Source organism: Corynebacterium sp. HMSC066C02, from assembly GCF_001814945.1.
GTDB lineage: Bacteria > Actinomycetota > Actinomycetes > Mycobacteriales > Mycobacteriaceae > Corynebacterium > Corynebacterium aurimucosum.
Window position 1 is genome coordinate 193,254 of the sequence record NZ_KV818463.1, and the last position, 81,243, is coordinate 274,496.

77 protein-coding genes, 1 tRNA gene and 1 pseudogene (1 of these 79 cut by a window edge) are annotated in these 81,243 nt (G+C 60.3%); 41 read left to right on the forward strand and 38 right to left on the reverse strand.

The genetic code is table 11. The features are described 5' to 3' along the window. Positions 1 to 38 carry the end of a large conductance mechanosensitive channel protein MscL gene (mscL, locus tag HMPREF2996_RS08990; RefSeq protein ID WP_070447230.1) on the forward strand. Its footprint begins 391 nt before the window's first position, so 38 of the gene's 429 nt are visible here — the last part of the coding sequence; the start codon falls outside the window, past its left edge; it ends in the stop codon at positions 36 to 38. Between the two features lie 91 nt (positions 39 to 129). On the opposite strand, the gene HMPREF2996_RS08995 is transcribed toward mscL, so the two are convergent. From HMPREF2996_RS08995 to HMPREF2996_RS09025, 7 genes are all read right to left on the reverse strand, one after another. Beyond that, positions 130 to 396, reverse strand: a complete 267-nt coding sequence (locus HMPREF2996_RS08995; RefSeq protein ID WP_070447232.1) for a hypothetical protein — start codon at positions 394 to 396, stop codon at positions 130 to 132. Further along, on the reverse strand, positions 396 to 989 hold the full coding sequence (locus HMPREF2996_RS09000; RefSeq protein ID WP_010187605.1) for a MogA/MoaB family molybdenum cofactor biosynthesis protein: 594 nt from the start codon (positions 987 to 989) through the stop codon (positions 396 to 398). The genes HMPREF2996_RS08995 and HMPREF2996_RS09000 overlap by 1 nt, the downstream gene beginning before the upstream one ends. A 109-nt stretch (positions 990 to 1,098) precedes the next feature. Continuing rightward, complete coding sequence (locus tag HMPREF2996_RS09005; protein ID WP_070731063.1) at positions 1,099 to 2,544, reverse strand: S1C family serine protease; 1,446 nt, start codon at positions 2,542 to 2,544, stop codon at positions 1,099 to 1,101. 132 nt (positions 2,545 to 2,676) lie between these two features. Then, positions 2,677 to 4,125, reverse strand: a complete 1,449-nt coding sequence (locus HMPREF2996_RS09010; RefSeq protein WP_246815767.1) for a sensor histidine kinase — start codon at positions 4,123 to 4,125, stop codon at positions 2,677 to 2,679. A 158-nt stretch (positions 4,126 to 4,283) separates the two neighbouring features. Then, entirely contained in the window at positions 4,284 to 4,982 is a 699-nt protein-coding gene (locus HMPREF2996_RS09015) for a response regulator transcription factor (protein ID WP_070718320.1), read from the reverse strand. A 257-nt stretch (positions 4,983 to 5,239) separates the two neighbouring features. Further along, a complete protein-coding gene (gene rpmF, locus HMPREF2996_RS09020; RefSeq protein WP_010187615.1) occupies positions 5,240 to 5,413 on the reverse strand; it encodes a 50S ribosomal protein L32 in 174 nt (57 codons plus the stop codon). Between the two features lie 15 nt (positions 5,414 to 5,428). Then, positions 5,429 to 5,698: a type B 50S ribosomal protein L31 gene (locus HMPREF2996_RS09025; RefSeq protein ID WP_070520710.1), complete on the reverse strand. Its 270-nt coding sequence runs from the start codon at positions 5,696 to 5,698 to the stop codon at positions 5,429 to 5,431. Between the two features lie 538 nt (positions 5,699 to 6,236). Between HMPREF2996_RS09025 and rpmB the strand changes: the two genes are divergently transcribed. From rpmB to HMPREF2996_RS09055, 6 genes are all read left to right on the forward strand, one after another. Beyond that, on the forward strand, positions 6,237 to 6,473 hold the full coding sequence (rpmB, locus tag HMPREF2996_RS09030) for a 50S ribosomal protein L28 (protein WP_010187623.1): 237 nt from the start codon (positions 6,237 to 6,239) through the stop codon (positions 6,471 to 6,473). A gap of 2 nt (positions 6,474 to 6,475) precedes the next feature. After that, positions 6,476 to 6,640, forward strand: a complete 165-nt coding sequence (gene rpmG, locus HMPREF2996_RS09035) for a 50S ribosomal protein L33 (RefSeq protein ID WP_010187624.1) — start codon at positions 6,476 to 6,478, stop codon at positions 6,638 to 6,640. Between the two features lie 3 nt (positions 6,641 to 6,643). Next, positions 6,644 to 6,949 (forward strand): 30S ribosomal protein S14, encoded by a 306-nt coding sequence (gene rpsN / locus HMPREF2996_RS09040; RefSeq protein ID WP_010187625.1) that lies wholly within the window; start codon positions 6,644 to 6,646, stop codon positions 6,947 to 6,949. Between the two features lie 15 nt (positions 6,950 to 6,964). Continuing rightward, complete coding sequence (gene rpsR, locus HMPREF2996_RS09045; protein ID WP_010187626.1) at positions 6,965 to 7,219, forward strand: 30S ribosomal protein S18; 255 nt, start codon at positions 6,965 to 6,967, stop codon at positions 7,217 to 7,219. A gap of 240 nt (positions 7,220 to 7,459) precedes the next feature. Then, entirely contained in the window at positions 7,460 to 8,254 is a 795-nt protein-coding gene (locus HMPREF2996_RS09050) for a hypothetical protein (RefSeq protein ID WP_070447238.1), read from the forward strand. 88 nt (positions 8,255 to 8,342) lie between these two features. Continuing rightward, positions 8,343 to 9,059 (forward strand): TetR/AcrR family transcriptional regulator, encoded by a 717-nt coding sequence (locus HMPREF2996_RS09055; RefSeq protein WP_070447240.1) that lies wholly within the window; start codon positions 8,343 to 8,345, stop codon positions 9,057 to 9,059. A 17-nt stretch (positions 9,060 to 9,076) separates the two neighbouring features. Here the strand turns inward: HMPREF2996_RS09055 and HMPREF2996_RS09060 are convergent, their stop codons facing one another. Further along, positions 9,077 to 9,757 carry a DNA-binding response regulator gene (locus HMPREF2996_RS09060; RefSeq protein WP_246823023.1) on the reverse strand — a complete coding sequence of 227 codons (681 nt, stop codon included), beginning with the start codon at positions 9,755 to 9,757 and terminating at the stop codon, positions 9,077 to 9,079. Positions 9,758 to 9,891: 134 nt separating this feature from the next. Then, a complete protein-coding gene (locus tag HMPREF2996_RS09065; RefSeq protein WP_070731071.1) occupies positions 9,892 to 11,214 on the reverse strand; it encodes a serine/threonine protein kinase in 1,323 nt (440 codons plus the stop codon). Positions 11,215 to 11,358: 144 nt separating this feature from the next. On the opposite strand from HMPREF2996_RS09065, the gene HMPREF2996_RS09070 reads away from it, so the two are divergent. Next, complete coding sequence (locus tag HMPREF2996_RS09070) at positions 11,359 to 12,027, forward strand: hypothetical protein (protein ID WP_070731073.1); 669 nt, start codon at positions 11,359 to 11,361, stop codon at positions 12,025 to 12,027. Between the two features lie 23 nt (positions 12,028 to 12,050). On the opposite strand, the gene HMPREF2996_RS09075 is transcribed toward HMPREF2996_RS09070, so the two are convergent. Both HMPREF2996_RS09075 and HMPREF2996_RS09080 read right to left on the reverse strand, forming a co-directional pair. Continuing rightward, positions 12,051 to 12,941: a serine hydrolase gene (locus tag HMPREF2996_RS09075; RefSeq protein WP_070447248.1), complete on the reverse strand. Its 891-nt coding sequence runs from the start codon at positions 12,939 to 12,941 to the stop codon at positions 12,051 to 12,053. Between the two features lie 68 nt (positions 12,942 to 13,009). After that, positions 13,010 to 13,933, reverse strand: coding sequence for a hypothetical protein (locus HMPREF2996_RS09080; RefSeq protein WP_070447250.1), 924 nt, complete (start codon positions 13,931 to 13,933; stop codon positions 13,010 to 13,012). Positions 13,934 to 14,204: 271 nt separating this feature from the next. On the opposite strand from HMPREF2996_RS09080, the gene HMPREF2996_RS09085 reads away from it, so the two are divergent. Continuing rightward, the gene (locus HMPREF2996_RS09085; protein ID WP_070731076.1) at positions 14,205 to 15,038 is read left to right on the forward strand and encodes a flagellar basal body-associated FliL family protein; all 834 of its coding nucleotides are present in this window, start codon (positions 14,205 to 14,207) and stop codon (positions 15,036 to 15,038) included. Between the two features lie 223 nt (positions 15,039 to 15,261). Here HMPREF2996_RS09085 and purH read toward each other — a convergent pair whose 3' ends face one another. From purH to HMPREF2996_RS09100, 3 genes are read right to left on the reverse strand one after another with little or no spacing between them, the layout of a single operon-like run. Next, positions 15,262 to 16,794: a bifunctional phosphoribosylaminoimidazolecarboxamide formyltransferase/IMP cyclohydrolase gene (gene purH / locus HMPREF2996_RS09090; protein ID WP_070731079.1), complete on the reverse strand. Its 1,533-nt coding sequence runs from the start codon at positions 16,792 to 16,794 to the stop codon at positions 15,262 to 15,264. Between the two features lie 39 nt (positions 16,795 to 16,833). Then, the gene (gene purN / locus HMPREF2996_RS09095) at positions 16,834 to 17,439 is read right to left on the reverse strand and encodes a phosphoribosylglycinamide formyltransferase (RefSeq protein WP_070731081.1); all 606 of its coding nucleotides are present in this window, start codon (positions 17,437 to 17,439) and stop codon (positions 16,834 to 16,836) included. Between the two features lie 41 nt (positions 17,440 to 17,480). After that, the gene (locus tag HMPREF2996_RS09100; RefSeq protein WP_070731084.1) at positions 17,481 to 19,223 is read right to left on the reverse strand and encodes a cell division protein PerM; all 1,743 of its coding nucleotides are present in this window, start codon (positions 19,221 to 19,223) and stop codon (positions 17,481 to 17,483) included. Between the two features lie 376 nt (positions 19,224 to 19,599). Between HMPREF2996_RS09100 and HMPREF2996_RS09105 the strand changes: the two genes are divergently transcribed. The 5 genes from HMPREF2996_RS09105 (at position 19,600) to HMPREF2996_RS09125 (ending at position 25,701) form a co-directional block, all read left to right on the forward strand. Next, on the forward strand, positions 19,600 to 20,352 hold the full coding sequence (locus HMPREF2996_RS09105) for a M23 family metallopeptidase (protein WP_070646100.1): 753 nt from the start codon (positions 19,600 to 19,602) through the stop codon (positions 20,350 to 20,352). Positions 20,353 to 20,605: 253 nt separating this feature from the next. Continuing rightward, a complete protein-coding gene (locus HMPREF2996_RS09110) occupies positions 20,606 to 21,148 on the forward strand; it encodes a PadR family transcriptional regulator (RefSeq protein ID WP_070731087.1) in 543 nt (180 codons plus the stop codon). Next, a complete protein-coding gene (locus HMPREF2996_RS09115; protein WP_070447267.1) occupies positions 21,145 to 21,861 on the forward strand; it encodes an ABC transporter ATP-binding protein in 717 nt (238 codons plus the stop codon). The genes HMPREF2996_RS09110 and HMPREF2996_RS09115 overlap by 4 nt, the downstream gene beginning before the upstream one ends. A gap of 1 nt (position 21,862) precedes the next feature. Next, positions 21,863 to 24,559, forward strand: a complete 2,697-nt coding sequence (locus HMPREF2996_RS09120; protein ID WP_070731089.1) for an FtsX-like permease family protein — start codon at positions 21,863 to 21,865, stop codon at positions 24,557 to 24,559. Between the two features lie 386 nt (positions 24,560 to 24,945). Further along, positions 24,946 to 25,701 carry a M23 family metallopeptidase gene (locus HMPREF2996_RS09125; RefSeq protein WP_010187653.1) on the forward strand — a complete coding sequence of 252 codons (756 nt, stop codon included), beginning with the start codon at positions 24,946 to 24,948 and terminating at the stop codon, positions 25,699 to 25,701. 4 nt (positions 25,702 to 25,705) lie between these two features. Here HMPREF2996_RS09125 and pcrA read toward each other — a convergent pair whose 3' ends face one another. Beyond that, positions 25,706 to 28,231 (reverse strand): DNA helicase PcrA, encoded by a 2,526-nt coding sequence (gene pcrA, locus HMPREF2996_RS09130; RefSeq protein WP_070731093.1) that lies wholly within the window; start codon positions 28,229 to 28,231, stop codon positions 25,706 to 25,708. Positions 28,232 to 28,353: 122 nt separating this feature from the next. On the opposite strand from pcrA, the gene HMPREF2996_RS09135 reads away from it, so the two are divergent. The 3 genes from HMPREF2996_RS09135 to pgi all read left to right on the forward strand — a co-directional run bounded on the left by HMPREF2996_RS09135 (position 28,354) and on the right by pgi (position 31,413). Further along, positions 28,354 to 28,716 (forward strand): chorismate mutase, encoded by a 363-nt coding sequence (locus HMPREF2996_RS09135; RefSeq protein ID WP_070731097.1) that lies wholly within the window; start codon positions 28,354 to 28,356, stop codon positions 28,714 to 28,716. 67 nt (positions 28,717 to 28,783) lie between these two features. Continuing rightward, positions 28,784 to 29,677, forward strand: a complete 894-nt coding sequence (locus HMPREF2996_RS09140; protein ID WP_070731160.1) for a trypsin-like serine protease — start codon at positions 28,784 to 28,786, stop codon at positions 29,675 to 29,677. 101 nt (positions 29,678 to 29,778) lie between these two features. Beyond that, positions 29,779 to 31,413: a glucose-6-phosphate isomerase gene (gene pgi, locus HMPREF2996_RS09145; protein ID WP_070731100.1), complete on the forward strand. Its 1,635-nt coding sequence runs from the start codon at positions 29,779 to 29,781 to the stop codon at positions 31,411 to 31,413. A 163-nt stretch (positions 31,414 to 31,576) separates the two neighbouring features. On the opposite strand, the gene HMPREF2996_RS09150 is transcribed toward pgi, so the two are convergent. From HMPREF2996_RS09150 to HMPREF2996_RS09170, 5 genes are all read right to left on the reverse strand, one after another. Next, on the reverse strand, positions 31,577 to 32,644 hold the full coding sequence (locus HMPREF2996_RS09150; RefSeq protein ID WP_246823024.1) for an HNH endonuclease signature motif containing protein: 1,068 nt from the start codon (positions 32,642 to 32,644) through the stop codon (positions 31,577 to 31,579). Between the two features lie 52 nt (positions 32,645 to 32,696). Further along, entirely contained in the window at positions 32,697 to 33,110 is a 414-nt protein-coding gene (locus HMPREF2996_RS09155) for a YccF domain-containing protein (protein ID WP_070646073.1), read from the reverse strand. Positions 33,111 to 33,120: 10 nt separating this feature from the next. Further along, a complete protein-coding gene (locus tag HMPREF2996_RS09160) occupies positions 33,121 to 33,942 on the reverse strand; it encodes a DNA-formamidopyrimidine glycosylase family protein (RefSeq protein ID WP_070731105.1) in 822 nt (273 codons plus the stop codon). Positions 33,943 to 33,969: 27 nt separating this feature from the next. After that, a complete protein-coding gene (locus HMPREF2996_RS09165; protein ID WP_070731108.1) occupies positions 33,970 to 35,238 on the reverse strand; it encodes an alpha-hydroxy acid oxidase in 1,269 nt (422 codons plus the stop codon). 86 nt (positions 35,239 to 35,324) lie between these two features. Next, positions 35,325 to 40,274 carry an Lhr family ATP-dependent helicase gene (locus HMPREF2996_RS09170; protein ID WP_070731110.1) on the reverse strand — a complete coding sequence of 1,650 codons (4,950 nt, stop codon included), beginning with the start codon at positions 40,272 to 40,274 and terminating at the stop codon, positions 35,325 to 35,327. 34 nt (positions 40,275 to 40,308) lie between these two features. Here HMPREF2996_RS09170 and HMPREF2996_RS09175 point away from each other — a divergent pair, with 34 nt between their 5' ends. After that, positions 40,309 to 41,067, forward strand: coding sequence for a 3'(2'),5'-bisphosphate nucleotidase CysQ (locus HMPREF2996_RS09175; protein ID WP_210384594.1), 759 nt, complete (start codon positions 40,309 to 40,311; stop codon positions 41,065 to 41,067). 42 nt (positions 41,068 to 41,109) lie between these two features. Here the strand turns inward: HMPREF2996_RS09175 and HMPREF2996_RS09180 are convergent, their stop codons facing one another. Continuing rightward, on the reverse strand, positions 41,110 to 41,778 hold the full coding sequence (locus HMPREF2996_RS09180) for a TetR/AcrR family transcriptional regulator (RefSeq protein WP_070731112.1): 669 nt from the start codon (positions 41,776 to 41,778) through the stop codon (positions 41,110 to 41,112). A 104-nt stretch (positions 41,779 to 41,882) separates the two neighbouring features. Between HMPREF2996_RS09180 and HMPREF2996_RS09185 the strand changes: the two genes are divergently transcribed. The 5 genes from HMPREF2996_RS09185 (at position 41,883) to HMPREF2996_RS09205 (ending at position 44,633) form a co-directional block, all read left to right on the forward strand. Next, positions 41,883 to 42,758 (forward strand): NAD-dependent epimerase/dehydratase family protein, encoded by an 876-nt coding sequence (locus tag HMPREF2996_RS09185; RefSeq protein ID WP_070731115.1) that lies wholly within the window; start codon positions 41,883 to 41,885, stop codon positions 42,756 to 42,758. 67 nt (positions 42,759 to 42,825) lie between these two features. Then, on the forward strand, positions 42,826 to 43,650 hold the full coding sequence (locus HMPREF2996_RS09190; RefSeq protein ID WP_070731118.1) for a thymidylate synthase: 825 nt from the start codon (positions 42,826 to 42,828) through the stop codon (positions 43,648 to 43,650). Next, the gene (locus tag HMPREF2996_RS09195; protein WP_070731121.1) at positions 43,650 to 44,195 is read left to right on the forward strand and encodes a dihydrofolate reductase; all 546 of its coding nucleotides are present in this window, start codon (positions 43,650 to 43,652) and stop codon (positions 44,193 to 44,195) included. The genes HMPREF2996_RS09190 and HMPREF2996_RS09195 overlap by 1 nt, the downstream gene beginning before the upstream one ends. Continuing rightward, complete coding sequence (locus HMPREF2996_RS09200; protein WP_070731123.1) at positions 44,195 to 44,488, forward strand: mycoredoxin; 294 nt, start codon at positions 44,195 to 44,197, stop codon at positions 44,486 to 44,488. Before HMPREF2996_RS09195 ends, HMPREF2996_RS09200 begins: the two co-directional genes overlap by 1 nt. A gap of 72 nt (positions 44,489 to 44,560) precedes the next feature. Next, positions 44,561 to 44,633: transfer RNA gene (locus HMPREF2996_RS09205), tRNA-Arg, on the forward strand. 43 nt (positions 44,634 to 44,676) lie between these two features. Here HMPREF2996_RS09205 and HMPREF2996_RS12495 read toward each other — a convergent pair. After that, positions 44,677 to 44,937, reverse strand: a pseudogene (locus HMPREF2996_RS12495) (IS481 family transposase); the annotation flags it as partial. Between the two features lie 140 nt (positions 44,938 to 45,077). Here HMPREF2996_RS12495 and HMPREF2996_RS09215 point away from each other — a divergent pair. Genes HMPREF2996_RS09215 through HMPREF2996_RS09235 form a run of 5 tightly spaced genes read left to right on the forward strand, consistent with a single transcriptional unit; the run spans position 45,078 to position 51,422 of the window. Beyond that, entirely contained in the window at positions 45,078 to 45,713 is a 636-nt protein-coding gene (locus tag HMPREF2996_RS09215) for an MptD family putative ECF transporter S component (protein WP_070447309.1), read from the forward strand. 50 nt (positions 45,714 to 45,763) lie between these two features. Beyond that, positions 45,764 to 46,435 (forward strand): energy-coupling factor transporter transmembrane component T family protein, encoded by a 672-nt coding sequence (locus tag HMPREF2996_RS09220; protein WP_246815775.1) that lies wholly within the window; start codon positions 45,764 to 45,766, stop codon positions 46,433 to 46,435. Beyond that, positions 46,432 to 47,901, forward strand: coding sequence for an ABC transporter ATP-binding protein (locus HMPREF2996_RS09225; protein WP_070731126.1), 1,470 nt, complete (start codon positions 46,432 to 46,434; stop codon positions 47,899 to 47,901). The genes HMPREF2996_RS09220 and HMPREF2996_RS09225 overlap by 4 nt, the downstream gene beginning before the upstream one ends. Before the next feature lie 7 nt (positions 47,902 to 47,908). Then, positions 47,909 to 49,657, forward strand: a complete 1,749-nt coding sequence (locus HMPREF2996_RS09230) for an ABC transporter ATP-binding protein (protein WP_070510464.1) — start codon at positions 47,909 to 47,911, stop codon at positions 49,655 to 49,657. Next, positions 49,650 to 51,422, forward strand: a complete 1,773-nt coding sequence (locus HMPREF2996_RS09235) for an ABC transporter ATP-binding protein (protein ID WP_070731129.1) — start codon at positions 49,650 to 49,652, stop codon at positions 51,420 to 51,422. The genes HMPREF2996_RS09230 and HMPREF2996_RS09235 overlap by 8 nt, the downstream gene beginning before the upstream one ends. Here the strand turns inward: HMPREF2996_RS09235 and HMPREF2996_RS09240 are convergent. Together HMPREF2996_RS09240 and HMPREF2996_RS09245 are read right to left on the reverse strand one after the other, a co-directional pair. Continuing rightward, positions 51,403 to 51,615 carry a hypothetical protein gene (locus HMPREF2996_RS09240; protein ID WP_070701537.1) on the reverse strand — a complete coding sequence of 71 codons (213 nt, stop codon included), beginning with the start codon at positions 51,613 to 51,615 and terminating at the stop codon, positions 51,403 to 51,405. The two genes, HMPREF2996_RS09235 and HMPREF2996_RS09240, sit on opposite strands and share 20 nt — an antisense overlap. 165 nt (positions 51,616 to 51,780) lie before the next feature. Further along, the gene (locus HMPREF2996_RS09245; RefSeq protein WP_070731131.1) at positions 51,781 to 53,991 is read right to left on the reverse strand and encodes a LamG-like jellyroll fold domain-containing protein; all 2,211 of its coding nucleotides are present in this window, start codon (positions 53,989 to 53,991) and stop codon (positions 51,781 to 51,783) included. Positions 53,992 to 54,117: 126 nt separating this feature from the next. Between HMPREF2996_RS09245 and HMPREF2996_RS09250 the strand changes: the two genes are divergently transcribed. After that, on the forward strand, positions 54,118 to 54,546 hold the full coding sequence (locus HMPREF2996_RS09250; RefSeq protein WP_070710651.1) for an OsmC family protein: 429 nt from the start codon (positions 54,118 to 54,120) through the stop codon (positions 54,544 to 54,546). A 31-nt stretch (positions 54,547 to 54,577) separates the two neighbouring features. Here the strand turns inward: HMPREF2996_RS09250 and HMPREF2996_RS09255 are convergent, their stop codons facing one another. Beyond that, on the reverse strand, positions 54,578 to 55,579 hold the full coding sequence (locus tag HMPREF2996_RS09255) for a hypothetical protein (protein ID WP_070710650.1): 1,002 nt from the start codon (positions 55,577 to 55,579) through the stop codon (positions 54,578 to 54,580). 124 nt (positions 55,580 to 55,703) lie between these two features. Here HMPREF2996_RS09255 and HMPREF2996_RS09260 point away from each other — a divergent pair, with 124 nt between their 5' ends. Then, complete coding sequence (locus HMPREF2996_RS09260) at positions 55,704 to 56,630, forward strand: DUF1906 domain-containing protein (protein ID WP_070710649.1); 927 nt, start codon at positions 55,704 to 55,706, stop codon at positions 56,628 to 56,630. A 23-nt stretch (positions 56,631 to 56,653) separates the two neighbouring features. Here HMPREF2996_RS09260 and HMPREF2996_RS09265 read toward each other — a convergent pair whose 3' ends face one another. The 6 genes from HMPREF2996_RS09265 to HMPREF2996_RS09290 all read right to left on the reverse strand — a co-directional run bounded on the left by HMPREF2996_RS09265 (position 56,654) and on the right by HMPREF2996_RS09290 (position 63,004). After that, positions 56,654 to 57,646, reverse strand: coding sequence for a hypothetical protein (locus tag HMPREF2996_RS09265; RefSeq protein WP_371441128.1), 993 nt, complete (start codon positions 57,644 to 57,646; stop codon positions 56,654 to 56,656). A gap of 85 nt (positions 57,647 to 57,731) precedes the next feature. Beyond that, entirely contained in the window at positions 57,732 to 59,378 is a 1,647-nt protein-coding gene (locus HMPREF2996_RS09270) for a solute symporter family protein (RefSeq protein WP_070645863.1), read from the reverse strand. 3 nt (positions 59,379 to 59,381) lie between these two features. Further along, complete coding sequence (locus tag HMPREF2996_RS09275) at positions 59,382 to 59,726, reverse strand: DUF485 domain-containing protein (RefSeq protein ID WP_049154159.1); 345 nt, start codon at positions 59,724 to 59,726, stop codon at positions 59,382 to 59,384. Between the two features lie 434 nt (positions 59,727 to 60,160). Further along, positions 60,161 to 61,018, reverse strand: a complete 858-nt coding sequence (locus HMPREF2996_RS09280) for an aldo/keto reductase (RefSeq protein ID WP_070645861.1) — start codon at positions 61,016 to 61,018, stop codon at positions 60,161 to 60,163. A 164-nt stretch (positions 61,019 to 61,182) separates the two neighbouring features. Next, positions 61,183 to 61,539 carry an FKBP-type peptidyl-prolyl cis-trans isomerase gene (locus HMPREF2996_RS09285; RefSeq protein WP_010187736.1) on the reverse strand — a complete coding sequence of 119 codons (357 nt, stop codon included), beginning with the start codon at positions 61,537 to 61,539 and terminating at the stop codon, positions 61,183 to 61,185. A 172-nt stretch (positions 61,540 to 61,711) separates the two neighbouring features. Further along, on the reverse strand, positions 61,712 to 63,004 hold the full coding sequence (locus tag HMPREF2996_RS09290; protein WP_080975042.1) for a citrate synthase: 1,293 nt from the start codon (positions 63,002 to 63,004) through the stop codon (positions 61,712 to 61,714). Positions 63,005 to 63,155: 151 nt separating this feature from the next. Here HMPREF2996_RS09290 and serC point away from each other — a divergent pair, with 151 nt between their 5' ends. The 3 genes from serC to HMPREF2996_RS09305 all read left to right on the forward strand — a co-directional run bounded on the left by serC (position 63,156) and on the right by HMPREF2996_RS09305 (position 66,433). Beyond that, entirely contained in the window at positions 63,156 to 64,286 is a 1,131-nt protein-coding gene (gene serC, locus HMPREF2996_RS09295; RefSeq protein WP_070645859.1) for a phosphoserine transaminase, read from the forward strand. 118 nt (positions 64,287 to 64,404) lie between these two features. Then, entirely contained in the window at positions 64,405 to 65,589 is a 1,185-nt protein-coding gene (gene sepH / locus HMPREF2996_RS09300; protein ID WP_070447326.1) for a septation protein SepH, read from the forward strand. Positions 65,590 to 65,602: 13 nt separating this feature from the next. Next, entirely contained in the window at positions 65,603 to 66,433 is an 831-nt protein-coding gene (locus tag HMPREF2996_RS09305; protein ID WP_070447329.1) for a DUF6928 family protein, read from the forward strand. Here HMPREF2996_RS09305 and HMPREF2996_RS09310 read toward each other — a convergent pair. The 3 genes from HMPREF2996_RS09310 to HMPREF2996_RS09320 form a co-directional block, all read right to left on the reverse strand. After that, a complete protein-coding gene (locus tag HMPREF2996_RS09310; protein ID WP_049154150.1) occupies positions 66,385 to 67,206 on the reverse strand; it encodes a TrmH family RNA methyltransferase in 822 nt (273 codons plus the stop codon). The genes HMPREF2996_RS09305 and HMPREF2996_RS09310 overlap by 49 nt on opposite strands. A 43-nt stretch (positions 67,207 to 67,249) precedes the next feature. Continuing rightward, positions 67,250 to 68,653: an NCS2 family permease gene (locus HMPREF2996_RS09315; RefSeq protein ID WP_070645855.1), complete on the reverse strand. Its 1,404-nt coding sequence runs from the start codon at positions 68,651 to 68,653 to the stop codon at positions 67,250 to 67,252. 126 nt (positions 68,654 to 68,779) lie between these two features. Then, a complete protein-coding gene (locus HMPREF2996_RS09320) occupies positions 68,780 to 69,409 on the reverse strand; it encodes a DUF3027 domain-containing protein (RefSeq protein ID WP_010187764.1) in 630 nt (209 codons plus the stop codon). Positions 69,410 to 69,474: 65 nt separating this feature from the next. Here HMPREF2996_RS09320 and HMPREF2996_RS09325 point away from each other — a divergent pair, with 65 nt between their 5' ends. Together HMPREF2996_RS09325 and HMPREF2996_RS09330 are read left to right on the forward strand one after the other, a co-directional pair. Continuing rightward, positions 69,475 to 70,323 carry a glutaminyl-peptide cyclotransferase gene (locus tag HMPREF2996_RS09325; protein ID WP_010187765.1) on the forward strand — a complete coding sequence of 283 codons (849 nt, stop codon included), beginning with the start codon at positions 69,475 to 69,477 and terminating at the stop codon, positions 70,321 to 70,323. Between the two features lie 11 nt (positions 70,324 to 70,334). After that, positions 70,335 to 70,922 (forward strand): DUF2771 domain-containing protein, encoded by a 588-nt coding sequence (locus HMPREF2996_RS09330; RefSeq protein ID WP_010187766.1) that lies wholly within the window; start codon positions 70,335 to 70,337, stop codon positions 70,920 to 70,922. Positions 70,923 to 71,070: 148 nt separating this feature from the next. Here HMPREF2996_RS09330 and HMPREF2996_RS09335 read toward each other — a convergent pair whose 3' ends face one another. Next, positions 71,071 to 71,451, reverse strand: a complete 381-nt coding sequence (locus HMPREF2996_RS09335) for a cold-shock protein (protein ID WP_010187767.1) — start codon at positions 71,449 to 71,451, stop codon at positions 71,071 to 71,073. Positions 71,452 to 71,979: 528 nt separating this feature from the next. Between HMPREF2996_RS09335 and HMPREF2996_RS09340 the strand changes: the two genes are divergently transcribed. Continuing rightward, on the forward strand, positions 71,980 to 72,642 hold the full coding sequence (locus tag HMPREF2996_RS09340; RefSeq protein ID WP_010187768.1) for a resuscitation-promoting factor Rpf1 domain-containing protein: 663 nt from the start codon (positions 71,980 to 71,982) through the stop codon (positions 72,640 to 72,642). Between the two features lie 100 nt (positions 72,643 to 72,742). On the opposite strand, the gene HMPREF2996_RS09345 is transcribed toward HMPREF2996_RS09340, so the two are convergent. Further along, the gene (locus HMPREF2996_RS09345; protein WP_239663567.1) at positions 72,743 to 73,699 is read right to left on the reverse strand and encodes an ABC transporter permease; all 957 of its coding nucleotides are present in this window, start codon (positions 73,697 to 73,699) and stop codon (positions 72,743 to 72,745) included. A gap of 111 nt (positions 73,700 to 73,810) precedes the next feature. Here HMPREF2996_RS09345 and HMPREF2996_RS09350 point away from each other — a divergent pair, with 111 nt between their 5' ends. Continuing rightward, on the forward strand, positions 73,811 to 74,413 hold the full coding sequence (locus tag HMPREF2996_RS09350; protein WP_246820332.1) for a TetR/AcrR family transcriptional regulator: 603 nt from the start codon (positions 73,811 to 73,813) through the stop codon (positions 74,411 to 74,413). Positions 74,414 to 74,537: 124 nt separating this feature from the next. Here the strand turns inward: HMPREF2996_RS09350 and HMPREF2996_RS09355 are convergent, their stop codons facing one another. Further along, positions 74,538 to 74,723 carry a hypothetical protein gene (locus tag HMPREF2996_RS09355; protein WP_010187772.1) on the reverse strand — a complete coding sequence of 62 codons (186 nt, stop codon included), beginning with the start codon at positions 74,721 to 74,723 and terminating at the stop codon, positions 74,538 to 74,540. A gap of 93 nt (positions 74,724 to 74,816) precedes the next feature. On the opposite strand from HMPREF2996_RS09355, the gene HMPREF2996_RS09360 reads away from it, so the two are divergent. The 4 genes from HMPREF2996_RS09360 to HMPREF2996_RS09375 are packed head-to-tail and all read left to right on the forward strand — an operon-like array spanning position 74,817 to position 80,365. Beyond that, positions 74,817 to 76,919 carry a helicase-associated domain-containing protein gene (locus HMPREF2996_RS09360; protein WP_070529461.1) on the forward strand — a complete coding sequence of 701 codons (2,103 nt, stop codon included), beginning with the start codon at positions 74,817 to 74,819 and terminating at the stop codon, positions 76,917 to 76,919. 37 nt (positions 76,920 to 76,956) lie between these two features. Then, positions 76,957 to 78,594 (forward strand): DNA repair helicase XPB, encoded by a 1,638-nt coding sequence (locus tag HMPREF2996_RS09365; RefSeq protein WP_070731136.1) that lies wholly within the window; start codon positions 76,957 to 76,959, stop codon positions 78,592 to 78,594. A 4-nt stretch (positions 78,595 to 78,598) separates the two neighbouring features. Then, positions 78,599 to 79,237: a DUF3239 domain-containing protein gene (locus HMPREF2996_RS09370; protein WP_070731140.1), complete on the forward strand. Its 639-nt coding sequence runs from the start codon at positions 78,599 to 78,601 to the stop codon at positions 79,235 to 79,237. Beyond that, positions 79,238 to 80,365: an aminotransferase class I/II-fold pyridoxal phosphate-dependent enzyme gene (locus HMPREF2996_RS09375; RefSeq protein WP_070731143.1), complete on the forward strand. Its 1,128-nt coding sequence runs from the start codon at positions 79,238 to 79,240 to the stop codon at positions 80,363 to 80,365. Positions 80,366 to 80,436: 71 nt separating this feature from the next. Here the strand turns inward: HMPREF2996_RS09375 and HMPREF2996_RS13115 are convergent, their stop codons facing one another. Continuing rightward, complete coding sequence (locus HMPREF2996_RS13115) at positions 80,437 to 80,895, reverse strand: CPBP family intramembrane glutamic endopeptidase (protein ID WP_371441129.1); 459 nt, start codon at positions 80,893 to 80,895, stop codon at positions 80,437 to 80,439. Positions 80,896 to 81,243 lie beyond the last annotated feature (348 nt).

Below are 81,243 nucleotides of genomic sequence, written 5' to 3' on the forward strand. Positions count from 1 at the left end.
GTGGCACGACCACCAACAAGCCTGGCTCCAACATCTAAGCCAGAAGCCCCAAGCCTAAAAATCCCGCAGAACCGGCATTTCGCCGGAGTTCTGCGGGATTTTCTTTTGCCTTCACACGCTGCTCACGCACTACTGTGTGGTGCCAAAATGCGGCGGCATGTTCTCGCGGTAGAAGGCCTCCCCCGTGACCTCGTCCTCGTTGTCACCACCGGGGCCGCCTGCGTCCATATCAAAGCTCACGGTGCGCAGCTCATCGGCCCCTGCGGCGGAAGAAGAGCCAGCGGCCCCAGACATTGGCCCGTGAGGGACATCGAAGCTGCGGTCGTAATTCTTGGCGGTCGACGGACGTTTCACGCGACGGCGCGCCCGCGGGGTACGCGGTGTGGGCTCGGCCATTAGACGCTGGATTTCTGCAGCTGATCAACGAGGTGATGCACCAACGGCGTCAAAGTGGCCATGCCATCGCGCACCGCCGCGCGGGAAGAAGCGACGTTGACGATGACCGTTGACCCAGACACGCCCGAAATGCCGCGGGAGGTGCACGCATCCACCGCGCCACAAGCCTGGCCGGAAGAGCGCAACGCTTGCGCCACGCCCGGAACCATTTGGTCCAACACCGCGCGGGTTGCCTCCGGGGTCTTATCACGCGGGCCGACTCCCGTGCCGCCAATCGTGAGCACCAGGTCTACTCCCCCGACCACGCCGGTTTCGATAGCCTGCCGGATCTTGGACTTCTTCGAGCGGACGATCACTGCACCGTCAACGGTGAACTCGGCTTCAGCCAGCAATTCACCGGCCAAGCGCGATGTGTCCTGGGCCGCTTCATCCGGGTGATCGGTGACGATCACAACGAGCGCGCGGCGCGGCGCTTGAACGCTTTGCTCTTGTTCGCTGGCAATGAGGAAGGCGTCATCGGGTTCGGTAACATCATCGAGTTCGCGTGAGGCATCGCGCCCCAACAGCTCGGTTGCGTCGGTGTTGTCTGCCACGGAGGTTCTCCTTAAAGGTGGGACGGAATCTTCCGGAAGTAGTTTCTTGAAAAGGTGTCAGGGTGCGAGGTTCACGCGGTGCTGGCGCACCGCCCAAGTATTTGTAAACTTACTCGCTTGCCAGCGTTACCTCTACCTTTCTCGCATCTTCGCTGTCGCGACTCTTCACCTCGAGAGTGACGGTTGCACCAAACTCTTGGGAACGGGTTGCCGCGATCAGGGCATCAGAGCTTTCAATGAGGCGCTCATTAACGCGGGTGACCACGTCACCGGACTTCAGCCCTGCCTTATCAGCCGGGCTATCAGGTTCCACGTCGACGATTTCTGCGCCTTGGGTCTCGCTCTGCGCGCGAACCTTAACGCCCAAGGTGGGGTGCTTGACCCTGCCGTTATTGATGAGCTCATCGGCCATGCGCTTGGCAAAGTTCGAAGGAATTGCAAATCCCAAACCAATGGAACCGCCTTCGGAACTCGAGCCCCTCGACAGCGAGGCAATCATCGAGTTCATGCCAATGATGTTGCCCTCCATGTCCACCAAGGGGCCACCGGAGTTACCGGGGTTTACGGCTGCGTCGGTCTGAATAGCGTCGATCAGCGAGGACTCCCCGCCTTCCTGCGAGGCACGAACAGGGCGGTTCTTGGCTGACACAATTCCCGACGTTACCGTTGCGTTGAGCCCCAGCGGGGAACCAACTGCGACTACTTCTTGCCCCACTGCAGCAGCGTCCGAATCCCCAAACTGAAGGTAGGGCAGGTCATTGGCATCATCAATCTTGATGACGCCAACATCCGTCGTCGCATCCGACGCAACAAATGTAGCGCTATGACGCGAGCCGTCATTCATTGTCACCTCTAGGCGCCCTCCTTGGTCTGCACCGGCAACCACGTGATGGTTGGTCAGCACATAGCCATCCGGGGAAATGATGGATCCGGAGCCCTCAGCACCACCCGAGCGGGTTATGGAGTAAATGGAGACCACTGCCGGGAGAACCTTCGACGCTACTTCTTCCACAGAGCCATCAGCCGGCTCTTGGCCGGTGCTATTTGCCACTGGCTGACGTTCCAATACTTCGTTGACGGTCGAAGTGGAAGACTTGTCCTTGCCCGCCGCGCCGACCACCGCACCGGTGACACCGCCAGCAGCGACGGCTGCGACGAGCATCATTGCCAGCGCAGTGCCCAGACCTACTTTGCGCTTATTCTTCTGATCGCGGCCCGGCTGCACGCCGTGCACGCCCGCACCTTGTTGTCCTGCATAAGGCTGCGTCGGATTCTGCAACTGCTGGCTGCTCTGATTGGGTTGGCCGAAGCCGTAGCCCGCTCCGCCATAAGGCGCTTGCGCGCCGTAGGGAACCTGGGAGGGCTGAGCACCAAACAAAGGTCGGTTCCCCTGCCCCTGCTGGCCCCCATAAGGGGCCTGCCCGCCAGACTCCCACGAGTTGGTGCGCGGTTGATTCCAACCATTCGATTCGCTTCCCGCCGAAGATGCCTCGCCGCGCTGTTGCGCCTGCCCCCGTCCATCAGAGTTCAGCGGGTTATCCATGGGACTATCCATGTTCGAATTCCTCATATTCATATCAGGTAGTGTGCTCTTTCAAGCTGGTGCGCATCTGTCTCTGCTCTGCCAGTGTGCTAGGAAAGCCTGGACGTTTCCTGTGTGCTCTGAACTGGGGCGATCCACGGCACGTCAACCTTGATTGAACCACCGCTCGGCAAAGATTCGGCCGCGGTCATTGTGGTTCTCCGAGTATTCTCCGGAAGTCTCCTGCGCCTGTCCCGTCGCTTGTTGTGCAGCGGTCGAATCTAACTGAAACTCGTTCGGCTGCTCTTCCAGGCCGTCCACCATGGCATCGCCCTCGGTAGGATGTCCTGGCAGGATGACTTCCATGCGCGTTCCTCCATCTGCAGATTCCTTGATGGTGATGGCTCCGTTGTGCCGCTCAATCACGGATTTCACGATGGCCAACCCCAACCCAGATCCCGGCATCGCTCGGGCTTCCGCGGAACGGTAGAAACGCTCAAAGACCTTGTCGCGTTCCTCTGGGGCAATACCGGGGCCCGAGTCATCCACGCGCAGGCGCACCTTATCCTGGGCTACTTGCTGCATCGATACGCGGACGGTGCCCGTAGCCGGAGACCACTTCGCGGCATTGTCCATGAGATTGAGCGTGGCTCGGCCCAAAGCAAAGGGATCCCCGTCTAGGACCCAGGGGATAAACCGCACACGGAAGTCGACGTCTGGGCGGCGGCGCTTAGCTCGGTTGAGGGAATGCTCCAAAACTTCATGCAGCTCCACCGGCTCGGGTTCCTTTTCGGTGGCATCCTCACGCGCCAAATCCACGAGGTCACCAATCAAAGTCGACAGCTCGGACATCTGCGCCATCACGTCCTCTTCCAAATCGCGCCGGTCTTCCTCACTGATACCGAAACCGCCACCGGATTTATTCAGCATCATGAGGAGCTCAATGTTGGTCCGCATGGACGTCAGCGGCGTTTTGAGCTCATGGCCGGCATCGGCCACGAATTGCGATTGTTGCACGCGCGCGTGTTGGAGTGCGGACAGCATTCGGTTGAAGGACACCGTCAGCTGCGACATCTCATCGTTGCTCTCGACCGCAATCGGGCGCAGATCATTGGTTTGCGTCACATAATCGACTGCACGTTTCAGCCGAGCAATGGGCTCCATGCCTGTCTTGGACACCACCATGCCCGCAAAGACGGACAGCAAAACGCCAAAGGCCACGATGATAAGCAAAGCCGAGCCTACTGCGGAGACGAGGTCTTCGGTAGACCCCAAGTCCTTAGCTAGGACTACCGTCGCACCGCCTTCTTGGTACTTGGCCAGTACCCGCTCACCGCCCAAGGTACGGATGGAGCTTTCCACACTGTCCCCATCCGACTTAAAATCACCACCCACGGGCAATGCATCACCGTAGGAAAACGCAACCGCAGGCGGAGAGATAGAGACCCGAGTCGAGGGGTTATAGAGCTTAAATGTCGCGATTTCTTGATCGATATTCTCTACAAAGGCTGGGTCCTGAGCTTGCCGCATCAGCACATCCGCTTGTTGCATGATCTGCTTATCGACGCTCGCCGTCATCGACGCTGCAACCAACCAGTAGGTTAAAAAAGTCATTACGGCTACCGCAACGGCGACAACGACACCGGTAACAAGAGAAAGGCGCCACCGAAGCGGCGCCCGCGAAGCCCAGCCACGACGGCCTGAGAGACCCAACCACGCAGTGGTATCTAGGGCTTCAGAAGGCACCGCGTCGGGCGCGGGCCTCCGCAGAATCACGCGATAGCCTCCCTCATGACGTAGCCAACGCCACGCACGGTGTGAATAAGACGCGGCTCGCCACTTTCTTCAGTCTTCTTTCGGAGGTAACCGATGTAGACCTCAAGAGCGTTTCCGGAGGTCGGGAAATCATAGCCCCATACCTCTTCCAAGATGGTATTGCGGCAGAGTACCTTGCGGGGGTTCTCCATGAGCAGGCGCAGCAGGGCAAACTCAGTGCGGGTCAAAGAAATCTGACGCTCGCCCCGAGTCACCTCACGCGTATCGGCATCGAGCTTGAGGTCCTCAAAGCTCAACTGAGTTTCAACTGGCTGCTTCTTAGCAATCGACTCCGCAGCGGCACGGCGGACCAAGGAACGCACGCGAGCTAGCAACTCCTCCAGCGCGAAGGGCTTGGGAAGATAGTCATCAGCGCCCGCGTCAAGACCCGCAACGCGGTCCGACACTCCGTCGCGAGCCGTCAATACCAGAATGGGGCGGTCCCAACCTTCGCTGCGCAGGGTGCGGCAGACCTCCAGACCATCCATGTTCGGCATCATCACATCGAGGATGAGAAGCTCTGGGTGCTCACTGTGCACCATCTCGACAGCCTGTACGCCATCAGCGGCCAATATGACCTCGTAGCCATTAAACTTCAGAGAGCGGCGGAGCGATTCGCGTACAGCCTGCTCGTCATCGACGACAAGAATTTTCATAATCTCAATTATGTCCTATCGGGGCCCTATTCACGAAGTAGAACCCAGCCTGTCGCCCCCTAAAAGCCACCCCTTAAGCACCGCAATAGTTTATACGTGTGCTAAACAATTGTTCCAAGCTACATAAACAGTGGACACGACAACAAAAACAAAAATTTTCAGGCATAACAAAAATCCCCGCAAATCCACTTTTCTTTGTGGATTCGCGGGGTAACAGTCATGGCCCTAAGACCTCAACGCTGAAAGCGCTTCAGACCTTAGAACTGCTCGACGTCTACCAGGCCGAGCTTGGCAGCCTTAACCAGGCGGCGCGGAATGCGCACGGTCTGGCCGTCGATGGTGACTTCCTGGAGGGCGACATTGTCAGCCTTCCACTGGGAACGGCGAGAGTGAGTGTTCGCGCGGGACTTCTTAAACTTAGGAGTTGCCATCTTCTTCTATCCTCCTTACGCGTTCTTCTTCTTGCGGCGAGCCATTGCACCGAAGCGCTGGTTGAACTTCTCAACACGGCCAGCGGTATCCATAACGCGCTGCGCACCAGTCCAGAACGGGTGGGACTCAGCGGTCACGTCAACGACGATGAGCGGGTACTCGTTGCCGTCTTCCCACTCAACGGTGCGCTCGGAGGTAGCGGTGGACTTGGTCAGGAAGGAGTGGCCGGTACCGGCGTCCTTAAAGACCACCGGGTGGTAATCCGGGTGGATATCTTTCTTCATATGTCGATTCCCTCAGGGTTGAACTACGGGTCGGTTCCTTCCGCGACGCTTCCCTTTTCATACCACCGAGCATCGCCGCGATGACGGCGCTCGATGGCTTTTGGGAGCGTGAAAGGATCGTGCCCGAGTTGGGTCTCTATACTTACAAAATTGTGCGGCTCGTGCCGACAACTCGAAATATCCTACAGGCCAGCGGCATTAAAATCGAAATCGCCGCAGGACGCAGCCCACAGAGTTAGGCGCGGAAACCCGCCTCCAACGCCCCCGCCTGCAGCTTCACCACGGGAGAGCCGTGGGCGAGACACAAATAATAAGCGCCAAAGCCCGACGATAATTCAACGGTGATTAGGTTCTGCAGTCCGTGGCATGTAAGATTTCCCCTTGCTGTTGTCAAAGTAATCGTTTTACGCCCTCATCAACTGGTGTTCAACGGATATATGCCTCCTGCTCAACCTCACTTTTCGAGCGCCGCGCCTCACCGCGGAATAGGCACTCCGTTAGTCGCTTTCGATGTGGGCGGCTAGGAGAAAGAAGACCCATGTCGGCTATTTGCCAGGTAACGGGCCGCAAGCCGGAATTCGGCAAGCAGGTCTCGCACTCGCACCGCCGCACCTCGCGCCGTTGGAACCCCAACGTGCAGCGTCGTCGGTACTACCTGCCCTCTGAGGGCCGTACCATCACCCTGACCGTTTCCACCAAGGGCATGAAGATCATCGACCGCGATGGCATCGAGTCCGTCGTGGCTAAGATTCGCGCACGTGGGGAGAAGATCTAAAGATGGCACGTAATGACATCCGTCCAATCATCAAACTGAAGTCCACTGCGGGCACCGGTTACACCTACGTGACCCGTAAGAACAAGCGCAACAACCCGGATCGCATCACCTTGAAGAAGTTCGATCCGATCGTCCGCAAGCACGTCGAATTCCGCGAGGAGCGATAATTTATGGCTAAGAAGTCAAAGATCGCCAAGAACGAGCAGCGCAAGGAAATCGTCGCCCGCTACGCGGAGCGTCGCGCTGAGCTCAAGGCAATCATCAAGAACCCGAACACCCCGGACGAAGAGCGCCTCGAGGCGCAGTTCGAGCTGAACCGTCAGCCGCGCGACGCCGCCCGCGTCCGCGTCCGTAACCGCGACTCCGCTGATGGACGTCCGCGCGGTTACCTCCGCAAGTTCGGTCTGTCCCGTGTCCGTATGCGCGGCATGGCTCACCGTGGTGAGCTGCCGGGCGTTCGCAAGTCCAGCTGGTAAAGGGGTACCCATACAATGGCTGTCAAGCGTAATAATCACAAGAAGTTCCGTATGGAGCAGACCCGCCGCCCGAAGAAGAACCCGCTCAAGGCCGAAGGCATTGAGAAGGTTGACTACAAGGAGATCAAGACCCTGCGTCTGTTCATCTCCGACCGCGGCAAGATCCGCTCCCGTCGCGTCACCGGTCTGACCCCGCAGCAGCAGCGTCAGGTTGCTACTGCCGTCAAGAACGCACGCGAAATGGCTCTCCTGCCGTTCACGTCCCGCTAAACACTAGCTGGTTTCAACAGCGCACTTTTGCCGCTGTACTCGTGACACACTAGGACAGGACAAAAGAGCTTTTAGCCGCCGCCTACCTCCCCTACTGAAAGGGGAAAGTAGGCGGCGGCTTTTATTTTCCAACCAGCAACCTTGTGCGCCCGTATCCACCCTGTCATGTTCAACGCGCGCGTGCAGAGTGATAGATTGAAGGGCTAGAACGCCCCTGATGGAAAGGGAAACAAGGACCTTATGCCACTGCACGAATCCCTCACCGATCTCAGTGAACTCGCCACCCATTGCCACTCCCCTGCCCATGCCCGTGGCCTGCTAGAGGAGGCACAGGACCTGCTGCGCAACGCCACAGCCCACCGCGGAGATGGAGTTGAGCTCGCTGCCTGGTTTTCTCGCGTGGTGACCGATATTGTCCGCTCTCCCGGTCTGGCGAGCCCTGTGCGGCTCACCGGCGCCGCTGCCCGCGGCGACCTTCTCCCCTCGCTCCCCATCACGTGGCTGGGCACCGACGAACAGCTGGAGCAGATTATCACTGAAGCCGGTCTATCCTGTGGTGCGGTGCAAGACCTAGCATCGACGCGTGCGGACGCCGGCCTTCCCCTAGGCGCGGGCGGCGAGGAGGAACTCTACGCCGAGGCAGTGTCTCAGCGACCGGCACCACTGAAGCTCGTCGACGGTCTCCCCGACCGCTCTGCCGACGTGTCCATTCGTCTCTCCTTGCTCGCACCGGTGTCTGCCATCGCCCGTTGGGCAGCTCCCGCGCCCCGCCCCACCCCAGACCGCCTCGCCATTGGCGTCGAGCGTGAGCTTCTTACCTCCGCCGAAGCGGAGGGGCTGAGCCTAGCTTGGGGCACGGGCATCGCCCTCGAGTTGGGCCGGTGGTACGAGGGCGTCGATCAGCACAGCGTTATGCTGGCAGATTTGCCGCCTTTGGACCGCACCGCCTACGGTTCGGCGTGCCGCACTGTCTCTGCTGCTATCGAATCCATCGTGGCTAGGCACGGTAGTGTGGTTAGCTGTAGTGAAAGCTAAGCGTTAACGATCGCCGTTCACCGCGGGGTGTAGGATTACTGACTTGCCGTCAGTTATTACATGAATTTTATCGAAGGGAGTCCGCCTCATGGCAGGGAGCGTTGGCAGGCCACGGAAGAACAGTCCGCGCCGCCGGGGAAACACCGCGCGCGAGGAGATCCTGGATGCTTCATCCGAGCTCTTCACCACCCAGGGCTTTGCGACTACCTCCACGCACCAGATTGCCGATGCCGTCGGTATCCGTCAGGCCTCGCTGTACTACCATTTTCCTTCGAAGACGGATATCTTCCTCACTCTGCTCAATTCCACCATTGAGCCTTCGCTGGAACTCGCGGATGAGCTCGCAGCCTCAGACGCTGCACCGGCACAGCGCTTGTGGTCCCTTGTGGCCGCAGAGTCGCGCCTGCTATTGACCTCAGCGTGGAATGTAGGCCGTCTGTATCAACTGCCGGTGGCCAACTCCCCCGAATTCGGCGAGTATCACGAACAGCGTGACCGCTTGAAAGAGCACTTCCGCACTGCCGCAGCGGGGATTGTGGGCGAGGATGATCCGCGCCTCGAGCTGCCCTTCCACATCGCGCTCTCCGTCATCGAGATGCGCCCCAACGATGGCAACGCGCCATTTGATGCTTCGCAGCGCGTACCGGAGCAGTCTGCCATGCTTGCCGACGCCGCCCTCGCAGTCCTCGGCGCCACCCCGCCTAAGGACGCCGAAGCGACCACCTTAGATCTGCTCAAGAACCGCAACGACTCTATTTCCTCCGCTGCCGCTGCCGCGGCCGACCGGAAGAAGTCGACTCGCTAGCGGCCGTAGCGGATGCCCTAGCGGCCGTGCCGGATGGCATAGTGCGCTAGGAAGGTCTTATAAGGCTTATACGCCTTTTCACCGTCTGCTCGGAGGCTGTCCACAAGGCGGTCCATCTTGTGATTCGTCTTCTTTTCCGTCCACTCCAGCTCCTCGGCGATCTCGCGGACCGAAGGGATATCAGCATCGGTGGAGCCCGGCTTTTTGAGGTAGCTGGCTAGCAGGCGCAGCAACTCTTCTTGTTCGTCATTGGGAACGTGGCGGGTGCGCGTGCGCTCCTCATCGACATCCTGCTCGCGTTTTGTGCGACGCGAGTAGTTGCTGTTTTCCACGTCTATATACAGCTCATAGGGGCATTCGGGAGTCTCAAAGGTAATCCGCGATGGCCCCGGGGGTACAGCCGCTACTGAACGCGGGCCCAAATCGATGCGGGAAAACCCCGTGACACCGCGCAGCTCGATGCGCAGTGGGATATGGCTGCCCACGTTGCAAATCATCCATCCCTGTCCGCCGTACCACAGCTGAAACAGCTGGCGGTGCAGGCTGAGGTCCTCCTCGCCTACCCGGAAGTCACCGGCGCGGCCGACAATGACTTCTTGGCCCGGGGACATGACCATCACGCCACCGATCAAATCATCAATGCGCAGCCGCGGCCCCTGAGGAGCGTTCTGCGGTGGGAGTGGCTGCTGCGAGCTCATAGACACCTCCGTAGGGCTGGGAAACGTGCGCACATCGCCATCCATCCCGGCGAGGCGCCTTCAAACAGTGTCTTTCAGTGTAGCGGCTCTCACTTTAGTTCCGCTCGCTAAGTTACTGCCCCACCCCGCTAGCGCTAGGCCACGATAGCCCACGTCACCACAAAGATGAGGATGATGACAACGACGGTCACCGTGATAATGAGAGCGTTTGAATTATCCCTCGCAGGCGGCTTGTTGTTTGCTTGCTGCGGCGTGGAACGGCGTTGGACGGTAGACCCTGGCATCGCCGGCGTAACCGGTGTGGAAGGTGACACAGTCCCCGGGGACGCGATCGGGTTCGAAGGGGCAACGAAGCCAGTAGGCCTTGCCCGTTCCACGGATCCGAAGGAAGCGGCAGGTTCCGGCCAGCGTTGGGAGGGTTGAGGATGCCGACCAAACTGGCTCGGCTGCCCAGCTCTTCCGGCATTTCGCGGTTGCTCCGGCTGTGCCGAAGGCTGCGGCGTGGGCGCTATACGCGGAGCATCGGCGGCCGGTGCCGCCACACGCTGGGCGGGGCGGGACTGGGAGACGTCGCCAAGCGCGGCAATGAAGTCCTGGGCCCGCGCATAGCGCTGCATGGGCACGCTGTTGAGTGCCTTATTCAGTACGGTCTGTACTTCCGACACAACTCGGCTTGTGTCCCCTGCCAGGAATTCGGCGAAGGCATCACTGGACAGATCCGGGATGCGCCGCTGCCCTTCCCACTCGCTGCGCGGCATCGTGTCCTTAAGATGATGCAGCGTAAGCATCTCGAAGGCGATAAGGGCCAAGGAATAGTCGTCCGCGCGCGCCGACATATCATCATCGCCATAAGCATTACCGTTATTTTCCGGGGCCAAGTATTTCTCAGTTCCCACAATGTGGCCGATTTTGGTCAGCCGAGACTGGCCCTCCTCAATGCTGATTCCGAAATCACTCAGCACAGCCGGTGGCAAGCTGCCGGGGTTCTTACGCAATAGAATATTGGCGGGCTTGATGTCCCGATGCACCCACCCAGGGTGCAGCTCATGGTGCATATAATCCAACGCCGAGGCAATTGGTTTGAGGTAATACACAACCTCCGCCACGCTAAATCCCCGGCCCTGGTGAGCCCGCTCACGGATAGCATGCCCCAAGGTTTTGCCGTCGATGAAGGCCATGACCATAACGTCATCGCCGCGCGGGGTGGACTCCTTGGAATAAAACTGGACTACCCCTGGGTGGCTACCGATCTTCGTGAGCGCCTTCATTTCATTGTGGAAACGGGCGCGGGAGGCTTCATCACGGACGTCATCCAACAGCACCTTGACGGCGAGCTCACGGGAAAGGTCCGGATCCGTGGCATGAAAGACCTGCCCCATGCCGCCTTCACCCAACAGGTACACGTTGGTGTAGCGCTTCTGCTGGGTCAGCCATTGCACGAAGTAGGAATTAGTCACTGCCCCATTGGACCATATGCACTGGGCAGCATGATGTTGCCATGTCCCATCGCCCCCAAATGGAGGGTACTTAAGCGCGGTTCCGTCCGGTGTTGCCAAGCCGGTTATGCTACGTGTTGTTCTCTACCGTTTTCCAAGGACCCTATGACGACCCCAGGATTTGGCACTAACCATCACGAGCATAAGCCCCCTACACCGGTGTCGGGCCAGTCTCGGCAGCCTCAATCGGAGCAGCGCAACCTCGTTCCGATCATCTGCGCGATCGCAATTCTCATTGCGCTGGTGATTGCAGGCCTCGTTATCTGGTACGACGCCCGCTCCACCAGCCAACAAACGTCCAGCACCAGCGAAAACTCGGAGCAGACAGCCCCTCAGGAGGAGGCTGCCTCCCCGGAGGAGACTGCTGCGCAGAAAGATGAAGAAACGGACGAGGCAGAAGCACCGAGCGAGCAGGCTCCGGGAACTTCAGTGAGCGCCGGGGCTGCCGACGTCCCCGAGGGACTCACTGCCGCCGGTTGGTCCGATTATCCTGAGGCACGCTGCCAACAGGGGGAGGATATGATCTTCGCTGCCCATGGCACCGATCCCGATTCCCACATTGTGGTCTGTGAGAAACAGGACTCCCTCTTTTACCGCGGTGTTTGGTCCAGCGGCGCTGCCTTTGGCCCGGCGCGTGGTGAAGGGGATTCCTTCAGCGCCACGATTCTTGATCCAGCCAGCGGGAAAGACACCGGCTCCGTGCTGAACATTCGCGGCACGGACTATGACATCGACGGCGAGGCCGGCGAATTCGAGGACTATTGGCCGCGCTAGCGCCTTTACATCGCTCGTGCTTCTTAAACAGCGCCCTGCTGGCATCGCGCATCGGGCCACTCGACCTCTGCCGTGGCCAGCTGTTTGACCACGCGGCTCAGCATCTGCTGTGCTTCGCCATAATCGCCGGAAGGCGCTGCGGCATAGATCGCCACTGCCACCGTGTGCCCGCCTAGCGTGATTAATCCCATCTGGCGGGCTTCATAAGAGCCGTCCTCGGCCGGCCCCCAGCCGCCTTTCATCACCGCGCCTTCTAAAGCCCGAAGACCATAGTTCTGCGCGGGATCCGGCTGTCCCATGGCTGCAAGGATCGGATCCGTGCCTTCGTGGCACCCCAGCGCGGCGATGAATTCTGCTTGCTCAGACACCGACCACTGTGTTTGGCCGAAGGCGCTAAAACCGGGGCGCGGTGGCGTAGCGGGGACCTCAGTTGTGCCAATGATGGCCTGGGTGGCTTGTGCGGCTTGTTCTCCCCCGCCGAGGGCCTCCCAGAGAGAATCGGCCGCGGCGTTATCGGAATAGGTGATCGCCCGGGATACGGTATCGGGATCCGCCACCCCGGCGCGTTCGGCGGCGATGGCCAACGGGACTTTCACGGTGGACCACGCAGGCAGCGGGCCGGTGTTGCCAGCCGCTGCGACGGTTCCTGAGCCGGCCACCGCGATCCCGGTACCGGGGTTGTCTGCAGCGATGGCGTCGACAGCTTCCTGAAGGTCGGTAGCATTAATCATGGTTGGTTCCTTGTCGAGGGCTGAATCAGCGGCGGGTCCATCAGATACCTCTGCCCCGGAATCAGGCAGCGTGGGCTGTGGGCTGCTCGCCGGAGTGCTGGACTCAGGTGTGGAGACATCACCAATGGTGCAGGCGCTTAGCGACGCCCCCGCAATCCCCACCAGCGCTGCTAGTACTGCCATCCTACGCCGCGGCTGTACAGGGCTGCGACGTCGCATTGCTACCTGTTTCATTGTTGACCGCCTGAGCATTAGAGGATGAGCACAACCGCGTTGTTTCCACCGGTACAGGTGACAAATTCACCGTTGTCGGAACAATCCATGGTGTAGGTGATCTCGGTGACTGGGCTGTAGGCCTTAATGGTGGCATCAAACTCGTGGGTTTCCACGTAGTGCTTGACGTACTCATCGCGCACAACGTTGGCGAAGGATTCCGTCGTTACCACTGTTCCACGGTAGACACTGTTGAAGTTGCCACCCGGTTCGTTGTTGCGCGCGGCGTCGTTCGCCGGAATCGCCCCCTCCGGCAAGTCCGGGTACTCGGGGCGCTTGTGAGACTGCGAGGTCGTCGTGGTCTGTTCTGTCGTTTCTTCAGAGTTCTCCTCGCTCCCCGCGCTCTCTGCGTCTTCCTGTGCACTCTCATTCTGCTCGGTGAGTTGCGCGGTGGTCAGGGGCGAGCCGGCTTGAGAATGTGAGTCGGCATGTTTGAAGAAAAAAATGTAGGCCAGCGCGGCCATAACGAGGACGACCGCCAGGATCAGCACGGCGATAAGCACAAACTTGCCGGAGTTGGAGGAGCTGCCACGTCCGCTGCTCTCCTGAGAATAGCCAGCGGGGTACCCTGCTGGCTGCTGGTCATACTGTCCGCTACCGTCCTGCGGCACCTGCTGGGACGCGAAGTGCTGCGTCTGGAACTGCTGTTGCTGGCCGTACTGGCCTGATGCACCGGAGGCGGCAAAAGGGTTCGAGTAATTGCGCTCGCCGGAGTGCGCATAACTCTGATTGTTTCCCGTGTTCTGCGGGTAGCTCCGGGGCGGCAGGGGACGCTGTTGCGTTGGCGGCGCTTCAAAATCCGCGGTTTCCGGGTGGGTATCTTTACGGGAAGGCTGCGGCTGGCCGCTATTTCCCTGCGGGTACTGTGCGCCGAATCCATGGTTGCGATCTGAGTCAGTCACCGAAGCCTCCGTAGATCTAGACGTTCTGGTTATGCCCGATAGGCGTTTTCTATCTTTCTTATCTTTGCACAGCTACCACGATTGCGGTGAGGTTCGTGCATCGTGCTTCATTCACGACGCCGTGTTTCCACGACTTTTCTGATTCTGATGGGGAGTATTCCCACGAGTTTGCATCTCTGTCCGCGCGGACAGCGGTGGAGGGTTTAGATTATTAGAGGTATCTCAATGCTCTATCTCCCCTGTGCACGGAAAGGTTGTTATTCTCCCAGCCATGACGTTTCCTACCGGCCCTTCGGGCACTCCGCCACGCAATTCCGGTTCCTCCGGCTTCGGTTCACCCGCTCCGGGGTTTGGCCGCCCCGGCGCCCCCGGCGGTGCTAACGGCCCACATCAGTCCGGCTCGGGCGGTTCTCCGGGCGGGTTCGGCAACACTCCGCCGTTTGGTGGGCAATCTGCTAGCCCCAGCTCACAGCCTTTCGGCGGGAGTGCTCCAACTCCGCCGAGTCCACCTCAACCCACCGCGTACACCGCTCCACAACCGCCGAAGGGCACAGGTCGTTTCAGTGGTGCCATCGCCGCGCTGATTGCTCTGCTCGTCATCCTCGCGGTCATTCTCGGCGTCGGTGCATGGTTTATCTGGGGACGCGAGTCGTCCGGCTCAGGCCACACCGCTGCATCCTCCGAACCGACCTCAACAGCTACGCTTCCGGGAACTCCTCTTGCCACCAGCGGCCGTATCGATACTGACCTGGAGGCTGACGGCGTGGTCATTGCCCACACCTTCTTCCCGGACTCTTATGTCTCGCGCTCCGGTAGCACCAACATCGCGGACGTACAGCTGACCGAAGGCCATAACCAACTCAACGCGATCTTTGGTTTCAGCGATGACCGGGAGAATACTGATGTTGCCAGCGCCACCGTTACCGTCAACGGAGCTGACGGTGCTGAGCTGGCTTCCTTCGAGGTCCCGGCAGAGGAGGCTCTCGAGATGCCCATCAACATCGCAGACCACCAAGCCCTGCGCTTTACTTTTACGTATAAGGACGCCAACGGCAATCCTGCGGACAACACTGGCTTCGCGGTGGCTTCCCTCCACGCGCAGTAACGCATGCCGTCGGGCCCTCGCGCAGTAGCGCCGAAGCTGCCCTAGTTGCCAAAGTTATAGCCTCTGACTGCAGTGGCGGCGCATAACTTCGTCGTTTAGGGCAGTTGCTGCCCTCTAGGGAAAGCTGCCATATATACGAAGCCGCCTCCTTCCCCGTGCGGCGAAACAGCAACGGCGAAGAGAGACGGCTGCGCGCTGCCTACGGCAGCGGGCTATCCAGGATTTAGTGGAAGAAGTGGCGGGTTCCCGTGAAGTACATGGTCACCCCGGCCTTCTTGGCGGCCTCGATGACTTCCTCATCGCGGATGGAACCACCTGGCTGCACCACGGCCTTCACGCCGGCTTCAAGGAGAACCTCCAGGCCATCGGCAAACGGGAAGAAAGCATCGGAAGCAGCGAAGGAACCTTCGGCGCGGTTGGCGCCGTCGGCCAGCGTGTTAGCACGCTCCACCGCGAGCTTGGCGGAATCGACGCGGTTGACCTGGCCCATACCGACACCCACGGTGGCGTTGTCCTTGGCCAGCAGGATGGCGTTGGACTTCACCGCGCGCACGGAACGCCAAGCGAATTCGAGCTGCGCCAAGTCGGATTCATTCAACGCCTCACCCGCAGCCAGCGTCCAATTGGCCGGGTTATCGCCCTCTGCCTGGTAGGTATCCGGCTCTTGGGTGAGCATGCCACCGGAGATGTACTTAACTTCCTCCTTGGGCGCTTCATGCTCTGCCTGCAGCACGCGCAGGTTCTTCTTGGCTTTGAGAACCTCGATGGCGCCCCCCTCGTAGGACGGAGCCACGATGACCTCGGTGAAGATCTCCTTGACCTGTTCGGCCATCTCGACGGTGACCTCGCGGTTCACCGCGATAACTCCGCCGAAGGCAGACATTGGGTCGCAGGCGTGTGCTGCGCGGTGAGCAGCCGCGATGGACTCCTCAGACACCGCGATGCCGCACGGGTTGGCGTGCTTGATGATGGCCACGCACGGGCGCTCATGATCCCAGGCAGCGCGCCAGGCGGCGTCAGCATCCTGGTAGTTGTTGTAGCTCATCTCCTTGCCGTTGAACTGCTTCGCATTGGCCAAACCAGTGGTACCGATGCGGGTCACGGTCGCGGATTGGTGGGAGTTCTCGCCGTAGCGCAGCGGAGTGGTCACGTCACCGTCGCTGAGCTGATCGACGAACCATGCGGACACCGCGGCGTCGTAATCAGCGGTGTGCAGGAAGGCATCGCGGGCGAGGCCACGACGCTCTTCCAAGGTGAAGCCGCCGTTGGCCACAGCGTCAGCCACATCACCGTAGCGGGCTGGATCCACGACGACTGCGACGGACGGGTGATTCTTCGCGGCAGCGCGCACCATGGATGGACCACCGATATCGATCTGCTCCACGCAGCCATCAAAGTCCGCGCCGGAAGCCACAGTCTCGCGGAAGGGGTACAGGTTGACTACGACGAGCTGGAAGGGCTCTACCTCCAGCTCCTCCAATTGCTTCAGGTGGTCCTCCTTGCGGGTATCCGCGAGGATTCCTGCATGCACGCGCGGGTGCAGGGTCTTTACGCGGCCTTCGAGGCACTCCGGGAAGCCGGTGAGCTTCTCGACGGGCGTGACATCAATGCCCAAGTCCGCGATCTTCTTCGCGGTGGAACCGGTGGAAACGATCTCCACGCCAGCGTTATCAAGTGCCCGGGCAAGGTCTTCCAGACCGGTCTTGTCATAAACGCTAATTAGCGCGCGCTTGATGTTCTTAGGATCTTCGCTCATGGTACGGGGACTTAAGCCTTCCTTGCGGTAATGAGATAGTTAGAGCTGAATGCTGAGCGTCTCGCCCTCCACGCGCATCGCGCGGAGAACATCGACGATAAGTTCTCTTTCGACCACTTTGATGCGCTCGTGCAAACTGGCTTCATCATCCTCTGGCAGGACCCGGACGGGTTCCTGGGCAATGATGGAGCCGGTATCGACACCAGCATCAACGAAATGGACAGTCGAGCCTGTGACTTTGGCGCCATAAGCCAGCGCATCGCGCACGCCATGCGCGCCTTTGAAGGCAGGCAAGAGCGCAGGGTGAGTATTGATGGTGCGACCTTCGAAGCGATCCAGAAAATCCTTACCCAGGATCTTCATAAAACCTGCGGAAACAACAACGTCTGGTTGCGCAGTATCCACTGCGGCAACCAGACGCTTATTCCATTCGGTGCGGTCAGCACCCATCTCTACGACCTCGGTGGCGATTCCCGCCGCCTGCGCGCGCTCAATGCCTTGGCAAGGCACGTCCGCGATGACTTTCACGACGCTGTAGTGCTCATCCTGGCCATCCAAGATGGCCTGCAATAAAGAGCCGGTTCCAGAAACCAGAACCACGACGTTGAGGCGGGCAGTAGCAGCGGGCTGATGCGGTGTTGTCACGCGCTACAGCCTAGCCGCTACCGCTGCGAACCGGGGAATTTTCACTCTTTAACGGAACCTTCGGGCTCTTCGCTCTCCTCTGTTTCTGGAGCGCGCTCCGCATCGCCGTCTTCATCCGCTACTGCTTCGTCCTCGACTTCAGCTTGGGTGTCGACGTCAACATCGCCCGTTTCCACGATTTCTGCATCACTCACATCAGCCTCAGGCACAGCCTCCGTCTCAGCGTCAGCCTCTACTTCGGGATCGGCTTCCTCCGTGTCAGTCTTCGCCTCGACATCAGCCTCGTCCTCGGTGTCGGCGTCTATGTCGGTGTCTATGTCGGTATCGGTGTCGGTATCGACACCGATGTCGTCGTCAAGCGCTGCCTGTTCCTGCTCGTGCTCTTCCTGAGCGGCGCTGGTGGAGTCCTCAGTGACCTCCTCAACGTCCTCAGCTGCAGCCGAAGCTTCCGGCTCAGTAACCGGGGCGGTGGCGCGGCGCGCACGCCACGCCGTCACTGCCTGTGCGGCGGCAAAAGCACTTCCCACGACGAGGCACCACAGGGAGCTCAAGCCCACTGCGGTCCAGACCTCAGGGCCTGTGTATCCATACACTCCCAACGTTCCGGAAACACCGTAGATTGCCACGAGGGCGGTCACTGCCACCGTGATGGTTGCAACGAGCACGACCTGGAAAGACACCAGGGCGCGGCGACGAGCAAATGCCGCCACGGCTGCGATTGCTGGGACCACCAACAACACCGCGAACCAAGGGCTAATGGAAGGCGGAACCGCGGCGGCCAAAGGTAGCGGAGGAAGCGGAACTACATGGCCGCTAAAGAGGCTCACACTGGTTCCCTCACCAATGTGCATCTCCGAGCCGCTCAGCACTGCGCCGGCTGCCACCGCGGCGTTGGGCAGGTACACAATGCTTACTAGAAACAGGCCGATTGTTCCCAGCGCATTGAGCACCGGATAGCTGGCAAGCATCTCGGCCTGGCGCGACCAACCGAATCCCCACAGAACCACCACGAGGACGAGCCCAGCCGCAACCAGGTATCCGAGGTAGCTCAGGCCGATGCGGGCGGCGTCGACGAACACGCGCGGAATGCCGCTGCGCTTGGCCAAGGCCTTCCACAAGCGAGGCCCCATGCCACCAATTAGGGAAACCGCATGAAGCAGAAGCATGCGGGGAAGAACGCGATAGAGCTCCGGAGGAGAAACATCATAGACTTTCCCGGCATCCCACAACATCAACCACGCAATGAAAGTCAGGACGAGTGGCACCACCAGCACGCAGGCGCTCAAGACAAGCAGGTCGTTGATGCTCACCCTATCCTTCACCGCCGCGCGCACACGGCGACCCACCAACCAGGCCAAGAGCAGTGCAGGTAGGGCTGGAACGAAGCCCACATCAATTCCACCAGCGCGGATAGGCGCAAGGTTGAACACCATCCAAGCCTCCCCGACGATGGTGTTCAGCCACGCCGACGGGGAGCTGGTGAGAAGAAGTGCTGCGATGGCGACCACCAGGATGCCGAGGACAACAACGAGGTGCGGAACACCGACGACGATGAGCATGCGACGGATGCGCCCGCGCAGTGTTGTTGGGGCCTGTGCGCGGCGGGCACGTGCCTTGTCTGACTCGATTCCTTTAATACGCTGCGCAGGATCCCGGCGATCCCGCCGGTGCCCGCGCTCAGAGTGCTCAGCACCATCACCGCGTCCACGCACGTGCGCGCGTGGACGGGCAGACGACCTAGACTGGGGACTCGTGTTCTTATTCATCGGCGTCCACTTTGCCACGGGCACCTCCCCCACCGGGGGTGGCGCGACGAGGTCTGATTTAAAAGGTCGCGCACACCCCCGAACGGATACTCTTTATCAGCTATATCCTTAGCTGCATCCGCCCATGAGAACTACCCACGCGCACATCGCTACCGGAGATCGAAAGCACCGCCAGAGAATCACTTCATTCACGGGAATCAGCTACCGCATCAAAACAAGCAAATCTTTCGACGTATCAAGAAGAAAAACCGCAATCCGGGTTGCTCCGCTCTCGCCGAGACGCTACTGTTACATCTCGTTGGTAACAGGAAGGTCACAATCGGATAACCAACCAGGTTTAGATGTAACGATTGTTCTGGCTGGACGATAGTGAATTAGGACGGAAGTAGAGTTCATGCGAAGCAAGACTCAGCGAAGCGCAGGTCGCCACCGCAAGATCACCACCTCGCAGACCGCGAAGGGGCGCTTGGCGGTAATGACCGTCGCCGCAGGCGCCGTATCCACCGCAGGTGTTGGCGGCGCCGCAGCCGGCACCATTCAATCCGCTGGCACTGGTGAGACCAAGGCACAGTCCATCGACTACACCTTGCAGGCAGATACCGATCCCCTCAAGGGCGCACAGGCCGCCGTTGAGGATGCCGCACCACAGATCCTCTCCATCGCTGAGACCAAGCCGGTCGCTGACCTGGCTACCCAGCTCGACAAGGCCATTCAGGCCGCCGATGCGCGCGCAGCTGCTGACGAAGCCAACCGTGCACCGTCCGTTGCCCGCCCGGCAGAAGGTACTTTCACCTCTGGCTTCGGCCCCCGCTGGGGCTCCTTCCACTCCGGCATTGACATTGCCAATGCCGTAGGCACCCCAATCCTCTCCGTTATGGACGGCACCGTCATCGATTCCGGCCCGGCTTCCGGCTACGGCCAGTGGATCCGCATCAAGCACGATGACGGCTCCATGAGCGTCTACGGACACATGCAGACCCTCGACGTCGCTGTGGGCGAGCGCGTCCACGCCGGCCAGAAGATCGCCGGCATGGGCTCTTTGGGCTTCTCCACCGGCTCCCACCTGCACTTTGAAATTCACCCCACCGGTGAGGGCGCTGTAGACCCGATTCCGTGGCTTGCAGAGCGCGGCGTCAACATTTCTTAAGCCCTACCCAACCTAACCTTCCAACAACTTTTAGGCGGCATAGAGCACTTTTGCTCTGTGCCGCTTTTTGCATCTCAACCACCCCGCCCTTGCCTTCGAGCACGCTCCACCACCTACTCCACACCGGACAAGCGGACGGGGGTATTGAAAGATTCCTTTCCCGAAAACTCTTGACCGCCCCAAAGGTTACCCGGTAACTTACCGGGTATGCACCGATCGTATTCTCCCTCTTTCCTCCGCGCAGGAGGTGACCATGTCCGTCAAACACTCCGTGCTTGCTCTGCTGAGTGAAGAACCCGCCACAGCTAGCCACATAAAAACGCGCTTTGCCGAGACCTTCGACAACCTCTGGCCGCTCAACATGGGTCAAGTTGCCCAGACCTTAAGCCGCTTGGAACGCGATGGCCTTATCGCCACCGACGGTGAGCTCACCGGCCCCACCGGGCGCCGCGCCACCAGCTATGCCATAACCCCAACTGGCCACGAAGAGCTCTCACAGTGGTGGATGTCCACCCTGCACAACGACGCCATCGAGCGCGATGAACTCGTGCTCAAAGTGTCGCTTGCAGCGCGACGCTCCGACGTCGACGTCATTGCCGTGCTCGACGCCCAGCGCTTTGCCACCGTCCGCCAGCTGCGTGAGCTCAACCGCCAAGCCTCGGAACTGCCCGCAGAGCGCAGCGCCCAGCGCTTGGCTGTTGAGCGCCAAATCTTCGACCTGGAATCTCTCTCACGCTGGCTCGACCGCGTGGAATCCCTAGCCAACCCAACCGCCACCGAGGAGGCCCCGCGATGACCCCCGACTCTATCCCCACGTCCCAGCACATGCCTTTCCCGCTCGAACTCGAGAACATCACCTGCGTCTTCGGTAGCGGCGCCCGCCAGGTCACCGCCCTGGATTCCGTCAACCTGCAGCTGAAACCGGGTGAACTCGTCGCGGTCATGGGCCCTTCTGGTTCCGGCAAGTCCACGCTGCTCAACGTCGCGGGGCTGTTACAGCCACCGACGTCGGGACGCGTGCTTCTCGACGGTGCCGATGCATCCCAGCTCTCCAAAGCCAAGGCCGCCATCGCCCGCCGCCGCCACTTGGGGCTCGTGTTTCAGCACTTCAACCTGGTGTCTTCCCTCACCGTGGGCGAGAACGTGTCCCTCCCTCTTGAGCTGGACGGGCTCTCGCCTGCGCAATGCCGAGAAGCTGCAGAGGAAGCACTCAGTGAGGTCGGTCTCGACGGCACCATCGACCGCTTCCCGGAAGAAATCTCCGGTGGCCAAGCCCAGCGCGTGGCGATTGCCCGCGCGCTCATTGGACCGCGCAAGGTGCTTTTGGCGGATGAGCCTACCGGTGCCTTGGATACCTCAACGGGTGAGGAGATCATGAAGGTTTTGCGCGCACGTATCGACGCCGGCGCCTCAGGCATACTGGTCACTCACGAGCCGCGTTTCGCCGGCTGGGCTGACCGTGTTGTCATGGTTCGCGACGGGCGCCTCACCGGCGAGGAGGTGCGTTAGTATGTCCGGCATTAATGCCGCCACCCGCCCGACGAGGCGCGATCTCAAGCTTCATCCATGGCGCACTTTGGCTGCCGTGATGCTCATTGCGCTACCGGTGGCCCTTGTCATCGGAATGGCACTCTTTGATAATTCCTCTGGTCGGCTCTCCGCGGCCTTGAGCTCACCCGAGCGAACCCTGCAGATCAGCGCCGAACACCCGGAGATTAGTTATGAAGACGTGCCAGGTCTGGCTGCCGACGTGCTTCCTGGAGGCCTCAGCGTCAGCCCGGTCACCGCTTTTTCTAGCACGTCACTAATCCATAATGGGAAGTCAGCCAGCTCCTGGGTAGATCAATTCGACGCAGAGAATCCGCCGGAGCCCGCACAGGAGGCCGTCGACAAGTTCAATCTTGGCCCCAACCAGGCAGTTCTATCGCGCTCTACCGCACACAAGCTCGACGCCTCCGTTGGAGACGTCATCACCGTGCGCACCAACGCCCTGAGCAGTGACCACCAAGCCACAGTCGCGGCTATTGCTCCCGAAAACTATGACTTTGTCACCTCCCCCACCCTCAATGACGCTCTCAGCGACCCGTCCTTTCAGATAAACACCTCCTGGGTCATCGTGGGTGATACAACGCTGACCAAAGAGGATGCCGACCGCGCCCGTGAAGCTGGGCTGGAAATCTGGGCACCGGAGCTGCGAGATACAGACCGACCCGATTCTGAGTCGGATTCCTTTGGTGGAATCCTGAGCAGCATTCTTTTCGTGCTCTTCTTCTTCGGCCTCTACGCCATCGCCGGATTGCTCATCCTTTTCCTTCTCGCGCCCGTCTTCACGCTGGCTACCGGACGCAATACGCGCCTGTACGCGCTCATCTCGAGCCAGGGTGCATTACCACGCCACATCATGTTCGCAGTGATGGCCTATGGCCTGCTGATGGGACTAATCGGCGCCACCATCGGTGCAATCGTTGGCCTAACGGTCTCGTGGGTGTGGTGGACAGCCCGCTATCCGGACTTTGCTGCACGCCCGACCTTCCTAGCTATTGGCCTCGCATGGCTCGTGGCGGTGGCAGGCTGTGTCATTGTCTCCATCGTTCCCGCGTGGTTGGCGCAACGTGGCGCCCTGTCCACAGCAATTCAAGGCGCCGCCCCCGACCGCCTCTTGCGCTTCCGTCGGTGGATGGCCATCGGCCCGGCATTCTTGCTTCTGCTCGTGCTCTTCAGCTTCAGCCCATGGGGCGGGTATATCCCCACGGTGCTGGCTCTCTTCGGAGTCATCGCGGTTGCCGCGTCTGCCCCCGCTTTGGTCTTCCTATGCTCCTTGCTATCTCGTCGCGGCCCCCTCGCGTTGCGTCTGGCTGGACGCGGCCTGACCCGGCGCAGCATGCACGCCTTGCCGACGTCCATCGCTCTCGTCTCAGTTGCCTTCGTCGCCTCCCTGTTTGGCGTGGGCATCATGACGGATAGCGCAAAGTCCACTGCCGAAGAAAAACTCGTCATGCCACCTACTTCTGCGCTGATTGAGGAGACGACCTTTGACCAACCAGCGCAGGTTTCTACGCCAGAAGAACGCGCGGCGATAGAGGCAATCCAGCAGACCACCACCGCCCGCTCCTATCCCTTCTATGCTTTCCCCTCGTGGACGACGTCTTTCAGCCTTCCGGAGGATGACACTTTTTACGAGCTCACCACCGAATTTGATTACCAGTGCGAGCAGGTCGATTTCAGCAAGCCGGTTGAGAGGGCTGTGTTCGTGGATAATCAGGGGCGGCGCACCGATGATTCCGAAGAGGCTCGCCAGGAGTGTGCGCACGAGTTGATGACGTCATTTCCTTATAACCCGTTGATCTATCAAAGCAGGATGGTTCAAACCGATTCTTCCCAGCTTGAGCTCTGGCAATTCGACTCGGAGGAAGATCGCCGCGCGGCGGCACAGACGTTGGATGCCGGCGGCATCGTGCTCCCCCACAGCAGCCACGTCGGCAATAACACGCGCGGCACGGTGACCGTAAAAACCTACAACCGCATTGACAGCCCAGAACCGAGCGGAACGCAGGAGGCTGATCTGCCGATTGTGGAGGCACTGCCTACCGCGGCCCGCGATGTGGTCTTGATTAGCCAGCAGGCAGCAGAGAAGCTGAACATGGAGCCCTTCTACGTGGGCCAAGCCCTCGCGTTCGACGAACCACCGAGCGAGTCAGAGCGCGAAGAGCTGCGAGACCTGACAGCGAGCGCTTCGCAGTCGCAATACTCGCTAAGCTTCGCAGTCTCTACTCCCGAAAGTTTCCGCTACTACCTAGGCCTCGGAATGGGGATCGTCTGCCTCATCGTGCTGACGCTCATCATTGCCAACGCAGCGAGCAGCATGCGCCAGGAAAGCACCGTGCTGCAATCCATCGGCGCCCACCCTTCACTGATGGCCAAGGTAGCGGCGTGGCAGACCTGGATGCTGGCCACCGTAAGCATGTTTTTCGGCGTGATTGCCGGTCATCTCGGCACGTACTTCTTTGCCGATAGTTCTGGATTCGTTTTCTCGACGCCACCTTATGGTCTGCGCCCGCAGGACTACTTCACCCCGGATTGGTGGCAATTCCTCGCCGTGCTTATCGTGCCGCTTCTGGCCGCCGCACTGGCGGCTGCGGTCAATCGCAGCGACAAGACGGGACCGCTGACCGCACGGGATCGCAGCGAATCACGTTCGCTGACATAGCCCTCGTGGCCCACCGTTCCCCGACCGAGCCTTCGGCCGGGGAACAACTCTTTTCACACCCCCCAACCCCTACCCCCATTCTTTAAACCTCTACTTTACCCCTGTAACAATTTTCACTTCTTTCACACATGTAACACGCTGGGCTGTTCGATAGTTTTTCGAACAATCCCTGTATTTACCTGCATTTTTAGACGTTGCGCAGGGTGATAGCTCGGGATAGTTTGTATCTCGTTGCCACAGAGCCTCAGCACGCGGCCGCACCCGCGCCGGCGTGTCGCAGGCTTCAAGGCGCATAACGGCTGTATGGCCGTGCCCTATCGCTCACAAGCTTCCTGCCGCTGACGCCGGCGGAAGCGAGCCACAGCAGGACTTAAGGACGTGAAGTTATGAAGCGCACGCTCAGCGCACTCGCCGCCGTGGCGGTCACCACCGCTACCGTGACGGCCCCAGCGTTCGCCGCCGAACCGGCAGCAAGCGTGGATGTCTCCGACGGGTCCTCCCAGGGCCCAACCGCCGGCGACATCGAAGTCAAGGAAGACTCCAAGGCCGACCTCTTCAAAGCATTCTCCGGGCTAATCGTTTCCACGGCCGGAGCCCTCAACGGGGCCTCCACCCCGGAAATCAACTCCACGCAGGACGGCTTCGATATCGTCCTCGATCCCTCCAGCATTCCTGGTCTCGCCGAGGCCTTCGCCCCACAGGGCGATCACTCCGGTCTCACCCCTATGCGCGGCCAGGATGCCAACGGTAATACCGTGGTCTTTCCGACCTCCGGTACTTTCACCTCTGGCTTTGGCCCACGGTGGGGTTCCTTCCACAACGGCATCGATGTAGCGAACCCAGTCGGCACGCCCATCTACGCAGTCATGGACGGAGAGGTCATCTCCTCCGGCGCAGCCCAGGGCTTCGGCAACTGGATCCGCATCCAGCACGACGACGGCACCATCACCGTCTACGGCCACATGCCCGGCGATCAGCTCTTGGTCAACGTCGGTGACCGAGTCACGGCCGGCGACCAGATCTCCGTCATCGGCAACGAGGGCCACTCCACCGGCCCACACCTGCACTTCGAAGTGCACCCGGGCGGCGGCGCGGCCGTTGATCCGGTGGATTGGTTCAGCGAGCGCGGCATCCTCATCTAAAGCTTTAAAGCTTTTCCATCGGCACACCGCCGATGAGCATGAGGCGGACCTTGCCCGCTGAACCGAAGTCCACGGTGACCGTCGCCCGCGCGCCGGTACCGGAGGCTTCGATGACCGTGCCCAGCCCGTACTTCGCGTGGTTGACACGGTCCCCCACAACTAAATTGAGATGGTTATTCTTCGGCATCGATGTTGCCGGAGCTGGCTTGCGCGAGCGCTGCGAAGGGGAAGACGCAGCGCCCCGCGAGCCATAGCCGCCCCCACGGGAACCAAAGAACCCGCTATCTGAGCCGAAGGTTCGCCCGTATTGATAGGAATCATCTCCACCCCACGCGCTGGACAGCGAGCTGTCTGGTTCTTCACGGCGCCAGTCGATGAGGTCCTCTGGGACCTCGGCGAGGAAGCGGCTGGCCGGGTTCGTCACCGGGTTACCCCAGGACGAGCGGAGAATAGCGCGCGTGAGGTAGAGCTGTTCCCTAGCGCGTGTAATACCTACGTAAGCAAGGCGGCGCTCCTCACTGAGCTCCTTCGGGTCCCCCAGGGAGCGCATGTGCGGGAATTGGCCATCCTCCCAGCCGGTGAGGAAGACAACGGGGAACTCTAGGCCCTTCGCGGTGTGCAGGGTCATCAACGTGACTACCCCAGACTCATGATCCGGAATCTGGTCAGCATCCGCCACCAGCGAAACCTTTTCAAGGAAGGCTTGAAGCGAGCCCGGCGCGGCTTCACCTTCCGAGAGCTCCGGGGCTTCCTCTGCATCTGCACCCAAGAAAGCCATCTCATTGGCCGCCTCAGAGCTGAACTCGCGCGCCACCGACACCAACTCGTTGAGGTTGTCGAGGCGTGCCCCGTCTTGCGGGTCATTAGAGTTTTCAAGCTCCGCGCGGTAGCCGGTGGCGTCAAGAAGCGCGTTGAGCAACTCCCCCAAATCCGGTTGACCCGTCACTTCGTTGACCATGCCCGGAATCTGCGCGCGCACGCCCTCCATCATCTCGTTGAATTTGCTTACGGCATTCACTGCCCGTGTGCCAAGCCCGGCAACCTTGCCCGCTGCCGCATCGCGGAGAGCAGCCCCAAAGCTAACACCAAGGTTCTCCGCGTGCAGAGCAATCTGTGCCTGTGCCTTGTCACCAATAGCGCGCTTCGGCACGTTGATAATGCGGCGCAAGCTCACCGTGTCATCCGGATTATCCATGATGCGCAGGTAGGCCACCAGGTCCCGGATCTCGCGGCGTTCGTAGAAACGCGTGCCACCGACCACCTTGTACGGGATGCCCGAGCGCACGAAAATATCCTCCAACGCGCGGGAGGCATTGTTGGTGCGGTACATCACCGCAATATCCGAATAGGCCGTGCCTTTATCCGCCAAGGAATCAATTTCCGAGGCGATATACCGCGCCTCGTCGTGCTCATTATCCGCCACGTAGCCGACAATTTGCTCACCCTGACCGTGGGCGGTCCACAGGTTCTTCTCGCGGCGACCCTCATTCTTCGCAATGACCGCATTCGCCGCGTTCAGGATGGTCTGCGTCGAACGGTAGTTTTGCTCAAGCAGAATCGTGTGCGCCTGCGGGTAGTCCCGCTCGAACTCCTGAATATTCCTGATGGTGGCTCCACGGAAGGCATAAATTGACTGATCAGAATCACCCACCACGCATAGTTCCGGGGCATCCGGCGGCAGCTCGCCCCGGCCCACCAAGGCCGAGACAAGCGCGTACTGCGCGTGGTTGGTGTCCTGGTATTCGTCGATAAGCACATGCTTAAAGCGGCGGCGATAAAACTCCACTACCTGCGGGAGCTGGTTAAAGATGCGCACCACTTCCCCGATGAGGTCATCGAAGTCCACCGCGTTCGCGGCACGCAGGCGGCGCTGATATTCCTCGTACACGCTCGCCACAGTGAGCTCGAAAGGATTCTTCGTCCTCTCTGCCTCTGCGCGCGCCTGCTCCGGAGAGATGAGCTCATTCTTGCGGTTGGAAATCTGATTCGCCAGAACACGTGCCGAGTATTTCTTGAGATCCAGCTGCATGTCCTTGGCGATCATGGTGAGCAGCCGACGCGCATCATCGCCGTCATAGATGGTGAAATTGGTATTCAACCCCGGCACCAGTTGGGCGTTATTGCGCAAGATGCGCACGCAAATGGAGTGAAAGGTAGACACCCACATTCGTTCTGCCACAGGCCCGACAAGCTGGCCCACGCGCTCCTTCATCTCCGCGGCTGCCTTATTAGTAAAGGTAATGGCGAGGATCTGCCACGGAGCCACCCCGCGCTCGCGCATGAGATATGCAATGCGGCGGGTCAACACGGCGGTCTTGCCCGAACCCGCGCCGGCCACGATGAGCAACGGTGAGCCCGAATGCGTCACGGCCTCTTCTTGTTGGGGGTTTAATCCCTCCAGCAACGGATCAGAAGCCTGACCGGAAGGGGTATCCGCGTTGGGTCCGGGCACGGGGGAAAAACCACCGGCGGAGGCGTCGGTGGAAGGAGCGGAAGAAGAACGGGGCCTAAACGGAGAATTGTTATTCATAATGCTCTCCAACCTACTAGCACCACCGGACATTGCCTTCCCACACCACTTCCTACCGGCGAAGACCAACGTCACGACTCATAATTCCCCTTTGCTCGAACGTGGTGGCACAATCTGAAGACATGAGCGCTTCACAATCTGGCACCCCTGACTCGGGCTTGAGCCCCGAACACCACGACCCCAACGTCGTGGACAACGGCCTCGATATTCGTATGCCCTCGGGCACCGATGATCCACTGAGCGATGCCGAGATTCAGCGCTACCGCGAAGAAATCAACCGCCTCGACCGCGTTATTCTCGACGCCATCAAGCGCCGCACCGATATTTCCCGCACCATTGGTAAGACGCGCATGAGCTCAGGTGGTACCCGTTTGGTGCATACCCGCGAAATCGCTATCCTCAACGAATTCCGCAGCGAGTTGGGCGAGGAAGGCCCCGCCATTGCCTCTGCCCTGCTGCGATTGGGACGCGGCAAGCTTGGCTAGCTGAGCGGCCCGCGGAATAATCCCCAACGCACGCGCCTCACGCTAGGCCGTGAGCTACTCTCTCCTCATGCGCTTTTTCTCTCGTCTCGCTGCAACTCTCGCCGCAGCTACTTCCGCCTTCGTGCTGACCGCCTGCAGCGGTTCTTCCTCCCACGTCGCTACCATCACCACCACAACCCTGAACCTTCCTGCCATCGGTGATTCCGGCCGCGCACAGAACTCCGGAACAAATAGGGGTTCGGAAGAAGTCCTCGACAGCGATTCTCTCTGGGATAACACCACTGAAATCCCCCAGGCGGAACGCCCCGATCCCCGCGTGGATCTGGCCCAACCGGAGGCAGCTGAGTACTTCATGACGGCTGGTGTTCTCTCTCCGGGGGTCGCAATTTACAACGCAGACAGCAGCGGACGATGCTCCGCTGGCCATTTCGTTGGCGACGGCGAGCGCCTCTTTATCCTCACCGCCGGCCACTGCGGGGATCAAGGCGACACCTTTTTCTACAAGGATCGCGCTGGAGACAACGTGAAGATCGGCGAGATGGTGTTAGAGGCCCGCAATACCAATACGGACAGGATTAACTCAGCCGACATCGCGCTCATCGAGGTCTCCAACCCAGCCGCCCAAGTCTCGACGTCACCTGCTCTGAACGCGCCTTTGGCGGGATGGATGCCCCTTGAGGAAGTTGCTTTGACGAAGCCCACAATTTGCCGCGCCGGCTCCACGCGAGGAGTCTCCTGTGGCAACTTCATCGACCGCCACGAGGATCAAGGGCTGTTTACTTTCGGCAATGACAGCGCCCCGGGAGATAGTGGCGGACCAGTCTATGCTTCCATCGACGGCAAGCTCTGGGCCGTTGGTGTGCTGTCCTTCGGCAACGACCAGGATCCCTCTGACGTCGAAGTGGGCGCCATGGAGATCGGAAACACGATGAAGCAATTCGATTTAAAGCTCTACGCCTAGTTCATCGCAGTGCAGCCTTCTGCTTCGGCAGCGAAGGGATTTCTGGACTACGGTGGACACAGTAAGTTTCATGTCTGCTACCTGCCAGAAAGGCTTTTGCAATGGACATCACCGCTCAGCCGCAGTGGGCCGCGCTCACCTCGCTTTTTGAGAGCAAAAAGGACCTCAACCTGCGTGAGCTTTTTGCCAACTCCACTTCCCGCGCCGCAGATTTTTCTTTCGATGCTGCGGGCCTGCACGTGGATCTGTCAAAGAATCTCATCGATGAGGAAGTCCTCAACGCACTGGTGGACCTCGCCCGCGCCGCCGACGTCGAGGGACGCCGCGATGCCATGTTCGCCGGCGAGCATCTCAACAACACTGAGGACCGCGCCGTGCTGCACACCGCGCTGCGCCTGCCTGTTGAAAAAGATTTGAGCGTGGACGGCCAGGACGTCGCTGCCGACGTCCACGAAACTTTAGGCCGCATGCGCGACTTCGCCACCGCGCTGCGCTCCGGCACGTGGCTGGGACATACGGGCCACACCATCAAGAAGGTGGTCAACATCGGCATCGGCGGCTCCGACTTGGGCCCGGCCATGGCCGCGAAGGCCCTGCGCTCCTACGAGGTAGCGGGCATTAGCGCGGAGTTCGTCTCCAACGTCGACCCGGCAGATCTCGCCGCAACTCTCGACGGGCTCGACGCAGGCTCCACCCTCTTCATCGTCGCGTCCAAGACCTTCACCACCCAGGAAACCCTAGCCAACGCTCACGCCGCGCGCCGCTGGCTCATTGAGCAGTTTGATGGTGACGAGTCGGCCGTCGCCAAGCACTTCGTTGCAGTCTCCACCAACGCGGAGAAGGTCGCGGAGTTCGGCATCGACACCCAGAACATGTTCGGGTTCTGGAACTGGGTGGGCGGACGCTACTCCGTCGATTCCGCCATCGGCCTGTCCCTGATGTGCACCATCGGCCCCCTGGACTTCATGCGTTTCCTCGAAGGCTTCCACGCCATGGATAAGCACTTCCGCACCGCTCCTCTGGAGCAGAACGTGCCGGCTCTGATGGGCCTGCTCGGCGTGTGGTACTCCAACTTCTTCGGTGCGCAGACCCACGCGGTGCTGCCTTACTCCGAGGACCTCGGCCGCTTCCCTGCCTACCTGCAGCAGCTCACCATGGAATCCAACGGCAAGTCCGTGCGCCGTGATGGCACCGCAGTCAGCGCCGGGACCGGTGAAATCTACTGGGGTGAGCCGGGCACCAACGGCCAGCACGCTTTCTTCCAGCTCATGCACCAGGGCACCAAGCTCATCCCGGCGGACTTCATCGGCTTTGCCCGCCCGAAGGAGGACTTCCCCACTGCAGATGGCACCGGCTCGATGCATGACCTGCTCATGGGTAACTTCTTCGCGCAGACCAAGGTTCTGGCCTTTGGCAAGACCGCTGAGGAAATCGCTGCTGAGGGCGTGGACGAAGCCCTCGTTCCGCACAAGGTGATGCCGGGCAACCGTCCCACCACCACGATTCTGGCGGAGGAGCTCACCCCGCAGACCCTTGGCGCGCTCATCGCGCTCTACGAGCACATCGTGTTCACCCAGGGCATCATCTGGGACATCAACTCCTTCGACCAGTGGGGCGTGGAGCTGGGCAAGCAGCAGGCCAATGACCTAGCACCAGCAGTCTCCGGCAAGGAGGAAGCCGCATCCGGCGACGTTTCCACCGATGCTCTCATCAGCTGGTACCGCAACCACCGTTAAGCACTGCTTGGCGACGTCCCCCGGCCGAACAGTCGGGGGTTCACGCGTTTTTAACGCGCAATCGACATGCGGGATCGCCAACGCCGCGGAGGCCCTTGTGGGCGTCCGCGTGGTGTTTTACCTTCCTGCGGGCATCCGCGTGTCTTTTGTGTTGCGTGGCGGTTTAGCTGTCGGGCGGTCCAAGTCCGTGCTGCGCGGCTTGATAGGCAACCTGGGCGGTGATTGGTTCTCCCCAGGGTGGGATGTAGTCCACATCACCGCGCAGTCGGAAGACATAGCCGGCCCCGGTGGGTTTCTCTGGGTCATCATCGTTAATGCCGTTGTGATAAGCACACAGCATCGTCAGATTCGGCGGGTCGGTGGTACCTCCTGCTTTCCACGGAATGAGGTGGTGCACCTGGGCATAATCAGCAGGCTTATTACATCCTTTCCTGGCACAGGTGGGATGCTCAGCACTAGCCATCATGCGCTGCTCAAAACCGGCTAAGCGTTTCATGCGGTGCAGCCACACCGGCCCGATGGTGGGGTGGATGAGGGTGACGTAGCCGATCTCGGCGAACTTGTAATTCAGAAACTCCGTGCCGGTCATGCGACCGCCATTGGTTAGCTCGAGCACGATATCATCGCCGTCGCTGCTAACAATCTTGTCGAGCTTGTCCAAGGTCACCACCACGCTGGTGAATACGGCTGGTTTGGTTCCGCCGTGGGACTTGGTGAAGAAGACGTGTTTGGCTGCCTTCAACAGATTGTCCTGGTTGAGAGATTCTAGAACGCCGCGCATCTCGGTGACGGTCATGGGGTCATCGGTAATGGTTAGCGAGTGCGGACCATCAGCACGGTAGGTCATGCGCACCCCAGGTTTCGGCACGCGTTTAGGCTTGAGCTCTTTTAAGCGCTTGACTGCCACGGCTGGGATGTTGTGCGCTGGTGTGCCGGCAAGCTTGACCCGTAGGTTCCAGGCATGCAGCTGATTTTTCAGCTTGGCGGTGTAGGACTCAATCAGGCTGAGCGTGGCCAGATCGTGGCGTTGTTCGGCAGCTCGGGCGCGAGCTTGTCGTTGCTTACCCGTGAATTTCGTGGCGCCGAAGTAAATGTGGTTCAGGCGTGCCAGTTCGGCGGCGTCAGCAGCCGAAGCGCCGAGCGCGCGCAAACGTTTCTCCCCTCCTACCGCCTGCTCCACTAAAGAAATCCCCGAGTTGCGGTAGGAGAAATAGGTCTCTAAATCCCCCATGACCCAGAACACTAAAGCACCCTGACCACCCCCGCAACCGGAGAGAGAATCGTTAAAGCTTGATCATCGACTCCCAGCCGAAGGGGATCTCATCTGAGTCGACAATCTTGCGGCCGAACGGGAAGCATGTCACCGGGATCATCTTTAGGTTGGCCCAGGCAACCGGAAGACCCACGATGGTCACGGCCTGGGCCGCTGCGGTGGTGACGTGGCCGATGGCTAGCCACAGGCCAGCGACCAGGAACCAGACAACGTTGGAGAACCGCGACATGCCACCAGTCCCCTTGATCGGCTGAATGACGGAGCGTCCGAAAGGCCACAGCGCGAAGTTGGCCATGCGCATCGAGGCCACGCCTGCGGGGATGGTCACGATGGGGATGCACGCCAGGATTCCAAGAAGGAAGTAGCCTAGGGCGAGGACAAGGCCACCAGTTGCCAACCAGATGATGTTAAAAATGATCTTCATACATCCCAGCCTAGCGGCGCGGCTGGCAGTGTGGGCACCACCAGATCACACGCTCCAACTCGCCTTCGTCGCCGCCGGCGTCCACGCCACCCAGCGTGGATTTCTCAATCAGCGTGCCGCAGCGCCGACAGCGCCGGCGGTTGCGGCCAAAGACATACGTGGTCTCCCCCGCCCGCTTCACACCGGTGGTGACACGCACCGGCGAGTCCCGGTTAGCCCAGATGAGGCGGCGGGAGAGGGTGAGGATCTGGGGGACGTCGACAAGCGCTACCGGCGTCGCTGGATGAACGCCGGCCAAGAAACAGATTTCGGCGCGGTACTCGTTGCCCAAGCCCGCCACGTTGCGCTGGTCCAAGAGGGCCGCACCGATGCTGCGCTCCGGGCGGGTCTCGATGCGGCGCACGGCCTCCTCGAAGCCTCCTTCTTCCCATTCTGGCGCGAGGATGTCGGGGCCAAGGTGCGCCATGCGCTGCTCAAATTCGCGCGTGGGAAACACTCCCACGTGCCCCAACCAGTGCCCTACCAGCTCGATATCGCGCGGGGTGTTCTCCATCTGTAGCACTACGCGCGCGCTGTGGCCGGGCTTGCGCCAGCGGTCACCGGCGTAGTGGATGGCCCACGTGCCCTCCATCTTGAGGTGCGTATGCAGGATCAGCTCGCCGTCGAAGTCCATGAAGAGGTGCTTGCCATAGGGCCAGACTTCCTCGCACACCAGCCCGTCGAAACGCACGGTGGCATAGCGCGGCACGCGCAGGGAGGAGGAGGTCACGCGCCGGCCCTCCATGAACTGGAGCCGGTTCGACAGCTGCAGTACAGAATCGCCCTCTGGCACAGTAGAACCTCCTCACCGAACGGGTGCCTACTCTACCGGCGCATCCTTTCCCGCACCGAATGCCAGCGCGCCCGGCTCCCACGGGGTAACCACGTGCTGCCGGCCTAGGTCTTCGATCCTCTTCACACCGAGCAGCTGCAGGGTGTTCTTAAACTCCTCCGCCAGCAGCTCAATGACGCGGTCGACGCCTTCCTTGCCGCCGGCCATCAGCCCGTAGAGGTAGGCGCGGCCGATGAGGACGAAGTCCGCCCCCAGCGCCAGCGCAATGGCGATATCGACGCCGGACATGACGCCGGAGTCGTAGATAATCTCCACGTCCGGGCCCACTTCTGCGCGCACAGCCTCAAGGGCCTGAAGGGTGTTGACCACGCGGTCGAGCTGGCGCCCGCCGTGGGAGGACACCACGATGCCGTCGGCGCCGAGGTTGATGACCTTGCGGGCGTCCTCGGGGTTGACGATTCCCTTGACAAAGAGCTTGCCCTGCCAGGACTCGCGGATCCACGCCAGGTCTTCGAAGTTAAGGCCCGGGTCGAACATGGTGTTGACCAGCTCGCCCAGGGTGCCGGTGGTCGAGGTCAGGGAGGCAAAAGTAACCGGGTCCGTGGTGAGGAAGTTGAACCACCACTCCGGGCGCCACGCGGCGTCGAAGACGGTTCCGGCGGTCAGGCGCGGCGGGATGCGCATGCCGTTGCGGGTATCGCGCAGACGCTGGCCGGCCACGGGCGTGTCCACGGTGACCACCAGGGTGTCATAGCCGTTGGCCGCCGCGCGTTCGATGAGCTCCTGGCAGGCGGAGTGGTCCTTCCACAGGTAGAGCTGGAACCAGCGGCGCCCGCTAGTGCCTTGCGAGGCCGCGACCTCCTCCACCGAGCGCGTGCCCATCGTGGAGAGCGTAAACGGGATGCCTGCGTCGCGGGCGGCTTGGGAACCGGCGTCCTCACCTTCGGCGTGCATGAAGCGGGTAAAGCCGGTCGGCGCGATGCCGAAGGGCAGGGCCGCGGGCTCGCCAGCGATCTCGGTGTTTAAGGAAATGTCGTGTGCGCCGTTGAGAACGTTAGGGAGCAAGCGCACGTCGCGGAAGAAATCGCGGGATTCTTGGTAGCTGACCTCGTCGCGGGCTGCGCCGTCAACGTAGTCGAAGGCGGCCTTGGGTGTGCGGCGCTTGGCTATCTTGCGCAGATCCCACACATCAGCGGCCTCCGCCAAGCGGGCAGCCCGGCGGTCGAGGTTGGGTGCTTCAAACCTCATGAGGTTCTTCAGCTCGGACACGTTAGGCAGTTGGCGCTTTAGCCGCATGGCAACAAGACTCCTTTTCTATAGGTCTATCAACATCTGAGGGTAGACCTAGGAAAAGCCCATGCCCAAACGCTGCTAAATAAAATTCAGTGCCGCCGCCGGCGGGGGCGAAAACCTCCTGGGCTCCCCGGTGTATCGGGCGCACCGGGGTCCCCCAAGGCCTCAGAAGCTTCGCTGTCCAGATCATCGAAGGAGAGCTCCTCCATCGCCTCGACGGCGCGACGCCCACCGCGACGTGCGGGACGGTAAGGTTCGGCGGAGCGCGCGGCTTCTCCAGAGTGGCCGTGCTGTCCTGCACGGCCGGAAGAGGCGGTGTGGGCAGATCCGGTAATCCGCACGCCCTTCGGGGTCAGTGCCGCCCCCAGTGCGCGCAGCTCACCGCCAAGCTTTGATTCGAAGATGGGCCGCCCGTTCGCCTTCTCAATGACCAGCTTGCTCAAGCGCCCGGCGGCCACCAGCTCGTTGAGGCCTGCAAGCACTGCGGCTAGTACCTCGGTGCGCTCGATGCCCTCGGGAAGAGCGTTAAAGAACGTCGTCAGCGTCTTCCCGCCGCGGGTTAAGTGCGCCACCGGCAGGCCATCCATGAGCACCACCAAGGCACCCGCGGCGCGGGTGGGGCGGGCACCAGAGTCACCAGCATCAGTCGGCGGCCAAGACAGCGCTGCGCCATAAGGGTTGGCCGGGTCCGTCGCGGCAAGAACATACGTCTGCGGCTCGCGGGTGCCGGAGGGCCAGCCTGTAACGTCCGGGGAATCATCCACACCGCGCAGGCGGTCGATGACCGCGGGCGTGGAGAACTGCGCGGCGCCCAAGCCCTCAATAACGTAGCCGCGCATGGCCTTGCCGGATTCCTCAAAACCGGAGAGCACCTTATAAGCCAAGGCGAAACCACCCAGGACGTCCTCGGCCACCACTGACCCGCGGGTAAGCACGCCATAGCGGTCCAGCCAGGCCTCGCCGTGGGCAATGGAGCGCGACGTGGCATCCGTGGCCGCGGGAACGGACAGCGACCAGCGCCCCACCACGTCTGGTGCGGTCGGCGTACTGGAGGCATTGTGCGCTTGTGCAAAGGACGTGCGCCCCATGCGCAGGCGCGAGCGCGTTGGCCGACGCCGCGCGCGATGCGCCGCACGCCCGGCAGGCCCACCTGCTGCCAGGTGGGCCCGGATAGGAGCGAAGGAATCGGGGCTGACCAGACCTGCTTCCACCAAGCCCCAGAGCGCCTCCCGGACCTCCTCGGGTGTGCCGCTGAGCTGCGGTTGAATATCGGAGATGAGGTAGCTGCCGCCGCCCTGCAGGGCCTCGAGCAGCTGGGTCTGCAGCAGGGACACGCCCGCCTCCTCCGCAGAGACCTGCGGGGCGAGCTGCGCGGCATAATCCACCGGCAGCAGCATGACCCACGGGTCGTTGGTGCCGGCCTTGCCGGCACCAAGGATGAGGACCTCGCCGCTGGCGGTGAGCTCATCGAGCATGGTCGGCGAATAATCCCCTACACGCGCAGGCAAGATGAGGCTCTCCCAGGCCGAGGCCGGCAGGCGCACGCCGGCCAGCTGCTCGATGACGGCGAAGACGCCGTCCACCCCGCGCAGCACTGGGCGCCGGCCCACCGCCGCCACCTGTTGCCAATCCGGCAGGAAGCGCCCGAAGGCCGCGGGAGAAACAGGCTGCGTGGCAGCTCGGGCAGCCGCCAGCGAGCGCGAGCGGATGACCTTGAGCACCTCCGCCGCGCAATACTCCTGCTCCTCCACGCCTTGCCGGTAATGCCCGGCCAGGATGGAGTCCAGCCCGTTGAGCGTCGAGTGCGCCACCGCGGCTGACAGGCCAAAGGCCTCCTGCACCTCGCGCGCCACAAATGGCCCGCGCGTGCGCGCCCAGCGGCTGACCAGCTGATCGACGGCATCGGTAATCGTGGCCTGCTGTGCAGGAATACCGGGCGGGACGGGGATGCCCAGGCCGTCGCGAAGCAACGGCGCATCGAGCGCTTGCGCCACGTGCTCGCGGCCGTTGATGCGCACCCGCATGATCCGCGCGCCGAGCGCATCGAGTGCGCTGGGTGGCACCGTGGCGTGCGCGCCGAATTCCTCGATCGGGATGGGGCCGAGCACGCGCAGCAGGTCCGCGACCTCCTCAGTGGTGCGCGCCTGGCGTTCCGGAGTGGTGCGCTGCAGCTGGGCGTGGACTTCGGCGATGATGGAGCCGTCGAGAAGCTCGCGCAGCTCCACCGTGCCCAACAGCTTCGCCAACAGCGCCGAGTCCAATGCCAAGGCCGCTGCGCGCTTTTCCGCTAGGGGCGAGTCCCCCTCGTACATGAACGCGCCGGTGTAGTTGAACAGCAGCGAGGACGCGAAAGGCGAAGGCTGCTCCGTGGTGACCTCCGCGATGCGCACGCGGCGGTGCGCCAGCTCCCGCATGACCTCCGTGAGTGCTGGCAGGTCATAGACATCCTGCACGCATTCGCGCACGGTCTCCAGGATGATGGGGAAAGAGGGGTAGTTGCGGGCGACGTCGAGAAGCTGCTCCGCGCGCTGGCGCTGCTGCCACAAGGGCGCGCGCTTGCCCGGGTTGCGCCGAGGCAGAAGCAGCGCTCGCGCCGCGCACTCCCTAAACCTAGAGGCGAAGAGCGCGGAGTTTCCCACCTGTTCGGTGACGATGTCCGCTATCTCATCGGCGTCGAAAAGAAACAGCGAAGCATCCGGGGCCGCCTCGCCCTGCGGCAGGCGCAGCACAATGCCATCATCGCCCGCCACTGCCTGCGCATCCATCCCGGTGCGCTCCGCCACGCGCTGCCCCACCGCCAGCGCCCACGCCGCATTCACCGGCCGGCCAAACGGGGTGTGCAACAGCACGCGCCAATCCCCCAGCTCGTCCGTGAAGCGCTCCAGCAGAAGTGTCTTCTCATCCGGGATGAGCCCGGTGGCCTCGTTCTGTTCCTGCAGGTAGGCGGCGATATTGCGCCGCGCGTTCTCATCCGCATACCGCACCACCGACGGGTCCGCGTGTGCCTCCCGCCGAAATGCGCCCAGCGCCTTGCCCAGCTCATAGGGCCGCCCAGCTTGGTCACCGTTCCAGAAAGGCAAACGCCCGGTGTGCCCCGGCGCAGGGCTAACGAGCACTTGGTCGCGCGTGATCTCCTCCACGCGCCAGCTCGTCGCGCCGAGGGTGAAGATATCTCCCACCCGGGTTTCATAGACCATTTCCTCATCGAGCTCACCCACGCGGCGCGGCGATTTCTCCTCACCGCCCACGAGGAAGACGCCGAACATGCCGCGGTCCGGGATGGTGCCGCCGTTGGTCACCGCCACACGCTGCGCGCCGGGGCGCGGGGTAAGCACGCCGCTCACGCGGTCATAGACCACCCGGGGTTTGAGCTCCGCAAAATCCGTCGAGGGATACACCCCACTGACCAGATCCAGTACGGAGTCGAAGACCTCGCGCGCCAGGTCCTTATAAGGCCAGGCGCGGCGCACGGTGTCATACCATTCGTCGGCTTCGAGTCCCTCGCTCGTGCCCGCGCTTGCCGACGCCACCACCGCCGCCACCGTCTGCTGTGCCAGGACATCCAACGGATTGCGCGGGGTGTGCATCTCCTCGATAAGGCCCTCCTCCATGCGGGCGACGGTGAGTGCTGATTGCACGAGGTCCGCGCGGTGTTTGGGATAGAAGGAACCATGGGAGACCGCGCCCACCGAGTGCCCGGCGCGGCCCACGCGCTGCAGGCCGGAGGCCACCGAGGGTGGGGATTCCACCTGCACCACCAGCTCCACTGCGCCCATGTCGATGCCCAGCTCCAGGGAGCTCGTAGCCACCACGGCCTTGAGCGTGCCTTCCTTGAGCATCGTCTCCGTCAGCGCGCGCTCGTCCTTGGACACCGAACCGTGGTGCGCCCGGGCGATAACGGCAGGTGCCTTCCCGGCGACGTCGACCTGTTTCATCAGCTGGGCCGGGTCGCGCCGGGTGGCTGGGCTCAAGGAATCTGGATCGTGTTCCTGGGCATAGAGCTCGTTGAGCCGGCTGGTAAGCCGCTCGGCGGTGCGGCGCGAGTTGACGAAGACAAGGGTGGAGCGCTGCTCCATGATTTCGGCGTAGAGTTCTTCTTCGATGAAGGGCCAGATGGACTTCGCTGTGGGCAGTGCAGAGTCTCCTACCCCGCCCTCTTCCTTGCGTTGCGCGTTTACGCGCAACGCGTCTTGGGGGCCTTGGGTGATGCCAAGGGGGTCGTCGACAGTCGCCTCCCCGATGGGCGAGCCTTGCTCCGGGGTGGGCAGGTCCGACATGTCCTCGACCGGCACGTGGACGTCGAGCTGCCAGCGCTTCTTGGCGGGCGGTGCGATGATGTCGACGGGACGGTCGCCGCCCAAGAAGTTGGCGACAGCACTCAGCGGCCGCACCGTAGCCGACAATCCAATGCGTTGAAACTCCCCGGCGATGAATCCGAGGCGCTCCAAAGTCAACGCCAGGTGCACGCCGCGCTTGGTGCCGGCCAGGGCATGAATCTCATCGATAATGACGGTATCAACCGTCTTCAAAATCCCCGCAGCCTTCGAGGTGAGCATCAAGTAGGCCGATTCCGGCGTGGTGATGAGGATGTCTGGTGGCTTGCGCACCTGGCGGGCACGCTCTGCCTGCGGGGTATCCCCCGAGCGCACGCCAACGGTAATATCCGGCACCTCCAGCCCCAGCCGCTCGGCGGTGCGGGCGATGCCGTTGAGAGGGGCGCGCAGATTATTCTCCACGTCCACGCCCAAGGCCTTCAGCGGTGAGATATACAGCACTCTCACGCCATCATGAGCGCCCTCGCGGGAGGGTTCATTACTCAGTGGCAGCGCGGTCTGACCCTCGCGCTCCACCAAAGAATTCAGCGCCCACAGAAATGCCGCGAGCGTCTTACCAGAGCCGGTTGGCGCTACAACCAGCGCATTCGCACCACCAGAAATCGCCTCCCATGCCTGCTCTTGGACGGGGGTGGGGGCGGCGAAAACGTCCTGGAACCACCCGGCCACCTGTGGGCGGAACTTCGCCAGAACGTTTTTAGACATGCCCTACTGTATCGCGCGCGCTAATCTGGTCACTATGACCGTTGAGATTTCTGATTCCCGTCTAACCAACTCCCTCGCCGATGGCTGCGGCGAAATCCTCAAAGGCGTGCGCAACGGTGGCCTGCTGCGCGGCTTGGCGCTGGGTGATGCCGGCGATGAGGCCGCTCAGGAGTGGATCTCCCGCGTCCTTGAGCAGCACCGTCCCAAGGACGGCGTCCTGTCGGAAGAGGCTGCCGATGACTTGAGCCGTTTGAAGAAGGACCGCGTGTGGATCATTGACCCGCTCGACGGCACGAAGGAGTTCGCTACCGGCCGCCAGGACTGGGCCGTCCACATCGCGCTGGTAGAAAACGGCACCCCCATCCACGCGGCCGTCGGCATGCCGGACATGGGCGTGACTTTTAAGTCCTCCGATGTGCGCGCGGTAACGGGCCCGCTGTCAAAGAAGTTCGTGGTCTCCCGCAACCGTCCGCCGAAGGTGGCGGATTACATCGCGGAGAAGATGAGCTTTGAGACCGTCGGCGTGGGCTCCGCGGGTGCGAAGGCCATCCACGTGCTCTTGGGTGACTATGACGGCTACATCCATGCCGGCGGCCAGTACGAGTGGGACCAGGCCGCCCCGGTGGGCGTGGCTTTGGCCGCGGGCCTGCACTGCTCGCGCCTGGATGGCTCCCCCATCAAGTTCAATAACGAGGACACCTTCATCCCGGATCTTTTGATCTGCCGCCCGGAGCTGGCAGAGGAGATTCTGGAACACGCCGCCGCCTACGCGGAGGCCAACGGCGGGTACTAGGTTTCTTGTGCGGCGTTCCCCCTCCTACGCAGCGCCGCTAAGTCAAAGTCCCAACTCGTCTGCAAGACGAGCAACCATTCGAGCATGAAACTCGTGGTAGTCATTTAGTGTGTCTTTGCCGAGGTAACCGAAAACCTCGGCATTAATCACACCAATTATCTGTATCCACGCCTCAAGCGCCTTTTCCATGACGCCAGCGGGAAGTTCCACATCAAGCTCATCAGATGCCGCCGCAAGGTCTTGCGAGAGCTGAGAGGAACGCGGTTCTAACTCTTTAACCGTGGTCTCAGTTAACAAAACGGCTAGTCGCCGACTAACTTTTGTACCCGCACCCGTTGTTTCTGAGGCGGGCGCTTCGTATCCAATGATGGGCGTGCCGTAAATAAGCGCCCACCTTTGAGGAAATTTCAAAGCCCACATCCTCATAGCGGCAACAAGGCTCACGAATTTAGCTCGCGTCCCGGTGGCCGCACCCACTCCTTGGGCAACGGCGCCATCGAGCGCTTCAAACGCATCGATAATCAGCATCGTTAATAGGTGGGCCCTGTCAGGCACATAGCGGTAGATACCCGAAGAAACTATCCCCAAATCACGAGCAATTGCACGCAGATTCAAGGCTTCTGGGCCACCTCCATCAAGCTGCTTTCGTCCGAGCTCAACAATGCGCGACATCGTCTCTTCGCGAGCACGCGCTCTTGGTGTCATCGACATATGAAAACTATATCAACACAAAAGAGAGCACTGCTCTTGACGGTAGCCGAGTGCGCCTATAACCTTAGAGAGCACCAGTCACTAATAAGAGTGGAGGACACTCAATGCACTTTCTCATCACCGGTGCGGGCCCCGTTGGCCGTGCACTATCACGTGAACTCGCAAAAAGAGGGCACACATGCACAATCATGACGCGGCGACAGCCCCAATTCGCCACCAGTGAAAACGTTGATTTCAAGAAGGGCGACGCAACACACAGTGACGCCTACCCAGACCAGATCGACGGCATTGCCCACTGCATCCATGCCCCATATGACGCACAAAAGTGGCGCGACCTACTTATTCCAGCTGAAGAAACCGTGCTGAAGGTAGCCACCCAACGGGGCATCCCCGTCGTCTTTCCCGAATCGATGTATGGGTTCGACCAGACTTACGAGGTGATTTCGCCTGATACTCCCCTCACCCGATCTGGCAATGGCAAACCCGGTGTTCGAGCGACCCTAATCGAGAACCGCTTGGCCTCCCCCTCGCGCACTACCTCGGTAATCGCGGCCGATCTGTACGGACCAGATGCCGGCCCCGGATGCGTTTACCATCAGCTCATCATTGGGAAGAAGCGTCCCCTTGCTCTTTTTAACGCACACGCTAAACACTCGGTCACGTATCTTCCAGACTTTGCACGAGCGTTGGCAGACGCACTTTTAGATGATTCGACACCCCCAATAATTTCCACACCTTGCGCTCCCGCTCTGACTCAAGCTGAGTTTGCTCGACGTGCCGGATGCCAACACTCCCCCATCACTATTCACCCATGGATGCTGAAAGTAGCTGGCGTTGCCAGCACGGACCTCCGAGGACTGAAAGAAATGAGATACCTGTGGGACCGTCCCTCAATTCTTACCGGTGCCACGTCCTCATGGCAGGCGACCCGAACCAACGAGGCTCTAGAGGCTATTTATCAAGCCCAGCTGTCGAAATAACAAATCTCATCACCAGTACCCCTACCGCTCTACCTAAGATTTCTCCAACGTTCTACACTTGGACATCATGAGTGACACTCCCACCGCTTCTTCAGCCCTCACAACACCATATGAGGACCTCCTGCGCCGCGTCCTCGAAGAAGGCGCACCCAAGGGCGACCGCACTGGCACCGGCACCCTCTCCCTGTTCGGTGCCCAACTTCGCTATAACCTGGCGGAGTCTTTTCCCCTGCTGACCACCAAGAAGGTCTACTTCCACGGCGTGATTGGTGAGCTGCTGTGGTTCCTGCGCGGCGACTCCAACGTAAAGTGGCTGCAGGAGAACAAGGTCCGCATCTGGAACGAGTGGGCCGATGAGGACGGTGAGCTGGGCCCTGTCTACGGCGTGCAGTGGCGCTCCTGGCCCACTCCGGATGGCCGGCACATCGACCAGATCCAGGTCGCCCTGGACACGCTCAAGAACAACCCGGACTCGCGCCGCAACCTGGTCTCCGCGTGGAACGTCTCTGAGCTGGACAAGATGGCGCTCATGCCCTGCCACCTGCTGTTCCAGCTTTACGTCGCCGACGGCAAGCTGTCCATGCAGGTCTACCAGCGCTCGGCGGACATGTTCCTCGGCGTTCCCTTCAACTTGGCTTCCTACGCGGCGCTAACTCACATGTTTGCCCAGCAAGCAGGCCTTGAGGTGGGCGAGCTCATCTGGACCGGCGGGGATTGCCACATCTACAACGACCACATCGAGCAAGTTAAGGAGCAGCTCTCCCGTGAGCCTCGCGAGTACCCACAGCTCAAGCTCCACAAGGCGCAGGACATGTTCTCCTATGACTTCGAGGATTTTGAGGTCATCGGCTACGACCCCCACCCCACCATCAAGGCGCAGGTGTCCGTTTAATGCTGGGCGCAATCTGGGCTCAGTCCCTCGACGGGGTCATTGGTGACGGCGTGGTCATGCCCTGGCACGTGCCGGAGGACCTCAAGCACTTCAAAGAGGTCACCATGGGCGCGCCTGTCATCATGGGCCGCAAGACGTGGGAGTCCCTCAACCCCAAGTTCCGCCCGCTGCCGGGCCGGGAGAACATTGTGCTGTCCAGCCGTCAGCCGGGCGAATGGTCCGCGGGTGCCACCGTGGTGGACAACCTCGACGCCGCACTTGACGCCACGCTTGACGACGCCTGGATCATCGGCGGCGGCCAGCTCTACAGCTCCGCCCTCGACCGCGTGGATACAATCGAGCTCACCCTCATGGGTGTGCAGGTGGGCGATGCCTACGGAGCAGATGCCGTACTGGCCCCGAAAGTGCCGGAGGAATTCAGCCTATCTGCCGATAGCGACTGGCTGACCTCAGCCTCGGGCCACCTCACCATCCCCGGGCAGCCGCCGAGCGAGCTGCCCATGAAATATCGATTCCTCACCTATGACAGAAAGGCTGCCGCATAATGAGCACCAACGTTGCCACTCCCGAAACCACTGAGCACGTCACCATCTTCTTCGCTGACTGGTGCCCGTTCTGTGCAAAGCTGATCAAAAATCTGGATCGCACCGAAACCCCATACGAGCTCGTCGACGTCGAAGCGGATTCCCCCGACACCGCCGACATCAACGCATGGATTGAATCCGTCAACGACGGCAATCGCATCGTGCCCACCGTCCTCTACTCCGACGGCACCCACGCCACCAACCCTTCCGCCAGCGAGGTCCGCGCCAAGTACGCGGAGCTGGCCGGCGAATAAACGAAAGGCGACGCATTTAACGCCGCCCTAAGCAGGGCTGCTAGTCTTACCTAGGTGCGCAACGCACCCCCTGCCCCAGTAGCTCAGGGGATAGAGCACGGCTCTCCTAAAGCCGGTGTCGGAGGTTCGAATCCTCTCTGGGGCACGCTGTGAAGTCTCGAGACATCGTTCCGGTCGGTGTCTCGAAATTTTTTGTTTTTAGTTGCCCCGTTGGGGTTGAGTTCGTTGTCTTTCTTGTTGTAATAGATCTTTTCCTCGGTGCGTGTGTAGGCGGCGATTTGTGCCCCGGTGGCGGTTATTTTGATGTCGACGTGGTTGTCGACGCAGACCATGGTGATGGGTTCTCCGCCCCATCGGCGTCCGATGTAGAGGCGGCGTAGTTTGTCGCCCCATCGCAGTGCTGTCTTGCCGTTCGTGCCTACTTTGTCGGTGCGTAGTCGGTAGTCGTGCTCTGGTTTGATGTCCGCTTATCTGCATTCGCCCCCATTAAGGGTGAACCTTCAGATCAATACTAGAAATAGTTTATAAACAGTATTATATGTATTAGGCAAGCCTTACCTTGCCTGATTTTCATGAATCGAGGTTTACTATGACCAAACAGTCCTCTACGCCCGCACGGAGTACAAGCTCATCCAGTGGGTCGACGGCACGTTTAAACACCAGAGATCTCATCAACGCTGGCATCTTTGCTGCACTTTACTTTGTAATCACCTTTATAAGCGGAATGATTGGATTCGCAGGACCACAATTCATGTTTATTGGATGGTTTATCGCGGCAATCGCAAACGGAATCGTGCTAGCGCTTTATGCCGTCCGCACGTCCAAAATGGGTGCTTTCACCCTCGTCGGTGGTATTAACGGATTAGCATTCATGCTCACCGGACACTACTTCTGGACCTTGCTGGGAAGCATAATTCTTGGGTTTATCGCAGATTTGATTATTACAAAAAGCCACCTCAGTATTGCCAAGTCCTTCCCTATTGCCTACGGCATCTTCTGTGTCTGGATTTCTTTGCCTTTTATCCCGCTAATTCTGGATACGGACTCATACTACGTCGATATCGCAGACCAAATGGGTCAAGAATACGCCGATGCTATGTCGGATATCTTCCAGCCATGGACCATTGGAGTACTGGCCATTTGTGCGCTCATCGTCGGCTTTATCGGAGGAAAGGTCGGAGTTCGCGTCAGCCGCAAACACTTTGAAAGCGCTGGTCTCCTGTGAGCCTGCAAAAACAGGGCGTGCTTCGTCGATCTTCGATCGATCCACGGACCGTGCTGCTTTCTGTTCTAGTAATCAATGCGGTAGCTCTCAGCCACGGCCACCTACCGACACTGCTGATTTCTATCGCCTTCAGCTCCATCGCACTAGCTACAGTAAAGCCACACTATGGTCTTATTTGCCTGTTCGCTTTTGCATTATCCTATCTAGGGTATTGGGGCCTATTACAGCTTCCTGGCTCCACATTTTTCGCTTTTTCAGCGGCAATTTTTTCGTGGCTAAGCCGTTTTGTCATCAGCATGTCCATCGGCGCATTCGGCTTGCTCACTCTCACACCATCCACGTTGACCTCAGCACTGCGGGACCTGCGTTTACCAGGCTGGGCCACCATTCCACCGGCGGTTTTCCTGCGCGTTTTGCCGATAATCGTGGCAGAAGCCAAAGCGATCCGCGATGCCATGGTCCTTCGGGGTCTCCAGCCTGGAGTAAAAAGCTGGATCACACAGCCCACACAATCGTCCGCGATGCTGATCATCCCCCTATTAGGCGCCGTCGTCCGCGCTGGTGATGAGCTCGCTGCCTCTGCTCTTGTCCGCGGATTGGGAGGCCCCACACGCCCAACCACCACCGCCGATCTTTCCTTCAAGCTTGTCGATGCAACTGCACTAGCTGGGTTGGGCCTCATTGTTGCCTCTGTCTGGCTCCCCACGGAGGTCCACTTATGAACGAACGCAGTATCGCAACCAGTGTAAACGCCCACAACGCTTCTTTTACATATCCATTGGGCGCTCGGCCAGGCATTCAAGGTGTATCTGATGTGTCTTTTTCTGTCTCTCCAGGACAGTGTCTACTGATTACCGGTGATTCCGGATCGGGAAAGTCCACGGTACTCAAGTTGATCAACGGACTCATCCCCCATTTCAATCCAGGAGAGCTACTAGGCGCCATCACTATTATAAAGGATGACCAGGCTTTTAACCCTGCGGAAGAACCGCTGTCCCGAGCCATCGAGTTCAGCGCCTCAGTATTCCAGAATCCAAGGACACAATTTTTCACTGAAAGCGTCAATGCAGAATTGGCCTTCGGGCTAGAAAACCTTGGTGTGGATCCCACAGAAATTGAGTCGAGGATTCAATCAGCGGTCGAGCTACTAGGCATTAACGATCTTCGGGGCCGGCGATTCAAAGAATTATCCGGTGGACAGTTACAAAACGTGGCATGCGCATGCGCGCTTGTGTCCCCGGGCAGTCTCGTGCTTCTCGATGAACCCACGTCCAATCTCTCCATGGAAAGCATCGATATTCTTGCACGCGCGCTACACCGCTTGAAGGAATTAGGCACAACGATCATTATCGCTGATCACCGCCTCTTTTTCTTAAAAGATATCGCTGACCAAGTTATTTACTTGACTCAGGGAAAAATAACGCGGAGTTTCCACGCTCAGGAGTTTTATGCCTTAGACGAACCCGAACGCAAACAATTGGGGCTACGCAGCTTACAGCACGTTCCCCTGCCCGCGAGCGTGCCGGTACCACCCACGCTCGAAAACGCCGATCCCCAGCGGAGCGGACTCGAGTTAAGCAACATCTGTTTTTCTTATGGCACGCATGAGGTGCTAAACATTGACCACGTATTTTTCCCCAGCGGCGAAGTCACCGCCTTAATCGGGCCCAACGGCGCTGGAAAAACCACCCTCGCCAGGATCATTTGTGGTCTTGCTTCTCCCAAACGCGGCGGTAGTCTTCGTTTGAACAGCAAACGAGTAGGAGCGGCTGCCCGCAGACGTACCGCGTACATGGTGATGCAAGATGTTGGCCGCCAGTTATTCGCAGCCACCACCGAAGAAGAAGTAACGCTCGGACTGGCAAAGAAGAAGCGGGACCATATCGATGTCAATGAGATTCTCCATCGCCTCGATCTGGCAGGAATGGCCCAACGGCATCCGCAGTCTCTGTCCGGTGGGCAACGGCAACGCTTAGCCATAGCTTCAGCCCAAGCCAAGCAAGCAGAGGTCTACATCTTCGATGAACCTACCTCTGGCGTGGGCTGGCGCCAACTGCAATCCATCTCTGCGCTCCTTCGATCTCTTGCAGCAAGCGGAGCAGTGGTCATCGTCATCACCCATGACCACGAATTCATCCAAGAATCAGTCACCAGAATCATCGATATGACTGACATCAACAAGAATTGAGAAAGTAATGTCTGAAGTAAAACAAAGTTCCACAGAATCAAGCGGAACCCACGCACCAGAATCACACGGTGCGTCACCGGAAGAAGAGGCTCGCGCAAAACTAAAAGCCGGGCAGGTCGCTCTAAAAAAGCTACTGGCCCCAGTGCAAACAACCATCTACTTCGCACAGTTTCTCTCGCTTATATCCTCGGTACTGGCCGTAGCACCCTACGTCGCGTTGGTGGCACTGGGAAATGCTCTAATCGACGGCAATACTGATGACGTCGCGTCCATTGTGAAATGGCTACTTGCTGCATTTTTGGGACAGCTATTCTTCTATTTCCTTGCCCTTGCGATCACCCACTTCGCTGATGCAAAGCTGGTGGGGATTAACCGGCGCCGAATTATTACCGCTATTGCGAAAGCACCACTCTCGTGGTTTAGCCAGACTAATTCCGGCAAAGTCCGCAAAGCCGTCGAGGACGATACGTTAACTCTGCACACCCTGACAGCCCATGCTCCTGTAGAGAAGGTCGCCGCGATCTTTACGCCCCTCGCGCTTCTGGTTTATGCCTTTATCTTGGATTGGCGCCTTGGTCTACTTTCTATTGCCACTGTGCCCATTTTCCTAGCAATCCAAGCGTATTCAATGAAAGATATGGGCACAAAAACTGCGGAAATGGATAATTATCTGGGTGAGGTCTCTGCGACTGCGGTGGAGTTCTCCGAAGGTATTTCCGTCGTCAAGGCTTTCGGCACCGTTGGCAAAGCCCACGCTCGATATCGCGAAGCTGCCCAAAAATTCGCGGAATTCTATTACGAGTGGGTACGTCCGCTTCTGCGTGTTTCCGCAATCTCAGAGTCTGTGGTGGCGGTTCCTGTCCTCATCCTTATCAATGTAGGAGCCGGTTCCCTGCTGATAGCTGGTGGCTATGTCACGGTCGCTGAAGTCATCGCAACAACGTTAATTGCGCTGGTGATACCGGGCACGATTCAAACCGTCGGCCAAATGATGTGGTCTTACCAGCTCGCTGGCAATGCGGCGTTGCGCCTTGATGAAGTCATGACAATTTCCCATGTGAAAGAAGGCCAAAAGAGCCTCGATGCCAGTAGTCAAGACATGGAGGTGGAGTTCCATAAGGTCAGCTTTAGCTACGCCCCAGACAAACCAGTCCTCCAAGACTTTTCTGCGCAACTAAATGCAGGCACTGTCACGGCATTGATTGGCCCCTCCGGGTCTGGCAAATCCACAGCAGCAACGATGCTGGCGCGTTTCCAGGATCCAGATTCGGGCACAATCACTATCAACAACGTGGATATCCGTGATCTCACTTTCGACAGTTTGTACCGCATTGTGGCTTTCGTCTTACAAGATCCTCACTTACTGCGTATGAGTATTCGGGAAAACATTCGCCTTGCACGCCCAGAAGCCCGCGATGAAGAGATCTGGCAAGCCGCAGAGGCTGCGCACATAGCTGCTGATATTCGCGCTTTACCGGCTGGGCTCGACACCGTTGTTGGTGAAGACACCTCTTTATCCGGTGGACAACAGCAACGCATTTCTATTGCCCGGGCAATCATTACCAATGCCCCAATCTTGATCCTGGATGAAGCTACTGCGGCAACTGATCCTGACTGCGAAGCAGAAATTCAAGCAGCTCTAGCCACACTCGTCAGAGGCAAGACCGTCTTAGTCATCGCCCACAAGCCGGAGTCCATCCAAGGAGCAGACCAAATAATCTGCCTCAAGCCTATGAAGGATAATTCTCATGTCTAATGCCACTACGCCTGTTAGTTCGCGTCTTCGTGATCCGCTACTCACTCGCAGTGTCAAAAAGCTGCAAAGTCCTGTAGGCCATAAGCTCAATAAAAGGTATGCTTGTCTATCGCTTATCGTTGGCGTGCTTGATGGCCTCGCCGTTCTCACGCTCGTGCCACTTACAAAGGCACTCGATGGGGATACGACGATCGCACCATGGATGTGGACGCTTTTGGCAATTGCGCTCGTAGCTTTTGCGCTACGATTTTTCGCAACCCTGGCCTCTTACCACACGGCCTTGGATTTCATCCGAGCCGCGCACACGACTGTGGGCGATAAATTAGCAACGCTACCGCTCGGCTGGTTCGTACCGGCTAATACCGGCGGCCTATCTCGCCTCGTTTCAGATCGCTTTATGGTGGCGTCCGAGACCATTGCGCATGTTCAAGGAACGATATACCGCGATAGCGCGGCACTTGTCACCTTGTTAGTAGGAGCGTGTTTCTGGAACCCGAAGCTGGGCTTGGTCCTTCTTATCATCGCACCATTGGCGCTCGTGGTGATGCAGTTGGCTGCATGGATTCGTGAGAAAGCATCGAACCGCGCACTGGGGCCGAGTAAAGAGCTCTCCCAGCGCATCGTAGAATTTGCTAACCGTCAACCAGCCCTGCGCGCGGCAGGACAATCACAAGTTTTTGCGCCACTAGAGCAAGCGCTAGAAATCGACCATAAAGCACGAATACGCGAGCTATGGGTATCCACATTAGCTTTGCTACTCAACGGCATAGTAGTGCAGATCTTCATTGTGGCTCTCATTATGGTCTCCGCGGATCTTGCCGTTGAAGGCGCCCTATCGCCACTAGAAACAATTGCGATCATCGGAATCAGCTTGAGGTTTACCCGCACGCTTGAGCAGCTGGGTTCTTCTTTCGTCGGTTTAGATGCCGGCCGTATCGCGCTTGCAGAAACTGAGCTCATCACCGATGCTCCTTCCCTGCCAGAACCCACTACTCCGCGCCTAGGCGATGGTTCGGGAAATGTAGAGCTGCTTAATGTCACGTTTGGATACGGCGATACACCAGTATTGGTAGATGTCACTTTCCATGCTCGACCAGGCACCGTTACCGCCATTGTCGGTCCTTCTGGCTCCGGAAAGACCACAATTGCGCGCCTTATTTCGCGATTCTGGGATGTAGATTCCGGGGCGGTGATGGTTGACGGCGTAGATATCCGCGAGCTTGGAACCGAACAGTTAATGTCCAGGCTGTCCATGGTCTTTCAGGACGTTTACCTCTTCGACGACTCGTTAATCGCTAATATCCGCGTTGGTCGTCCCGACGCCTCCGATGAGGAAGTCTTCCGCGCAGCTGATCTTTCAGGCGTGACTTCTATTGCCAACCGCCTAGGGTGGCATACTCCTGTTGGTGAAGGCGGTCGGCTTCTATCCGGTGGTGAACGCCAGCGCGTATCTGTAGCTCGCGCGCTTCTCAAGCAAGCGCCGATTGTACTCTTTGATGAGGCTACCTCCGCACTCGATGCAGAAAATGAGGCAAACATTCTTGCTGCGATGGACGAGCTACGGGAGCAATCTACTTTTATTGTCATCGCCCATAAGCTGGATACAATCAAATCTGCTGATCAAATCGTAGTCTTGGATGAACACGGGCAAGTCAGCCAGCTGGGCACGCATTCTGAGCTTTCCGATGTCCCCGGTATCTACCGTCACTTCTGGCAGCAACGCAAAGCAGCACGCGGGTGGAAAATCAGTTCGGGACGCGATTAACGCGGGCACCGAGATCGGCGTTGTTTGCGGGGGCACCCTTCTCCCCCGCAGCACGGAGCACCCTAAGTGCACCGACAAAGCTCAGAGCGAAGAATGCGGTAGCGGCTACGAGCGACCACTGCGCGGCGTTGGCCATGCCTTCGCCAGTTTGTTGTTCATGATCGTTCTCCTTAATCTTCAGTTCCTTGCGCACGGGCAAGCACATGCTGCCCTAGCGATTTCAGGCCCACGAAGCACTGTGAAGCCGAATCAGTCAAGCGACCTTTCTAACAAATAGAGGCCGCTGCGAAACGTGCCAACACAATAGAAAACCCCCGCCTCAATGTGAGTCGGGGGACGGAGGTTCGTGGGCTGAGCGCTAGTTCAGGCCCGGAATCTTCGGCAGCGGAGGCTGCGGGATGTTCAGGCCAAAGACGCGGTTGATGGTGGGGATGAGGCCATAGGCCGCGCCGCCGAGGACTGCGATGACAGCGACGATGGGCAGGATGACCTTCGCACCACGGCTGGAGCCGGCGAAGAAGGCCTGGCCCATGTCGTCGATGGAAGGTTCATTCGTGTCGGTTGGATCCGTCGGCTGGGACGGCGTGTTGTCGTCCTCGGACGGGTCCTTCTGGACGGCCGGGCGGGCGGTGAGCCACTCGTCGGAGTCCAGAACGCCCTGGGTCAGGCGGGTCTCACCAATCCAGCCGTACCACGGGTCCTGCGGCTTGCGGTTATCAAAGCCAGCGCCCATGACCCACTGCAGGTCGCGCGGGAGGAGGCCCTCGGCACCCTTGGCGTTGCGCAGGATCGGTGCACCGTTGATGAACATCTCCACGGTGTCGGAATCCGGCTTGTTCACCACGGCGATGTGCATCCACTCATCGGTGGGCACCTCGTGGGACCACACGGTCGAGCCTTCGCCTTCCTTGGGCTCTGCCCACCAGCGCAGCTCACGCAGGTTGGAGATGCCGAACATGACGGTGGGGTCGGTGTCCTCGGAGCCGTCGACAAGCTCAGCGATGCTGGAGTCGCGGGAGAGCGCACTGCCCCAGCCGTGCTCAGAGCCGTTGAAATCCTTCGGGATCTTCACGAAGGACTCGAAGGTGTAGCCCGCGGAGGTATCGACCTTGTTGATCTCAGCGCCTTCCTTGGAACGGAACTCCGCCATCGCGGCCTTGCCGGCTGGGTCGGACCAGTAGAGGGAGCCAGAATCAGAGGACAGCGGGTGGTGGTCCTTGGTGTAGGTGATGCGCTCGCCCGTGTTGGAAGGACCACCCTCGCGAACGAGGTCGCCGGCACCGTCGGCGCCGAAGGCATCCGGAATGATGGCGCCTTCGGTGGCCACGTCACCGTCGGCAAGCTGCTTGCCTTCCTTATCCTTGGTCTGGCCCGGGCGCCAGTGGAAGACGGTCTTGTCGGATTTCACGAAGTCGTTCGGCCCCTCCGGAAGCTGATCCTTCGGGATGGTGTACGGGGTGTAGCCTTCCTCAGCGATGTCGCGGGCCTTCTGGCCAAGGTCCGGGTCATTCTCATCGCCGATGGACCAGTCTGGGGCGAAGTCAGCGAAGCGCTCCTTGAAGTTGAGCGTCACGTGGTAGCTATCGCCCTTGCCATCGAGGATGAGCTTGTCGAACTGCGTGAGCTCCTTTGCCGGCTTCTGCGCGACCCACGGGGACAGGGCGGTCATCTCCAGTTCGTTGCCGGAGAGGTCGAACTCAAGCACGCCGAGCAGGCCATTGCCGCCCTGGTAGGCCATCTGGTAGTCCTGCAGGATGCCGATGACCTCGTGGCCGGCATCATTCTTGTCCACGCGGTAGCCCGCGCCGTGGTGGTGGCCGCCCATGGTAAGGAAGATCTGGTCGTTCTTCTTAATGAACTTGTCCCACAGGCCCTGGCCGTAGTCATCGGAGTAGAAGACCTCGCCAGCACCATCGATGTTGAGCACCTCGTGGCTGGTGAGGATGACCGGGAGGTCTGGGTGAGCATCGAGAACGCCCTGGGCCCACTCGAGCGCTTCGTCATCCGCGCGCCAGGCCAGTGCCAAGACCAGGTACTTCTGCCCCTCAGCCTCAAAAATGTGGTACTCAGAGTCGTTGTTGACTGCGGTGTGGCGCTCCTGGAAAGTCTCCGGGTTAGCAGCCTCGGCGCGCCCGGCGCTGAAGTAGTCGTTGTAGGGATGCGCTGAACCATCCTGAATCATATCGTGGTTGCCCGGCAGGATGGAGTAGTTCAGGTCGGAACCGTCGAGGACCTCCATGGCCTCATCGGCGACCTTCCACTCCCCCTCGACGTCCGCCTGGTCCACCACGTCACCGAGGTGGGTAGCGAAGTCCATGTTGAGCGCCTGCTGGTTCTTCACCAGCCACTCGGTCTGCGCCTTAAAAGGCTCGCTACCGTAGCGCGCCTGGGCCAGGTTGCCAGTTTCCGGGGTGGAATAACGGGAGTAGAACTGGGTATCCGGCAGCACGCCGATGCTAAAGCGCGATCCCAAATCCCCTGTCGGTTCGGCAGCGGAGGCAGGGGCAACGAGGAACGTACCGGCCACCGAAGCGGTGACCACGGTGCCGAGCAGGCGGCGAGACGTCATAGATCTTCCAATCACAGTGAATACAACCAAAAGAGACACCAGAAATGTATTCTCCACAGCTTGCGCTCACGTAACTACTGCGTGAACGCACGTTTAAATGATTACTCGCCGCTAGGATGAACGCTCATGAGCAACATCACGAAGAAGTATGACGTCGACGTCACCCGCGTAGATACCGGCCACTACCGCGCCACGAATGCTGCAGGGGCCAGCCTCGAGTTTGGCCAGGGCGAGGGACTGTTGAGCCCGGTGGAGCTGTTGCTCGCCGCCGTGGCGGGCTGCTCGGCCGTCGACGTCGACGTGGTCACCTCCCGACGCACGGAGCCGGAGCTTTTCGACGTCCACGTGGAAGGCACCCGCGTCAACGAGGACGGCGCCTCAAGGCTGAGCGACGTCGACGTGGAATTCTCCCTCCGCTTCCCTGATACCGACGCCGGCCGCCAAGCCCAGTCCATGGTGGATCGCCTCGTGCGCATCTCCCACGACAAGGACTGCACCGTGTCCCGCACGGTAGAAAACCCCACCAACGTCACGTTCCGCACGACCCAGCCCTAAGGCTGCACGCCTTAAGCGCCTGTGGGGCGCTTTAAGCGAAAGGGTTATCGTCGCGCGAGGGGTTCTCCTCCCACGATTCGGCGAAGGGGTTGTCCATGGTTTCCTGCATAGTGTGGGAGTCATCCCCGAAGGGGTTGCGCCCAGCATCGCTGCGAAGGCGGCAGTAGCGCTCCAGGTCCGCCTGTGCCATATAGCCCAGCTCTTCGCCGTCCACCACGAGCCAGGGAAGCGGGTTCGGATCCACCATGCGGCGCGGCTGCCCTTGGTGTGGCGAGGACAACATGGTGCGGATATCCGTCCGCGCTTGGTCTAGTTCCCCGAGGTCTTTCGGGCTCATTGAGGTTTTTATGGTCTTGCCGCCGCCGGTTCCAACCACCTCTGCCTTGAGCATGCTAAAAGAAAAGACTCCTGAAGGAATCGAGGGATTGCGCATGTCCACCTTGTCGAAGGCAAGGACATCGTCATCGTCAAAAACCAGAATGAGCCCTTGCGGGGTGATATACACCCAGGCCTCGTGCTGCATGTCAACGTCTACCCGGTAAAACCCGATGATCGGCTCGTCCGGCTCCAACAAACCATAGGCGTTGAGTTGCATCGTTCCCACGCCACCGCACTGCGCAAAGCCGTGATCCCACAGGTATTTCACCTGCCCTTGCAGCAACACTTCCCACAAGCCACGAATGAAGTCAGACAGGAGAGCCCCGTATTTATTGGCTAGCGGCTTGTGGATGCGCAAGTAGCCCGAGCGGATCTCAAACACGATTGGGTACGTCAGGGGCAGTGATTCGACGAAGGCCTCATCGATGTGCAGGCGGTCATTATTCGCCTCGATGAATTCTTCCGCGGGGAAAAGATGCTCCACCACGAGGGTGTTTCCTTCTTCACGGGTATCGAGGATCCACTGAGAGTTCCGACGGCAGTTCTCGATGTAGCCCTGAAGCGCCGCTTGCACCTCAGCATCGCTGAACTGCTGGTGGTTCAGCCGGAACACGCTGTCGCCCTGAATGAAACGCATTCTCAGCTCTTCAGTCATACTTATTCCTCCGTCTTTGGGTGCTCAGTGGTGAAATTTTAGACCATTGTGACTAAAGTTATCCCAGATACTTTCTTTGCGTTCGCCTTCATCGTCGCACTCAGCCCTCTAGGAGAACTCCACTATGTCTCTGTCCCGCCGTTCACTTATCAAAGCTGGCGCTCTCGCGCTGACCGCCGGCGCCATAGGCAGCCAAGCACCTGCCGCCCTCGCTGTGGGCCCAGCTGTGGGCACCATCATTGACTTCTCAGCCGGTGTCCCTTCTGCGCGCGCGATCAAGGCCGCAGGCCACCTTGGCGCCATCCGCTATGTTTCCCAGCGTCGCCCCGGCGCCGACTGGATGAAGGGCAAGCCGGTCACGCTGGCGGAGACGAAGGCCAACGCTGCTGCCGGTCTGAAGACCGCCTCCATCTACCAGTTCGGACGCGCCGACACCGCCGACTGGCTCAACGGCGCTGCGGGCGCTGCGGTCCACGCCCCGCAGGCCATCGCCATCCACAAGGCCGCTGGTGGGCCGACGGGCCGCCCGATCTACATCGCGATCGATGACAACCCCACCCGCGCTCAGTATGAGAACAAAATCCGCCCTTACCTCAAGGCCTTCTCGACGGCGCTGAGCGCCGCTGGCTACCAGACCGGCGTATACGGCAATTACAACGTCATCGACTGGTGCGTCAACGACCGCATTGGCCAGTTCTACTGGATGCACGATTGGGGCTCGGGCGGCAAGATTCACCCGCGCACCACCATCCACCAGAAGGCAAAGAACCAGGCCACCATCGACGGCGTGACCTGCGATATTAACACCGTCTATGCCAATGACTGGGGCCAGTGGACCCCGGGCCAAGGCGCGGTGACGCCGCCCAAGGTCAAGGACATCCCGGCCGTGCCGGACAACGTCTCGCTGCCCAACATCACCCTGCCGGATCCCACTGGTCGAGGCTCCAGTGTGAGCAGTGATGGCATCACCATTGCTGGTTCTTCCATCAGCAATGACCAAGTGCGCGGCGCGGTGGATATCCTCAACACCGTGCGCCAATCCATGGGCTAATAGCCATCCCGGGGCGCGATATTCTAGCGCACCCCGGGGGTCTTCGAGGCCGACGTCTTAGACGTTGGCCGAGAAGACGGTGCAGAGGAAGACGGCTCCGAAGAGGAAGATGTCGCGGCAGCCGATGTCGCTGTCGTGGAGGTCGCAGTGGGCGCAGCGCTGGACGTCGTCAAGCGCGTGGCAACAGCACCAGGATTAGCCAGCGCCTCCTTGTTCAGGTTGTTGCCCTTCACCAGGTTTTTACCGGTGATCTCCTTGCGTACATAAGACGTCAGCTCCTGAGCGCTTCCTTCGATGGACGCAGCCACGACGAAGTTCTCTCCAAAAGACACCGAGGAATGGCGGTCCTTGCTGTCCGACCATCCCCACTTAGAGCCCACGACGTCGCTCAGCTTCGCGGTGCCGTAGTTCTGTTGATATCCGTCGGCCGATACGGCATCGGCGTGTGACATCGCCACCAGCACAGGATGGGTCGGATCATCCTCCATGAGCTGAACAATGAACCTCACAACGTCGTACGTAGAGGTCATGGAATGCCCCCAGTCCTCCCCCGCGGACGTGGACTCCAAGCCATATTCTTTAGCGATGGCATCGATGGATCGCGGATATTTCTCAAAGAGCTGTGCGGCGCTCTCGTCGGAGGAATCAGCAATCATATCCAGTGCTACGTACTTGTCCTCGAAAGACCCGCGTTCCAGCACGTAGGTTGCGATGTAGAGCTTGATCAGGCTCAACGCATAGCGCGGCTGGTGTTCAGTGGTCGAGCCCATGTGCATGCCAGTCTCAATGCGGTAATACGTGATGGCCTTGGACTCATCGCCCTTGAGGAACTGACCTACTGAGTCCGGGACAGCGGCCAGCTGCAACTGGCCTTTCCGATGTGTGATGGGGCCAGGTTTGCGTGCGCTGGTCTGCGCTGAACCGCCAGCCGCGGAGTCTTCTTCGTGCGCTGGCGAGCACGCAACGAGAGAGGCTGCACCGAGTACGCACGCCAGAAGGGCGGCGCCAGCTCGCACTGACGCCGCCCTGTGAGAAGGCTGAGAGTAAAACACGATGTTTGATTCTACTCTCTACCGCCTGAAACGGTGTGATTGAGGCGTTTTAGTGATCCACCGGAGCCTCAACACCCACGCCGGTCAGGGAGCGAACCTCCATCTCGGCGGACAGTTCTTCTAGGTTGTCCGGCGGGGTCATGATGGAAACGATCCAGCCGGCGAAGAAGGCCAGCGGGATGGTGACCAGGCCCGGGGAGGACAGCGGGAAGATGGACCAGTCAGCGTTCGGGAACATCGAGGTCGGGGTACCGGAGACTGCCGGGGACAGGAAGATGAGTACCAAGCAGGAGATAACACCGGTGTACATCGACGCCACGGCACCTGCGGTGTTGAATCGACGCCAGTACAGGGAGTACAGGATGGTCGGCAGGTTGGCGGAGGCAGCCACGGCAAAGGCCAGGGACACCAGGAAGGCAACGTTCTGGGTCATGGCCAGAATGCCCAGGATGATGGAGACAATGCCCAGGACGACCACGGTGATCTGGGAAACGCGAACCTGCTCAGCCTCGGTGGACTCACCGTTGCGGATGACGGAGTGGTAGATATCGTGCGCGATGGAAGCCGAAGCAGTGATGGCGAGGCCGGCGACAACAGCCAGAACGGTAGCGAAGGCCACCGCGGAGATGACCGCCATGAAGATGGAGCCACCGATCTCCAACGCCAGCAGCGGGGCCGCGGAGTTCGCACCGCCCGGTGCGGCGAGGATGCGGTCCGGGCCAACGAGGGCGGCAGCGCCGTAGCCCAGAACCAGGGTCATCAGGTAGAAGGCACCGATGATGACGATGGCCCAGGTAACGGAGCGGCGAGCCTCGGTCGCGGTCGGCACCGTGTAGAAGCGCATGAGAACGTGCGGCAGGCCACCAACACCGAGAACGAGGGCAATACCCAGGGAGATGAAGTCGAGTTTCGTGGTGAGGTTCTTGCCGTACTTCAGCCCCGGCTCCATGATCTGGGAAGCCTCGTAGCCGCCTTCCTTGATTGCTTCGGAATTAGCGTGCATATCAATCGCCTGGGTAAACAGGGCGCTGAAGCCGCCCTTCAGCAAGACAAAGGTGAGGATGCACATGATGACCACACCGGTGACCAGGAGCACGGCCTTGATCATCTGCACGTAGGTCGTGCCCTTCATGCCACCGACAAGAACGTAGACGATCATGAGGATGCCCACGATGCCAACGACGACGGCCTGCCACTTGAAGTCGTGAATATTCAGGAGCACGGCCACGAGGGAGCCCGCGCCGGCCATCTGTGCGATGAGGTAGAACAGCGACACGAACAAGGTCGAGATTGCCGCCGCCACGCGCACCGGGCGCTGCTTGAGACGGAAGGACAGCACGTCCGCCATGGTGAAACGGCCGACGTTGCGCATCGGCTCGGCGACGAGCATCAGAGCAACGAGCCAGGCAACGAAGAAGCCCACTGAGTAAAGGAAGCCATCGTAGCCATTGAGCGCGACGGCACCGACGATGCCCAGGAAGGATGCGGCGGACAGGTAGTCACCGGAGATAGCCAGGCCGTTCTGGCGGCCGGAGAAACTACCGCCACCGGTGTAGAAATCAGAAGCTTCCTTCGTGGACTTACCGGCTTTCAGCACCACGTACATGGTGACGACAAGGAACGCCGCGAAGACTGAAATATTGAGAATCGGATTGCCGGCGGAGGATTCCGCTGCGGCCAAGGTCATGGTCTGCATTGTTTAGCCCTCCAGTTCCTGGCGAATGGCCGCTGCCTGCGGCTCGATGTTCTTATTGGCGTAGTTAACGTAGATATACGTGATGATGAAGGTGGTCAGAAACTGGGCTAGCCCGAAGATGAGGCCAACGTTCCAGCCTCCCCCAAGTTCAATAGCCATGAAGTCTGGCGCAAAAACGGCGGCCAGCACGTAGAGGACGTACCACACAAAGAACGCCACAGTCATGGGGAAGGTGAACTTGCGGTATGTGCCGCGCAGCTTGGCAAACTGCGGGCTGTCACGCATCTCGATGAACTCTTGCGGCGTAGGTTCGCGGCGCGAGTTAATCGAAGCAGGTGCGTCAGTCATGTCGCTCTCCTTACAAGGGGTCTTTTCTCCACAAACCGTGGTGAGAGACAAAGGTAGTGTCTTCAATCACGTTTTGCCTTGCACAGTAAGTTACCTAACCCCTCTTGCAAGGTTGTAAATCCTGCCAAGAAAAGTTAATAACACGCACTTTTACTACCCCCTCCCCCTGCATCTACAAGGCATTTTCAGCTCACCGCTAGCACCCCCACAGGAGAATTCAAAGAGGGAATCTAATTTAGCAAACCGAAACTTCGCAGGATCTTTAACAGATCTTCACTCTCCTCTCCTGCCGATCCCCACCTTCCCAGGCACACAACAAAGCCCGCCTTCAGCACCCCACCCTTCTTCCCAAAACATTGAAGGAAAAAGAGCGCGATGCGGAAGACGGGCTCCATCGCTCACGGGCACGTAACGCACCCCGCAGTGTTCAAGCTTTAGGCGCCAGGAAACTCACGCGGGTCCTTGAACATGCGGCCAAAGCCTTCCTTGCCATCAAGCGCGTCGAGTGCCGCGACATCTTCGGCAGTAAGCTCTACCTCCGCGGCAGCGAAGTTTTCCGCCAGGCGCTCGCGGCGGCTGGACTTCGGAATGACCGAAATTCCCTTGTTCAACAGGTATGCCAGGACAGCTTGGCCAGCAGTAATATTGTGTTTCTCAGCTACTGCCTCAACCTCGGGGTTAGTGAGGACAACACCGCGCGCCAGGGGCGACCAGGCTTCCGTCACGATGTCATGCTTGTCATGGAATCGACGCAGCTCCGACTGCGTAAAGCCCGGGTGCAGCTCCACCTGGTTGAGGACCGGCACGATGCCCGTCTCATCGATCAAAGTTTGCAGAGTCTCTTCATAGAAGTTGGCCACGCCAATCGACGCAATCTGACCCATGCCCTGCATGCGGGCAATCTCCTCGAAGGTCTCCACGTACAACCCGCCCTGTGGCCAGGGCCAGTGGATGAGGTAGAGGTCAAGGTAGTCCAGCTGCAGCTTGTCCAGGGACTCGCGGAAAGCCTGGCCCACTTTGTCCTTGCCATGGTGGTCGTGCCAGACCTTGCTGGTAATAAAGAGCTCATCGCGGGTCACGTCGCCGGCCTTCATAGCGGCGTTGAGCGCCTGGCCCAGCTCTTCTTCATTCTCGTAGAGGGTGGCTGTATCGAAGTGGCGGTAGCCTAGGTCGATGGCTTCGCGCACGGAGCGGACAAGCTCCTCCCCGCGCAGCTTGTAGGTTCCGAGACCCAATAGCGGCATCTCGCGGTCATCATTGAACGTAGTTTGTGGGACACTCATGTCCCCCATTGTGCCGCACTGCCGCGCGCTGCGTAGCAGAAAAGGGCGGTACGGCTCCTTCAGCTCCGACGAAAACGCGCGAAACGCCCTCACCAATGTGTGCCGTGCTCTAATGCGCGGCCGGTCAGGGCGTCGTTTAAAGAGATAAAGAGGGGCTGTGCCCCCTTCCTCCTTTAGGCGCGAATGAGATCGATGACGAAGGTCAGTGTGCGGCCAGACAGCGGGTGTGCGCCACCAGCCGGGCCATAGGCCTTCTCCGGCGGGATGACCAACTTACGGCGGCCGCCAACCTTCATGCCAGGGATTCCTTCCTGCCAGCCGGCGATGAGACCGGTCAGCGGGAATTCGATGGACTGGCCACGGCCCCACGAAGAGTCGAACTCCTGGTTCGTCTCGTAGTCAACACCAACGTAGTGGACCTCAACGAAGCCGCCCGGCTGGGCTTCGGCGCCGTCACCCACCACAATGTCTTCGATGACAAGGTCCTGGGGAGCAGGCTCCGTTGCCGGCTCAATTACGGGCTTTTCCATTGGGGATTATCCTCCTTGGATTACTTTCTTCTTTGCTGGCCGCATACACGTAGGCCGAGCCACAACGTCCTCCAGTATAAACGGAGATGTGGGGCTCGGCCCTAGAAATGCAGCGTATGGGCTATACGCTAAGCCGCGGCGGCCTGTAGACGGCCGCCGTAAAGGCTACCGTTTAGCGCTCGCTACGCGGGGTGACCTTGCGCAGGGTCTCGCCGGTGTAGATCTGGCGCGGGCGGTTGATCTTGGTGTTGAGCTCAAGCTGCTCGCGGTACTGAGCAATCCAGCCCGGCAGGCGGCCGATGGCGAAGAGGACGGTGAAGAAATCCGTCGGGAAGCCCATGGCACGGTAGATGAGGCCGGTGTAGAAGTCCACGTTCGGGTAGAGCTTGCGGGAGACGAAGTAGTCGTCGTTCAGCGCAATCTCCTCGAGCTTCATGGCCAGATCCAGCATCGGGTCGCCGCCCAGGTGATCGATAATCTCGTGAGCGGTGTCCTTGACGATTGCCGCGCGCGGGTCGTAGTTCTTGTACACGCGGTGGCCGAAGCCCATGAGGCGAACGCCCTTTTCCTTGTTCTTCACGCGGTTCATGAAGTCGGTAGCGTCACCACCGTGGTTGTTCTGGATATCCTCAAGCATCTCCAGAACGGCCTGGTTAGCACCGCCGTGCAGCGGGCCAGACAGCGCGTTGATACCACCGGCGATGGCAACGAACAGGTTGGCCTGCGCGGAGCCGATCATGCGGACGGTAGAGGTGGAGCAGTTCTGCTCGTGGTCAGCGTGGAGGATGAGGAGCTTATCCAGGGCCTTGGCCACAACCGGGTCAACCTCGTAGTCCTCGGTCGGGTAACCAAACATCATGCGCAGGAAGTTCTCGCGTGCGTTGAGCTTGTTATCCGGGTACATATAAGGCTTACCCTGCGATGCGCGGTAAGCATAAGCGGCCAGCATCGGCACCTTAGCCAGCAGACGGACGGTAGCCTTGTCCAGCTGCTCCTCATCCAGCGGGTTGAGCTGGTCCTGGTAGTAAGCGGAGAGAATGTTAAGGGAGGAGGCAAGAACGGCCATCGGGTGCGCATCGCGCGGGAAGATGTTGAAGGCCGCCTTAAAGTCCTCATCCAGGAGGGTGTGGTGGCGAATTTCAGTGTTGAACTTCGACAGCTCGTCCTCGGTCGGCAGGTGGCCCTTAATCAGCAGGTAGGACACCTCGTTAAAGGTGGCGTTCTCAGCCAAATCCGCGATGTCATAACCACGGTGGCGGAGAATGCCTTCCTCACCATTAATAAAGGTGATCTTGGACTCGGTGGAACCGGTCGCTGCATAACCCGGGTCGAAGGTCACCAGGCCAGTCTCGTTACGGAGCTTGCCAATGTCGAAGCCGGAGTCACCCTCAGTGGACTGTTTAATGTCCATCTCGTACTCGCCGCCGGGGTACTGCAGTACAACCTTGTTCTTTTCAGAAGCCACGTGTTTTCCTTTCCTCAATGTTCAACGCCGACCACGGCCGGCGCGACAGATCTAAACCTCTTCACACTGTAGCAAAACCTGTGACTCTGCCAACATTGGCAATCCTGGCAAAGTATCTAGTGTGCGAACGAAATTAGGCTACACTGCCCCCATGAGCAACTCAGAACTCGTCCTGCCAGCAGATCTCCTCCCTTCCGACGGCCGTTTTGGCTGCGGGCCTTCCAAGGTCCGCCCAGCCCAAATTGAGGCAATCACCGCCGGTGCCGACACCATCATTGGTACCTCGCACCGCAAGCCAGCCGTCAAGAACCTCGTCGGCTCCATTCGCGAGGGGCTCTCTGAGCTATTTTCCCTACCAGAGGGCTATGAAATTGTTCTCTCCCTTGGCGGCGCTACCGCTTTCTGGGACGCAGCAACCTTCGGACTGATCGAGAAAAAATCCGCCCACCTGAGCTTCGGTGAATTCTCCTCTAAATTTGCTAAAGCCGCTGCCGCTGCCCCGTGGCTCGACACCCCGCTCGTCACCGAAGCCGAGGTCGGCACCGCCCCAGATCCGAAGGCAGCAGCCGCCGAAGGCGCAGACATCATCGCGTGGGCCCACAATGAAACCTCCACGGGTGCGATGGTCCCAGTGACCCGCCCCAATCCGGATAACGCAGAGCAGCTTGTTGTCGTCGACGCCACCTCTGGTGCCGGCGGTCTGCCGGTCAACATGGCTGATGCCGATGTCTATTACTTCTCCCCGCAGAAGTGCTTTGCTTCCGACGGCGGTTTGTGGCTGGCAGCAATGTCCCCGGCAGCCCTCGAACGCATTGAGAAGATCAACTCCTCCGATCGCTTCATCCCGGCCTTCCTCAACCTGCAGACTGCAGTGGACAACTCCCGCAAGAACCAGACCTATAACACCCCGGCTGTAGCCACGCTGCTCATGCTGGAGGAACAGGTCAAGTGGATGAACACCAACGGCGGCCTCGACGGGATGGTCAAGCGCACCACGGAGAACTCTTCCATCCTCTACGACTGGGCAGAGGCCCGCCCGGAGGCCACCCCCTTCGTGGCCGAGCCTTCTGCGCGTTCCCTGGTGGTCGGCACCATTGACTTCGAAGATTCAGTCGACGCCGCTGCGGTCGCCGCAACGCTGCGCGCCAACGGCATTCTCGACGTCGAGCCCTACCGCAAGCTCGGCCGCAACCAGCTGCGCGTGGGCCTGTTCCCGGCGATTGACTCGGCGGACGTCACCAAGCTCACCAAGGCTATCGATTACGTCCTAGACAACCGCTAAGTTTCACTCCTTTTAGTTACGTCACACAACATGCCCCGCTCTCTTGCCAGAGTTCGGGGCATGTTCTGGGTAAAGTGGACTTCATCACATGTCCGCTACCAGGCTAAGGAGCGCCATCATGCGCGAGATTTTCCTCGCACCCAGCGACTCAACTGACACCTCGCTCGTCCTCCGGGCTGAGGATGGTGAGGAATTCTTCCTCGAAGTCACCGACGAGCTTCGCGAGCTTTTCGCTCCCGCCGACTCCGCCGAATCTGAATCCGAGACCGCGGCGGAAGACTCGGCCGCCCAGGATGAGGGCGACGCCACCACAGCAACCGAAGATTCCACCACCGCGCCTGCACAGGCTGAGCGCTCCACCGGTTTGCGCACCGTCATGCCCGCCTCTGGCGGCTCACCTTCCTCCCCACAGAGCCAGCCCGCACCGCAGGCACAAGAAATCCGCCTACGGCCCAATGAGATTCAGTCCCGCATCCGCGCCGGCGCAACTGCCGCGGAGATCGCCGAGGAACTCGGCGTTCCGGAATCCCGCATCGAGCCTTTCGCGCACCCAGTGCTCTTGGAGCGGGCGCGCATCGCGGACGTCGCCAAGCAGGCACACCCCATCCGCGAAGATGGCCCGGCCAAGCTCACCCTGTGGGAGATTCTGGCCACTGCCTTCGCCGCCCGCGGACACTCGCTGTCGGAGGCCACGTGGGATGCCTACCGCCACCAGGGCGAGCCGTGGATCCTGCGCATCACCTGGAAGACTGGGCTATCCGCCAACGAGGCAGAGTGGACCTTCAAGCAGACCATGTCCTCGCCGGCCACGGTGGAGGCACGCAACTCTGTGGCGGCAGACCTGACGGACCCGGACTTCGTCCAGCCGGTGCGTTCGCTAACCTCCGTGGGCCGCGGCGAGCGCTATGACGAAGCCATCGACGGACGCGACTACGCCGAAGAGCGGGAGGTCAACGAGGACGCGCGCGCTGGTACTCCCGGCGTGACGGAACTGTCTTCCTACACCGGCGGCGACAACGCCGGTAACCGAGAAGACGCCGACGGTTACGCCGAGCCTTCCGTGCTCCCCTCCCCGCACGGCGGAGAGCACCCGGCCGAAACCGCAAGCGCTGAGGACTCAGCTCCCGCTGGCGAGGAGTCCGCACCGCAGTCCGAGGAGAAGGAGACGGGAGTGGACGAGGACTTCCTCCAGAACCCGGATCCGGAACCCAAACCCACCAAGCGCCGCCGTAAGGCCGTCACCCCGCACTGGGAGGATGTGTTGCTCGGCGTCCGCTCCTCTACCAAGCGCCCCCGCAATTAGCGAGTAGCCTGCCGTGGATACCCAAAGCGCCGTTCTCACTCTCTGGTACGTCACCGCCGCCGATCCCGCCGAAGTTCTTCGCGGCGAGCCCAAGGCCGACCGCGGCTTCGGCCGCAAGTTCCTTGCTCAACTCAATCCCTCTCTACCCGTCACGCCCATCGGTCAATTCCCCCTCAACCGTTCCGCCGAGCCCGGCGCGAGCGAGTTCTATGTGGGTGGCTATCCGGGTGTGACCGTCGTGCAGACCATCATCCACGATGATCAGCTGATTCTCTCGCAACTCTCCCGCACCCTGCGCGAGGCCGTGCCCGCCACGGAAATTTACGCTTTTGCTTCCAATGCGGAGACCGGCTACGCCGGGTTTGCGCACTGGACGGGCAGCCGCTTGCGGCGCTCCCTGTGCGGAACGCGCTTTAACCTCTACGAGGATCATGGCCTGCCTGAAACCTTCGAGGCCCCTTTCTGGGCCGGGGAGATGGATGAGCCTGCGGGTGGTATCTCCCTGCCCTTCGAGCCACTCACCATCACCGAGGCGGCCCAGGAATTCTGGCTGGGCATTGAGGTGGGCGAAGACGGGCCGGACGTGGACGTCGTGGGCTACGCCACCGACGGCCGCCCTGAGCCCAAGGTCGATACTCCCCCACCCCGCCGAAGCGTAGCCGAGGTGGCCACTACCTCGGTAGCGAAGCTGGGACTTAACGATTATGACGACTACGAGGAGCACGACCTCGAACCGGAATCCACTGGTGAAGAGATCATCCGTACCGCCAAGCACTTAGGCGGGCTGGTGCGCCGCTATGCGGTGTCGACCTCGCGGAGCCTCTGGGAGCGCTGGCGCTCGTAGAAGGCGATGGCTGCCGACGTCGCCACATTAAGGGAATCCGTGCCCTCCGCCATAGGAATGCGGGCGCGCACGTCGGTAGCGCGCATGGCATGCTCAGTCAGACCCGGCCCCTCCGCACCAACCAGCAGAGCCACCTTGTCTGCGCCTGCTAGGGCATCGGCAATATGCACCGCGTCTGGATGAGGGGTCAGCGACACCAGCCGGAAGCCCTTTTCACGCAGCTGCTCTAGACCCCGCTGCCAGGTGGTAAAACCACCGTCGAAGCGCGCCCAGGGCAAGCGCAGAACGTGCCCCATGGACACACGCACCGAGCGGCGGTAGAGCGGATCCGCCGCACCAGAGCCTAAGAGGATGCCATCGACATCCATGCCTGCAGCGTTGCGGAAGAGCGATCCGATATTTTCGTGGTCGCCTACGCCTTCCATGATGGCCAGGGTGCGCGCGCCCTCAACGACCTCGTCCACGGTCCAGGCTTCCGCGCGGTCGGCTGCGGCAACCAGCCCACGGTGCATATCAAAGCCTGTTACTTCCCCCAGAGTCTGGCGGGTTACTTGGTAAACGGGGATATCGCCAACATCGTGGTGTTCCAGGAACGTATCCAACTTCCCCTCAAAACCAATGATGCAGCGCACCGGGAAGCGAGAGGCGAGCAGGCGCTCCACGCACAGTGGGCCCTCACCAAAGACGAAACCCTCGCCGGACTTATCCGCATGCTTGAGATCGCGGATATCGTCCAGGCGAGGGTCTGTGGGGTCATCAATGACAAAACGCATGGCCCTAGTCTAAGCGCCGGGCCAAGCGTTCATCCCAGGCGGGCTATCCCAACAGCGAGCTAATGGGATCCATAGCGAAGTAGACCACGAAGAGAGCAGCCACGAGCCACATGATCCAATGCACCTTCTTAGCCTTCCCGGCGAAGGTCGCCATCAGTGCATAAGCGATGAAGCCCACGCCAATACCGTTGGCGATGGAGTAGGTGAACGGCATAACCACGATGGTGAGGAAGGCCGGGATGGCCTCCTCCATGCGGTTCCACTCGATGTCCTTGAGCTGGGCTGCCATCATCACACCGACGATAACGAGTACGGGGGCTGCGGCCTCAATGGGCACAATCTCGTAGAGCGGGGTGAGGAACATCGCCAGCAGGAAGATGATGCCGGTGACAACGTTAGCCAGGCCGGTGCGGGCACCGTCACCGATACCAGCCGCTGAGTCCGCGAACACGGTGTTGGAGGACACCGAACCGGCACCACCAGCAACGGCACCAAAGCCTTCCACCACCAGGGCCGTCTTCATCTCCGGAAGGTTGCCCTTCTCGTCCACAAGGTTGGCCTGCTTGCCCAAGCCGTTCATGGTGCCCATGGCATCGAAGAAGTTGGTGAGCAGCAGGGTGAAAATGAGCAAGACGGTGGAGACCACACCCAGCTTGGTGAAGGCGCTAATCGGATCCACCTGGCCCACAATCGACAGGTCCGGCAGACCGCCCAGGGAGCTAGGTACCTCCGGGGTGGCCATGCCCCAGTCCTCGGAACCAGTCAGTGCCTGGATGATCATGGCGATGATGGTGGTAATGACGATACCGATGAACAGTCCGCCACGAACCTGGCGGATGACGAAGAAGCTGCACAGAACCAGGCCCACGACGAAGACGAAGGCCGGCCACGTAGCAATCGAGCCGTTGACTCCCAGGCTCACCGGAACAGTGGTCATTGCAGCATCCGGAACGCGGGTGACGAAGTGGCCGTCCACGAAACCGATGAGCGCGATGAACATGCCGATACCCACGCCCATCGCGGCCTTCATGGAGGCGGGGATGGCGTCGAAGACCGCCTGGCGGAAACCGGAGATGGCCAGCAGAACAATGATGAGGCCTTCAATGACGACGAGGCCCATGGCCTCGCGCCATTCCAGGCCGTTGAGGGAAACCATGGTCACGGCCACGAAGGTGTTCATACCCAAGCCCGCAGCCATGGCGAACGGGTAGCGCGCAATCATGCCGAAGGCGATGGTCATGACACCAGCCACCAGGGCGGTGGCGGCAGCAACCTGCGGGATGCCCAGGGTGGTACCGGCGGAGTCGGCGGAGGTACCCAGGATGAGAGGGTTGAGGAGAATGATGTAGGCCATCGCGAAGAACGAGACCACGCCGGCGCGGACCTCGGTTCCTACGGTGGATCCGCGTTCGGAAATCTTGAAATAGCGATCGATAGCTGCGTTCATCGTGAGAGAGCGCCCCTTCTATCTAGAGAAATGAAGTTTTACCTGCTAAGGGTGCTCCATCGAGGCACTAAAACGCAAAACCCGCACGCGGCATTGCTGCTGCGCGCGGGAAGAAAACCTCACTCTTTAGTAGATAGGTCTCTCATCATCGAAGGGCCTCTCCTGCTCCGATCCCTCCTCACGGACGGTCGTGCCGGAATGCGCGCCACACCCGTAGGTGGCGTGCACCACTTTTCCATCCGCGGAGTATTCATTGGCACAGACACCATAATTAGGCAGCAGCTCGAGATAGAAAGCGCAGGTTTTGCACTGTAGCTGGGCTTGGGATGCCATATCCGAATTCGGCCCGTACTTCTTGCGCCAGCGTTCCTTGGCCTCCGTGAGACCAACCTGGGAGAGCTTCCCTTCGTCCAGCCTGTCGTCATCGGGCGCGGGCGGCATGAGGTCACCCGGCCCCAGGTCTCCTGGGCGCAGGCGCTCGGAATAAGGAACCCACTCCGGCGCTTGAAGTGCCTGCCCGCCGGGGACGAGGGCTACCTCGTTGACGGTTGGGATGCGCGAGCCTTCTGCACAGGCAACGACGGCGTGCCACTCCCACCCCGGATAGCCCGGTACGTGCGCATCAAAACGGTGAGTGGCCACGTTGCGGCCCACACCGGCAACGCCGCGGTGCTTGCCGACGTCCCCCTCACCTACCTCTTCCACGGCCCGGCGCGCTAGGTTGACGGCGGTCGAATCGAGAAGCGGGGAATGCATCTTTTTCTTGCGAGTCACTCTCCCATTATTAATCACGTACCGCGCCATAGTGCACAATGACAGTCATGCCTCTCCTCCACACCGACCGCGCCCTCCGCGCACTTGCTGCCGTCCTCTCCGCTGCTGCACTGCTCGCACCCTTAACGTCATGCTCCTCTCAAGCCGCACACGAGGATGTTTCTTCGTCTACGGCGGGTGGGACGTCGCCAAGCGCGAGCGCCCCAGAGCACCTCGGTGTCACCGTCCTGGACACCGCACCCCTGCCTGCCGATACTTTCACCCAGGGCCTAGAAGTCGACCCCGATGGCAACCTGTTGATCGGCACCGGGCTTAACGGCAAGTCGCGCCTGCTGCGCTTCAACCCGGGAACAGAAACCCCTCTGGAAGAAACCACGCTCGAGCACACATACTTCGGCGAAGGCATCACGCAAACCGACGCCGGCATCTGGCAGCTGACGTGGAAGTCCGGCACGGCCTTCCTGCGGGACTCCACCACCTTTGAGGAGCTCCGGCGAGTTCACTACGACGGCGAAGGCTGGGGCTTGTGCAACGCTGGTTCTGAGCTCATCATGTCCGATGGTTCCGCTGAGCTACGCCACCTCGACCCCCAGACTTTCGAAGAGCTCGGTCCCCGCACCGAGGTCACCCTCGACGGCTCTCCCGTGGATAATCTCAATGAGCTTGAGTGCGTTGATGGCGCGGTCTACGCCAACGTCTGGATGAGCGAGGATATCCTGCGCATCGATCCCGCATCCGGCGTGGTCACCGCAGTGATTGATACTGCGAACCTCAACCACGTTCCCTCTGCAGATCCCAACGCGGTCCTCAACGGCATTGCCCGAATCCCGGGCACCGACGAGTTTTGGATCACCGGCAAGCTCTGGGATGAGCTGTACCGGGTGCGCTTCGAGTAGGATTTTCTGCCATGGCTACCGTGAAGCAAGCAAGGAAGAAGTCGCTACTGCAGTTTCTGGCGCTCATTATCGCCGTGGCAGTCATCGTCGTTGCAGTGGTGTTGTTCCAGAAGTGGTGGAACGACCGCCCCGGCCCCGAGCCAGCAGACGTCACGATCACGGCCACAGTGGGCGAGGACACCTTAGAGGTCTCTCCCTACATCGTCTGCGAGCCCGGCACGGACTGCGAAGAGGGCGAAGTGCCTAACCTGACGGTGGGCCCCGATGACACCCTGAAATTGGAGATCCCCGAGGCTATCTACAACCACGAGTGGTCCGTGCTGTCCATCTATGATGACCCGGCCGCCAATGACAGCACCGCTCACGGCGCCAACGAAACCACCTCGCTAGAGATCCCCGGCTCCGTGCCGCCGATTGAGGCCTCCACCGGCGAGCGCCCCCAGCTAAAGGTGGTGGAGATTTCCACGCTCATGATTGGCCGCGATGCCAACGGCGAAGAGACCCCAATGCACACGGTGTGGTCCCTGTCCACCATGACGGATGAGGAGCTCAAGGAGTCCAAGGCCACTGGCGACGCTGAAGCTCCAGCTGAGAAGTAGCAGCGCTGCGGCGCGCGCTGCCCCCCCCACGCGCCTACACAAACGACAAAGTGCCCTAGTTGCCAAACCTAGGACTGATCATTGAAAAATCAGCCCAACTTTCGTCAGCTAGGGCACCTTTTAGTTACGGGTCTAAGGCTTTTGGCCCTTAGCTATCCAAGTCCTTGGCGATAGCACGCAGGATCTCGGCAACCTGGCGGCCAGTCTTGCGCTCCGGGTAGCGGCCTTGGCTCAGCACCGGCTGCACCTGGGTCTCAAGCAGTGTCATGACGTCGGAGAGCATGCTCGCCAGCTCTTCGGGCTTGCGGGCCGGGGTGCGACGGCGCGGGACATCAAGCACCTTGACACGCAGTGCCTGCGGGCCACGGCGGCCAGCCGCGAAATCGAATTCAATACGCTGGCCCTGGTGCAGCTCATCAACGCCCTTGGGCAACACATTGCGACCAACATAGACGTCTTCATCGCCGGGGTTGCTGACAAAGCCGAAGCCCTTGTCTGCGTCATACCACTTCACTTTGCCGATAGGCATGGCTCTTCACTCACTTTCTTTCCGTGTCTCCTCTTCTAAGAGCTTAGGCGCTGCCAGGCCCCAGGCTGATAGGCTCCGCCCGTCTTGGGACGAGGAGGCGCGGCGAAGCGTGAACCGAATCCTTGCAGCCGCGCGGAGGAATTATCCGTGGAACTTTTAAAGAGATACATTTTAACCCTCACGCTCCCGACAAAGAAACCCACGATAGATATCACCCCAACAATCACACCCGTTACATGTGTGATATAGCTAACATTTCCGCGCCGAGCAGGGGAAATGCTAAGAAATTGACACTTCCGTTACCGTTTTGGGCCATTTAACGTGACTGTTTCGTTATAAACCGCTACTCTCTCCCTCAGGCACTTCGGCTGCCGGCCGTGGAAGTCTCGCCCCAGACACAGTCCGGGCTTCCGCACGGCGGCCATACATGATGTGCATGAACATGAACATCAATTGCAAAACTATATGCCGGACTGGGCATCATCTGGGCGCGAGAAAGCAAGAACAACCTAGAGAAGGAATACTTTAATGGGACGCCACTCCGCTAAGAACAAGTCCATCGCCACCAAGTTTGCCGCCTCCACTGTTGCCGTGGGCGCCGCCGCAGCCATCATGGCACCGAACGCTGCCGCTGCACCGGATTCCGATTGGGACCGCCTCGCACAGTGCGAGTCCGGCGGCAACTGGGCCATCAACACCGGCAACGGTTACCACGGCGGTCTGCAGTTCAACGCTCAGACCTGGCAGGCCTACGGCGGCGGTGAGTTCGCTCCGACCGCTAACCTGGCAACCCGCGAGCAGCAAATCGCTGTTGCTGAGCGCACCCTGGCACAGCAGGGCTGGGGCGCATGGCCGGCCTGCTCCGCCAGCCTGGGCCTGAACTCCGCCCCGACCCCGCGCAACGTGAGCGCTGCCCCGGCACCGGCTGCTACCCAGGTAAAGGAAGAGACCGCACCGCAGGCACCGGCTGAGGCACCGAAGGCAGTCCACGAAGCTGCCGAGGAGCCCACCGACGAGCTGGCTGTTGACGCCCTCTACACCCTCATCGAGGACACCGCTACCCAGTACGGCCTGACCATCCCGGCTTCCTTCACCGAGCAGTACAAGGCCAACCGCCACGACTTCAACGCCTTCTACTCCGCTAACCGCCACGTCATCGACCCGCTGGCACAGGTTCTGGCTGCACGCTAAGCAGCGCGCCGCGCCGTGCAAGCTGAGCACATAAAGGCAAAGCTTTAACTACACAAAAGAGGCTGGATGGTTTTCTCCATCCAGCCTCTTTTAGTTTTGACTAAGCCTTTTCCTCAACGGCAGCGTCTTCCTTAGCGCGCGACCGATCACAGGCCAGCAACACTAGGCCAACAACAATCCACAGCCCTAGCGACCACCACGCATGGCCGAAGCCTTGCCCATCAAAGAAGGACAGCGAGCGGACTAGGTGACCCGTCGCGCCGATGGGCATCCACTGCCCCAGCGTCGACCACCCGGTAGGCAGCAGCCACGGGCCGGTTGCCAGACCCGACAGCGGGTTCGCTAAGAAGATAGTCAGCACGGCACCGATTCCAATACCCGCGGCACCCATCACCCCCGCAAGGCCTGCAGTCACCGCAGACGTCGCAAGGATGCCCGCAGCGATAGCCATCCACTCGGCAGCGAAGCTGCCACCGAGGGTTCCATAGACGGAGTGCAGCATCCACGTAGCAACGAGCCCGCCGAAAAGCGCAATACCAACGAGCACCCCCAGCTTGACCCATTTCTTGCCACGAAATGCAAAGGTGGCAATAACAGCGGAAATAATCCCGCCAAAGGCCAGCGGCAGGCCCAGCAGTGCGATACCGCTCGCCTGCGGGTCCTCCTTCGTCGTCGGCGCCAGCTCCTGCTTCTCCACGGACATTCCTTGTGCTTCAAGCTGGCCAGCGAGGCCATCAATCATCGTCACGTAGGGAGCACCATTTCCCGCAGCGGTGAACTCACTCGCGCCCTGCGGGGAGATGACCAGTCCACCAACAGCTTCACGCTGCAGCACCGCGTCGCGCACCTCGGCCTCGCTGTGCTTCACGACGATCTCCGGGGCCTCATCCCCCGCCGCACTCTCAATCTTCTGCGAGATGCCTTCGAGCATGGGCTCCGGCGCCGAAATGGCAACCGGAACGCCAGCCGGACCCGACGCAAAGGTGGGCGCCAAAAACGCCCACAGCATAAGGCCGATGACGACGGGGATCCCCACAATGGCAACTATCGATTTCACAGCAACCGATGGCTGCTTTCCTTCCTGACTTTTCACCGCTGACACTTCTAACCTCCAAATGGAACAGGGTGTTTCACTTACAAAGTGGAGCATAGTGTTCCGTTTGGTATGATGCAAGCTGTGAGACAAGACGGAGCAGAAAACAAGCAAGCCATCGTCGCAGCAGCCAGGCAGCTGCTCATCAGCGAGGGACCGGGCGTGTCCATGCGCTCCATCGCCAAGAAAGCCGGCGTGGGCGTCGCCACGGTCTCACGCCACTTCCCCGAACGGCTCTCCCTCCTCGATGCCGTCACCGGCGCGGAGGTAGCACACATCAAAGAAGAGGTGGACAGCCACCTACAAGGTTTCGACGAGGATCCCGAAGGCACCTGGCGCGATCTTATTCATCGGATCGCCAGCCTTAACTTCGCCGCGGTTGTTCAAGCAGCGGCAGCCGAGGTGAATACTGCCTCATTCTCAGACGATGACGTGCAGGAGATCGCTACCCAGCGCAAAGCTGAACTGAAGTCGATCTACCAACCGATTATCGAACCCACGCGACAAGCAGGTCTCTGCCCCGAGTCCCTCACCCCGCTCGAACTTCACATCGGCATCGGTCTCATCACCCGCCCGCTGCCCAGAACACCAGTGAGCGCCGACTACCTATCAGGTATACAAGCCCAGCTCATCGATACGCTGCTCGACGGCCTTAAAGCCCAAGCCCGTGCCAACTAGTTGAGGCGCAAGTACATTACAAACACGTATAGCCCCACCGAGGAGAACATTCTCGGAGGGGCTGAAAGCAAGCCGGAAGGCTCAACGTATCCGCTAAGTGAAGCGCAGATTTCTGCGCGCCTACTTAGCGGTTGATGCGGGTGTACGGGTGAACGTAGTTGAGCTTTTCTGCCGGCATCGGCAGAATCAGGTCGTCACCGTACGGGCTGGAAGCACCAGCAAAAGGTGCAGTAAGTTCAGTAATAGCGTGCTCGCGGGGGCTGTTCTTCGGCCAAGCCGGGGATACGAAGCCTTTGTTCTCGTTCGACATGCTCCTTATTATTCCAAACCCCGCGGCAAAAAGTAACTTATTCACCCAACGAGGGCCCCATGCCTCCCCCGCCTACTAAGCTTGAGGGCCATTATGACCTCCCCTTCACACCGCGCCCGCGTTACCGAGAGCTACCGCGAGTGGCTCAGCCAGTTGCCTGACAAGGACCTGCGCGCCCTGCTCAGCAACCGCAGTGATGTTCTCTCACCCGCACCGAAGGACTTTGATGCGTTGGCCTCGCGCCTGACACTTCCGATGCACGTCGCGGATGCCTTAGCGGCAAGCAATGCCGAGCAACTAGCTACTTTGGAGGACATCGCACAACGCGGCGGCGAAATAGCCATGGTGGAAGACACCAACCCTGCAATCACGAAGCAGCTCAAGGAGCGCGGTCTCGTCTTTGGTGACGCCCCACAGGTGCGCATCGTCACCGCCGTGATGGGCTCACTTCCCACCGGCTGGTCGTTGCGCAACCAAGTAGAGTTCGATGAGAAGGATCTAGCCGCGCTTGCCCCCGAGGAGCGCCGAGTCCTTGATGCTTTAAGCAAAAGCGACGGCATGGGCTATACCACCGACACCGAGCCGGACATCAACTCCGAGGATCCCGCCAAGCGCCTGCTGGCCAAAGGTTTTCTGGAGCGTATCAACGCGCACTCTGTGCGCTTGCCGCACTCGCTCGCCCGCCTGCTGGCTGGTGATACCACCCCGCCCATTCCCACCACCCCCTCGGGGCGCGCGGGCACCCCGGAGCCGGATGCCAGGGCTGACGACGCCGGTGCCGCAGCTGGCCTCGAAGCCGTGCGTGGCATGGAAAGGCTCCTCGAGTTGCTCGGCAGTCATCCGGTAACTCTGCTCAAGGATTCTTCGGTCGGCGTTCGCCCACTCAACCAGCTGGCCAAGGATCTCGCTCTGGAAAAGGAGGAGGTCGCGCGGCTCATCTGCTTGGGCCACCACGCTAGGCTTCTCCACCGGGGTGAGCCGGATGGCTTAGAGGGCCACTTCCTCGCGCCTACCACCGGCTCCCAGGACTGGCTCGAGGCCGACCTCGGGGAGAAGTGGCGCATTCTTCTCGACGCCTGGCGTACCTCCCCCTGGGCCAGCTGGGCTGAGACCCGGGTGCTCGCGGAGGATAGCCTCGTGCGCCGCCTGCCGCGCTTCCGCGCTTTCGTTCTCGGCGTCTATGCACACTCCGCAGTCGCGCTGAATGACGATGAGTTCTGGGAAGAGTTGCGCTTTCGATCCCCACTCTTTGCCAGCCACACGCGCACGGTGACCATTGAGCAGCTGCGCGCCGAAGCCGAGTGGATCGGCGCGGTGGCACTGGGCAAGGCTACTAACGTGCTGGGTGATTCCGCCGCAGCCACCAGCCTCGTCCCCGATACCGTCAGCGAATTTATCATCCAGCAAGACCTCACCGTCCTCGTTCCCGGCCCCCTTGAACCAGGCACACACCGCACCCTCGCATCCCTGGCGGACCTCGAATCCCCAGGCCTAGCCAGTGTGTACCGCATCAGTGAGGCCACTATTCGCCGCGGCATGGACCAGGGGCTCACCGCGCAGGAAATGATCGACTTTTTGGAAGCGCACTCCCCGACAGGCGTGCCGCAGGCATTGGGGTTTGCCATCGGGGACGTCGCCAAGCGCCATGGCACCCTCCGCAGTGGACCTGCTCTGTCCTATTTGCGCAGTGAGGATCCCGCGCTGCTGGAGCTCGCTGTTGCCTCAGTCCCGGGCCTGCGTCTACTCGCGCCCACCGTGGCGGTATCTCAGCTGCGCGTGGGCGAGCTACTGGAGAAGCTGCGCGCTAAGGGCCTCTCCCCCACTGCGGAGGATGAATCCGGCGCCTCCCTTACCGTCGCACCCGAGCCTTACCTGCTTCCTACGCCTCGTCCGAAAGCCCACAAGCGGGAGCCGGCCTCGGTGGACCAAGCGCTTCAGGCTTTGCAGAAGTCAGCACAGAATCCCAGCGCGCAGAAGGAAGAGGAACCGGATCCCCTCACGCTCGCCCGTGCCGCCGCGCGCTTCCACGCCGATATCGTGATCTCCTATGCCGATAAAAGCGGCGAGCTGCGCACCGTGACTGTGAAGCCACTGTCTGTGGAAGGCGGCTACATTGATGCCCTAGGCGCAGCGGGCAAACCCGTGCGCTTCCCGGTTCACCGCATTTCCTCCGTCCGCTTCGCCGACAGGGATTGAGTCCTTCCCTGACGCCCAGAGTAGAAAGGCCCTAGTTATGCCCGGACCACTCATCGTCCAATCGGACAAGACCGTCCTCCTCGAGGTGGATCACCCGCAGGCCGACGAGGCTCGCGCAGCGCTCGCACCTTTTGCTGAGCTGGAGCGCGCGCCCGAGCACATCCACACCTACCGAATCACCCCGCTCGCCTTATGGAATGCCCGCGCCGCCGGGCATGATGCCGAGCAAGTCGTCGACGTTCTGGAGAACTACTCCCGCTTCCCGGTGCCGCAGGCGCTGCTGATCGACGTCGCCGAGACCATGTCGCGCTACGGCCGCGTGCGCCTGCTGGCACATCCGGCCCACGGTCTCATCCTCGAATCGGACGAGCCTGTCATCCTGGAGGAGCTCACGCGCACCAAGAAGGTCAGCGAACTTCTGGGCCCGCGCATCGATGACAACACCATCGCCGTCCCACCTTCCGCGCGCGGGCGGCTCAAACAGGAGCTGCTCAAGGCCAGCTGGCCCGCCGATGACCGCGCCGGCTACGTCGATGGCGAATCCCACCCCATCGCACTGAGCACGGAGGAGGTGGACTGGAGCTTACGCGATTATCAGCAGTATGCCGCCGATTCTTTCTGGTCTGGTGGCTCCGGCATCGTGGTCCTGCCCTGTGGCGCGGGCAAAACCATCGTGGGTGCTGCCGCCATGGCCAAAGCACAGGCCACCACGCTCATCCTGGTGACCAACACCGTGGCCGGGCGCCAATGGCGCGATGAACTACTGCGCCGCACCAGCCTCACACCAGAAGAGATCGGTGAGTACTCGGGTGAGAAGAAAGAAATCAAGCCGATCACCATCGCCACCTACCAGGTGGTCACCCGCAAGACCAAGGGCGAATACCGGGCTCTCGAGCTCTTCGATTCCCACGACTGGGGCCTCATCATCTACGACGAAGTGCACCTCCTTCCCGCCCCCGTTTTCCGCATGACCTCCGACCTGCAATCGCGCCGCCGCTTGGGGCTGACCGCCACACTCATCCGCGAAGACGGCCGCGAGGGCGATGTCTTTTCGCTCATCGGGCCCAAACGCTATGACGCGCCATGGAAGGAGCTGGAATCCGCCGGCTATATCGCCACCGCGGACTGCGTCGAGGTGCGCGTAGACATGACGCAGGAGGAGCGCCTACTCTATGCCACCGCACAAGCGCGGGAGCGCTACCGGATTGCGGCGTCGGCAAGCGCGAAGCTGCGGGCCGTCGACAAGCTGCTGAAGAAACATGAAGGTCAGCAGGCGCTGATCATCGGCGCTTACGTGGACCAGCTGGAGGAGCTCGGTGAGCACCTAGACGCGCCGGTTATCGACGGCAAGACCTCCACCGCCAAGCGCGAAAAACTCTTCCAACAACTCCGCGAGGGCGAGCTTCTCACCCTGGTGGTATCCAAAGTGGCGAACTTCTCCATCGACCTTCCCGAGGCTGCCTTGGCCATCCAGGTCTCCGGTACCTTCGGCTCCCGGCAGGAAGAAGCCCAACGCTTGGGCCGCCTGCTGCGCCCGAAGAAGGACGGGCAGGAGGCTACCTTCTACACTCTGGTGGCGCGCGAATCCATCGATGCGGAATATGCCATGCACCGCCAGCGCTTTTTGGCCGAGCAAGGTTATGCCTACCGGCTGGTGGACGAAGTAGACTTGTGAGCTGATGAAGATTTTCAAGTTTGAAGTCAACGAAGACTTCGCCAAGAAGAACAATGAGCTCCTGCGTGATTCCGCGCGCCTGCGCAATTCCGGACTCATCATGGGCCTTTTAATTATCATCGGCGGCATTGCCGTCTACTTCGGCATGGAGGCCGTCTGGCGCATCACACTAGCGCTGGGCATGGTGCTCTTCGGAATCTTTTGCGCCGTCATCGGCGTCTTGGCCTCAAGCAAGGTCGGCTCGGCTCAGAAACTCTATGATTCCTATCCGTTAGCCCCCGCCGTCGTCGCAGAGGTCAACGAGCGCGACATGGTCCTCATGGCGCTGGTGAATACCAACGTGGACCCGAAGGCTCCGCCGCGCTGGGGCGCCTGCCTGCGCACGGTCACCAATATCCCGGGCATGAAGCGCACCGTGGGAACCAAGGTTCCGGTGGCCGCTGTCTCCGGCCAGCGCAGCAGCGGCGATCAAGACCACTGGCAGCAAATCACCCCCATGCCGATTGCCTGGGGTACCCCGGATGCGGAGACCGTGACGATTGCCCGCAAATCCATTCCGGAAGACCAGTGGCAGCGCCTCGAGCGCGCCCGCAAACGTCTGACCGATGTAAAAGCTACGAAATACGATTTGTTGGTGCTCTAAATGACAGTTGAGAGACTACAAGAATTTGGCGAAACCATCTTCGCCACCATGACCGCTCTCGCGGTAAAGAATGGCGCGGTGAACCTAGGCCAGGGTTTCCCCGATAGCGACGGCCCACAGCGCATGCTGGAGATTGCCCAGGAGAACATCGCCGGCGGCAATAACCAGTACGCTCCCCTGCGCGGGGTTCCGGACCTTGTCAGCGCCATCGCGGAGACCTACTCCGTACCGCAGGATCACGTCGTGGTCACCGCGGGCGCTACCGAAGCCATCACAGCCACGGTGCTCGGCTTAGTAGAACCGGGCCACGAGGTCATTGTCCTTGAGCCCTACTACGATGCCTACGCCGCTGCCATCGCGCTTGCCGACGCCACCCGCATCCCCGTCCCCTTGAAGGAATCCGGCAATAGCTGGGATATCGACGTCGATGCGGTGCGTGCAGCCGTGACCGATAAGACCGCCATGGTCATCATCAACACCCCGCACAACCCGACCGGCTCGGTCTTTTCCCGCGAAGCACTCACCGAGCTCGCCAAACTCTGCGTGGAAAGGGACCTGCTGGTTCTCGCCGATGAGGTCTATGAAAACCTCACCTTCGGCACCGACCACGTCAGCATCGCTTCCCTGCCGGGAATGGCCTCCCGCACCGTCACCGTGTCATCTGCCGCCAAATCCTTCAACTGCACCGGGTGGAAGACCGGCTGGGCCATTGCGGAGCCTAAGCTTCTCGACGGCGTCATCAAAGCCAAGCAATTCACCACCTTCGTCTCCACCACGCCCTTCCAGCCAGCCGTGGCCCATGCCCTGCGTTATGAACAAGAGTGGTTGGACGGCATGGTGTCTGAACTTGCAGAGTGCCGCAGCATCCTAGTGGAAGGTCTCAAGCAGCTGGGATTCCATGTACATGACACCGGCGGCACTTACTATGTGGTTGCCGATGTCTCCTCTACCGGTTTAAGCGGCATTGATTTCTGCATGCAGCTGCCCGAAACGAAGGGCGTGGCTGCCATCCCGCTGGCCGCCTTCACGGACAATCCCGAGCCGTGGAAGTACAAGGTACGCTTCGCCTTTTGCAAGCGCCCTGAGGTCATCCGGGAGGCCGTGCGACGCCTAACGGACGAAAGATAGACCTGCGGCACAGAGCTTTGTGCTCAGAGTTGACCATTAATCGCCCCGAGCACACGAACGCAATCCTTCACTTAACCCGCCAGCAGTCCAATCCCAACATTAACGGCAGCATGTAGAATTGAGCACTCAATGATGCTGCCCGAACGATATCTCACCGCGCCAAGTATCCAGCCACTGAGGAACTGAACGGGAAGTATCGGCCACAGATGCACATCAACACTCAATAGCACGAGGTGAGGCACGAGAAAAAGAGCGGCCTGAAGAGTGTTCCCACCCCATAGTCCCCAGCGTCGAAGAAACAAGCCGCCGAGGAATCCTCGGAAGAAAATCTCCTCGCCTACGGCTCTAAGAATCGCGGCACCACTTACCCCTTGGACGAGAACGACACCTGGGAGGGTAAGACTAGCTGTCGGCACGAGACGGATACCAAGGTAACCAATTCCTAGCAGCACAGGGAACAAAACGAGGCTTAACCCTGCCGCTTGCCAGCATCCCCATCGCAACCCCACATGTGCCCGGGCACGGGACACCCCAAGTGACTTTCGCCGGAAAAAATATAGAGCACTGAGGGCCAGAGGAATAAAAGAAATTCAATCATATTTCTTTTCCTTTACCGTGAATGGGCGAAACGACGTTGCCATAAAGTTCTCCCGACTTCAATTGTAGGATTCGCATGCGAGGACAACGGCCCAACAGCGGTGGGGTAAGTCATACCGCTCTGGGCGCTAAGAGCTAAGAGCCGACTTCGGCGCTAGCACGGCTATTGGTTGGTAGTGAGGCGGAAACCGTGAAAAAGGACCGTTGAAGCGGTGGTGCTTCAACGGTCCTTTTCGTTGTATTGAGTTGTTGTTTTGTTTGGTGTCGGCGGTTTCTTACTC

Excerpts from the sequence above, each read along its gene's own strand:
- HMPREF2996_RS08995 (WP_070447232.1), bottom strand. The coding sequence starts at position 396 with ATGGCCGAGCCCACACCGCGTACCCCGCGGGCGCGCCGTCGCGTGAAA.
- HMPREF2996_RS09005 (WP_070731063.1), bottom strand. The coding sequence starts at position 2,544 with ATGGATAGTCCCATGGATAACCCGCTGAACTCTGATGGACGGGGGCAG.
- HMPREF2996_RS09010 (WP_246815767.1), bottom strand. The coding sequence starts at position 4,125 with ATGACTTTTTTAACCTACTGGTTGGTTGCAGCGTCGATGACGGCGAGC.
- HMPREF2996_RS09015 (WP_070718320.1), bottom strand. The coding sequence starts at position 4,982 with ATGAAAATTCTTGTCGTCGATGACGAGCAGGCTGTACGCGAATCGCTC.
- rpmF (WP_010187615.1), bottom strand. The coding sequence starts at position 5,413 with ATGGCAACTCCTAAGTTTAAGAAGTCCCGCGCGAACACTCACTCTCGC.
- HMPREF2996_RS09025 (WP_070520710.1), bottom strand. The coding sequence starts at position 5,698 with ATGAAGAAAGATATCCACCCGGATTACCACCCGGTGGTCTTTAAGGAC.
- rpmB (WP_010187623.1), top strand. The coding sequence starts at position 6,237 with ATGTCGGCTATTTGCCAGGTAACGGGCCGCAAGCCGGAATTCGGCAAG.
- rpmG (WP_010187624.1), top strand. The coding sequence starts at position 6,476 with ATGGCACGTAATGACATCCGTCCAATCATCAAACTGAAGTCCACTGCG.
- rpsN (WP_010187625.1), top strand. The coding sequence starts at position 6,644 with ATGGCTAAGAAGTCAAAGATCGCCAAGAACGAGCAGCGCAAGGAAATC.
- rpsR (WP_010187626.1), top strand. The coding sequence starts at position 6,965 with ATGGCTGTCAAGCGTAATAATCACAAGAAGTTCCGTATGGAGCAGACC.
- HMPREF2996_RS09050 (WP_070447238.1), top strand. The coding sequence starts at position 7,460 with ATGCCACTGCACGAATCCCTCACCGATCTCAGTGAACTCGCCACCCAT.
- HMPREF2996_RS09055 (WP_070447240.1), top strand. The coding sequence starts at position 8,343 with ATGGCAGGGAGCGTTGGCAGGCCACGGAAGAACAGTCCGCGCCGCCGG.
- HMPREF2996_RS09060 (WP_246823023.1), bottom strand. The coding sequence starts at position 9,757 with ATGAGCTCGCAGCAGCCACTCCCACCGCAGAACGCTCCTCAGGGGCCG.
- HMPREF2996_RS09070 (WP_070731073.1), top strand. The coding sequence starts at position 11,359 with ATGACGACCCCAGGATTTGGCACTAACCATCACGAGCATAAGCCCCCT.
- HMPREF2996_RS09075 (WP_070447248.1), bottom strand. The coding sequence starts at position 12,941 with ATGGCAGTACTAGCAGCGCTGGTGGGGATTGCGGGGGCGTCGCTAAGC.
- HMPREF2996_RS09085 (WP_070731076.1), top strand. The coding sequence starts at position 14,205 with ATGACGTTTCCTACCGGCCCTTCGGGCACTCCGCCACGCAATTCCGGT.
- purH (WP_070731079.1), bottom strand. The coding sequence starts at position 16,794 with ATGAGCGAAGATCCTAAGAACATCAAGCGCGCGCTAATTAGCGTTTAT.
- HMPREF2996_RS09105 (WP_070646100.1), top strand. The coding sequence starts at position 19,600 with ATGCGAAGCAAGACTCAGCGAAGCGCAGGTCGCCACCGCAAGATCACC.
- HMPREF2996_RS09110 (WP_070731087.1), top strand. The coding sequence starts at position 20,606 with ATGTCCGTCAAACACTCCGTGCTTGCTCTGCTGAGTGAAGAACCCGCC.
- HMPREF2996_RS09115 (WP_070447267.1), top strand. The coding sequence starts at position 21,145 with ATGACCCCCGACTCTATCCCCACGTCCCAGCACATGCCTTTCCCGCTC.
- HMPREF2996_RS09120 (WP_070731089.1), top strand. The coding sequence starts at position 21,863 with ATGTCCGGCATTAATGCCGCCACCCGCCCGACGAGGCGCGATCTCAAG.
- HMPREF2996_RS09125 (WP_010187653.1), top strand. The coding sequence starts at position 24,946 with ATGAAGCGCACGCTCAGCGCACTCGCCGCCGTGGCGGTCACCACCGCT.
- pcrA (WP_070731093.1), bottom strand. The coding sequence starts at position 28,231 with ATGAATAACAATTCTCCGTTTAGGCCCCGTTCTTCTTCCGCTCCTTCC.
- HMPREF2996_RS09135 (WP_070731097.1), top strand. The coding sequence starts at position 28,354 with ATGAGCGCTTCACAATCTGGCACCCCTGACTCGGGCTTGAGCCCCGAA.
- HMPREF2996_RS09140 (WP_070731160.1), top strand. The coding sequence starts at position 28,784 with ATGCGCTTTTTCTCTCGTCTCGCTGCAACTCTCGCCGCAGCTACTTCC.
- pgi (WP_070731100.1), top strand. The coding sequence starts at position 29,779 with ATGGACATCACCGCTCAGCCGCAGTGGGCCGCGCTCACCTCGCTTTTT.
- HMPREF2996_RS09150 (WP_246823024.1), bottom strand. The coding sequence starts at position 32,644 with ATGGGGGATTTAGAGACCTATTTCTCCTACCGCAACTCGGGGATTTCT.
- HMPREF2996_RS09155 (WP_070646073.1), bottom strand. The coding sequence starts at position 33,110 with ATGAAGATCATTTTTAACATCATCTGGTTGGCAACTGGTGGCCTTGTC.
- HMPREF2996_RS09165 (WP_070731108.1), bottom strand. The coding sequence starts at position 35,238 with ATGCGGCTAAAGCGCCAACTGCCTAACGTGTCCGAGCTGAAGAACCTC.
- HMPREF2996_RS09170 (WP_070731110.1), bottom strand. The coding sequence starts at position 40,274 with ATGTCTAAAAACGTTCTGGCGAAGTTCCGCCCACAGGTGGCCGGGTGG.
- HMPREF2996_RS09175 (WP_210384594.1), top strand. The coding sequence starts at position 40,309 with ATGACCGTTGAGATTTCTGATTCCCGTCTAACCAACTCCCTCGCCGAT.
- HMPREF2996_RS09180 (WP_070731112.1), bottom strand. The coding sequence starts at position 41,778 with ATGTCGATGACACCAAGAGCGCGTGCTCGCGAAGAGACGATGTCGCGC.
- HMPREF2996_RS09185 (WP_070731115.1), top strand. The coding sequence starts at position 41,883 with ATGCACTTTCTCATCACCGGTGCGGGCCCCGTTGGCCGTGCACTATCA.
- HMPREF2996_RS09190 (WP_070731118.1), top strand. The coding sequence starts at position 42,826 with ATGAGTGACACTCCCACCGCTTCTTCAGCCCTCACAACACCATATGAG.
- HMPREF2996_RS09195 (WP_070731121.1), top strand. The coding sequence starts at position 43,650 with ATGCTGGGCGCAATCTGGGCTCAGTCCCTCGACGGGGTCATTGGTGAC.
- HMPREF2996_RS09200 (WP_070731123.1), top strand. The coding sequence starts at position 44,195 with ATGAGCACCAACGTTGCCACTCCCGAAACCACTGAGCACGTCACCATC.
- HMPREF2996_RS09215 (WP_070447309.1), top strand. The coding sequence starts at position 45,078 with ATGACCAAACAGTCCTCTACGCCCGCACGGAGTACAAGCTCATCCAGT.
- HMPREF2996_RS09225 (WP_070731126.1), top strand. The coding sequence starts at position 46,432 with ATGAACGAACGCAGTATCGCAACCAGTGTAAACGCCCACAACGCTTCT.
- HMPREF2996_RS09230 (WP_070510464.1), top strand. The coding sequence starts at position 47,909 with ATGTCTGAAGTAAAACAAAGTTCCACAGAATCAAGCGGAACCCACGCA.
- HMPREF2996_RS09235 (WP_070731129.1), top strand. The coding sequence starts at position 49,650 with ATGTCTAATGCCACTACGCCTGTTAGTTCGCGTCTTCGTGATCCGCTA.
- HMPREF2996_RS09245 (WP_070731131.1), bottom strand. The coding sequence starts at position 53,991 with ATGACGTCTCGCCGCCTGCTCGGCACCGTGGTCACCGCTTCGGTGGCC.
- HMPREF2996_RS09250 (WP_070710651.1), top strand. The coding sequence starts at position 54,118 with ATGAGCAACATCACGAAGAAGTATGACGTCGACGTCACCCGCGTAGAT.
- HMPREF2996_RS09255 (WP_070710650.1), bottom strand. The coding sequence starts at position 55,579 with ATGACTGAAGAGCTGAGAATGCGTTTCATTCAGGGCGACAGCGTGTTC.
- HMPREF2996_RS09260 (WP_070710649.1), top strand. The coding sequence starts at position 55,704 with ATGTCTCTGTCCCGCCGTTCACTTATCAAAGCTGGCGCTCTCGCGCTG.
- HMPREF2996_RS09270 (WP_070645863.1), bottom strand. The coding sequence starts at position 59,378 with ATGCAGACCATGACCTTGGCCGCAGCGGAATCCTCCGCCGGCAATCCG.
- HMPREF2996_RS09275 (WP_049154159.1), bottom strand. The coding sequence starts at position 59,726 with ATGACTGACGCACCTGCTTCGATTAACTCGCGCCGCGAACCTACGCCG.
- HMPREF2996_RS09280 (WP_070645861.1), bottom strand. The coding sequence starts at position 61,018 with ATGGGGGACATGAGTGTCCCACAAACTACGTTCAATGATGACCGCGAG.
- HMPREF2996_RS09285 (WP_010187736.1), bottom strand. The coding sequence starts at position 61,539 with ATGGAAAAGCCCGTAATTGAGCCGGCAACGGAGCCTGCTCCCCAGGAC.
- serC (WP_070645859.1), top strand. The coding sequence starts at position 63,156 with ATGAGCAACTCAGAACTCGTCCTGCCAGCAGATCTCCTCCCTTCCGAC.
- sepH (WP_070447326.1), top strand. The coding sequence starts at position 64,405 with ATGCGCGAGATTTTCCTCGCACCCAGCGACTCAACTGACACCTCGCTC.
- HMPREF2996_RS09310 (WP_049154150.1), bottom strand. The coding sequence starts at position 67,206 with ATGCGTTTTGTCATTGATGACCCCACAGACCCTCGCCTGGACGATATC.
- HMPREF2996_RS09315 (WP_070645855.1), bottom strand. The coding sequence starts at position 68,653 with ATGAACGCAGCTATCGATCGCTATTTCAAGATTTCCGAACGCGGATCC.
- HMPREF2996_RS09320 (WP_010187764.1), bottom strand. The coding sequence starts at position 69,409 with ATGCATTCCCCGCTTCTCGATTCGACCGCCGTCAACCTAGCGCGCCGG.
- HMPREF2996_RS09325 (WP_010187765.1), top strand. The coding sequence starts at position 69,475 with ATGCCTCTCCTCCACACCGACCGCGCCCTCCGCGCACTTGCTGCCGTC.
- HMPREF2996_RS09330 (WP_010187766.1), top strand. The coding sequence starts at position 70,335 with ATGGCTACCGTGAAGCAAGCAAGGAAGAAGTCGCTACTGCAGTTTCTG.
- HMPREF2996_RS09335 (WP_010187767.1), bottom strand. The coding sequence starts at position 71,451 with ATGCCTATCGGCAAAGTGAAGTGGTATGACGCAGACAAGGGCTTCGGC.
- HMPREF2996_RS09340 (WP_010187768.1), top strand. The coding sequence starts at position 71,980 with ATGGGACGCCACTCCGCTAAGAACAAGTCCATCGCCACCAAGTTTGCC.
- HMPREF2996_RS09350 (WP_246820332.1), top strand. The coding sequence starts at position 73,811 with ATGCAAGCTGTGAGACAAGACGGAGCAGAAAACAAGCAAGCCATCGTC.
- HMPREF2996_RS09355 (WP_010187772.1), bottom strand. The coding sequence starts at position 74,723 with ATGTCGAACGAGAACAAAGGCTTCGTATCCCCGGCTTGGCCGAAGAAC.
- HMPREF2996_RS09360 (WP_070529461.1), top strand. The coding sequence starts at position 74,817 with ATGACCTCCCCTTCACACCGCGCCCGCGTTACCGAGAGCTACCGCGAG.
- HMPREF2996_RS09365 (WP_070731136.1), top strand. The coding sequence starts at position 76,957 with ATGCCCGGACCACTCATCGTCCAATCGGACAAGACCGTCCTCCTCGAG.
- HMPREF2996_RS09370 (WP_070731140.1), top strand. The coding sequence starts at position 78,599 with ATGAAGATTTTCAAGTTTGAAGTCAACGAAGACTTCGCCAAGAAGAAC.
- HMPREF2996_RS09375 (WP_070731143.1), top strand. The coding sequence starts at position 79,238 with ATGACAGTTGAGAGACTACAAGAATTTGGCGAAACCATCTTCGCCACC.